Annotated in this window: 120 protein-coding genes, 1 other RNA gene and 2 pseudogenes (1 of these 123 running past the window's edge); 80 read left to right on the forward strand and 43 right to left on the reverse strand. The window is 44.0% G+C overall.

The genetic code is table 11. The features are described from left to right. Positions 1–188, forward strand: a pseudogene (locus ABWP14_RS00005) (Fe(3+) ABC transporter substrate-binding protein); the annotation flags it as partial. Between the two features lie 65 nt (positions 189–253). On the opposite strand, the gene ABWP14_RS00010 reads toward ABWP14_RS00005, so the two are convergent. Genes ABWP14_RS00010 through ABWP14_RS00020 form a run of 3 tightly spaced genes read right to left on the reverse strand, consistent with a single transcriptional unit; the run spans position 254 to position 1,932 of the window. Further along, positions 254–1,153 carry a hypothetical protein gene (locus tag ABWP14_RS00010; RefSeq protein ID WP_353200929.1) on the reverse strand — a complete coding sequence of 300 codons (900 nt, stop codon included), beginning with the start codon at positions 1,151–1,153 and terminating at the stop codon, positions 254–256. A 46-nt stretch (positions 1,154–1,199) separates the two neighbouring features. Continuing rightward, the gene (locus ABWP14_RS00015) at positions 1,200–1,520 is read right to left on the reverse strand and encodes a 7(1) septoil knot domain-containing protein (protein WP_353200930.1); all 321 of its coding nucleotides are present in this window, start codon (positions 1,518–1,520) and stop codon (positions 1,200–1,202) included. 37 nt (positions 1,521–1,557) lie between these two features. After that, positions 1,558–1,932, reverse strand: coding sequence for a hypothetical protein (locus tag ABWP14_RS00020; protein WP_353200931.1), 375 nt, complete (start codon positions 1,930–1,932; stop codon positions 1,558–1,560). An 85-nt stretch (positions 1,933–2,017) separates the two neighbouring features. Here ABWP14_RS00020 and ABWP14_RS00025 point away from each other — a divergent pair, with 85 nt between their 5' ends. From ABWP14_RS00025 to ABWP14_RS00045, 5 genes are read left to right on the forward strand one after another with little or no spacing between them, the layout of a single operon-like run. Beyond that, positions 2,018–2,968, forward strand: a complete 951-nt coding sequence (locus ABWP14_RS00025; protein ID WP_353200932.1) for a Bug family tripartite tricarboxylate transporter substrate binding protein — start codon at positions 2,018–2,020, stop codon at positions 2,966–2,968. Between the two features lie 47 nt (positions 2,969–3,015). After that, complete coding sequence (locus tag ABWP14_RS00030) at positions 3,016–3,363, forward strand: DUF1622 domain-containing protein (RefSeq protein WP_353200933.1); 348 nt, start codon at positions 3,016–3,018, stop codon at positions 3,361–3,363. A gap of 41 nt (positions 3,364–3,404) precedes the next feature. Continuing rightward, positions 3,405–4,385, forward strand: a complete 981-nt coding sequence (locus tag ABWP14_RS00035; protein WP_353200934.1) for a fumarylacetoacetate hydrolase family protein — start codon at positions 3,405–3,407, stop codon at positions 4,383–4,385. Continuing rightward, positions 4,382–5,350, forward strand: coding sequence for a Bug family tripartite tricarboxylate transporter substrate binding protein (locus tag ABWP14_RS00040; protein ID WP_353200935.1), 969 nt, complete (start codon positions 4,382–4,384; stop codon positions 5,348–5,350). The genes ABWP14_RS00035 and ABWP14_RS00040 overlap by 4 nt, the downstream gene beginning before the upstream one ends. 12 nt (positions 5,351–5,362) lie before the next feature. Then, complete coding sequence (locus ABWP14_RS00045; protein ID WP_353200936.1) at positions 5,363–5,908, forward strand: VOC family protein; 546 nt, start codon at positions 5,363–5,365, stop codon at positions 5,906–5,908. 130 nt (positions 5,909–6,038) lie between these two features. Here ABWP14_RS00045 and ABWP14_RS00050 read toward each other — a convergent pair whose 3' ends face one another. Then, positions 6,039–6,512: a hypothetical protein gene (locus ABWP14_RS00050; RefSeq protein WP_353200937.1), complete on the reverse strand. Its 474-nt coding sequence runs from the start codon at positions 6,510–6,512 to the stop codon at positions 6,039–6,041. 136 nt (positions 6,513–6,648) lie between these two features. On the opposite strand from ABWP14_RS00050, the gene ABWP14_RS00055 reads away from it, so the two are divergent. The 9 genes from ABWP14_RS00055 (at position 6,649) to ABWP14_RS00095 (ending at position 17,575) form a co-directional block, all read left to right on the forward strand. After that, the gene (locus ABWP14_RS00055; RefSeq protein ID WP_353200938.1) at positions 6,649–7,530 is read left to right on the forward strand and encodes a hypothetical protein; all 882 of its coding nucleotides are present in this window, start codon (positions 6,649–6,651) and stop codon (positions 7,528–7,530) included. Further along, the gene (locus ABWP14_RS00060) at positions 7,527–8,984 is read left to right on the forward strand and encodes a mechanosensitive ion channel family protein (protein WP_353200939.1); all 1,458 of its coding nucleotides are present in this window, start codon (positions 7,527–7,529) and stop codon (positions 8,982–8,984) included. The genes ABWP14_RS00055 and ABWP14_RS00060 overlap by 4 nt, the downstream gene beginning before the upstream one ends. 225 nt (positions 8,985–9,209) lie before the next feature. After that, positions 9,210–11,018: a HAMP domain-containing methyl-accepting chemotaxis protein gene (locus tag ABWP14_RS00065; protein ID WP_353200940.1), complete on the forward strand. Its 1,809-nt coding sequence runs from the start codon at positions 9,210–9,212 to the stop codon at positions 11,016–11,018. Between the two features lie 42 nt (positions 11,019–11,060). Beyond that, the gene (locus tag ABWP14_RS00070; RefSeq protein ID WP_353200941.1) at positions 11,061–13,382 is read left to right on the forward strand and encodes a chemotaxis protein CheW; all 2,322 of its coding nucleotides are present in this window, start codon (positions 11,061–11,063) and stop codon (positions 13,380–13,382) included. Then, the gene (locus ABWP14_RS00075; protein WP_353200942.1) at positions 13,379–13,822 is read left to right on the forward strand and encodes a chemotaxis protein CheW; all 444 of its coding nucleotides are present in this window, start codon (positions 13,379–13,381) and stop codon (positions 13,820–13,822) included. Before ABWP14_RS00070 ends, ABWP14_RS00075 begins: the two co-directional genes overlap by 4 nt. A 27-nt stretch (positions 13,823–13,849) precedes the next feature. After that, a complete protein-coding gene (locus ABWP14_RS00080) occupies positions 13,850–15,013 on the forward strand; it encodes a protein-glutamate methylesterase/protein-glutamine glutaminase (protein WP_353200943.1) in 1,164 nt (387 codons plus the stop codon). Between the two features lies 1 nt (position 15,014). Continuing rightward, entirely contained in the window at positions 15,015–15,845 is an 831-nt protein-coding gene (locus ABWP14_RS00085; RefSeq protein ID WP_353200944.1) for a CheR family methyltransferase, read from the forward strand. A 1-nt stretch (position 15,846) separates the two neighbouring features. Next, positions 15,847–16,968: an adenylate/guanylate cyclase domain-containing protein gene (locus ABWP14_RS00090; protein ID WP_353200945.1), complete on the forward strand. Its 1,122-nt coding sequence runs from the start codon at positions 15,847–15,849 to the stop codon at positions 16,966–16,968. Positions 16,969–17,023: 55 nt separating this feature from the next. Then, positions 17,024–17,575, forward strand: coding sequence for a YqhA family protein (locus ABWP14_RS00095; protein WP_353200946.1), 552 nt, complete (start codon positions 17,024–17,026; stop codon positions 17,573–17,575). A gap of 32 nt (positions 17,576–17,607) precedes the next feature. Here the strand turns inward: ABWP14_RS00095 and ABWP14_RS00100 are convergent, their stop codons facing one another. Together ABWP14_RS00100 and ABWP14_RS00105 are read right to left on the reverse strand one after the other, a co-directional pair. Next, entirely contained in the window at positions 17,608–19,029 is a 1,422-nt protein-coding gene (locus tag ABWP14_RS00100; RefSeq protein ID WP_353200947.1) for an MltF family protein, read from the reverse strand. A 67-nt stretch (positions 19,030–19,096) separates the two neighbouring features. Beyond that, a complete protein-coding gene (locus ABWP14_RS00105) occupies positions 19,097–19,774 on the reverse strand; it encodes a DUF1345 domain-containing protein (RefSeq protein ID WP_353200948.1) in 678 nt (225 codons plus the stop codon). A 57-nt stretch (positions 19,775–19,831) separates the two neighbouring features. Here ABWP14_RS00105 and ABWP14_RS00110 point away from each other — a divergent pair, with 57 nt between their 5' ends. Further along, positions 19,832–19,969, forward strand: a complete 138-nt coding sequence (locus tag ABWP14_RS00110; protein ID WP_353200949.1) for a hypothetical protein — start codon at positions 19,832–19,834, stop codon at positions 19,967–19,969. 7 nt (positions 19,970–19,976) lie between these two features. Here ABWP14_RS00110 and ABWP14_RS00115 read toward each other — a convergent pair whose 3' ends face one another. The 3 genes from ABWP14_RS00115 to ABWP14_RS00125 are packed head-to-tail and all read right to left on the reverse strand — an operon-like array spanning position 19,977 to position 23,423. Then, positions 19,977–21,674: a thiamine pyrophosphate-binding protein gene (locus ABWP14_RS00115; RefSeq protein ID WP_353200950.1), complete on the reverse strand. Its 1,698-nt coding sequence runs from the start codon at positions 21,672–21,674 to the stop codon at positions 19,977–19,979. Position 21,675: 1 nt separating this feature from the next. Further along, positions 21,676–22,653, reverse strand: coding sequence for a tripartite tricarboxylate transporter substrate binding protein (locus tag ABWP14_RS00120; RefSeq protein WP_353200951.1), 978 nt, complete (start codon positions 22,651–22,653; stop codon positions 21,676–21,678). Further along, positions 22,650–23,423, reverse strand: coding sequence for a VOC family protein (locus ABWP14_RS00125; RefSeq protein WP_353200952.1), 774 nt, complete (start codon positions 23,421–23,423; stop codon positions 22,650–22,652). The genes ABWP14_RS00120 and ABWP14_RS00125 overlap by 4 nt, the downstream gene beginning before the upstream one ends. A gap of 69 nt (positions 23,424–23,492) precedes the next feature. Between ABWP14_RS00125 and ABWP14_RS00130 the strand changes: the two genes are divergently transcribed. Together ABWP14_RS00130 and ABWP14_RS00135 are read left to right on the forward strand one after the other, a co-directional pair. Continuing rightward, entirely contained in the window at positions 23,493–23,651 is a 159-nt protein-coding gene (locus ABWP14_RS00130; protein ID WP_353200953.1) for a hypothetical protein, read from the forward strand. A gap of 2 nt (positions 23,652–23,653) precedes the next feature. Then, positions 23,654–25,303 (forward strand): gamma-glutamyltransferase family protein, encoded by a 1,650-nt coding sequence (locus ABWP14_RS00135; protein ID WP_353200954.1) that lies wholly within the window; start codon positions 23,654–23,656, stop codon positions 25,301–25,303. Positions 25,304–25,381: 78 nt separating this feature from the next. Here ABWP14_RS00135 and ABWP14_RS00140 read toward each other — a convergent pair whose 3' ends face one another. The 6 genes from ABWP14_RS00140 to ABWP14_RS00165 are packed head-to-tail and all read right to left on the reverse strand — an operon-like array spanning position 25,382 to position 30,845. Then, positions 25,382–25,783 carry a cupin domain-containing protein gene (locus ABWP14_RS00140; RefSeq protein ID WP_028818493.1) on the reverse strand — a complete coding sequence of 134 codons (402 nt, stop codon included), beginning with the start codon at positions 25,781–25,783 and terminating at the stop codon, positions 25,382–25,384. Positions 25,784–25,801: 18 nt separating this feature from the next. After that, positions 25,802–26,965, reverse strand: a complete 1,164-nt coding sequence (locus tag ABWP14_RS00145) for an acyl-CoA dehydrogenase family protein (protein WP_353200955.1) — start codon at positions 26,963–26,965, stop codon at positions 25,802–25,804. Continuing rightward, positions 26,962–28,152, reverse strand: coding sequence for a CaiB/BaiF CoA transferase family protein (locus ABWP14_RS00150; protein ID WP_353200956.1), 1,191 nt, complete (start codon positions 28,150–28,152; stop codon positions 26,962–26,964). The genes ABWP14_RS00145 and ABWP14_RS00150 overlap by 4 nt, the downstream gene beginning before the upstream one ends. Positions 28,153–28,171: 19 nt before the next feature. Then, positions 28,172–29,137, reverse strand: a complete 966-nt coding sequence (locus tag ABWP14_RS00155; protein WP_353200957.1) for a Bug family tripartite tricarboxylate transporter substrate binding protein — start codon at positions 29,135–29,137, stop codon at positions 28,172–28,174. Next, on the reverse strand, positions 29,134–30,063 hold the full coding sequence (locus ABWP14_RS00160; RefSeq protein WP_353200958.1) for a hydroxymethylglutaryl-CoA lyase: 930 nt from the start codon (positions 30,061–30,063) through the stop codon (positions 29,134–29,136). Before ABWP14_RS00160 ends, ABWP14_RS00155 begins: the two co-directional genes overlap by 4 nt. Continuing rightward, entirely contained in the window at positions 30,060–30,845 is a 786-nt protein-coding gene (locus ABWP14_RS00165) for an enoyl-CoA hydratase/isomerase family protein (RefSeq protein ID WP_502930118.1), read from the reverse strand. Before ABWP14_RS00165 ends, ABWP14_RS00160 begins: the two co-directional genes overlap by 4 nt. A 220-nt stretch (positions 30,846–31,065) precedes the next feature. On the opposite strand from ABWP14_RS00165, the gene ABWP14_RS00170 reads away from it, so the two are divergent. The 3 genes from ABWP14_RS00170 (at position 31,066) to ABWP14_RS00180 (ending at position 32,520) form a co-directional block, all read left to right on the forward strand. Continuing rightward, positions 31,066–31,383 (forward strand): hypothetical protein, encoded by a 318-nt coding sequence (locus ABWP14_RS00170; protein WP_353200959.1) that lies wholly within the window; start codon positions 31,066–31,068, stop codon positions 31,381–31,383. 6 nt (positions 31,384–31,389) lie between these two features. Beyond that, positions 31,390–31,872, forward strand: a complete 483-nt coding sequence (locus ABWP14_RS00175; protein ID WP_502930119.1) for a hypothetical protein — start codon at positions 31,390–31,392, stop codon at positions 31,870–31,872. Between the two features lie 96 nt (positions 31,873–31,968). Beyond that, a complete protein-coding gene (locus ABWP14_RS00180) occupies positions 31,969–32,520 on the forward strand; it encodes a phasin family protein (RefSeq protein ID WP_353200961.1) in 552 nt (183 codons plus the stop codon). Here ABWP14_RS00180 and ABWP14_RS00185 read toward each other — a convergent pair. Both ABWP14_RS00185 and ABWP14_RS00190 read right to left on the reverse strand, forming a co-directional pair. Beyond that, positions 32,517–33,416 carry a histone deacetylase family protein gene (locus ABWP14_RS00185; RefSeq protein WP_502930120.1) on the reverse strand — a complete coding sequence of 300 codons (900 nt, stop codon included), beginning with the start codon at positions 33,414–33,416 and terminating at the stop codon, positions 32,517–32,519. The genes ABWP14_RS00180 and ABWP14_RS00185 overlap by 4 nt on opposite strands. Before the next feature lie 2 nt (positions 33,417–33,418). Beyond that, positions 33,419–33,787: a DUF2237 family protein gene (locus tag ABWP14_RS00190; protein WP_353200963.1), complete on the reverse strand. Its 369-nt coding sequence runs from the start codon at positions 33,785–33,787 to the stop codon at positions 33,419–33,421. A 169-nt stretch (positions 33,788–33,956) separates the two neighbouring features. On the opposite strand from ABWP14_RS00190, the gene ABWP14_RS00195 reads away from it, so the two are divergent. From ABWP14_RS00195 to ccmI, 12 genes are all read left to right on the forward strand, one after another. Continuing rightward, positions 33,957–34,439: a chalcone isomerase family protein gene (locus ABWP14_RS00195; protein ID WP_353200964.1), complete on the forward strand. Its 483-nt coding sequence runs from the start codon at positions 33,957–33,959 to the stop codon at positions 34,437–34,439. Positions 34,440–34,442: 3 nt separating this feature from the next. After that, positions 34,443–34,991, forward strand: coding sequence for a DUF3833 domain-containing protein (locus tag ABWP14_RS00200; protein ID WP_353200965.1), 549 nt, complete (start codon positions 34,443–34,445; stop codon positions 34,989–34,991). A gap of 93 nt (positions 34,992–35,084) precedes the next feature. After that, positions 35,085–36,065, forward strand: coding sequence for a quinone oxidoreductase family protein (locus tag ABWP14_RS00205; protein WP_353200966.1), 981 nt, complete (start codon positions 35,085–35,087; stop codon positions 36,063–36,065). 417 nt (positions 36,066–36,482) lie between these two features. Further along, positions 36,483–37,130, forward strand: a complete 648-nt coding sequence (gene ccmA, locus ABWP14_RS00210) for a cytochrome c biogenesis heme-transporting ATPase CcmA (RefSeq protein WP_353200967.1) — start codon at positions 36,483–36,485, stop codon at positions 37,128–37,130. Then, complete coding sequence (gene ccmB / locus ABWP14_RS00215) at positions 37,127–37,792, forward strand: heme exporter protein CcmB (RefSeq protein ID WP_353200968.1); 666 nt, start codon at positions 37,127–37,129, stop codon at positions 37,790–37,792. Before ccmA ends, ccmB begins: the two co-directional genes overlap by 4 nt. Then, the gene (locus ABWP14_RS00220) at positions 37,789–38,565 is read left to right on the forward strand and encodes a heme ABC transporter permease (RefSeq protein ID WP_353200969.1); all 777 of its coding nucleotides are present in this window, start codon (positions 37,789–37,791) and stop codon (positions 38,563–38,565) included. Before ccmB ends, ABWP14_RS00220 begins: the two co-directional genes overlap by 4 nt. Then, on the forward strand, positions 38,565–38,750 hold the full coding sequence (gene ccmD, locus ABWP14_RS00225) for a heme exporter protein CcmD (protein ID WP_353200970.1): 186 nt from the start codon (positions 38,565–38,567) through the stop codon (positions 38,748–38,750). Before ABWP14_RS00220 ends, ccmD begins: the two co-directional genes overlap by 1 nt. Then, positions 38,750–39,184: a cytochrome c maturation protein CcmE gene (ccmE, locus tag ABWP14_RS00230; RefSeq protein ID WP_353200971.1), complete on the forward strand. Its 435-nt coding sequence runs from the start codon at positions 38,750–38,752 to the stop codon at positions 39,182–39,184. Before ccmD ends, ccmE begins: the two co-directional genes overlap by 1 nt. Further along, on the forward strand, positions 39,181–41,100 hold the full coding sequence (locus ABWP14_RS00235; RefSeq protein ID WP_353200972.1) for a heme lyase CcmF/NrfE family subunit: 1,920 nt from the start codon (positions 39,181–39,183) through the stop codon (positions 41,098–41,100). The genes ccmE and ABWP14_RS00235 overlap by 4 nt, the downstream gene beginning before the upstream one ends. Continuing rightward, a complete protein-coding gene (locus ABWP14_RS00240; protein ID WP_353200973.1) occupies positions 41,097–41,627 on the forward strand; it encodes a DsbE family thiol:disulfide interchange protein in 531 nt (176 codons plus the stop codon). The genes ABWP14_RS00235 and ABWP14_RS00240 overlap by 4 nt, the downstream gene beginning before the upstream one ends. Further along, positions 41,624–42,100: a cytochrome c-type biogenesis protein gene (locus tag ABWP14_RS00245; protein ID WP_353200974.1), complete on the forward strand. Its 477-nt coding sequence runs from the start codon at positions 41,624–41,626 to the stop codon at positions 42,098–42,100. The genes ABWP14_RS00240 and ABWP14_RS00245 overlap by 4 nt, the downstream gene beginning before the upstream one ends. Further along, positions 42,093–43,283, forward strand: coding sequence for a c-type cytochrome biogenesis protein CcmI (gene ccmI / locus ABWP14_RS00250; protein WP_353200975.1), 1,191 nt, complete (start codon positions 42,093–42,095; stop codon positions 43,281–43,283). Before ABWP14_RS00245 ends, ccmI begins: the two co-directional genes overlap by 8 nt. A gap of 9 nt (positions 43,284–43,292) precedes the next feature. Here the strand turns inward: ccmI and ABWP14_RS00255 are convergent, their stop codons facing one another. Next, positions 43,293–44,054: an SDR family oxidoreductase gene (locus ABWP14_RS00255; protein ID WP_353200976.1), complete on the reverse strand. Its 762-nt coding sequence runs from the start codon at positions 44,052–44,054 to the stop codon at positions 43,293–43,295. Positions 44,055–44,167: 113 nt separating this feature from the next. Between ABWP14_RS00255 and ABWP14_RS00260 the strand changes: the two genes are divergently transcribed. The 3 genes from ABWP14_RS00260 to ABWP14_RS00270 are packed head-to-tail and all read left to right on the forward strand — an operon-like array spanning position 44,168 to position 47,224. Then, on the forward strand, positions 44,168–45,469 hold the full coding sequence (locus ABWP14_RS00260) for a TAXI family TRAP transporter solute-binding subunit (protein ID WP_353200977.1): 1,302 nt from the start codon (positions 44,168–44,170) through the stop codon (positions 45,467–45,469). A 13-nt stretch (positions 45,470–45,482) separates the two neighbouring features. Then, positions 45,483–46,451 (forward strand): Bug family tripartite tricarboxylate transporter substrate binding protein, encoded by a 969-nt coding sequence (locus ABWP14_RS00265; RefSeq protein WP_353200978.1) that lies wholly within the window; start codon positions 45,483–45,485, stop codon positions 46,449–46,451. A 20-nt stretch (positions 46,452–46,471) separates the two neighbouring features. Continuing rightward, complete coding sequence (locus ABWP14_RS00270) at positions 46,472–47,224, forward strand: 2OG-Fe dioxygenase family protein (RefSeq protein WP_353200979.1); 753 nt, start codon at positions 46,472–46,474, stop codon at positions 47,222–47,224. A 6-nt stretch (positions 47,225–47,230) separates the two neighbouring features. On the opposite strand, the gene ABWP14_RS00275 is transcribed toward ABWP14_RS00270, so the two are convergent. Continuing rightward, positions 47,231–48,214, reverse strand: a complete 984-nt coding sequence (locus ABWP14_RS00275) for a Bug family tripartite tricarboxylate transporter substrate binding protein (RefSeq protein ID WP_353200980.1) — start codon at positions 48,212–48,214, stop codon at positions 47,231–47,233. A 117-nt stretch (positions 48,215–48,331) separates the two neighbouring features. Between ABWP14_RS00275 and ABWP14_RS00280 the strand changes: the two genes are divergently transcribed. Continuing rightward, on the forward strand, positions 48,332–49,534 hold the full coding sequence (locus ABWP14_RS00280; RefSeq protein WP_353200981.1) for an MFS transporter: 1,203 nt from the start codon (positions 48,332–48,334) through the stop codon (positions 49,532–49,534). Between the two features lie 87 nt (positions 49,535–49,621). On the opposite strand, the gene ABWP14_RS00285 is transcribed toward ABWP14_RS00280, so the two are convergent. Then, the gene (locus tag ABWP14_RS00285; RefSeq protein WP_353200982.1) at positions 49,622–50,023 is read right to left on the reverse strand and encodes a DUF2177 family protein; all 402 of its coding nucleotides are present in this window, start codon (positions 50,021–50,023) and stop codon (positions 49,622–49,624) included. Between the two features lie 89 nt (positions 50,024–50,112). Between ABWP14_RS00285 and ABWP14_RS00290 the strand changes: the two genes are divergently transcribed. Next, on the forward strand, positions 50,113–50,553 hold the full coding sequence (locus ABWP14_RS00290) for a universal stress protein (protein ID WP_353200983.1): 441 nt from the start codon (positions 50,113–50,115) through the stop codon (positions 50,551–50,553). A gap of 73 nt (positions 50,554–50,626) precedes the next feature. Here ABWP14_RS00290 and ABWP14_RS00295 read toward each other — a convergent pair whose 3' ends face one another. After that, positions 50,627–52,057, reverse strand: a complete 1,431-nt coding sequence (locus ABWP14_RS00295; protein WP_353200984.1) for a M23 family metallopeptidase — start codon at positions 52,055–52,057, stop codon at positions 50,627–50,629. A gap of 175 nt (positions 52,058–52,232) precedes the next feature. On the opposite strand from ABWP14_RS00295, the gene ABWP14_RS00300 reads away from it, so the two are divergent. Continuing rightward, a complete protein-coding gene (locus ABWP14_RS00300; RefSeq protein WP_353200985.1) occupies positions 52,233–53,366 on the forward strand; it encodes a mandelate racemase/muconate lactonizing enzyme family protein in 1,134 nt (377 codons plus the stop codon). A gap of 59 nt (positions 53,367–53,425) precedes the next feature. Here the strand turns inward: ABWP14_RS00300 and ABWP14_RS00305 are convergent, their stop codons facing one another. The 4 genes from ABWP14_RS00305 to ABWP14_RS00320 all read right to left on the reverse strand — a co-directional run bounded on the left by ABWP14_RS00305 (position 53,426) and on the right by ABWP14_RS00320 (position 58,362). Continuing rightward, a complete protein-coding gene (locus ABWP14_RS00305; protein ID WP_353200986.1) occupies positions 53,426–55,441 on the reverse strand; it encodes a TRAP transporter permease in 2,016 nt (671 codons plus the stop codon). 76 nt (positions 55,442–55,517) lie between these two features. Then, complete coding sequence (locus tag ABWP14_RS00310; protein WP_353200987.1) at positions 55,518–56,468, reverse strand: TAXI family TRAP transporter solute-binding subunit; 951 nt, start codon at positions 56,466–56,468, stop codon at positions 55,518–55,520. A 26-nt stretch (positions 56,469–56,494) separates the two neighbouring features. Beyond that, complete coding sequence (locus ABWP14_RS00315) at positions 56,495–57,421, reverse strand: dihydrodipicolinate synthase family protein (RefSeq protein WP_353200988.1); 927 nt, start codon at positions 57,419–57,421, stop codon at positions 56,495–56,497. A gap of 11 nt (positions 57,422–57,432) precedes the next feature. Further along, positions 57,433–58,362: a 2-hydroxyacid dehydrogenase gene (locus tag ABWP14_RS00320; RefSeq protein ID WP_353200989.1), complete on the reverse strand. Its 930-nt coding sequence runs from the start codon at positions 58,360–58,362 to the stop codon at positions 57,433–57,435. 86 nt (positions 58,363–58,448) lie between these two features. Between ABWP14_RS00320 and ABWP14_RS00325 the strand changes: the two genes are divergently transcribed. Next, complete coding sequence (locus ABWP14_RS00325; RefSeq protein WP_353200990.1) at positions 58,449–59,390, forward strand: 3-hydroxyacyl-CoA dehydrogenase family protein; 942 nt, start codon at positions 58,449–58,451, stop codon at positions 59,388–59,390. Positions 59,391–59,403: 13 nt separating this feature from the next. On the opposite strand, the gene ABWP14_RS00330 is transcribed toward ABWP14_RS00325, so the two are convergent. Continuing rightward, a complete protein-coding gene (locus ABWP14_RS00330; protein WP_353200991.1) occupies positions 59,404–60,609 on the reverse strand; it encodes an MFS transporter in 1,206 nt (401 codons plus the stop codon). 44 nt (positions 60,610–60,653) lie between these two features. Here ABWP14_RS00330 and ABWP14_RS00335 point away from each other — a divergent pair, with 44 nt between their 5' ends. After that, positions 60,654–61,337 carry a cytochrome b/b6 domain-containing protein gene (locus tag ABWP14_RS00335; protein ID WP_353200992.1) on the forward strand — a complete coding sequence of 228 codons (684 nt, stop codon included), beginning with the start codon at positions 60,654–60,656 and terminating at the stop codon, positions 61,335–61,337. On the opposite strand, the gene ABWP14_RS00340 is transcribed toward ABWP14_RS00335, so the two are convergent. Together ABWP14_RS00340 and ABWP14_RS00345 are read right to left on the reverse strand one after the other, a co-directional pair. Continuing rightward, positions 61,324–61,776, reverse strand: a complete 453-nt coding sequence (locus tag ABWP14_RS00340) for a c-type cytochrome (protein ID WP_353200993.1) — start codon at positions 61,774–61,776, stop codon at positions 61,324–61,326. The genes ABWP14_RS00335 and ABWP14_RS00340 overlap by 14 nt on opposite strands. A 92-nt stretch (positions 61,777–61,868) precedes the next feature. Beyond that, positions 61,869–62,531, reverse strand: coding sequence for a site-2 protease family protein (locus ABWP14_RS00345; protein ID WP_353200994.1), 663 nt, complete (start codon positions 62,529–62,531; stop codon positions 61,869–61,871). A gap of 27 nt (positions 62,532–62,558) precedes the next feature. Between ABWP14_RS00345 and ABWP14_RS00350 the strand changes: the two genes are divergently transcribed. From ABWP14_RS00350 to ABWP14_RS00380, 7 genes are all read left to right on the forward strand, one after another. Continuing rightward, positions 62,559–62,726 carry a hypothetical protein gene (locus tag ABWP14_RS00350; RefSeq protein ID WP_353200995.1) on the forward strand — a complete coding sequence of 56 codons (168 nt, stop codon included), beginning with the start codon at positions 62,559–62,561 and terminating at the stop codon, positions 62,724–62,726. 44 nt (positions 62,727–62,770) lie between these two features. Next, on the forward strand, positions 62,771–62,908 hold the full coding sequence (locus ABWP14_RS00355) for a hypothetical protein (protein ID WP_353200996.1): 138 nt from the start codon (positions 62,771–62,773) through the stop codon (positions 62,906–62,908). Between the two features lie 9 nt (positions 62,909–62,917). Continuing rightward, the gene (gene ygiD, locus ABWP14_RS00360) at positions 62,918–63,697 is read left to right on the forward strand and encodes a 4,5-DOPA-extradiol-dioxygenase (RefSeq protein ID WP_353200997.1); all 780 of its coding nucleotides are present in this window, start codon (positions 62,918–62,920) and stop codon (positions 63,695–63,697) included. A gap of 10 nt (positions 63,698–63,707) precedes the next feature. Continuing rightward, on the forward strand, positions 63,708–64,085 hold the full coding sequence (gene crcB, locus ABWP14_RS00365) for a fluoride efflux transporter CrcB (RefSeq protein WP_353200998.1): 378 nt from the start codon (positions 63,708–63,710) through the stop codon (positions 64,083–64,085). An 86-nt stretch (positions 64,086–64,171) separates the two neighbouring features. Then, positions 64,172–65,152, forward strand: coding sequence for a Bug family tripartite tricarboxylate transporter substrate binding protein (locus ABWP14_RS00370; protein WP_353200999.1), 981 nt, complete (start codon positions 64,172–64,174; stop codon positions 65,150–65,152). Beyond that, positions 65,149–65,613, forward strand: coding sequence for a tripartite tricarboxylate transporter TctB family protein (locus tag ABWP14_RS00375; protein ID WP_353201000.1), 465 nt, complete (start codon positions 65,149–65,151; stop codon positions 65,611–65,613). Before ABWP14_RS00370 ends, ABWP14_RS00375 begins: the two co-directional genes overlap by 4 nt. A 12-nt stretch (positions 65,614–65,625) precedes the next feature. Beyond that, positions 65,626–67,122, forward strand: a complete 1,497-nt coding sequence (locus ABWP14_RS00380) for a tripartite tricarboxylate transporter permease (RefSeq protein ID WP_353201001.1) — start codon at positions 65,626–65,628, stop codon at positions 67,120–67,122. Here ABWP14_RS00380 and ABWP14_RS00385 read toward each other — a convergent pair. The 6 genes from ABWP14_RS00385 to ABWP14_RS00410 form a co-directional block, all read right to left on the reverse strand. Further along, positions 67,119–67,640, reverse strand: coding sequence for a chromate transporter (locus ABWP14_RS00385; protein ID WP_353201002.1), 522 nt, complete (start codon positions 67,638–67,640; stop codon positions 67,119–67,121). The two genes, ABWP14_RS00380 and ABWP14_RS00385, sit on opposite strands and share 4 nt — an antisense overlap. Continuing rightward, complete coding sequence (locus ABWP14_RS00390; RefSeq protein ID WP_353201003.1) at positions 67,637–68,176, reverse strand: chromate transporter; 540 nt, start codon at positions 68,174–68,176, stop codon at positions 67,637–67,639. The genes ABWP14_RS00385 and ABWP14_RS00390 overlap by 4 nt, the downstream gene beginning before the upstream one ends. A 16-nt stretch (positions 68,177–68,192) precedes the next feature. After that, a complete protein-coding gene (locus tag ABWP14_RS00395) occupies positions 68,193–69,167 on the reverse strand; it encodes a D-2-hydroxyacid dehydrogenase family protein (RefSeq protein WP_353201004.1) in 975 nt (324 codons plus the stop codon). 16 nt (positions 69,168–69,183) lie between these two features. Then, on the reverse strand, positions 69,184–70,557 hold the full coding sequence (locus ABWP14_RS00400; RefSeq protein ID WP_353201005.1) for an MmgE/PrpD family protein: 1,374 nt from the start codon (positions 70,555–70,557) through the stop codon (positions 69,184–69,186). A gap of 24 nt (positions 70,558–70,581) precedes the next feature. Further along, positions 70,582–71,592, reverse strand: a complete 1,011-nt coding sequence (locus ABWP14_RS00405) for a Bug family tripartite tricarboxylate transporter substrate binding protein (RefSeq protein ID WP_353201006.1) — start codon at positions 71,590–71,592, stop codon at positions 70,582–70,584. A 134-nt stretch (positions 71,593–71,726) separates the two neighbouring features. Beyond that, positions 71,727–72,497 carry a sulfurtransferase gene (locus tag ABWP14_RS00410; protein WP_353201007.1) on the reverse strand — a complete coding sequence of 257 codons (771 nt, stop codon included), beginning with the start codon at positions 72,495–72,497 and terminating at the stop codon, positions 71,727–71,729. A gap of 72 nt (positions 72,498–72,569) precedes the next feature. Between ABWP14_RS00410 and ABWP14_RS00415 the strand changes: the two genes are divergently transcribed. Genes ABWP14_RS00415 through ABWP14_RS00430 form a run of 4 tightly spaced genes read left to right on the forward strand, consistent with a single transcriptional unit; the run spans position 72,570 to position 76,156 of the window. Next, the gene (locus ABWP14_RS00415) at positions 72,570–73,571 is read left to right on the forward strand and encodes a tripartite tricarboxylate transporter substrate binding protein (protein ID WP_353201008.1); all 1,002 of its coding nucleotides are present in this window, start codon (positions 72,570–72,572) and stop codon (positions 73,569–73,571) included. Positions 73,572–73,580: 9 nt separating this feature from the next. After that, positions 73,581–74,132, forward strand: coding sequence for a carboxymuconolactone decarboxylase family protein (locus tag ABWP14_RS00420; RefSeq protein WP_353201009.1), 552 nt, complete (start codon positions 73,581–73,583; stop codon positions 74,130–74,132). Beyond that, positions 74,129–74,983 carry a pirin family protein gene (locus tag ABWP14_RS00425; RefSeq protein ID WP_353201010.1) on the forward strand — a complete coding sequence of 285 codons (855 nt, stop codon included), beginning with the start codon at positions 74,129–74,131 and terminating at the stop codon, positions 74,981–74,983. Before ABWP14_RS00420 ends, ABWP14_RS00425 begins: the two co-directional genes overlap by 4 nt. Then, the gene (locus tag ABWP14_RS00430; RefSeq protein ID WP_353201011.1) at positions 74,984–76,156 is read left to right on the forward strand and encodes a methyltransferase; all 1,173 of its coding nucleotides are present in this window, start codon (positions 74,984–74,986) and stop codon (positions 76,154–76,156) included. 88 nt (positions 76,157–76,244) lie between these two features. Here the strand turns inward: ABWP14_RS00430 and ssrA are convergent. The 4 genes from ssrA to ompA all read right to left on the reverse strand — a co-directional run bounded on the left by ssrA (position 76,245) and on the right by ompA (position 78,763). Beyond that, positions 76,245–76,603: a transfer-messenger RNA gene (ssrA, locus tag ABWP14_RS00435) on the reverse strand. A gap of 72 nt (positions 76,604–76,675) precedes the next feature. Beyond that, positions 76,676–77,365 (reverse strand): HAD family hydrolase, encoded by a 690-nt coding sequence (locus ABWP14_RS00440; protein WP_353201012.1) that lies wholly within the window; start codon positions 77,363–77,365, stop codon positions 76,676–76,678. Beyond that, positions 77,362–78,051, reverse strand: coding sequence for a bifunctional 2-polyprenyl-6-hydroxyphenol methylase/3-demethylubiquinol 3-O-methyltransferase UbiG (gene ubiG, locus ABWP14_RS00445; protein ID WP_353201013.1), 690 nt, complete (start codon positions 78,049–78,051; stop codon positions 77,362–77,364). The genes ABWP14_RS00440 and ubiG overlap by 4 nt, the downstream gene beginning before the upstream one ends. A gap of 103 nt (positions 78,052–78,154) precedes the next feature. Next, positions 78,155–78,763, reverse strand: coding sequence for an outer membrane protein OmpA (gene ompA / locus ABWP14_RS00450; protein WP_353201014.1), 609 nt, complete (start codon positions 78,761–78,763; stop codon positions 78,155–78,157). 161 nt (positions 78,764–78,924) lie between these two features. On the opposite strand from ompA, the gene gyrA reads away from it, so the two are divergent. The 15 genes and pseudogenes from gyrA (at position 78,925) to cysM (ending at position 96,294) form a co-directional block, all read left to right on the forward strand. Beyond that, positions 78,925–81,615: a DNA gyrase subunit A gene (gene gyrA, locus ABWP14_RS00455; protein ID WP_353201015.1), complete on the forward strand. Its 2,691-nt coding sequence runs from the start codon at positions 78,925–78,927 to the stop codon at positions 81,613–81,615. 27 nt (positions 81,616–81,642) lie between these two features. Further along, on the forward strand, positions 81,643–82,740 hold the full coding sequence (gene serC, locus ABWP14_RS00460) for a 3-phosphoserine/phosphohydroxythreonine transaminase (RefSeq protein ID WP_353201016.1): 1,098 nt from the start codon (positions 81,643–81,645) through the stop codon (positions 82,738–82,740). Beyond that, positions 82,740–83,819, forward strand: a complete 1,080-nt coding sequence (gene pheA / locus ABWP14_RS00465; RefSeq protein WP_353201017.1) for a prephenate dehydratase — start codon at positions 82,740–82,742, stop codon at positions 83,817–83,819. The genes serC and pheA overlap by 1 nt, the downstream gene beginning before the upstream one ends. A gap of 39 nt (positions 83,820–83,858) precedes the next feature. Then, on the forward strand, positions 83,859–84,983 hold the full coding sequence (gene hisC / locus ABWP14_RS00470; protein ID WP_353201018.1) for a histidinol-phosphate transaminase: 1,125 nt from the start codon (positions 83,859–83,861) through the stop codon (positions 84,981–84,983). A 31-nt stretch (positions 84,984–85,014) separates the two neighbouring features. Then, entirely contained in the window at positions 85,015–85,896 is an 882-nt protein-coding gene (locus ABWP14_RS00475; protein WP_353201019.1) for a prephenate dehydrogenase, read from the forward strand. An 8-nt stretch (positions 85,897–85,904) separates the two neighbouring features. Then, the gene (aroA, locus tag ABWP14_RS00480; protein ID WP_353201429.1) at positions 85,905–87,224 is read left to right on the forward strand and encodes a 3-phosphoshikimate 1-carboxyvinyltransferase; all 1,320 of its coding nucleotides are present in this window, start codon (positions 85,905–85,907) and stop codon (positions 87,222–87,224) included. Between the two features lie 10 nt (positions 87,225–87,234). After that, complete coding sequence (cmk, locus tag ABWP14_RS00485) at positions 87,235–87,897, forward strand: (d)CMP kinase (protein ID WP_353201020.1); 663 nt, start codon at positions 87,235–87,237, stop codon at positions 87,895–87,897. Between the two features lie 143 nt (positions 87,898–88,040). Continuing rightward, positions 88,041–89,714, forward strand: a complete 1,674-nt coding sequence (gene rpsA, locus ABWP14_RS00490; RefSeq protein ID WP_353201021.1) for a 30S ribosomal protein S1 — start codon at positions 88,041–88,043, stop codon at positions 89,712–89,714. A gap of 52 nt (positions 89,715–89,766) precedes the next feature. After that, a pseudogene (locus ABWP14_RS00495) lies at positions 89,767–90,105 on the forward strand (integration host factor subunit beta); the annotation flags it as partial. A 69-nt stretch (positions 90,106–90,174) separates the two neighbouring features. Next, entirely contained in the window at positions 90,175–91,386 is a 1,212-nt protein-coding gene (lapB, locus tag ABWP14_RS00500; protein WP_353201022.1) for a lipopolysaccharide assembly protein LapB, read from the forward strand. A 36-nt stretch (positions 91,387–91,422) separates the two neighbouring features. Then, a complete protein-coding gene (locus ABWP14_RS00505; RefSeq protein WP_353201023.1) occupies positions 91,423–92,787 on the forward strand; it encodes a UDP-glucose dehydrogenase family protein in 1,365 nt (454 codons plus the stop codon). Positions 92,788–92,827: 40 nt separating this feature from the next. Then, a complete protein-coding gene (rfaE1, locus tag ABWP14_RS00510; RefSeq protein WP_353201024.1) occupies positions 92,828–93,757 on the forward strand; it encodes a D-glycero-beta-D-manno-heptose-7-phosphate kinase in 930 nt (309 codons plus the stop codon). Further along, positions 93,754–94,782, forward strand: a complete 1,029-nt coding sequence (gene rfaD / locus ABWP14_RS00515) for an ADP-glyceromanno-heptose 6-epimerase (protein ID WP_353201025.1) — start codon at positions 93,754–93,756, stop codon at positions 94,780–94,782. Before rfaE1 ends, rfaD begins: the two co-directional genes overlap by 4 nt. Positions 94,783–94,912: 130 nt before the next feature. Further along, on the forward strand, positions 94,913–95,341 hold the full coding sequence (locus tag ABWP14_RS00520; protein WP_353201026.1) for a ComEA family DNA-binding protein: 429 nt from the start codon (positions 94,913–94,915) through the stop codon (positions 95,339–95,341). A gap of 41 nt (positions 95,342–95,382) precedes the next feature. Then, positions 95,383–96,294, forward strand: coding sequence for a cysteine synthase CysM (gene cysM / locus ABWP14_RS00525; RefSeq protein ID WP_353201027.1), 912 nt, complete (start codon positions 95,383–95,385; stop codon positions 96,292–96,294). Here the strand turns inward: cysM and ABWP14_RS00530 are convergent. Next, on the reverse strand, positions 96,291–97,562 hold the full coding sequence (locus ABWP14_RS00530) for a lytic murein transglycosylase (protein WP_353201028.1): 1,272 nt from the start codon (positions 97,560–97,562) through the stop codon (positions 96,291–96,293). The two genes, cysM and ABWP14_RS00530, sit on opposite strands and share 4 nt — an antisense overlap. A 50-nt stretch (positions 97,563–97,612) precedes the next feature. Here ABWP14_RS00530 and ABWP14_RS00535 point away from each other — a divergent pair, with 50 nt between their 5' ends. The 5 genes from ABWP14_RS00535 to ABWP14_RS00555 all read left to right on the forward strand — a co-directional run bounded on the left by ABWP14_RS00535 (position 97,613) and on the right by ABWP14_RS00555 (position 103,835). After that, complete coding sequence (locus ABWP14_RS00535) at positions 97,613–98,533, forward strand: histone deacetylase family protein (RefSeq protein WP_353201029.1); 921 nt, start codon at positions 97,613–97,615, stop codon at positions 98,531–98,533. A 21-nt stretch (positions 98,534–98,554) separates the two neighbouring features. Beyond that, on the forward strand, positions 98,555–100,207 hold the full coding sequence (locus ABWP14_RS00540) for an acyl-CoA synthetase (protein WP_353201030.1): 1,653 nt from the start codon (positions 98,555–98,557) through the stop codon (positions 100,205–100,207). 133 nt (positions 100,208–100,340) lie between these two features. Then, positions 100,341–101,090: an electron transfer flavoprotein subunit beta/FixA family protein gene (locus ABWP14_RS00545; RefSeq protein ID WP_353201031.1), complete on the forward strand. Its 750-nt coding sequence runs from the start codon at positions 100,341–100,343 to the stop codon at positions 101,088–101,090. Beyond that, a complete protein-coding gene (locus ABWP14_RS00550; RefSeq protein WP_353201032.1) occupies positions 101,091–102,026 on the forward strand; it encodes an electron transfer flavoprotein subunit alpha/FixB family protein in 936 nt (311 codons plus the stop codon). A gap of 21 nt (positions 102,027–102,047) precedes the next feature. Further along, the gene (locus tag ABWP14_RS00555; RefSeq protein ID WP_353201033.1) at positions 102,048–103,835 is read left to right on the forward strand and encodes an acyl-CoA dehydrogenase; all 1,788 of its coding nucleotides are present in this window, start codon (positions 102,048–102,050) and stop codon (positions 103,833–103,835) included. A gap of 12 nt (positions 103,836–103,847) precedes the next feature. Here the strand turns inward: ABWP14_RS00555 and ABWP14_RS00560 are convergent, their stop codons facing one another. Both ABWP14_RS00560 and ABWP14_RS00565 read right to left on the reverse strand, forming a co-directional pair. Then, positions 103,848–104,294 carry a hypothetical protein gene (locus ABWP14_RS00560; protein WP_353201034.1) on the reverse strand — a complete coding sequence of 149 codons (447 nt, stop codon included), beginning with the start codon at positions 104,292–104,294 and terminating at the stop codon, positions 103,848–103,850. 27 nt (positions 104,295–104,321) lie between these two features. Continuing rightward, positions 104,322–104,858 carry an META domain-containing protein gene (locus tag ABWP14_RS00565; RefSeq protein ID WP_353201035.1) on the reverse strand — a complete coding sequence of 179 codons (537 nt, stop codon included), beginning with the start codon at positions 104,856–104,858 and terminating at the stop codon, positions 104,322–104,324. 224 nt (positions 104,859–105,082) lie between these two features. On the opposite strand from ABWP14_RS00565, the gene rpsP reads away from it, so the two are divergent. The 6 genes from rpsP to ABWP14_RS00595 all read left to right on the forward strand — a co-directional run bounded on the left by rpsP (position 105,083) and on the right by ABWP14_RS00595 (position 109,043). Beyond that, entirely contained in the window at positions 105,083–105,328 is a 246-nt protein-coding gene (rpsP, locus tag ABWP14_RS00570) for a 30S ribosomal protein S16 (RefSeq protein WP_028819142.1), read from the forward strand. A gap of 93 nt (positions 105,329–105,421) precedes the next feature. Further along, complete coding sequence (rimM, locus tag ABWP14_RS00575) at positions 105,422–105,988, forward strand: ribosome maturation factor RimM (RefSeq protein WP_353201036.1); 567 nt, start codon at positions 105,422–105,424, stop codon at positions 105,986–105,988. 20 nt (positions 105,989–106,008) lie between these two features. After that, positions 106,009–106,755: a tRNA (guanosine(37)-N1)-methyltransferase TrmD gene (trmD, locus tag ABWP14_RS00580; RefSeq protein WP_353201037.1), complete on the forward strand. Its 747-nt coding sequence runs from the start codon at positions 106,009–106,011 to the stop codon at positions 106,753–106,755. Positions 106,756–106,890: 135 nt separating this feature from the next. Continuing rightward, positions 106,891–107,286 carry a 50S ribosomal protein L19 gene (rplS, locus tag ABWP14_RS00585; RefSeq protein WP_028819145.1) on the forward strand — a complete coding sequence of 132 codons (396 nt, stop codon included), beginning with the start codon at positions 106,891–106,893 and terminating at the stop codon, positions 107,284–107,286. Between the two features lie 63 nt (positions 107,287–107,349). Continuing rightward, entirely contained in the window at positions 107,350–108,087 is a 738-nt protein-coding gene (locus ABWP14_RS00590) for a CoA pyrophosphatase (RefSeq protein WP_353201038.1), read from the forward strand. Then, positions 108,084–109,043, forward strand: coding sequence for a CobD/CbiB family protein (locus ABWP14_RS00595; protein ID WP_353201039.1), 960 nt, complete (start codon positions 108,084–108,086; stop codon positions 109,041–109,043). The genes ABWP14_RS00590 and ABWP14_RS00595 overlap by 4 nt, the downstream gene beginning before the upstream one ends. Here ABWP14_RS00595 and rsgA read toward each other — a convergent pair. Both rsgA and ABWP14_RS00605 read right to left on the reverse strand, forming a co-directional pair. Further along, positions 108,988–110,001, reverse strand: a complete 1,014-nt coding sequence (gene rsgA / locus ABWP14_RS00600) for a ribosome small subunit-dependent GTPase A (RefSeq protein ID WP_353201040.1) — start codon at positions 109,999–110,001, stop codon at positions 108,988–108,990. The genes ABWP14_RS00595 and rsgA overlap by 56 nt on opposite strands. A 5-nt stretch (positions 110,002–110,006) precedes the next feature. After that, positions 110,007–111,257 (reverse strand): M48 family metallopeptidase, encoded by a 1,251-nt coding sequence (locus tag ABWP14_RS00605; RefSeq protein WP_353201041.1) that lies wholly within the window; start codon positions 111,255–111,257, stop codon positions 110,007–110,009. A gap of 252 nt (positions 111,258–111,509) precedes the next feature. On the opposite strand from ABWP14_RS00605, the gene ABWP14_RS00610 reads away from it, so the two are divergent. Further along, positions 111,510–113,549, forward strand: a complete 2,040-nt coding sequence (locus ABWP14_RS00610; protein WP_353201042.1) for a spermidine synthase — start codon at positions 111,510–111,512, stop codon at positions 113,547–113,549. An 8-nt stretch (positions 113,550–113,557) separates the two neighbouring features. Then, positions 113,558–113,933 carry the 5' portion of an oligoribonuclease gene (orn, locus tag ABWP14_RS00615; protein ID WP_353201430.1) on the forward strand. Its footprint extends 218 nt past the window's final position, so only the first 376 of its 594 coding nucleotides appear in the window; the start codon lies at positions 113,558–113,560; its stop codon lies beyond the right edge, outside the window.

Below are 113,933 nucleotides of genomic sequence, written 5' to 3' on the forward strand. Positions count from 1 at the left end.
CCAGTGATTCAGCGCAAGAATATTTAGCGAATGGCAATAATGAGTGGCCAGTTGTTCCTTCGGTCAAGGTAGAGAATCCGGCTCTGAAAGCTTTAGGTACCTTTCAGGCAGAAAAGGTTTCTGTGGCAGCCATTGGTAAGAACCAAATCACCGCTCAAAAGCTTTTAGATCAAGTGGGATATAAATAAAATCATTGCACCTGGTCATTTTTTCAATGACAGTAAGCTGCCATTGAAATTTTCACTCAGTCTATTTAGACCACGAACTGATGTGACACGAGCTCTGCATATTCCTTGGTGAGGAAAAAGTCAGGAGGATCATCTAATAGAGATACTGATGCCATATAGGTCGAATTAGAGTAGATGAAAAAGCGAATCTGATCATATGCCATTAATAAATTCTCTTGCTTGAGTAGCAGGGCAGTATTTTTTAGCGCGGAGAGCTGGAACAAGAATTCCCCAAACTTACTCCCAAATTTCACTTCATAAAAGTTTTTTTCATAATTAAAGGAGTCAACATTAAATTCATGATGTTGAATAAAAGTTGAAAATAATCTTTCGATCACAAAAGGTTTCATGGTGATGTTCCCATCTCGATGATAGGATCCGGTGCCTGCATAGATTGCCCCAACTTCGGTTCCATTAGCGGCTTCTTGATCCAGCAGAGCGATTACTTTGTCAACAAAGGCAAAGTAGCTATTCCAAAAGCTTGGCTTTGCAACAAAGTAATTACAGAATGCAAAAGTATTTTTATTCATGGGGGCATTGAGAGGTAATGCCAAAGAGGTTTCTAAAAACCCAATAATCTGGTCTAGGCCTGCATGCCCGCACTGAACTCCTTGCTGCCAGACATTGAAGTGCAGAGCCTCAATCCCAATCATGGGATTAATAAAGACACAGTCATAACCCTCGGAGAATTTTTGCTCTGCAAAATGATGAAATTCAGCTATTGCCAATAGCGATTTATGTGTAAATTTTCTGGAGACTAAACCCCAAGGCTCAGTTGCCTCAGGATTCGCTTTGGCAATTTGTTTGAATAACTCATACTCACGCGTGCTGTTATCAGTATTACTGCCAGCATCCCATGGAATGACGCTAGGAGAAAGGCTATTTTTTTCATCCTCACCTAGATAGGGTTGATAGAGCTTTATCATGAGTGTTTTATATAAGTCAGTATTCTAAAAGTCGATTGGTGAAAGGTCAGTACCGGCAGCGAGCATCACTTTTATATTTAGTGAAATATACAATGAGACTTGCATCGGACTTATATTTTGTATAGAAGATAGTTGCTCTGGCATCGCTTTTGTATTTTGTGAAATACCATACGCCGGGGTCATTATCTGATTTATAGGCTGTTTCATAAACAATGCAATTAGCGTCCGATTGATATTGGGTGACATAGACCTTGGCATCTGCATCTGAAGCGTAGTCTGTAATGTAAATTTGGGCAGCCTGGGCTGAGAGGCTGAGTAAAGGTAAAACCAAGAGGCTTGATCTAATCAAGAAGCTCAAGACAGTCATTTTTAGTAGATCTTGCACAATCGCCCATCCTAGTGCGTTAGGTAATGAGTTTTGGATTCAGCACTCTAATTCGTTCATCAATATAGTATCCACCGTATTCGGTATAGCGCAAATATTTGCGCCCACATTCATGACATTCACAGACATCAGAGCGCTTATATGGGTGATATTCAATCGATATCGGAGCATCTTCTGACCAAAGATTAGTGCCATGAGGATGGTATTCATCCCAGCACTCTGTAGCTCCATCTATTCTGAGAGTGCCAATTGCCTTCAGGGAATTGAGATTAAATGTGCCTGGGACGGTTTCCCAGCCATTACAAACTAGGGGTGTGCAGGATAAGCAATTCTTTTTGGAGGGAGTGGAATTCGCTATTTCAAGCAATTCACTGCGGTTTAACTCTTTAAGCATTTCCTGATTAATTAATGAGATACGATATATTCATCAAACTGTACCCGAAATTGTTTTTTTGCCTATTTTAGAAAGAACGTGCTCCATGAAACTCAAGTCTGCCTTTATTGCCCTGCTTACCACCTTCGCTATTAATGGCTTTGCTGCTTATCCAGATAAGTCGATTAAATTTCTGGTGCCTTGGCCTCCTGGCGGAGCAACAGATCAAGTTGCTCGAATTCTGGTGCAGCCACTGACTAAAGAGCTTGGCGTTTCAGTATTTGTTGAAAATAAGGGTGGGGCAGGTGGCAATATCGGTACACAGGCATTTGTCCAAGATAAGCCTGATGGTTATTCTATTTTGATGGCCACCAGCTCAACGAATGCAGCTGGCCCCCATCTATTTTCTAATCAAGGGTTTGATGTTATTAAAGACTTTACGCCCGTAGTATTGGTTTGTACGATTCCGAACGTCATGGTAGTGCCCGCCTCCTCCCCATGGAATAGCATGAAAGATTTGATGGCTGACGCAAAGCAAAATCCTGGAAAGTTTACTTATGGTTCAGCAGGTATTGGCGCATCCCAGCATTTAGCAGGAGCTCAATTTAAAACTGTGACGGGTTTAGATGTTCGACATGTGCCTTACAAAGGAAGTGGCCCAGCTGTAATCGATTTGATGGCAGGTCACATCGATATGATGCTTGATACAGGCTCACTCAACAATATTAAGGCTGGAAAATTAAAGGCTTTGGGTGTTGCTGCTGATAAGCGTATTCCTGAATTACCTAATGTACCAACGATAAGAGAAGCTGGCGTTCCTATGGTTGCTAACGCTTGGTATGGTGTCATGCTTCCAGCGGGTGCATCAAAAGAAGTCAGCGAAAAACTCAATGCCGCTTTTAATAAAGTATTAAATGATCCTGAAGTGCGAAAAAGCCTTCAATCCATTGGTGCTCAGATCGATGGTGGATCTGTCGCAGAATTTACTAAGTTCTCTCAGTCCGAAGTGAAACGCTATGAGGGTATTGTAAAAATGTCAGGCGCTCCTAGAGAATAAATTGCAAGGCGTTTATTTTTTCAAGTCTAAAATTTTTAAGAGATACTATGGATCAAACTGAAATTATCAGAACAGTAAGTGATGTGATGGATGCTTTGGGCGTCGCCGTGGTCGCCATTGGTGTTTTATGGGGCCTTCTCCTTTTCATTAAGAATTTATTCACCAACACATCGGGCGACGCCTACAAAGTATTTCGTATTCAGATTGTGCGCTCTCTAATGTTAGGCTTAGATATATTAGTTGCAGGAGATGTGATTCGTACTGTCGCCATTAGTCCAACTTTGATGAGTGTTGGCGTGCTTGGTGCTATCGTTCTGATTCGCTGTTTCTTAAGCTGGTCCTTGGCATTAGAAATTGATGGCCGCTGGCCTTGGCAGGCACCCAGAAAAGAGTAATAAAAGAATGTATTCAAAATAAAAAAGACATAGGAGATGTAATGAAATTAGCTAGCTTAAGAACTGGCGATCGTGATGGGAAGTTGATAGTGGTTTCTAAAGACCTCGCACGAGGTATCGTGGTTTCTGAAATAGCCCCCACCATGCAAAAAGCGATTGAGAACTGGGACGTGGTTGAGCCCCAGCTTCAGAAGGTCTACTCCCAATTAAATGCAGGTCAGGCAAACGGCGCATTTGATTTGGATCTCATGAAGCTGGAAAGCCCATTTCCACGTAGCTATCAATTCTTGGATGGTTCGGTTTATTTGCACCATATGGAAAAGGCCCGCAAAGCCCGAGGTGCGGAAATGCCCCCTAATTACAAAACAGAGCCTTTGATGTACCAAGGACTTTCTGATCGGTTTTGTGGTCCCACTGAAGTGATGGTATTTCCAGATGCGACTCTAGAGCCAGATTACGAGGCGGAAGTGGCAATTGTAGTGGATGATGTCCCTATGGGCACAACAAAAGCTGAGGCTGCTAGTCATATTAAGTTAGTCATGCTTTTAAATGATTACACCCTGAGATCTCTCACGAAAACTGAACTTCCAAAAGGCTTTGGATTTATGCAAGCGAAGCCTACTAGTTCATTTTCGCCGGTGGCCGTTACATTAGATGAGCTCGGTGAAATCTGGGATGGGGAGAAACTGCATTTAGAGCTAGTATCGGAGATTAACGGTAAGCGCATGGGGCAGCCCAATACTGGGAAAGATATGTTTTTTACGTATCCTGATTTAATTGCCCATGCTTGCCGCACTAGAGCGTTAAGTGCTGGTACCATTATTGGTGCTGGCTCTGTTACGAATCAAGATGAGCAGAGTGGCTTTGGATGTGTAGCAGAAGCTCGCATTCATGAGCAAATGATTCATGGTACTCCGAGTACCCCGTTTTTAAAGAATGGGGATGAAGTTTATATAGACTCATTTGATACTCAAGGGAAAACAATTTTTGGGGCTATTCGCCAGAAAATCAAAACATTATGATCAAGAAAATAATTTTTTCATTACTCATTTCTAATATCTTTATTACGGGATCTTGTCTTGCGCAAGGCGCCTATCCTGATAAGCCGATCACTCTGATACAGGGATTTGGTGCCGGTGGAAATTCCGATACGATCGCCAGAATTATTGCCCCTGGCTTATCTAAAGAATTAGGTCAACAGGTTGTTGTTGAAGCAAAGACGGGCGCGGGTGGCAATATTGCTAGTGCTGCCGTTGCGAAATCTCCAGCTGATGGCTATATCCTAATTCTATTAACAGGAGGTCATGCTGTTTCTGCTGCGGTCTATAGCAAGCTAGCTTTTAATCCAGTTGATGATTTTTCATGGATCTCTTTGGTAACTCAATTTCCATTTGCGGTATCAGTTTCCTCTGAGAGTAAATTCAAAACCCTTACTGATGTGATTGTTGCGGCCAAAGCGGCCCCAGATACGATTTCATATAGCTCTGTTGGGATTGGCTCTACCCAGCATCTTTCTGGCGAGTTATTTGCGTCTATGGCTGGGGTTCGTATGACTCATGTTCCCTATAAGGGTGGTGCTGGACCATTACAAGATGTTCTCGGTGGTAGGGTTGATGTGATGTTCGACTCTATTACAGTTACTAAAGCACAAATGGAGGCAGGAAAATTACGCGCTCTTGGAGTGACTTCATTAAAGCCCTATAAGTTATTACCTGGAGTGCCTCCAGTAGCAGAAACCATTCCAGGGTATGAGGTTACTTCCTGGACGGGGGTAGCAGCACCCAAGGGAACCAGTCCAGAAATTCAGAAGCGGCTTCAAACTGCACTCTTGAAGGTACTCGCGGATCCTGAAGTGATTGCAAAATTAGAAAATACTGGCGGCATAGTCAATACATCGATTTCTGGTAATCAAATGAAACAATTTGTGAGCGGACAGATTGCGAAGTGGAGAAAAGTTTTAGCCACCGCTGGTATAGCTCAACAATAAACTGGAGGGCGTATGCTCTGTAAACGACTTCATCACGCCGCATATAGGTGTTTAGATGCTAAAGAAACCACTCGGTTTTATACCGAAGTGCTTGGCTTGAAGTTTTCTCATGCCATGGGTGAAGATCATGTGCCATCTACCGGTGCCTATAGCCCACACATCCATATCTTCTTTCAGATGGAGGATGGTGCTTGCATTGCATTTTTTGAATGCCCCAAAGATCCAGGGAATATTAAAGATATGGAGTCTCCTGCTTGGATTCAGCATTTTGCATTTAAGGTAGAAAACATGGAGGTCTTGCTTAAAGCGAAGCAAGAATTAATTGCAAAAGGGATTGAAGTTTTAGGGCCAACGAATCATGATGATTTCATTAGCTCAATCTATTTCTTTGATCCTTCGGGGCACCGCTTAGAACTCACTGCTGATACTTGCGATGCTTCAATGCATCCTATCTTTGCAGCCGAGGCGCCTAAGGTACTAGATTTGTGGAATGAGACTCATGATTGGTCTCAAAGAGAAAAGTTATTTGGCTCGCAAGCTGGCTACAAAAGGGATTAATTAAATTTATTATGCAAACCAGTGAAACCTGCTATTGCTGCTTCATATCAATCTAGGGAGCTGATTGAATATCTGACTAAATAAAAACCCCAGCTTATGTGCTGGGGTTTTTATTGAAAGACTTGTACTTTTATTTAATGTACAGAGTATGTCGCCAAGATCCATCAGTAAGATGCTCTGTCTCAATCCAACCACCAATACCTCCAAACTTTCCAGTGCCACCAGTGATAGCACGTCTAGTACTAGTAGCCTCATCTAAGGTCGCCTTTGAGCTCGAATATTTTGCAACGCCTTGAATAACGATTTGATCTTTAGTGCCGTCATCAAAAGAAAAAACAGCAGAAGTAATCCGGTATTCCACACCTTTGTCACTAACAATTCCTGTAGTGGTCATAATCCAGTCAGTGGTGAGATTGGTTCCATCATTCGCTTTTGCGGGAAAGTGCCATAGTCTTACATCCCCAATCGATTGACCTGGTTTTCCATGATCTAAAAAGGTAGGTGCTGGTACTTCAGGATGCGTAACAATGATTTTTGTTTGCGCCAAGGACAATCCACTGAAAAAAATCGCGGTAATGACTAGAAGAACTTTAAGAATACGCATTTTGGACCTCGGTAAATAGTGATTAAACCCGACAATAGCTAAATTTAGCCTAAATTTGTATTTAGCATGATAACTATTAGTATGCCATTCATTTTGTATAAACTGCCTGTATGTTACAGATAATCCAATCTAAAAAATGAGAGATCAACCATTTGACCTACTATCTTATCTAAATCATTTTTTAGGTAGTCATGCGCTCGTCTTGGAATCGCAGCAATTAGAGAAACTTCTTGCTGGAGTTGAAAAAGAAGTGCATAGCATGCGTATTTTTTTGGAAGCTCTAGTGAATACTGATTTATGGAAAAACTGGGATCTCAATCCTAATCCATATAAGCCTATGATTCTGATGGTCGGATCAGAAATTGATCGTATTGCAATCGCTCGCAATGAGCCTGCATTCCACTCAAAAAAGCATATGATGGATGTATGTTTAATGCTTACTTATTTACTTAAACAGGAAGTAAACGCCAAAGATAATGGATCTCCGAGTCAATCTTGGGAATCGTCTTCGCTAGAAAAGTGGCAACTCTTGCTTGCTGCAGCTGCTCATGACTTGGGTCATCCTGGCCTCATTAATTCGGTTCCATTTGAATTAGAGCGGCAAAGCTTAAATTTCTCAGAGACTCTTTTATTAGAGGCTGGCAATGAGCCTTTAACAACTAAAGACATTCTAAATACGATTACACCTTGGGTTCTGGCTACAGATCATGGGCAATATAAAGCTTTGTTAGAGCGCCTTTCTCTTCCAACCACTCAGCACGAGGATTGCTTAGCGATGCTATTGGTTGAGGCGGATTTAGCTTCCAGTGTTCTGTCCATCAGGGGTAAGCTGCTGACGGATCGTCTATGTGAGGAATGGGCAGAGCCTTATCCTGAAAAATCGATTGCTCTTCGAAATCAGGTGGGGTATCTTAACTTCTTGACCAGTCTTCGATTTTTAAGTCCTCATTCTGCTGATGCTGGCATTTCTACAATCCTGCATAATTCCCTAACTCAACTTCGTTCTCAAATGCCATGAAGCTTCAATATCATATTTATTCTTTACCTAAAATAGTTTATTGGCTATTAGTAATTTCTAATATCTTTTATGCAACTTGGCTTCATATTAGTTTTGGCTCATACTTAGCGTGGGATATTTCTGACTTAGCCGATAAAAATACTGCGCTCCTCGAGGATATAGCAGCGATCTTCCAATTTGTTTTATTTGCCGTTACGGTGGATATGTCCATTCGCCACTTTGTGGTGCGCTTTAATCATGCAACTAAAGATAATCAAGTCCCGGCAATTTTGGTTCAAGCAGTAACGATTATTTGTTACGCAGTTATTGGACTGTTTGGTTTCATTGTGATGTATGACCATTCAGCCGGTCAGCTCTTAGCGGCTTCAGGTGCGATTGGTTTCGGTCTTGTTTATGTTTTACGCGAGACGATTGCTGATATTGTTGCTTGCATTCAAATTCAGTCTGATAGCTTGATCAGCATTGGGGATCAGATCCAAGTAAGGGGTGAAGGCAGCGGGTATTACGAGATTGTGCAAATGGATCGTCGTATGGTAACTATTAAGACAGATTTGGAATATGCCGTTCGGGTCCCAAATCGCCGCTTTATCAATCTTGACTTTATTAACCTCTCTAAGCAGTTAACTAAAATGGGGGCGCGCCGTGTTTTAGAATTGGATCTAGATTCTGGAAATGATGCAGACAAGGCGATTGAGCTTTTAAATCAAGCGGCAGAATACACCATTAAGAACAACCCCAATTTTTATCCTTGGTACCGTACTTTTTTAGTCAAGATCAATAACGGTGCCTACAATTTCTCTCTAGAGTACGAATGCAATCCCACAATTGATCCTTTGCATTCAAACGGAATTGTGAACTTGGCTATTGCCCGCTTCTTTAAGTTGGGCGGTATTAATATGAATTCAACCGTCGAGGTCTTTAAATCTTCAGAGATTGTTGACACCATTCAGGGCCGTCTGAAGGACGTATATCGCCTTGGTGTTCTCAAGGCTTTGACTTTAGAACAGGTCACCCGTTTAACGGATGTAGCTCAGATTGTGAACTGTCGTACTAATCAGTTATTGATTGAAAAAGGACATACTGCAGATAGTATGTATATCTTGATCGAGGGCGGTCTTGAGGTCACCATTCCAAATGATCAAGGTGAACAAGTAGTAGTTGCCACAATTTGGCCTGGTGAATGCGTAGGAGAGATGTCTTTGTTAACAGGTGAGCCGCGCTCAGCCAATGTACGCGCAAAAATCAATTCCACCTTAATCGAAATTACCAAAGCGGATATTGCCCCAATCTTTGAAAGCCATCCAGAGTTGATTGAAGAAATTTCTGGCGTTCTAGAGCAGCGTAAAGCCGCCAACCAGTTGCTCTTGAACAAGCCACTGAGGCCCGATGATATTAAAAAGAACATCAAAGTTCTGGCTAAGAAAATCCTGGGCTTCTTCTTTAACAAGGGTTAACCCGAGTCTCGGTCTTTCTTGCCTAAGCCACACCTTAATGCCGGGTCTAGACCTGGCATTTCTTTTACCCCAGTGGGAAATCCTTAAAGGGATGGCAAATGCCCATTTTTTGGGCTTAGAGCGGGGATATTGCCTTAAAAATTTGTTAGTATCTAAGCATGCTGGTATTGGCTTTTTGCCCCTTTAAAGCCAGCCTAAAAAACAAATCCAATTGGACGACACAATATGAGCTTAATGAATTCTTTTGCCAAATTAAATCTACGCACTAAATTAGTGATTGGCTTTACATCGGTAGTGACATTTGCAGTAGTGATTTCAGCGACAGCCTTTTACGGCCTTAATATGCTGCAAGAAAATACGCAAAAGATGTACGACAAGGATTTAATCGGTATTTCATTAATTCGACAATTGAATCGGGATATCAATGTGATTGGTAGAACGGTAAATCGTATGGCTCTTGCCAGTAATTTTGGCGATGATGCTGCCACTCAAAAGGGCAAAGAAGCGATTACAAAAGTGAAGACGGATTTATTAGCCAATTACGAAAAAAGTAAAGGCACGATCATTGGTCCAGAATTAAAAGCAAAGATTGATGCAGTCGGGACAATGATTACCGATTATTTTGCTCAAGTTGACACAATAACGGCTGCTCTAGAAAGTAAAGGTGGAGCTGCGGCTGCATACAAAATTATTAGCTCTAAAGAGTATCAAGATAGTCTTGCTAAGGTCATGGCTGATATCAGGGATATCTCTACAGTCAAGACTGAAGGCGCCGCTAGAAGTATGGCAGCTGCCGCCGCTGCTGCCGATAATATGAAGTGGTTGATTGGTATCATGCTAGTGGCAGCGCTCATCTTGTCTTTGATCATCGTCACTTTGGTCAATAAGTCAATTAATGACCCCATTACGAATTTGAAGAATGCTTTAGCGGATTTAGCTTCTGCAAAACTCGATACAGAAGTTAAGAACACCGACTACAGCAATGAAATTGGTCAAATGGCAAAAGCCGTTGCTGAATTACAAGTCAGTTTGCAGCACGCAGCGAAGCTAGCAGAAGCGGAGCGTGAAAATAATCGTGTCGCTGCAGAAACAACGAAAGAAATCGGTGGGATTATTTCTGCTGCAGCGGGTGGCGACTTCACCGCTGCTGTAAAGGTAGAAGGTAAAGAAGGTTTCTTCTTGGACATTTCTAAGCAAGTGAACCAACTGATTGAAACCTCTCGCAATGCTTTTAGGGCGATCTCTAAAAATGCTACAAGCTTGTCTGCTGCATCTGAAGAGTTATCGGCAGTAAGTACCCAGATGAGCTCTAACGCAGAGGAAACCAATGCCCAGGCTGGTTCCGCATCGTCTGCTGCTACTCAGGTCAGCAGCAATATGCAAACCGTTGCTACTGGTGTTGAAGAGTTAAGCGTGAGTATTCGGGAGATTTCATCCAATGCGATTGAGGCCTCAGCTGTTGCAACTCAGGCAGTGAATGAAGCAAGGCTGACTGGCGATACGATGACAAAACTTGGCGCAAGTAGCCAGGAAATCGGTAGCGTATTGAAAGTGATTTCTTCGATTGCCGAACAAACTAACTTGTTGGCATTGAACGCCACGATTGAAGCGGCCCGTGCTGGTGAATTAGGCAAAGGCTTTGCGGTGGTTGCTAACGAGGTTAAGGAGTTGGCTGGTCAAACCTCTCGCGCCACTGAAGAGATTGGCGGCAATATTGCTAATATTCAACGCGATGTACAAGGCGCGATTGATTCGATTACCTCTATCTCTGGCATTATTAATAAGATCAACGATATCTCTGGAATCATCGCTAGTGCGGTTGAAGAGCAGGCTGCTACAGCTAATGAGATTGGTCGTAGTGTTGCTGAGGCAGCTTCAGGTAGTACTGAAATTGCGCGCAATATTGATTCTGTCTCGACAGTTTCTAGAAATACGACAGAAGGCGCCAATAATTGCCAACAGGCCGCTCAAGATCTTTCTAGGATGGCCGCTGAACTGCAGAGTATGGTGAATAAATTCAAGGTAGAAGCCTGAGATCGGAAGAGATATTGAATAGTCAGTCTCTCCAATAGAGATATGGACAATAACGATCAAATCCTAGATGAGTTTTTGCTCGAGGCTGGTGAAATATTTGACCAGCTCGACCTGGACTTTGTTCAGCTAGAACAAACGCCTGAAGATAAAAAGCTGATTGGCAATATCTTTCGGGCAATGCACACCTTAAAGGGAAGCAGTGGTTTTTTTGCGTTTCATCGCCTTGAAAAGGTAGCTCACGCCGGCGAATCTTTACTCAGTAAGTTGCGCGATGGTATTTTCACATTAAATGAAGAGATGACAGATGTACTTTTAGAGACATCAGATCGCTTACGCGCCATTGTTGATGGTGTGCAAAAGCAACGTCGTGAGCCAGAGGGCGATGACACTACCCTCATTCAAAACTTAAAGTTTTTAACGGAGGGCGGTGTTGGGATTGTTAAGGCCATCACGACTCCATCTGCAGCCCCTGCTGCACCTTTAAGTCCGCTAGTGGAAGAAGTTATTGAAATCACTCAACCGGCTTTGGAAGAAACGATTCTAGAGGTCGCTGCGCAAGATCTTGAGCAAGAACTTTTAGAAGTTGTTAAAGAGGCTTCTATCGATGCTGCTGTGAATGAAGCAGAGAGCTCAAAAGAATTAGCAGCGCCCGTCAAAGTCAGTGTAGAGCTGCTCGACAAGTTAATGAATCTAGTGAGCGAGATGGTATTGGCGCGTAATCGCTTACTCTCCTTTGCCAGAACTAGTGGTGATTTGGCTTTCAACAACACCGTACGTCGTATTGATACTGTTACCTTAGAGTTGCAAGAGCGCATGATGAAAACACGCATGCAACCCATTAGCCAGGTTTGGTCAAAATTTCCCCGTTTAGTTCGCGATATCGCTCAAGACTGTGGAAAAAAAGTTGAGCTAGTACAAATTGGTGCTGAGACTGAATTGGATCGTACCTTATTAGAGGGTATTCGTGATCCATTAGTTCATATCATTCGCAACAGTGTCGATCATGGAATTGAGCAGCCTGCCGAGCGTTTAGCGAAAGGTAAGCCAGAGCTTGGTTCCGTAAAATTACGTGCCTTCCATGAAAATGGCATGGTGGTGATTGAGATTGCTGATGATGGCGCAGGAATCAATATTCCCTTGGTAAAGCAAAAAGCGATTCAGTTAGGTTTAGTAACTCCTGAGCGGGCAGAAAAATTAACAGAACGCGAGTTGATTGACTTTATTTATTTACCCGGATTTTCTACTAAGGCTGAGGTCACGAATTTATCTGGCCGTGGTGTTGGTATGGATGTGGTACGAACCAATATTCAAGAAATTGGTGGCACGGTTGATATTGCGACCTCTGCACAAGGCACTCGACTGCGCCTGAGCATTCCACTAACGCTCGCTATCATGCCTGCGGTATTTGTGCGCTCTAAACAGCAAAGCTATGCCATTCCACAGGTCAATGTGATAGAAATGCTGCGCTATGAACCGCGTGAGGGTGTTCCGGGGGTGGAAAATTTTTATGGCGTTCCTGTGTTCCGTCTGCGTGATAAATTGATTCCCCTGGTCTTTCTCAACTATGAATTAAAAGTAGATGATGTAATGCCTCCTACTGATGAGTCGCTGAATATTGTGATTGTTCAGGCTGCTGGCATTCGTTTTGGCTTAGTAGTGGATGAAGTGTTGTATATGCAGGAGGTGGTAGTAAAGTCTGTAGGCCCTCTACTAAAGGGCACGCCTGTCTATAGCGGAAGCACGATCTTGGGTAATGGGCGCGTTGCTTTGATCTTTGATATCAATGCCATTGCAGTTCGCTCTGGAATTATTGCCAAACTTGCCGATAATCAGTTCGAGCAAGATATCTCAGCTGTTTTGGGTGCAAACAATGAGTCACAGCAGATGCTGATGTTTGATCTGCTAGGTTTAGAGCGTATGGTTATTCCGCTTGAAACAGTAGATCGATTAGAAATGATTGCGGCATCACGAATTGATCGCCGTGGAAATGAGGCAGTTGTCCTCTACGGCAATAAAATCATGCGCTTAATCTCTTTGGCTCACTATGTAGAAGGGGCAACGCAAAAGAGCTTATATGGCGATGAAACAGTTCCTGTCATCGTTCATTACCACCATGACCAGCCAGTGGGATTCATAGTTAAAAAGGTACACAATATTGTGAATGTACCTACACAGGTAGTGATGGTATCACCACCTCAACGCGGCATTATGGGTAGCGTGATTGTGAATGATTCAGTTATGAGTATTCTGAATGTTCAAGAGGTTTTGAATATGTCTGGCCTTGGCCCTCACCACGAAGCCGGTATTTCTGGGGCAGATTTTGTTGACAATGATGTGATTACAATGGACCGGGAGATCAAATGAGTCGCTCCGGTTCCTACGCCACATTCTTTGTAGGCGATTTTTTCTTTGGTATTCCGATTGCTATTGGTGTTGAGGTAACCAAGGGTCAAGAGGTGACTCCTGTACCTTTGGGCCCTAAAGAAGTCGCTGGTTTTTTTAATCTTCGTGGTCAAATTGTGACGGCTATTAATATGCGGGTTCGTCTAGGGTTGCCAGCGGTAGATCATGGTAGTGATGCATTAAGTATCTTTTTTCAGGACCAAGACCATCTTTTTGCCCTCTTGGTTGATAGAGTGGGTGACTTTACTGAGGTTACCGAGAATACATTTGAAGAAACCCCCTCCAATCTGGATCCCAATGCAAGAGAGTTGATTGTGGGCGTCCATAAATTAGCCGATAAATTATTGTTGGTGTTAGATACACACAAAATAGTTTCCGGTATCAATCTGGTTCAAAGCTAGATTCTCACCCCCTTATTTTAGGAAGCAGTGGATAAAGTACGCGTTCTGATCGTCGATGATTCCGCAGTGATGCGTAAAATCATTGCTAGCGCCTTGCAAAAAGAACCTTCTATTGAGGTTGCGGGTTTTGCTGCCAATGGACTTCAAGCCATCGAGGCAGTAAAGACCTGTAATCCCGATGTGGTGACTTTAGATATTGAGATGCCAGAAATGGATGGCTTAACAGCCCTTCGTGAGATCCGCAAAGACAATAAATATTTACCCATCATTATGTTTAGTTCCCTCACTCATAAGGGGGCTCAAGCAGCGGTAATGGCCCTTACTGCGGGTGCAAGTGATTACGTTGGCAAACCGGTAAATGCCACCGGTGGGATAGACGATGCTTTTAAAGTTCTAGAAACTGAGTTAATTCCTAAAATTATTGGCTTAGCAAAGCGCGTGAAAACGCGTAAAGCAAGAGAAGGCCAAACAGCTGAGGCGCCTAAGCCTACTTCAATAACTGCTTTAAAAACGCCAACTCCACAAAAGTCCATTACACCTACTAAGACATCTCCTGCAGTAGCTTCAAAAATTGGCAAAGTGACTTTAGGAGTTTTAGCTAAGCCCGCAGAGGCTGTCTGTATTGGCGTTTCTACGGGTGGTCCTGAGGCGCTCATGCAAGTATTTGGCGCTTTCAATGCGCCCATTAGTGTGCCAATCTTTATCGTGCAGCACATGCCTGCAGATTTCACAGCATTACTTGCAGCAAGATTGAGTTCTACAGGCGTGATGACAGTAAAAGAGGCTGAAGAAGGAGAGATTGCTGAGCCTGGAATGGTATACATTGCGCCAGGCGGTTTTCATATGACCATTTCGCGGCCTGGTACTAAAACCATTATTCATTTGAATACCGAGCCTCCAGAGAATTCATGTAGGCCAGCAGTCGATGTTTTGTTTAGAGCTGCGGCAGATGTCTATGGGAGTAGCTTATTAGCAGTCATGCTCACTGGTATGGGCTATGACGGTTTAAAAGGCACTCAAGCGATCAAAGAAAAGGGTGGCCAAGTAGTTGCTCAGGATGAGGCTACCAGTGTGATTTGGGGAATGCCTGGTGCAGTGGTGCAGGCAGGGTTAGCAGATAGTATCTTGCCAATTGATAAGATCACCGACGAAATTATTTTTAGAACCCGCAAAGTTCCTGCAAGTCGCTAGCATGTCAAAAGATTACTTACCTCAGTTTTATCTCATGTTAGAACAGCAGGTAGGAATTGCTTTAGATGACACTAAACAGTATTTACTGGAATCCCGTTTGATGTCGCTCGCAGCGCAAAATGGCTACCCTGATGTTTATGCCCTAATCAAATACCTGACGCAAAACCCTATTGGAGCCATGCATTGGAAAGCATTTGAGGCTTTAACTACGAATGAAACTTCTTTCTTTAGAGATAAGCATGTATTTGAGGCGCTAAAAAATAAAATCCTGCCAGAACTGATTGAGACACGTAAAAAAGAGAAGGCCCTACGTATCTGGAGTTCTGCATGCTCTGCAGGGCAAGAGGCTTATAGCTTAGCAATGTTGTTGCGAGAAGAATTTGGACATCTGAGCGACTGGACTATTGATATTAAGGCAACGGATATCTCTGAGCTAATACTAGAAAAAGCTAAGTCAGGAATCTATAGTTCGATGGAGGCCCATCGAGGTCTTGATGCACATTACTTACAAAAATATTTCACACATACTGAAAAAGGTAGTTTTCAAGTGAAGCCCATCATTCGGCAAATGGTGAACTTTTCGCATCATAATTTAGTAGGTGATTGGCCCTATTACCCTAAATTTGATTTGATTATGCTCAGAAATGTGCTGATCTATTTCAGGCAAGATATAAAAGACAAAGTGTTACTGAAAATGCACCAACAATTGAACGGTAGTGATAGTGTTTTGATTTTAGGTGCTGCTGAATCAATTTATCTTAATAATTTATATAGCTTAGTACCCCTAGATAAGATTTCATTTTACAAACCTAATATTCCTATGAAGGTCTGATATGGAAAATCAAAACAATCCAACAGCTGTTGCAATTGATCCCGTATTTGCCGCATTTACTGTTCTTGTAGTGGATGACAGTAGAACCTTACGTAAGATATTGATTCGTGAACTGAATTCATTGGGTTTTCATAATATCTTGGAAGCAGCTGATGGTTTGGAGGCTATTGAGGTAGTGAAGTCAAAGCCTGTTGATCTAATGTTGTTGGATATGGAGATGCCTGAGCTTGATGGCTTAGGTGTTCTAGAGCATATTAAAGCAGATGAAACCTATAAAGCCTTACCGATTATTGTCATTTCTGGTGCTGATCAGTTTGAAAAAACGATTAAGTGTATTGAGATTGGGGCAGAAGATTATTTACCTAAGCCATTTGATCCTATTTTATTGCGTGCACGTATCTTTTCATCACTTGAGAAAAAGCGTTTACGTGACTTAGATAAAAAGCACTTAGAAATGCTGAATCACGAAAAACAGTTATTAGAAATTGAGCAAATGAAAACAGAAAAGTTGATGCTCAACATTTTGCCAAGGCCCATTGCAGATCGTTTGAAGCGTGGTGAGAAGAATATTTCTGGTAGTTATCCAGACGTCACAATTCTTTTTAGTGATTTAGTTGGTTTTACTAAGATGTCTTCCAAGACAACGGCGACAGAATTGGTCAAATTATTAAATGACTTATTTACCCGCTTCGATATCAGGGCAGAGGCCCTGGGGCTAGAAAAGATTAAGACAACTGGCGACGCCTATATGGCTGTGGGCGGCCTGCCGATTCCCCGGCCTGATCATGCTGCTTTATGTGCGGAAATGGCCTTAGGCATGTTTGATGATCTAAAGAGCTTTAACCAAGAAAACAGTGCTGATTTGAATATGCGCATTGGAATGAACTCTGGGCCAGTAGTGGCAGGAGTCATTGGATTTACCAAGTTTTCCTATGATTTATGGGGTAATACCGTGAATACGGCTAGCCGTATGGAGTCCACCTCTCAGCATGGTCGCGTACAGGTCTCACCAAGCACCCATGAGGCTTTAAAAGATGCTTACGACTTTGAGGATGCTGGTTTAATGGAGTGTAAGGGGCTTGGTGAAATTCGCACCTATCTGCTTGTCGGTAAAAAAGCTTAGTGAAGTCAAAAAAGCTGCTTTATTATTGTTTGGTTGTTAATTGAGAGGCGCAAATATGTCTGAACAGATGAATACCCAAGATGTTAAGTCTGACGATTCTGGTCACTTTGAAGTCTTGATTGAAAAAATCATCTTTAGAAGTCGTTGGATTTTGGCAGGTTTTTACCTGCTCCTAGTTGCAACATTATTTTTAGTTGCAATTAAGTTTGTTAAAGAGTTCGCCCATTTCGCAATGATATTTTGGTATGCATCTGAAGCGGAGTTTGTTACAGGCGTATTAGAGATTGTTGATAAAACACTATTAGGTAATTTACTTATTTTAATAATCTTCTCTGGTTATGAAAATTTTGTCTCCGTCATTGGTGCAGCAAAAAATAGCACAGATCGTCCTAAGTGGATGGGCGGAGTTGATTTTGCTGGCTTGAAGTTAAAATTGATTGGCTCAATTGTTGCCCTATCAGGTATTAATCTCTTAGCGGCATTCTTGGAGATTTCAACTACCAATAAAGAAAATTTAGGCTGGATGGTCGGCATTCATTTGACCTTTGTAGTAACTGGCCTAATCTTTGCTCTTTCCGAAAGGTATATGCATCAAGAGAGACATTGATATTGTTTATATTGAGCCAAGAATGGAGTGAACTATTGTTTCTGGGGTAGCTCCATCACTAACTTATAGGCTACAGAATATTTATAGATATTACTTACATATTGCACCGTTTCACTACCAATGCGTTCTGCAGCGATGCGCTCAACATTATCGAACCATATATTAGGATTGAGCCCACGTTTCTCTGCTTCGACACGTAATTGCTGAATTCTGCTTGGGCCAGCGTTATAGGCAGCAAAAGCAAATAGAACTTTATTTAAATCTGTCATAGGCTCTTTACTGTAATACTGTTCTATCAGGTAACGGATATATTTAATACCTGCATTGATATTGTTATCAACATTGTTAATATCACCAACTTTAAGTTCTTTACCTGTAGCAGGCATGATTTGCATAACACCGATTGCACCCACTTTACTTTTCTTATCTTGGTCCAATCGTGACTCCTGATAGCCCTGAGCAGTCATGAGTAACCAGTCAATACGGTATTGATCACTATATTTTTGAAATACCTTTGTTAAGGTGTGAAATTTCTTGAGGTCAGTAGGATTAGTTGCATTTTTAACCCACTTAACTGATTTCAGGTAGGTTTGTAGTTTCTGATTTCCAAAGCTACTACCAATCTTATTTTTTTCTGTAAAGGAATCAAGCGCTTTTTTGAGCTCCGGAGAATTTTTACGAAAACCAAAAGCAATCTCCCCATCCTTATGAAGCACCAAATTCTCTTGTATTTGGATGTTCGGAAATATAGCCTTCCAAAACTTGGCTAAATATAAATCGCTTGCAGTAATCTGAACAAGATTTGCATTTGCCATTTCTAATACATCTTCCGTTTCAAATGTACCAGGTGCGTCTTTAAGAATGATGGGTGCTTTCTTTTGTTTCACTAGATCAGCACTTAAAATCTTCAGACTTTCTGCATAACTTGTACTGGGATTAACAAATACAACTTTGCCTGAAAGGTCCTCAAGACTATTGAGCTTAGGCCCATTAGCAGATGTGACAATGACTTCTTTTACACCGCTCGCCAGAGGTATCGAGAAATCAATCAGCTTTTGGCGATCTGTGGTTACAGTCAAGTCTGCTGCAATGATGTCACCCTTACCGGCTAGCAGTTCGGGTATCAAGCGATCACGGGGCGTAGGTAGAAAGATAAACTGGATTTTTAAATGCTTTGTGGCATTTTGCTTATTAAGATCTTGTTCAAACGCGATCATCATGTCGTACATAAGACCGCGCTGTTGCCCATCCTTATCCAAAAAGTAGAGGGTTTTGTTATAGGGTAGCAAAACACGCACAATGCGTCTTTTAACCATGCTATCTAAATCACCTTTCCAAACAATTCTTTCAGATTGGATAGTGATGTGCTCGCTCGCTGGTGATGTTGCATTTAGTGGTGTTAAATACAGCAGCCCCAAAAAGAGTCCGCAGCTGATATTTCTAATAATACTCAAATTGATTCTCATGTAATTAAGCCAAATACTATAAGTTTAACTAACTTTTATCAATTAATGGCCTTCTTTATCGACTAGGTAAATCGTAAATCAGATTGATAGTCAGTACAAGTAGGGTTGTGTTGAAAACAAATGCGGTTAAGCCTTGAATCATCGCTAGGGCACGTATTCTGGAATTAGCAATATTCACGTCAGCAGTTTGGCATGTCATCCCAATAAGCATCGAAAAATATAAGAAATCAATATAGTTTGGATGGATGGTATCGGGAAAGATTAATGGTGGCTGCTTGGTTTTTTCGTAGTCTTGGTAGTAGATATGAGCATAATGCAATGTAAATGCAGTGTGAATTAAAAACCAAGAGCTAATATAGGTGAGCAATACTAGGCTGATCACTTTTGCAGTATCGGAGACCATGAGAGATTTCATATCGGTCATGATTATCACAATGATTACTAAACTAGTGATGGACCCTAGAAGAATAATCAACAGTATGAAGATTGCACCGTCGTCTTCTTTTTCTGCGAGATGAGCAATATTTTCTTTGGTGGAAAAATACATCATCAGAAAAGTCGATAGAACATATAAACCGCTTGCAATAATCCAAGATATGGCTAGACGAACCATTATTGAAGGAGTCGACGAGAGTATAAAAAAAGAGGCTACCCCAATTAGGGTAATCAGCAAGAGGCGATGGCTAGCGCTAATGTAATGCCAGTGTTGAGACCAATGGGTCGATTTCATCATAGCCTTAGTATGCTCTTAATGAGGATAATGATACGAACATGATTTAGGGAGAATATTTTGAGTAATAAAAAGTTAGACTGGAAAATGGTTTTAGGCTTATTGATCATCATTAGCGCCTGTGTAGTCACCTATCACATTACCAAAGAGCCCGAACAAAATGTCAGATTGCCTATCGCCGGGATTTATCAAGCCTAAGCTAGGATTAACCCATCCACTGACTGACAGGGGCAGCAGCATCTTGTAGTGGCTGAGAAATAATATCCACTAATGCAGGCTCACCACATTCAATGGCAGCTTTGATGGCAGCCTCTAGTTTTAGTGGATCATCAATAGTCCAGGAGCGCACTCCATAGGCTTCAGCTACTTTGGCATGGTTAGTACGATTAAAGTCTACTGAGTAATAGCGCTCGTCATACCCCGATTTTTGACTTGCCTTAATCCAGCCATAAACTGAATTTGAGATAACAATCATGAGCACTGGTAACTTGTAGCGAGTGATCGTTTCTAATTCACCTACGGTAAATCCAAAGCTACCATCACCCATCACGGCAACACATTTCGATTGTGGTCTACCGATTGTTGCTCCAATAGCGGCTGACATTGCAAACCCTAAGGCACCATGGGCTCTATTCGTAATGAAATGCCTGCCTTGAATATCGCTCATAAAGTAGGCAGAAAAATAAGGGCACGGTGTTCCAGGGTCGGCACACACAATGGCATCTTTTGGCAGCAGTTTATTGAGGATGTGAACAATTTTTTCAGGAACAATAGGCGTCTCATTGCTATTTGCTAGCTGCAGAAAGGACTCAAACTTAAGAGCTTTTGCTTTAGCCACCACTGCTTTGCCATCAATACAGTTTTGATTACGCGATTGAATATTGGCCTTCAAATCACTATAGAGCTGCTCAAGAGTGAGCTTCGCATCCCCTACCAATCCAACAGCAGTAGGGTAGTTTGCCCCAATGGTTTCAGGATCAACATCCAAATGAATAATTGGTAAAGATTTATTTGGGAAGCGCCAATTTTCAGTGGTGGTAGAGCCTGCACGACAGGTAATAAAAAAGACGAGGTCGGCACTATTGACTACATCTCGTATGGCCGTCACTCCGCCATTCGCGCCAACGACACCTGCATTCAAGGGATGATTTCCAGCAAGGCTGCCTTGGCCGCTGACGGTTGTGCAAACCGGAATATTGAGTAACTCCGCGATATTGGCTAGTATTTGCTCGGCTCCAGAATTGATGACGCCACCACCACAAATCAAAACAGGAGATTTTGCTTCCAATATGAGTTTTACCGCTTTTTCAATATCATGGCCATTGGCAACATAGCGTTGAGCTGGGTATTGACAGTGTTCTTTTTGGGCCCAGATATCACTAGTCGCAACAGGATGTTTTTGAACATCATGAGGCAAACAAATGTGAGTACTACCTGGTTTGCCGGTCGTCATTGCACGAAAAGCACTTCTCACAGCAGATGGAATCTGTTCAGCTAAGTCAATGGTGGTGTTCCATTTGGTGAGTGGCTGATATAAAGCTTGTTGATTTAATTCTGTGAGCGGAAATTTGCCACGAGAAGTGACCGGTACATCTGAGGTAATGCCTAAAACGGGGATAGAAGATTCATTTGCTTCTACTAGACCTGGAAGCAAATAGGTCGCACCACCCCCGCTTGGCCCTTCACAAACTCCAACCTTATGGGTAACTCTCGCATAGGCATCAGCCATATAACCCGCACTTCGCTCATCTCTAGTCAGAATATGTTGCATACCATGATCAAGTCTTGCTAGGGCATCATAAAAAGGCAGGCTCGTATCACCGCATAAGCCAAAGATATGCTTAACCTCATATTGCTCTAGCATTCTGACCAGAGCTTCTGCACCAGTTATTTTTTTAACCATATTAATCGTCAAGATTGAGTTTGGTAGCCTTCACAAATTGTTGCCAACGATCAAATTCACTCTTGGCATATTTATCTAGAGTAGGACCATCACTTGCTTGTACATCAAATCCACCTTGAGTGAGTTTAGTTTTGATTTCGGGATCGCTGAGGACCGCCTGAAAATCTGCTGTCAGTTTTTTAACTGTAGCTGCTGGAGTATCTGCTGGAGCAAACACGCCAATCCAAGAGTAAGCCTCAAAACCTGGGTAGCCAGATTCTGCAACCGTTGGGGTCTTTGGTAACTCCGGGAGACGTTGGGCCCCAGTTACTGCAAGAGGCTTCAGTTTATCGGCTTGGATTTGTCCTTTGAGGGCGGCATAACTTAATAGAGTCATGCTAGCGGTATTGCCTACTACTGCAGCAATTGCTGGACCTCCCCCTCCATAGGGAACATGAAGCACGAAAATACCTGCTTTACGCTTCAGATCTTCCATAGCCAATTGATTGAGAGATCCAATGCCTGTTGAGGCATAACTGTAATATCCAGGACGTTTTTTTGCGGCAACAATAAACTCACTTAAGTTATTACCTTGAACAGAAGGGTTTGCAGCAATCACCAAAGGAAAGCGGACCAATAAACTGACTCCCACAAAATCTTTGAAGGTGTCATAGGGTAGCTTGGGTTTAACAATGGGATTAATAGAGTGGTTGTCAAAGCTAATCAGTAAGGTATTGCCATCAGGCGCGGCCTTTGCTACGTGCTGTGTGGCAATTTGACTTGCGGCACCAGGGCGATTTTCTACCACCACGGGTCTACCAATTCTTTCAGCCAATTTTGATTGAATCGTTCTAGCAGTAATGTCAGTACTTCCACCGGGGGGAAATGGCACCACTAAAGTAAGAGGCTTATCGCTTTGTGCTAGAGCGGGGCTGGAGATCATTAGTGCTGCTAAAACTAAGAAGAAGGATTTAACAAATAAATGATTTGTGATTTTCATAGATGAGTCCCTAATGATGGATGAGTATGGGTAAGAAAATGATGGTCAATAATGAAGTCTACAGGATCTAAGGCGGATTGATTTAGATACACTCTCTCAATAGATACTCCTTTAGGAGAACCCTGGGCTTGAATCCAGAGATTGATATTGGGCAGAGAAATCTGGACACAATCCTGTAGAAACTTCAACTGACTATCAGCCAGCCCTAAAAGACCTTGAAATCTTGTAGCAGTCTCCTTGATATTTGGGCTAACAATCGTGATTTTTTGTAAATCCTGTGTTTTATTGGGATGCGTTAGCCATTGTTTTTGCCAAACATAGTCTGGAGTTAAGTGCTCACAAAAATAGATCCGAAGACCTGGAATAGGCTGCTCTGAAAAGCGGACTGTTTTAAATTCCACAAGCACTTTATTTCCCATGAAGTCTCCTTCACGTGATAAATCTTGTACGGGGTTTACCGCAAAGCCAGCTTCTTTAAGTTGCCGGTAGCATGCATTAGCATCGTCGGTACGAAATACTAGGGCATCTAAGCCAATGGGCTGATGAGCAATTTCTGCTCTTTGGGTCTGTTTTTCTTTTTCCCAGCCCAATAGTTCGATATAGCTAGATTTGAGCATGATGAGCCGATTGCTTGAACCTAAATTGTGGTGAGCTAGAGCCGTTAATTGAAATCCTTGGCTGGTGAATATGTTGCTGAGCTCATCAAGGCTATCTCTAGCCATAATCACCAAGTGATCAAAGAGGTATTCTGTGGATTGGTTTGAGCTCACGGGCAAGGAAATGACTTATTAAAAAATTATCATATACGATATTGGAAATACTCAGGAAGTCCAGTGAAAATGCATACAATTCGTCGAACTTTATTTTTATTTGCTCAGTTAGGTCCTGAATCTATGCCAGGTACCCCCAATCAATTTGCAAGCATGGTCGCAAGAGAGCGTGCGCGCTGGAGTACTTTAATTAAACAAGCTGAGATTAATCCTAATGAAGATCAGTAACAATGAAATTTAATTGGAATAACCCATACCCTACGATTCGTGTACCAGTGATGGGGCGTAATGTAGTTTCTACCTCCCATCCTTTTGCAGCTCAAGCAGGATTAAAAATCATTCAGCAAGGCGGGAATGCCATTGACGCAGCCATAGCAGCCGCAGCTGCTTTGATGATTGTTGAGCCAGTATCAAATGGTTTAGGTAGCGATTGCTTTGCTATTGTCTGGGATGGTAAAGAGTTACACGGCTTAAATGCTTCTGGCACTGCACCCCAAACCTGGAGTCCCGATTATTTTTCCAAAAAATATGGGACTGATGCTAGCGGCTTAGCTGATAGACCTAAGCGTGGCTGGGATTCGGTAACAGTTCCTGGTGCCCTAGCTGGTTGGGAGCAGCTACACAAACGTTTTGGCTCCTTAGCTTTGGGAGATTTGTTACAGCCCGCTATTGAGATCGCCGAAAGAGGGTATGCGATGGCGCCAATAGTTGCACATAAATGGGCTGCTGCTATCCCAGAGTTGCGCGATCAACCAGGATTTGCTCAAGCATTTATGCCCCATGGGCGCGCTCCAGAAATAGGAGAAATTTTTCGCTTTAAGGCGGCTGCGAAAACCCTTAAATCAATTGCTAAGTCCGGTATTCGTGAATTTTATGAGGGAGAGATTGCCCAAGCAATCGCTCAGCACTCTAGTAGTAATGGTGGATCGATGACTCTAGAGGATCTTGCACAGTATCGACCTGATTGGGTGGGTACGATTCAGCAAGAAATACAAGGTGTTGATGGAAAGACCTATGCCATGCATGAGATTCCTCCTAATGGACAAGGAATTGGTGCATTAATTGCCTTAGGGATTTTACAAAACTTTGATCTAGCCAGTTTGCCAGTCGATAGCGTACAGAGTCAGCATCTACAAATAGAAGCGATGAAGTTAGCTTTTGCTGATGTGTATCAATATGTGGCAGATCCGTGTGCCATGGCAGTAACGCCAGCACAGATGTTGGACCCAGCGTATTTAGCCCACCGTGCAAAACTGATTAATCCTCATAAGGCAACCCATTTTCCATTTGGCTTACCGCAATCTGGTGGCACGATCTACTTATCAGCAACTGATGAGCAAGGCCGTATGATTTCTTTCATTCAAAGTAATTATATGGGCTTTGGTTCCGGTGTAGTAGTTCCAGATTGGGGTGTGAGTTTACAAAATAGAGGATTTGGTTTCTCAATGGACCCGAAATCGGCAAACGTTGTTGCCGGAGGTAAACGGCCTTTTCAAACCATCATTCCTGCATTTTTAACTCGTAAAGAAGGTGACACATGGTTACCGCAAATGAGTTTCGGTGTGATGGGGGGCGATATGCAACCTCAGGGCCATTTACAAACCGTGTTACGGATGCTGTCTTACCGTCAACAACCGCAAGCAGCATGCGATGCACCTCGTTGGAAAGTGAATCGTGACTTCAGTCTAGATGTAGAGGCCAATATGAATGCTACTACCGTTCAGGATCTGTCAGACTTAGGCCATACGTTGAAGAAAATTGATGATCCTTATATGGATTTTGGAGCTGGTCAATTTATCTGGAGATTATCGGATGATATTGAGGACGGCTATATTGCAGCTAGCGACCCTAGACGTGATGGTCAGGCTGCGGTGTATTGATAAACTCCATCATTATTTTATTAGCTTTAAAAAACCTTTTGCCTTAGGGTAAATATAAGTTTCCATTACAGGTAGTGATTAAGAATTTCCTGTAGGCCGTATTACTCTTGCGGGGTTTTCTTCATAGGGTGGTGAGTAAATCACCAAAAGCTTTACTGGCTCATCACTAATGACCGTGAAAACATGCATTGCATCTGCCGGAAAAAAACAGGCATCACCAGGACCCATTTCACAAACCTCGCCATTGACTTCAGCACGAGCACGACCTTCTAGCATGTAGCAGACTTGTTCTATGCCAGGATGCGCATGAGGAAGCGCGCCTTTACCCTTTTCAATCGTGCCATGTAACACTTCTAACTGCTTTGCACCGACTGTTTCAGTGCCAATAATTCTGCGGTTTACTGTGCCTAAATGATTGGCTGGATGGTAGCCCTCTACCTCCCCAGCCTTGACGAAGTAACGTGATTTAGTAGCACTCATTATTTTCTCTTCTTGGGTTCAATACGATTTAGGAAGCCCCAAAACTTTCTCAGCAATAAAACAGAGAATGAGCTGCGGGCTGACAGGCGCTAAGCGAGGAATCCAGGATTCACGAAGATAGCGCTCTACGTGATACTCCTTAGCATAGCCCATGCCGCCGTGGGTCATGATGGCGTTTTCACAAGCATGAAAGCAAGCTTCTCCGGCAAGGTATTTAGATGCATTCGCTTCAGCGGCACAGGAATCATTGTTGTCATACAGGTTAGCTGCCTTAAAGACCATTAGGTTCGCTGCCTCCAGTTCCATCCAAGATTTTGCAAGTGGATGTTGAATCCCTTGATTTTGACCAATGGGACGATCAAATACGATGCGCTCTTTAGCATAAAGAGCAGCTCTTGCAAGTGCTACTTGTCCTAGACCAATTGCTTCGGCAGCAATTAAAATTCTTTCGGGATTGAGGCCATGCAGAATATAGGAAAAGCCCTTACCCTCTTCGCCGATGAGATCTTGTACTGGGACCTTGAGTTGATCAATAAAAACCTCGTTGGAATCAACGCATTTACGACCCATTTTTTCAATTTCTCTGACATCAATACAAGAGCGATCTAAGTCCGTATAGAACAATGACAAACCTTCAGTTCCTTTGGAGTCCTCGATAGGGGTAGTACGTGCTAGAAGTAGAATCTTATTGGCTACTTGGGTGGTTGAAATCCAAATCTTTTGACCACTGACTAAATAGTGATCACCCTGTTTTTCAGCTTTCGTAGTGAGCTTGAGGGTATTTAAGCCTGCATTAGGTTCTGTGACGCCAAAGCATGCACGATCTTTGCCTGCAATTAAAGGAGGTAGCCAGCGCTTCTTTTGCTCATCTGATCCGAAGACAACCACTGGGTGCAAACCAAAAATATTCATATGAACTGCAGATGCACCAGACATGCCTGCGCCACTCCCAGAAATCGTGCGCATCATGAGGGCAGCTTCAGTGATCCCAAGACCTGCTCCACCATATTCAGTAGGCATGGCAATGCCAAGCCATCCTGCATCGGCTAGTACTTTATGGAAATCAAGAGGGAAGTCACCAGTCTGATCTTTTTTGAGCCAGTACTCTGCATCAAATGGTTTGCAGAGTTTTTCAATTGCATCTTGGATCTGTAGCTGCTCTGGTGTGAATTGGAAATTCATTTTTTATTTCCTGAGCGTATCAGCGCCTCGATAGCATCTTCTGCATAGCCTAGGCCTCTGAGTATTTCAGCGGTATGTTGTCCTAGACCTGGAGCAGGACTGAGATCCTCTTTTGCCGGAGTCTCAGACCAAGATACAGGACTTTTCATCACCCGAATTTGTCCTTCAGTGGGATGATTTTCGGTATAAATGAAGGATTTACTATTGAGGTGTTCATCCTTAATGAGGTCATTTATCGAATTCATGGCCTGGTTAGGTAAATCAAATTGATCTAGGAGCTGACGCCATTGGGCAGTCGTTTTAGTCCCCATAATTGCTTCAACTTCTTTATAAACTTGATCGATATTATTTGCGCGATTGACATGAGTGCAAAAAATTTCTTCTTGTAGGCGCTCTGGTTGACCAATTGCCTCAAAGAAGCTTTTCCAATGCTTGTCGTTATAAATCAGAATAGAGATGTATCCATCCTTTGTAGCATAAGGCTTGCGATAGGGAGATAAGAGGCGAGCGTATCCAGATTTACCAATTGGCGGAATAAAGGACTCGCCACCCAAGTGATCTCCCAGAATAAATTGGGCGATGGATTCAAACATGGGAACCACAATGTGCTGACCCTTACCTGTCTTCTCCCTAGCATAGAGGGCTGAAGTGACTGCGTAAACAGAGTGGAGCCCAGTGACTCTATCGCCTAAAGTAGTCGGTGCATAACGCGGTTCATGAATTCCGTACTGCTGCATTAGCCAAGGCACGCCAGCAGCGCCTTGTATTAAATCATCATAGGCAGGTTTATCGGCATAAGGACCATCAAGACCAAAGCCAGAGCAGGATGCGTAAATAATCTTATCGTTTACTTTCTTTAAATCTTCATAACCAAGACCAAGTCGATCAAGCGCCTGTGGACGGATATTGGAAATAAATACATCTACTGTTTTTGCAATATCAATCGCTGCCTGTTTAGCAGCGGGATCTTTTAGGTCGAGCACCACACTTTTTTTGCCACGATTGGCCTGCAAAAAGATGTGCCCCATTTTTGGATTTCTCATAGGGCCGACATCCCGCATATTGTCGCCATCCGGCGTTTCAATCTTGATGATTTCAGCACCCATCGATGCCAAAATTTGGGTTGCAAAGGGCCCTAGAATCACCGCAGTTAAATCTAATATACGAACGCCAGCTAATGGGCCCATCACATTCCTTAATTTCTGATTAATTGAGTTCTGACTTAATGCCAGATTGAATAATGAGTTTGCCCCAGTAGGCCATTTGTTCGCTAACGTATTGTGCAAACTCTTGAGGATTTTTGGATGGTAAAACTAAAAATCCGAGCTGTGCTAACCTAGACTGAACCTCAGGATCCTTTACCGCCTCCTGAATAGCCGCATTGACTTTATCAACGATTGGTTTTGGGAGATTGGCTGGACCAAAAATGCCATTCCATGACACGAGGTCAAAGCCCTGAACTGTTTTGGCAATAGGGGGTACGTTGGGTAATTGTGCAAAAGGTCTGTTGCCGGTTAACCCAATAGGGCGCACCTTACCTGCCTTAATCATCGCCATACCTGAACCAGTATCTACAACATAGACCTGAATTTGGTTGCCAATTAAATCGGTCAGTGCTTGGGGGCTCGACTTATAGGGTATCTGCGTCATACTCATTTTAGTCAGATACATAATCGTTTCAGTGGTAACCAGTGAGGTGCTATTAGGGGTGCCGTAGGATAATTTTCCGGGGTTTGCTTTGGCGTAATCAATCAGTTCTTGAACGCTCTTCACTGGCAAGTCATTATTCACGGTCAGCACGAAAGGCAATTCACCAACTCGTGCAATTGGTGTGAAATCTTTAATCGGATCGTACTTCAGATTTTGGAATAACCAAGGGTTTGCTGAATGTGAGGTATTGGTAGTCATCAGCAAGGTGTAACCATCAGGTTTAGCAGATGCAACGAATTGGGCTCCGATTTGCGCGCTGGCGCCAGGTTTGTTATCTACAATGACTTGCTGCCCCAAGATACTCCCCATCTTGGTAGCCATGATCCTCGCTACTGCATCAGTACCGCTTCCTGGTGCAAACGGCACTACCAGAGTGATGTTTGCGGCAGGGTAGCTTTGTGCGGCAACCTGGAGCGAAATGGCGCTTAACCCAATTATCAGTAGTTTAAGAAATTGATTCATGACGATCTCCCGTTCATTTTTGCGGCTATTGCTCTACCAACGCGGGATGCATTCGTTTTGCCAGTAGCCCTTGTAATATATTCACCAATTTTGACAGTAGCATCAAAGTCTATTCCAGTTTCGATTCCTAAGCCCTTAAGCATACACAAAACATCTTCTGTAGCAACATTACCAGTTGCTCCTTTTGCATAAGGGCAACCCCCTAGACCTGCGATAGAGGAATGAAAAATACTGACGCCCACTTGCATTGCAGCATAGATATTAGCCAGGGCTTGCCCATAAGTATCATGAAAGTGCCCTGAAAATTGCTCTTTGGGTGCAAAGGTGAAGAGGCCCTCAAATACAGCTGCTATTTGCCCTGGGGTTCCTACTCCAATCGTGTCCGCAATATCAATTTCATCGCAACCCAATGCCATCATTCTTTTGACGACTTCTGAAACTTGAGCAGGTTCTACGGATCCCTCGTAGGGGCAGCCAAATGAGCAGGAAATGCTACCCCGAATACGAATACCATCTTGCTTGGCAGCTTTTGCAACTGGCGCAAATCGCTCAATGGATTCAGTAATGCCGCAATTGATATTTTTTTGAGCAAAAGCTTCAGATGCCGCAGAGAAAATGACGATCTCATCTACCTTGGCTGCAAAGGCAGATTCATAGCCTTTCATATTCGGGGTGAGGGCTGAGTAAATCGTGCCTGGCTTTCTGGTAATGGCAGCCATCACTTCATCGCTACCAGCCATTTGCGGAATCCATTTAGGGGAAACGAAAGATACCGCCTCAATATTCGGAAATCCAGCACTTGAAAGTTGATTAATCAGATCAACTTTGACATCAATGGGAACAAATTCTTTTTCGTTTTGCAGGCCATCACGCGGACCCACTTCAACGATCTTGACCTGCTTAGGAAGGTTGGACGATGGACTCATTTACTTTTTTCGAGAAAGGCTTTCATGCGCAGTTGGGCTTCATCACTAGTGCGGATAGTCGCAATGCGTTCTACAGTTTCCTCTAGTAATACCGGAGTGATTGCTTGCTGCGAAATATCACGTACCATTTTTTTACAGGCCATGACTGCCAGTGGACCATTACTGATGATGGCTTGGCAAACTTCATTCACCTTATTATCAAGGGCGTCAGGGTCGACTAATTCATGTACGAAGCCTATTTCCTTTGCATGGGCAGCAGTAAATACTTCAGCAGTTACAAAATATCGACGTGAGGCTTGTTCACCAAGCGCTCTAATAACGTAGGGCGCAATAGTTGCTGGTAGTAAACCCAATTTGGCTTCAGAGATGCAGAAGCGAGCTTGCGTAGAGGCAATCAAGATATCGCACACTGAAGCTAGTCCAACTCCACCTGCATAAGCATCGCCCTGAACTTTGGCAATCACAGGCTTTGGACAGGCATAAATTGTGTTGAGCATCAATGCCATTTTGCGTGAGTCGGCAAGATTCTCTTCTTTGGTGAAGTTAGCCATACTCTTCATCCAATTGAGATCAGCTCCCGAACAAAAAGTCTTACCATTAGCTTGAAGCACAATGACACGGCAGCGGTCATCTGAGCCAAATTTAGTGAAGATCTCTTGTAGTTCGCTAATTAAACCTTCATTAAAGGCATTGCGTACTTCAGGTCGATTAAGGGTGACGTGGGTAATACCTTCACCTTGAACGGTAAGGTATTGATACGAGGATGCGTTATGGGTAGTCAATGACAGTCTCCAGTTGCTTCAATTTTCCTTAATTTACTGGAATCTGGAGCATCAGGTGAGATTAAGGCATTTCACTAGCAAACTAAGTCCATTACGCTAAGGGCACTTTAACCTAGGTTCTGATTCAAGAGTGCATTTCTTCTGCTGTTATCAGTCAGAATTGGTTACTATGGGACACATTGATTAGTAGAGTATTACCCAGTCCCCTTAACGAGCGCTCATGTTACTAAACGAAAACCTTCGTCTTCTGCTTTTTTCTTCAAATTTATTGATCTGCTTTTTATTCTTTGCCATGCTTTTTATGCTGGAGATCGGCTGGCGTATAGGCGCTCATCTCTCTTCCAAATATAGCGCTAAAAAAGTGGATGCAAGTGAAACATTTTTGGCTGCTATTTTTGGCTTGCTAGCACTTCTGATTGCGTTTACATTTTCTGGTGCATTTGAACGCTTTGATAATAGACGCGAACTGATTGCACTTGAAGTGAGTGCCATCGGAACGGCTTATCAGTATGTGGATTTATTGGCTACCAAAGATTAACAGAAAGTGAGAGAGCTTTTCAGTGACTATCTTGATAGTCGTATTAATCTATACCAAGGCAATCACACTTTGTCTGAAATGCATCTAGAGAAAAAAGTTGCCGCACATAATGCGATTGGGAGCCAACTTTGGAAGGCTGTGGTGCTTGCAGTGGAAAATACTGCTTACCCACAAAAAGCAGTCACTGCCCAAATCCTTCCAAAGGTATCGGACATTTTCACTGCCTCAGAAAACCAACGACTGGCTAGTAAATTTCATCCGCCAGAGATTATTTGGCAGGCACTTCTCATTCTGTCGTTGATTGGGTCTCTCGTTGCTGGGTACAACATGGGAATTGAAAAAAAGCGTGACTGGCTAGTGGTGATTGTTTTTTCGATTCTGATGGCCGGGACTATTTTTATCATTTTCAGTCTTGAATATCCCAGGATTGGCAAAGTCAGCTTAGGCGACTTTGAGGCAGAATTAATGATCCTCAGAAAATCCTTTTAGATTGATATAAATCTGATGAATCTACTGGTATTCCTCTATGGAAAGCTCTCAAAACGAGAGTAGATTGGTAGAGATATTCACTAATGGGGAGGCTTTATGGCAAAGAGTCCATTTGATGTAAATGCCCTTGAAGAGCAGCAAAAGATGATGAAGGCGACAAAAGAACTTGGCTCAGTTGCTATGGAAAGTGCGCAATCAATCAATCAAATTAATCAACAAGCCGCCCAGGAATTAGCTGCCCTGGTTCAGAAGCGGGTCGCTGAATTAATCAAGATCCAAGACCCCAAGAGCGCCTTTGATTATGTTCATGCAGAAGTATTGCAGGATGCTGCTAAAGAAGTGACCCAATATCATCAGAAGCTTTTAAAAGTTCTCAATCAAGGCAATAAAGAACTTGCTGAGATTGCTGAATCCATGATTGAGGAGTCCAAGGCTGATCTCATTCACTTTGTGAACGATGCCACCAATAACGCCCCCAAGGATAGCCAAGCTTATGTTTCAGTATTTAAGACTTCATTTAATACTGCGCTACAAAATTTTGATTTAATTCGTGCGGGAATGGCTGATTCATTTTCTCATTTTGAAAAGAGCGTAGAAAATGTCAGTAAGGCGACTGATAGCCCAGCAGCAGGCAAAAAGACATCCTAATATTTTTGCTGGAATTGCACGGCGGTTTTGATAGTTTGAAAATGGATATTAACGGTTGATGTTATGTCTTTACCATAACCCCCTGCCATCGATATGGCTATGGGTAACTTTCTATCAAAAGCATATCGCAGTACGGTCTCATCTCGCAATTGCATTCCTTCGCTACTAATATTTAATCGTCCAAGACGATCATCCTCATGGGGATCAGCCCCTGCTAAAAAAATAAGGCTATCCGGCTTGAAACGAGAATCTAGTTCATCTAGACAATGATTTAAAGCTGTTAAGTAGGTTTGATCATTGCATTGATCTGGTAAGCCAAAATCTAAATTACTGACTTCCTTTTTAAAAGGGAAATTATTTTCACCATGCATCGATAGAGTGAAGATGGAGGAATCATTTTGCAGAATAGCTGCTGTACCGTTACCTTGGTGAACATCTAAATCGATGATTGCAATTTTTAGTTTAGGGTTGATTTCTTTCTGTAAGGCTCGTGCGGCAATGGCAGAATCATTGAAGACGCAGAAGCCAGACCCCCTATCCCGATAGGCATGATGTGTGCCACCTGCCAAATTGACCGCAACACCCTCAGTTAAGGATGCTTTGCATGCTGCTACTGTTGCACCAGCTGATCTTCGTGAACGCTCCACCATCTTCAGACTCCACGGGAAACCAATCTCTCTTTGTTCGTGTGCGCTTAAATTACCCTCAATAATATTAATGAGATATTGCGGATCATGGGCGTAAAGAATTTGAGTATCACTTGCAGCAGGTGCTTCAACCAGTTTGACGCCTTCCAAATGACTCACTAAGTTTCTGAGTTTAGAGTACTTCTCCATGGGGAAGCGATGACCACTTGGTAGTGGCAGAATAAAATGGTCGGTATAAAACGCCTTCAACCTTAACTCGAGTATTGCTTCAGAAAATCTAATGAAACTAGCTCAAGCGCTTTGATGTTAGTGCTTTCAAGTTTGATCATTGGCGCACATTCGGCTTGAACAGCCTCAATCCAGCGATTGAGGCAAAGACACCATTGATCGCCTGCTACCAGACCAGGGAATTGATATTCTGGCCTAGGTGTAATCAGATTGTTGCCTTTGCTTAGGCTAAATTGTAAAAAGTCCTTAGTGACTATCGCACACACCAAATGACTCCCGAGATCTTCCGTGTCAGTCTTGCAACATCCATCCCGAAAAAAACCGGTAAGTGGTTCAAAGGAACAGGGAACCAGGGGTTGACCAAGCACATTTAGCGCCATATTTTTTTGCATAAAAGCCCTCTTGTAAGTAATTGATATTAGTTTATTGAAATAAGTTTAAACTCGCTCAGTAGTAAAGCCTTATACATCTATATTAGATCTGCTCCTCATACTCCATATGAAAAAATTCCTGTTATCTATTTGTGCATTGTTTTGCTTGCATAGCTCGGTAAGCTTTGCGATGGATACGGCGCACATTAATTCGGCATTTGGCGCTACTAGACTTCAGGGCGCTGGAAAGCTGACTTGGTGGGGTTTAGATATTTATGATGCCACTCTCTATCGTGCTGGTAGTCTCAGTTCTCCAGAATTTGCCTTGAATCTACGCTATCAAAGATCGTTTACAGGAATATCTATTGCCAATAAAACTGCAGAAGAGATGAAAAAAATGGGCATTCCTGATACTCAAGCTGTTCTTTGGGGTAAAGAAATGGCCGCATTCTTCCCTAATGTAGAGCCTGGGCAAAGTTTGACAGCCATTTATACCCCCAAGCAAGGGACCTTATTTTTTTATGATGGCAAACAGATTGCTCAAGTCAAAGGCACTGAATTTTCAAAGGCATTTTTTGGAATTTGGTTTGATTCTAAAACTAGCGCACCTAAACTGCGTACTGAACTTCTTGGGCAGCATTGTCCACCCCCACTCATTAGCGAAGGTTGTTAAGTTATGAAAACAAATGTATATAAATTAGCAACACTGATTTTTATAAGCTTCTTGGTAAGTGCCTGCTCAGGGCCAAAAATTTCTAATTACGCTAAAGAGAAGCCCACCCTAGAATTAAGTGAGTATTTTTCAGGAACGATTGATGCCTATGGAATATTTACAGATCGTAGTGGCGAGGTTGTCAAAAGATTTACCGTCTTGATTGAGGCTAAATGGTCAATAGTTGACGGCAAAAAAGTGGGTGTACTCGATGAAAGCTTTGAGTATTCTGATGGCAGCAAACAAAAAAGAATTTGGAAGTTAACTGAAGTTTCTCCTGGTAGATATATTGGTAAAGCCGATGATGTGATAGGGGATGCCCAGGGTGAGTCAGCTGGAAATGCCTTAAATTGGGCCTATACCTTGGCATTGCCGGTTGACGGCACTACTTATCATGTACAGTTTGATGACTGGATGTATCTTGTAACTCCTAAGGTCATGATTAATAAGGCCAAGATGAGTAAGTTTGGAATATATCTAGGCGAAGTGACGCTGAGTTTTTATAAGCGCTAAACAAGGGTCTGAAATGTATCTCAGACTTTGTATTACAGGAGTAGCTTTTAAAAAGCTGCAATCAGTGTTTAATAAAAAATCATAAGGTGACATGTGACAACAGCTCGAGTCGTTAGTCTTTCTGAACTAGGTAGTGCCGATGTAATTAAATTGATCGATAAAGAATTGCCTTCACCTGCAAAGGGTGAAGTACAAATTCGCCAAACTGCTATTGGGTTTAATTTTATTGATGTCTATCAGCGCTCCGGTGTCTATCCATTAGACCTGCCAACTGGCCTTGGTCATGAGGCTGTTGGTGTTGTAAAAGCCTTAGGTGAGGGCGTTAGTAATTTTAAAATTGGCGATCGTGTCATGTATATCAATGCTGGTATTGGTGCGTATGCAAGCGCTCGTAATGTACCCGCTGACAAATTGGTCCCAGTTCCAGATCAGATCTCGGATGAAGTAGCAGCAGCAGTTTTCTTCAAAGCCATGACAGCGCAATACCTTGTGCAAAAAACGTATCAGGTTAAGGCGGGTGATATCGTCCTGGTACATGCTGCTGCAGGTGGTGTTGGTCAAATTTTGGCTGGCTGGGCAAAAGCCTTAGGTGCGTTTGTTGTGGGTACTGTTGGATCTCCCACCAAATTTGCCGCGGCTAAAGAGGCTGGATGTGATGCTGTGATCGATTACTCAAAGCCGAACTGGGTTGAAGAATTTATCAAAGCAACTGGTGGCAAAAAGGCTAATGTGGTTTATGACTCTGTTGCTAAAGATACCTTTTTGGGATCTTTAGATTGCACTGCTCCGTTTGGAACCGTTGCCTTATTTGGTGGTGCATCAGGACCTGCGCCTGAGATTCAGCCAGAAATCCTCAATAAGAAAGGCTGCTTATTCTTGACAAGACCATCAGTATTTCCTCATAACGCAACCCCAGCTCTTTTACAGGAGAATGCCCGTGCGGTATTTGATGCAATAGCAAAGGGATATGTCAAGGTTCAAATTGGCGCCAAGTTTTCTTTAGAGCAGGCAGCAGATGTGCATCGTGCTGCTGAAGGTAGAAAGGTATCTGGCGCAATCATTATGATTCCCTAAATCATTATGATTCCCTATATCATTATGCTTTGATCTTAGCCCCGTCTACGGGGCTTTTTTATTAGTAATTTCATTGCAGATCTTAGGCCGCGTCTAGAGTCGGTCGGTTTTGAAGTGCCAACCCCAAGTTCGGCAGCTTATGTCAGCTTTTTAAAGTCGGAGATTGACCAGTGGCTCTCTTTGATTAAAACATCAGGGATTAAGCCTGAATAGTTGGTGTTTGATGCAGTTCTACGAGCTAGATCGAGGAAAAATGACTTCCGGTAGTTTTTCCCTGCTGACCTTTCAAGGTTTATAATTCTCTAAGCGATTGAATTAAAAGAGAATATTCTCAAAAAACCATTCTGCTTGGTTTGACAGCCCCTGTAGGGTCTTGGACAATACCAGGAGTGGTTTGATTCAAGCCTACGACCTTTCATGACAGCCACTATTTCTGCAACCTCCAGTAAGTCTGATCTTGTACTTCAAGCGCGAGCGCTGACCTGTGTGCGTGGCGAACGACAGTTGTTTGCTGACCTGGATTTGCAATTGAATTCGGGTGAGTGTTTGCATGTGCGCGGTGCAAATGGTGTTGGTAAAACCAGCTTATTGCGACTCCTAACGGGCTTATCTAAGCCTGAGTCAGGGGAGATTTTGTGGAAGCATCATTCCATTCAAGAAGATCCTAAGCAATATCACCGTGAACTGTTATTTTTAGGTCATCGCGATGCATTGAAAGAAGATCTGACTGCTTTAGAAAATTTAGAAATGTACGCGTCCCTAGACGATATTTCTATTACACACCAGCAGGCCCTCTCTTCTTTATGGCGCTTTGGCTTACGTGGGCGTGAAGATCTGCCAGTTCAATATTTATCTGCTGGTCAAAAGCGTCGGGTGCTGATGGCGCGCATGGCAATACATCATGCCAAATTATGGATTTTGGATGAGCCCTTTAACGCCCTTGATGTTGATGCTTTAAAAGCATTGCAAGATTTAATTGCAGAGCATCTTGAAATTGGCGGCTTAGTTGTTTTGACTAGTCATCAAGATATTCAGGTTCCTTATGTGAGGGTGTTAGAGCTGTGAACGCTTTTTTCGCCATCATTCATCGAGATTTACTCTTAGTCATGCGTCGCAAGAGTGAGGTCCTCACTGCGCTCTTTTTCTTCGTGGTAGTCACTAGCCTTTTCCCTTTAGGAATTGGGGCTGATGGGGCTTTGCTGCGCAAGATTGCACCTGGCGTTCTTTGGGTGGCAGCTTTACTTTCGACTTTATTAGGTTTGCAGCGAATGTTTGCAGCAGACTATTTAGATGGCGCTTTGGAACAGCTCATTTTGACCCCACAGTCTTTAGTGCTTTTAGTATCGGGAAAGATTGCGGCGCACTGGTTAGTCAGTGGTTTGCCCCTAGTGTTATTAGCCCCTATTATTGGTATTCAGTTTGATTTGGACGCTAGTTCCTTGTATGTATTAATGGCTAGCTTACTACTGGGGACCCCAGTGTTATCCTTGCTGGGCTCGATTGGCGCTGCCTTGACATTGGGAGTCCGGGGTGGAAGCGTGCTGATGAGCTTATTAATCCTGCCACTTTATGTACCCGTCCTTATTTTCGGGGCTGGTGCTGTTTATGCCAATAGTGTAGGCCTGGACATCACGGGTCATTTTTCACTGCTGGGCGCCTTATTGATTTTGGCTTTAGCATTTGTACCTTGGGTAAGCGCTGCTGCCCTAAAGATTGCGATTGAATGAGTAAGGTGAATAGTTTCTCTACCGCTGATAGTCGCTGGATAAATTGGTTTAAGTTGTCCAGCCCAAGCGCCTTTTATCCGGTGGCGGGCAAACTCATTCCTATTTTTTGGGCACTTACAGCTATCTCTGGAATTGCTGGTTTATGGGTGAGTTTTTTTGTAGCACCAGTTGATGCAGTTCAAGGTCAAGGCTATCGCATTATCTTTGTGCATGTACCTGCATCATGGATGTCTATGTTGATTTATTTAATGATGGCAGCATGGGCTGGTCTTGGTTTGATATTCAATACCCGTCTCTCTGCCATGATGGCGCAAGCACTGGCACCGGTCGGCGCATGGATGGCTTTTCTATCTTTGTGGACAGGTGCATTTTGGGGTAAGCCAATGTGGGGCACTTGGTGGGTGTGGGATGCTCGTCTAACTTCAGAATTAATTTTGTTATTCCTCTATTTGGGATTTATTGCACTGCAAGCCTCGATTGATAACCCACGCAGAGCAGATAAAGCGGGAGCAATATTAGCTCTGGTTGGCGTAGTCAATGTCCCTATTATTTATTTCTCGGTAAAGTGGTGGAATACCTTACATCAGGGTGCATCTGTTTCATTAACTAAGGCACCTGCTATGGCGCAAACCATGCTTTGGGGTATGTTATTGATGACCTTATGTTTCTGGATGTATTCCATTGCGGTGAGCCTAATGCGAGTACGAACTCTGATTCTTGAGCGTGAGGCCCATACTGACTGGGTGAGACAATTAAACGAGGTCAACCATTAATGTGGAATAGTCCTTCAGAATTTTTTGCCATGGGTGGTTATGCACTTTACGTATGGTGCAGTTTTGGCGCTTGTGCTCTAGTCTTATTCCTAGAGCTTATAGTGATACGCAGGCGTAATAAGACAGTGATTGGTAGATTGAAGCAGCAATTTATAGCAGAGCGTTTTGATAAAGAGAGTAGTTAGTGAAGCCTAGACATAAGCGTGCATTACTAATAGTTGCTGCTGTAGCGGTGATCGGTGTTGCTGCGCTCTTGATTCTGAATGCGCTCAATAGCAATATTGCTTTGTATGTCACGCCAAGCGATGTGGCTGCAGGAAAATCACCACAAGGACAGGCATTCCGAATTGGTGGCATGGTCAAGGACGATTCAGTAAAACGTGACGGCTTGACGGTTCATTTTGTCATTACTGATTTAGTAAAAGATATTCCAGTTTTTTATACTGGAATTCTTCCGGATTTATTTAAAGAAGGTAAGGGCGCAGTCATTCAAGGCCGACTGGATTCTAAGGGCCAATTCATTGCGAGCGAAGTTCTTGCTAAGCATGATGAAAATTACATGCCTCCAGAAGCCCAGCATGCATTAGAGCAAGCACGAAAAAATGGAGGTACTAAGTGATTCCTGAGTTTGGACATTACGCGCTCATTCTGGCGCTCTGTATTGCGGTCATACAAGGGATACTGCCACTTGTGGGGGCCCATCAAGGCCGTCGTGAGTGGTTGATACTGGCACGACCTGCAGCGCAAACAGTTTTCCTATTGTTATTGATTGCCTTCCTGTGCTTAACATGGAGTTTTTACATCAATGATTTTTCAGTACTTTATGTAGCTGAGCATTCTAATTCTCTGCAACCGATGATGTATCGCTTAGGGGCAGTTTGGGGAGGCCATGAGGGCTCATTATTACTCTGGGTATTTTTATTAAGTACCTGGACTATTTTGGTTGCACAGCTTTCTAAGGCGCTCGATGAGTTTATGGTTTCTAGGGTCATTGGAGTTTTAGGTTTGGTCATTAGTGGTTTGCTTTTATTCGTGATTGCTACTTCCAATCCATTTACTAGATTATTGCCCGCTGCTCAGGATGGACGATCTTTAAATCCACTACTACAAGATCCAGGTTTAGTATTCCATCCGCCGATGCTATACATGGGGTATGTTGGTTTTTCTGTAGCATTTGCATTTGCTATTGCTTCGTTATTGTCTGGTCGTTTGGATGCAGCATGGGCACGCTGGTCAAGGCCATGGACAACTGCTGCATGGATCTTTCTAACTCTCGGTATTGCCTTAGGATCTTGGTGGGCTTATTACGAATTAGGTTGGGGAGGTTGGTGGTTTTGGGACCCTGTAGAAAATGCTTCATTTATTCCTTGGTTAGTTGGCACAGCGCTATTACATTCCTTGGCTGTTACTGAGAAGCGCGGTGGCTTTAAAAGCTGGACTTTATTGCTCGCGATCACCGCTTTTTCTTTATCCCTCTTGGGGACTTTTTTAGTTCGCTCAGGAGTACTGACTTCAGTACATGCTTTTGCCACTGATCCAAAGCGCGGTATTTTTATTTTGATCTTTTTATCTTTGGTTGTTGGCTCGTCATTGGCCCTTTATGCATGGCGTGCACCGAAGAGCACCATGGGCGGCAAATTTAGCTTAAGTTCACGTGAGACACTCATTTTGCTAGGCAATGTGTTTTTAGTAGTTTCAGCGGGCTCGGTATTGCTGGGAACTTTATATCCATTATTAATAGACGCACTTCATTTAGGTAAGATTTCTGTTGGGCCTCCATACTTCAATAGTGTCTTTGTGCCCCTCACGGCTCCATTATTAGTATTGATGGGGATAGGACCATGGGCTAACTGGAAAAATACCGATCTTTTGACTGTTCTAAAGCGCCTATGGCTCGCAGGATTAATTGCTATTGTTGCTGGTATCGCCATTCCCTTGACGATGGGTGAGTTCACTTGGTTAGCCAGCCTTGGTTTCTTGTTAGCATTTTGGGTGATTGCCTCTGGGTGTTTACAGATTATTCGCCAAGCTAAGACGGGTAAGCCAACTCGCTCTTTTATTGGCATGCAATTTGCTCATTTAGGAATTGCCGTCTTTGTGATTGGCGTAACCATGGTAGGCGCCTATCAAGAAGAAAAGGATGTACGGATGTCGGCTGGTGAGACTGTCAGCGTTGGTGGCTATCAGATCCAGTTGCAAACGGTAAAACCAGTTCCCGGTCCAAACTACAATGCGATGCGCGGTACTTTCTTGCTCAGTCAAAATGGAGTGACTGAGGCAACCCTTTATCCTGAAAAGCGGAGTTACTTCACATCTACGATGCCGATGACCGAGGCTGCGATCGATATTGGTCTGACCCGCGATATTTATGTTTCATTAGGCGAAGATCTTGGCGATCAGTCTTGGGCGGTGCGCGTCTACTACAAGCCATTTGTGGATTGGATTTGGGGCGGTTGCTTGCTCATGGCTTTAGGTGGCGTCTTATCAATTTCAGATAAGCGCTATCGCATCAAGTTAAGAAAGCAAACCTCTTGAAGTCTAAGTTTCTGATTCCTTTATTGATCTTTGGGGTCTTGGTAGCCTTTCTCGCGCTTGGTTTGAATCGCAATCCACAAGAAGTGCCATCCCCTTTAATTAATAAAGCGGCGCCGGCATTTGAGATTGCGCAACTAGAGCAAACCAATAAGATGTTTTCACCAGAGAGTATGAAGGGGCAAGTATGGATTCTGAATGTTTGGGCTTCATGGTGTGTTGCCTGTCGTGAAGAGCATCCGGTGCTCGTAGAGTTGGCTAAGTCCCAAATTGCCCCTGTGATTGGTCTTGATTACAAAGATAAGCGTGATGATGCTTTGGCAATGCTCGCAAATCAAGGTAACCCTTACCTGCTGTCAGCCTTTGATGCAAATGGGCGAGTAGGAATCGATTATGGCGTGTATGGGGTGCCAGAAACTTATGTGATCGATCGAGCAGGGATTATTCGTTTTAAACACATTGGTCCTATTAGCACTGATGTATTAAATAAAAAGATTTATCCCTTGGTTAGTGAGTTAAAGAAATCATGAAGTCCTTATTCTTTCTCTTTGCAACCACTCTTTGCTTTAGTTTATCTGTTGCCAAAGACGCCGCTCCACTTGCAGAAGATCCTGTACTAGAGCAGCGTTTAATCAGCATTTCTGAGGAGATGCGTTGTTTGGTTTGCCAAAATGAATCCTTAGCAGGCTCGCGTTCAGATTTAGCGAATGATCTTCGTAGAGAAATTCGCACCCTCATTCAAGAGGGGAAAAGCGACGATCAAATCAGAACCTTTATGGTTGAGCGCTATGGTGATTTTGTGCTCTATCGTCCACCAGTTAAGCCTATTACTTGGTTGCTGTGGATTGGACCCTTTGTCATTCTTGTTATAGGAATCGTCGTTTTATTGAGCTACCTACGTCGCAGGAATCTGAGCATACCTAGCACGGCACTCTCTAAAAAAGACAATGAAAAGATTGATGCCTTACTTAATCAAGATAGAAAATATAGGCGTAATGACTAATTTTTTCATATCTGCTTTTTTGTTATTGGTGCTTGTACTCTTATTGCTATTGCGCCCCTTTTTATTTCCTGCAAAGGTACAGGCTACCTCTCGTCGTCAGATGAATGCAGCGATTTATCGTGAGGAGCTCGATAAACTAGAGGTCGAGCGCAATACTAGCTTGATCACTGAGGTTGATTATGAAATTGCCCATGCTGAGATGCGTCAGCGACTCTTTCAGGATACGACTGAAGAGGATGATCTCGCTACTTTAGGATCAACCAAAAAAACAGCCATCGGAATCTGCGTCTTTATTGTGGTGATCTCATCTGGTTTATATTTTTCTTTTGGTGATGTATATCGTGTTGCCCAGAAAGATTCCGAAACACCTATCAGTCAAGAGGGTGTTGAGAAAATGGTGACTGAGTTTGCCACCAAGATGGAAAAAGACCCTAGTAATCTGCAAGGGTGGGTAATGCTCGCACGCTCATACCGAATCTTAGGACGTAATCAAGATGCGGTTAAAGCATATGAACGTGCAGGTAGCTTTGTCGATTCTGATCCTCAGTTATTAGCCGACTATGCCGATACCCTTGCTGCAAATGCCAATGGTAATTTTGCAGGCAAACCGTTAAGTCTCATTAATCAGGCTCTGAAATTAGATCCTAATAATTTAATGGCGCTTTGGTTATCTGGCACCGCTGCATTTAATGCTAATAACTATCGTTCCGCAGCGCAAACCTGGGAAAAGCTTGCTTTGCAATTACCTCCTAATTCGGAGGAGCTAAAGATGATAGAGGGATCGATAGCGGAAGCGCGATCTAAGGGCGGCTTAGAACCAAAAGCCACTATTATTTCTTCTGCAAAAGAAATTAGCGGTCAGATTGAGTTAGCTGGCGATATGAAGTCCAAGGTAAAGCAAGGCGATACCGTGATGGTTATCGCTCGTCAAGTGGGTGAGCGCATGCCTGTTGCAGTATTTAAAACACCCGCAGCTCAATTTCCGATGAGTTTTCTACTCAACGATGCCTTAGCTATGAATCCAGGTGCACCATTATCAAAGCTGACTGAGGTGTCGATTGAAGTCAGAATATCGAAGACAGGAATGGCCAAGCCAGAAACTGGCGATTTGATTTCTGCAGTGAAGACTATCAAAGTTGGAGCAGAGAATGTCCGACTCTTAGTAGATCAAGAGCGCCAGTAGTTCTTATTTTTAGCCACGACCAACAAATGGCATCTTTGAAGCCATAATGGTCATTGATAAGATGTTGCTCTCTAAGGGGAGCTGTGCCATGTGAAGTACTGCTTCACCGACATGGGCAACATCCATTCGTGGCTCAACCTTAATTGATTGATCGGCCTGCATAATGCCATTCGCCATGCGTTCTGTCATCTCAGTTGCAGCATTACCAATATCGATTTGACCGCAAGTAATATTAAATGGACGACCATCTAATGTAATTGCTTTTGTTAAGCCGCTAATCGCATGCTTAGTAGAGGTGTAGGGTGCAGACATTGGTCTTGGTGCATGTGCTGAAATCGAGCCATTATTGATAATTCTGCCACCTTGGGGTGATTGCGCCTTCATCATCCGAATCGCTTCTTGTGAACATAAGAAAGCACCACAAAGATTGGCGTTCACTACATTCATCCATTGCTCATAAGTAATGTCTTCCATGGGAATAGCAGGGGCGCCCATGCCAGCATTGTTAAACAGGACATCAATTCGAGAAAATTTAGCTTTTAGAGCAGCAAATAAGGCTTTGACTTCTTCAGGTTTACCTACATCGCAAGCAACTGCCAGACAGTTATTTTCATTGCCACCAATATCGGCTATCGCCTTTTGGAGTCGCTCTAGATTGCGACCGGTGAGGACAACATTAAATCCCCCTTGAAGGAGTGATTTAGCGGCAGCTTTTCCGATGCCGGTGCCGGCGCCAGTAACAAGTGCTATTTTTGCTTGGCTTGTATTCATGATGTTCTCTAGCAGTTCTTAAAGGCCTTATCTTAGCTTGATTTATTTACTGGAATTGAATTTTTATCAAATTCTGAGCTCGGGGCATAATGCAAAAATGAATCGAGATAGTCATGCAATCCCTTAAAAAACACCTATATAACCCTTGGGCTATTGCCCTCAGTTTTCTATCCCTCCTAGCCATTCTCTTTGCAGTGTTGTGGATCTTGATCCCACCCCTCCCTAAGACAATTGAGATGGCTACAGGCTTTCCTACGGGGCTCTATTACCAATTTGGAGAGCGTTTAAAGGCAGACCTCAGCAAGGAGCGTGTTGAGCTTCAGGTGAAGGTCACGGGCGGTACATTAGATAACTTGGCATTATTAAGCGACTCTAAGTCAGGGGTGAGCTTTGCCATGGTCCAAGGTGGTGTGGCTGATATCAGCAAATACCCCAATTTAGTTTCAGTTGCTGGGATGTTTTATGAGCCTATCTGGGTCTGGTATCGCGAGCCTGCCTTTAAAGGTGATGGCGGTCCGTTACGAGTATTAAGTCAGCTAAAAGGCAAGCGTGTATCTATTGGTAATGAAGGGAGCGGCACCTTAGTATTGAGTCAGACTTTATTAAAGTTGAGCGGGATATCAGAAAGCGAAATTTATGCTGAAAAGCTAAAGCCTGATGAGGCTGTGAAAAAACTAACTAGTGGACAGCTTGACGCAGTATTTTTGGTGGCCGCAGCTGAAGCACCCATCTTGCAGCAGTTCTTCGCTATACCTGGTATTCGCTTAATGAGTCTTGACCAAGCGGATGCTTATGCTCGCAACTTACCTTACCTATCTAAGGTATCGGTCCCCAGGGGATTATTGAGTATTGAATATGATTTACCGCGTCTAGATATTCAGGTACTTGCCGCCACGGCCACTCTGGTCGCTCATGACTCTATTAGCCCTGCTATGGTATCTCTCATCCTCGGAGCTTCCTACGATGTTTTGAAATCCTATTCTCGTCTGCAAAAAGCAGGTGAATTCCCATCAAGTACAGGCTTAGATTTTCCTTTGCAGATCGATGCCGAGATTTATCTTAAGGATGGCCCATCATTGCTCCATCAGCATCTTCCCTTCTGGACCGCAGTTTGGGTGGGGCGCTTAATGAAGATCCTGATACCTTTATTGGTTATATTGATCCCTATTTTTTCCTATCTTCCAGCGGCAAATAACTTACTGTTACGGTTAAAGTTAGCGCGAGTTTATGAAGAGCTCAAGGTAATTGACAAGAATGCGCATAATCTAGATCTGCGAGAGAAGAATTTTAGAGATCTTGAGGCGATTGAGAAACGTGTAGAAAATATCAAGGTATCGAGGTTAGACGCTAAAGAATTGTATGACTTGAAGGGTCATGTTGGAGACGTACGTAACCGCTTAAATCAGCTGAAATAAAGGGTATTAAAAAATGAAAAATAAACTCTATCAATATTTAATGGGAACTATATTGGGATTATTAGCAATGCAGCTTGCTGCTCAACCCTATCCTAATAAACCAATTTCTCTAGTGGTACCTCAGGCTGCTGGTGGAACGAATGACATTGTTGCTCGCATGGTAGCTCCTGCATTTGGTGAGGCGATTGGTGCCTCTGTTGTAGTTGAGAATCGGCCTGGTGCTGGCGGAAATATCGGCACACAAGGCGTAGCACGCGCTGCGAAAGATGGCTATACCTTGTTGCTGACGATCAATAGTGCTCAAGCGATTAACCCGGCACTTTATAAAAATCCGGGATTTGATCCTATTAATGATTTTGTACCCCTGTATTACATCGGTGCTACACCTTATGTTTTAGTTACGCCACCAGGAGCACCTTATAAAACATTGGCAGATGTAGTGGCTGCCGCTAAGAAAAAACCAGGTGAGCTGTCATATGCATCTGCTGGTAATGGCACTATCAGTCATTTGCTAGGTGCCATGCTCAACACTAGTGCTGGCATTGAAATGCAGCATATTCCATATAAGGGCGTTGCCCCTGCTATCAATGATGTTTTAGGTGGTCAAGTGCCTCTAGCTTTTGCTAGTCTTCCATCAGCTTTGAATTACATCAAAGCGGGTAAATTACAAGCGATTGCGATTAGCTCTGCCAAGCGCTCTAGTATTGCTCCAGAAATCCCCACTATCGCAGAAACATACCCTGATTGTGTTGGTGAAGTATGGGTAGCCATTTTTGCTCCCATGGGAGTTAGCGCTGAGGTGATCATGAAAGATCAGGCTGCAATGGAGAAAGTGATGGCACGGTCTGATGTCAGGGAGAGGCTGATTGCTCAAGGATTAGATTTAAGTCCTGTGCCCACTAATCGATTAGCTGCTTTGCTCAAAGACGAGCTAGCCAAGTGGGTGAAAATTGTGAAAGCCTCGGGCGCCCAGCTTGATTAAGCTTTACCATTAGTAACTCTATGACTATTTCGCCGCTCAATCCTCCTTTAACTTCTGCAAAAGAACTGGTTCATGGCTTACGTGAGAATGGCTACGTAGTAGCTTCGGCAGAAACTGTCGCTGAGCTGGCTCATGTCCCTTTGACAAACTTGCAAGACTTAACTCAATATTGGGAAGGTCTCCCCCGTGATCCATATCTAAAAGATGGTGGTCGTTATCGTTTTCGACGCCATGCCAGTTATGAGATACAAAAAGGTGGGCTTACCTTAGTGCCTCATCGTGCGCATTGGCAATCGGTTAATTACAACGCCTTACATGGCGGAATTGAGCGTTGGTTCGAGCCGATTCAAAATCAATTAATAGATAGTACTGCTTGGCAATCACTCTTACTTGGTTTAGGACAGATGTTAAGTGCTCTAAAGCCAGTCAATACTTGGTTTATAGAGGCGCACCAATTTCGGATTGATACTACGGATGGTATTGGTCGACCAACCCCTGAGGGAGCTCATCGAGATGGTGTTGATTTCGTAGCAGTTTTTTTACTAGATCGACTTGGCATCAAAGGCGGAGAAACGAGAATATTTGATGCCCAAGGATCAGCTGGCTTACGATTTACTCTCACTCAGCCTTGGTCCTTATTGCTGATGAATGATGAGAAGATGATTCACGAGTCCACACCCATTCAGCCGAGCGAGAATTATGGTTATCGCGATACATTGGTCTTAACGTATCGCTCAAATGGCTTTCAGGATTCCCCTAAGCGAAGTCAGTAATAAGGCTTATTCTGGCTCCATGCCAGCTTCTTTAATAGCCTTGGCCCATTTTGCTGTTTCTAGTTTAATTTTCTGACCTAATGCCTCTGGTGTGCCGGGTTGTGATTCAAAACCCATCGCAGAAAAACGCTCAACTAAGTCTTTAGATTTAGCGGCATCATTTATGGCCTTATTCAGTCTTATTACAGCATCATTAGGCATGCCTGCTGGTCCAAAGGCGGCAAAAAATGCGATTAACTCATAACCCTTGATACCAAGAGCTTCGTTAACAGTTGGTAATTCAGGGATAGCAGGCGAACGCTTCAATGAAGTCACTGCAAGCCCACGGATTTTGCCAGCTTGCACCTGTGGCAATGTCACGGCAAAGTCGGCGGTAAACATATTGATTTGGCCGCCAATGAGATCGGTCATGGCATTTGGACCGCTCTTATAAGAAACACCTGTCATTTTGATGCCAGCAACACTGGAGAGCATTTCTGAAGAAACGCGTTGTGAAGTACTGGCATAGCCAAAGGTAATTTTTCCTGGATCTGCTTTTGCAAGAGAAACAAATCCGTTGAGCGATTTTGCTGGTACATCATTATTGATGGCAACGATTAAAGGGACTGAGCCAAAATAGCCAATAGGAGTAAATGCAGTGTCTTGGTTATAAGGAAGATTTTTCACTAAGCTCTTTAATGCAGCGTTAGTACTATTAGTTCCAAAGAGCAGGGTATATCCATCGGCTGGTGCCTTTGCAACCAAGTCTGCACCAATCATGCCATTAGCTCCAGGGCGATTTTCAATCACCACTGGTTGCCCTAAAGATTCAGTCATTTTTGCCGCAAAGGCTCGTCCAATTTGATCTGTTGCGCTACCAGCAGCAAAGGGAACAATCGCTTTGATTGGCTTTGAGGGGTAGTTGTCTGCAAAGACGAGTGTGCTGCTAATGGCTAGCATTAGACCTGCACAGGACAAACTAAAGCGTTTTAAGAGGGTGTTGGTTTTCATAGTGTCTCCTGCTGTTTTTCATAGTGTAGCGGGTTTGGCCCTCTTGGGGCGAGTAGAATGACTTCACGTTTTCACTGAGTCTTTATGCGCTTTCGATCAGCTAGCTATACCCCTCTTATGCTTCTTGCACAAACCTGTGCTTTATTGGGTTTTGCTTGCTACGCAGTAGTTTTAACCACCTTGCAAGAAGAGTGGCGCTTATCAAACCTCGAGTCAGGTTTGATAGCTAGTGCTTTTTTCCTTGGATATATGCTCGCAGTACCTCTAGCAACTGCGCTGACTGATCGAGTAGATGCTCGTAAGGTGTATTTAGTGGGAGGTCTTTCCGCTACTCTTGGTCTTCTAGGCATGGCCTTTTTTGCTTTTAATTTTTGGACTGCCCTGATTTTTATGGCCATTAATGGCGCTGGTCTTGCTGGCACTTATATGCCGGGACTCAAAATCTTGTCTGATCGTATTCAGACTGGTGAGTTAACTAGGCACATTGCTTTTTATACAGCTTTCTTTGGTATTGGAACTGGTTTTTCTTATCTCTGTTCTGGTTGGATCTTAAGTGCACTTGGTTGGCAGTATGTGTTTGGCATTATTGCGCTTGGTCCTTTTAGTGCTTTTTTAATTGTGCTCTTATTGATTCCGCCTTTGCAACATGAGAAGTGGAAAGGTCCTATCAATATTCGCCTGCATGATATTTTTCCAGTCAATAAATGGAAATTAGTTTTACAAGATAAAAATGCATCTGGATTTATTTTTGGTTACACCGTGCACTCTTTGGAGTTATTTGCCTCAAGAAGTTGGCTGGTTGCTTTTTTTGCTTTTTGTACTGCAGTGACAGGTGAAACTTTCTTATTAGCTGCAACGACTCTAGCTGGCATTATTACTTTCTTTGGTGTTCCTTCATCTATTCTCGGTAATGAAATCGCACTTCGTATTGGTCGGCAAAAATGGATTTGTATAGTGATGGTGACGAGTGCAGTTTTGGGGATTGCCTTAGCCTGTTCTACAGGCCAATCTTGGTGGTTGATCTTTGCTTTAGCCGTTGGGCATGCCATTTTTATCATGGCTGATTCTTCTACTTTGACTGCAGGCCTAGTGCTCAGTGCCAAAGAAAATATCAAAGGTGCTGCGATGGGGCTACACTCTCTTATGGGCTTTGGTGGGGGTTTATTAGGCCCAGCGATTTTTGGTTTGATGTTGGATATTTCTGGATCGCGCGAATCCCAATCCTCTTGGATCTGGGCATATGCTTCGGTGGTGATTTGGGGCATCCTGTTTGTTATTTATGAACGTCGAAATGGTTGGGGTAGTAAAACAAGTAGATGAAATATAGCCTCGTTTGTTATCACTGCTCTGGCGCCATACTGCCTAGTTAGCTGATTGAGGCGGCTCTGGTGGTGTCATGCAGTCTATCTAGGAGAAGCGACTTCCAATCCAATAAGTAAATCCAGCAGTAACTGAAGTTACTGCGCTACCCCAAGCAATATCAATAAAAGCGAGTCTAGTAGGAAAGTCGCGAACCACGGCTAAATTGGTGAGGTCGTAGGTCATGTAACAAAAAAACCCAAACAATGCACCATATTGCACTGCATATACCCACGATTGTTTTGAGAGCGCGGGGGCAATCACAAAAATAGTCACTCCGATGGCATATAGAAGATAAAAGGCAAGACCAGCGATCAATTTGGGTTCAGTCGCCATCAGACTCCCCATTTCTTGCTGGTAAAGGTTCTTGGCTACAACTAGGAGCCAGATTAAATCAATGGCTACTAGCGTAATCAGAAACGAAAAATAGATAGTTAAATACTTGGTCATTTTATTTATCCTTTGGAGCTTTAATGCATTAAAAATAAGTATTATGATGTAATCAGTAGACAAGCAGTTCAATTTAAAGGGAGTCGGATATGTTTAAGCATTTATTGGTACCGGTAGATGGTTCAGATGTAAGCAAGAAAGCCCTCAAGGAAGTCGCAAAGCTTGCCAATGCAGATAAAGCGGCAGTGACATTAGCATATGTCTCTGATCCGCTTCCGCCTATGGTGTACTCCGATAGCACCATGGGTTATGGAGTGTCTCAAAAAGACCACCAGAAGGTTTGTGCTGCCTATGCAGAGGATGTGTTTAAAAATGCAGCTAAAGCGCTAGGGCCAGGTATTAAGGCCAAATCCTTGCATGTTTCTAATACCAATCTATCCGCTGGCATTTTGGACGCTGCAAAAAAAGCGAAAGCGGATGTCATTGTGATGGCATCGCATAAGCGCACTGGTATCAAAGGAATATTACTTGGTAGCGAGACGCATGAAGTGATTGTGCATGCTACTTTGCCAGTTTTAGTGCTGGGTTAAGTTCTTATTGCAATAGTGAAAAGGGTCCACTAGGACCCTTTTTTTGTCGCCAAAGTTTTGAAGATGAAGATGATTATTTGACTGGGCTGCCAAATAATAAGATCTCTCGAGTGAGTTGGCCGCTCTCATTGTCACGCATTGACCATAAATCTAGCTGTGTTTTAGCAGCATAAGGATCTATATAGATACCATTCTTTCTTAATTCAAAATGAAGATGTGGACCTGTTGATCTGCCAGTAGATCCAACATAGCCAATTTCAAAGCCACGACGTACTTCATTGCCTAGTTGAAGCTCTACGTTGTAGTTACTCAAGTGTGCATAGTAGGTATGGTAATTTCCGGGATGCTCAATTACAATCAGGTTCCCGAATGCGCCGTTAAAGCCAAGGTGAACAATCTTACCGTTTGCCACGCTGAAAACAGGAGTGCCAGTAGGCGCTGCATAGTCAATACCCATATGAGCGCGGTAGCTTTGCTTTGGTGGTGCAGCCTGTACTGCTGGGGTATTTTTATTTGGACGTTTACTAGAGGCTTTCACACTACCAACTCCACGGGAGATGCGACGATAACTTAATGGGTTGGTCCAAAAGGAACGTTCAAGCGATTCACCACTACCAGTAAAGAATCCACCAGGTATATCGCTGCGCTCAACCCAGAATGCGCTTGCGAATACTTCTTTCTCGGAAGGATCAATAATTTCTACAGCCCAAATTTGCGCCCAACGCTCACGATCGCCAAAGTCTACAATTAAACGTACTAGGCTATTGGTATTTTCAAGCGAATTATTTTCTTCAGGATAGATTTGTTTAATGATGGAATTGAGTTCCCAAACTAACTCTACTGGAAGCCTATCGTTTATTTTAGAAGGGTCATATAAAACTTCTCGCAAGGGAATGCGGATTTCGCTGAGATTTTTAGATTCGTTGATAAGATAATCTTGTTGCACTAAAAATCCACCAAACGCAGACGGTGTAAATGTCCATACTTCCGTTTTGGCATCCTGAATAGGGCCATTCATAATGCTCAGTGAATTAAAGCGATTACGAGTACCAAATGCAACTACATAGGGAATACAGTCACCACGCATGCGATCGAAGAATGTTTTTGTTTGGTTCTTGAAAAATTCAAAAAAAGCCCGATTATCAATTCCGATGTTGGCTGGAAGATTATTTTCATTAAGGTTTCTTCTAAGGCAGCCTTGACTGATGCGGTAGTCAAGATTACCTGCGCTATCAAGAATGAGTTCATTTGGATCTTTGCGCTGAAAAAGTGCTGGATCGAGGGCGTTCGATTTTGTTTTACTGCTTCCCGCAGTATCTTTTAAGCCCCGTTGCTCAGAACTTTGAATAATGACTTTTTGACGGGTTTGAGAATCTTTTTGATTTTGCTTGGTCTGAGCTTGAGCTTGTGGCGCTAACCCTAATGTCAGGACTATAAGGATGTAGCTTAATAAGGGGAGTACCCACACAAAAGCTCGGGTGGATTGAGATACTTTTCTATTCACAGCAACATTATCTAATAATGTGAGCCCCAACCCTGATATTGATGTTGTGGTGCAACAAATAGCTGAAGTTCATTGAATATTCTCCAAATGTGAGACCTTGTATCTAAAGGTAGTAAGCGCATTCCTCTTCAAGTGATAATAATCGATACGATATTTTTTTCATTAAGGAGTTCGGATGCCCATTATTGAGTCTATACAGGTTGCTGCAGTGGCTGTGCCTTTGGATAAAGTCACTTCATTTTCTACTCGCACTGTATCGGAGCGCCACTATTGCTTAGTGAAGGTACGTAGTAAAGACGGACATGAAGGAATCGGTTTTTGCTATGTCGGTAGCGCAGGAGGTGATATTGCTAAAGTTGCTGTGGAGCAATTATTAGCACCCAAATTGATTGGTCAAAATAGCCATCGCAGCGAGGGGCTTTGGATGGATATGTATAACGAATCCATCCTGCAGGGGCGTGCAGGATCTGTAATGCGTGGCATTTCTATTTTAGATACAGCGCTCTGGGATTTAAACGCTCGTTCAGTGGGATTGCCTTTGCATCAGTATTTAGGGTCAGTGGTAGATGATCGTGTACCAGCATATGCCAGTGGCGGTTACTACCTTGATGGAAAAACGCCTGCTAAGTTAGGCAAGGAGATGGAGTCCTACGTTAAGCTGGGTTTTAAAGCTGTCAAAATGAAAGTGGGGCGCTTATCTCCATCCGAGGAAGAGGCACGAGTGAAGGCTGCCCGCAAAGCAATTGGTGAAGATATTTTATTAACTTTAGATGCCAATAATGCATGGCGTGATTTACCTACCGCTTTAGAGTATGTACGGCGCTTTGAGGCCTATAACCCATACTGGATAGAAGAGCCCTTTTCACCAGATGCGATTGATTTACATGCAGCTCTAGCACGACAAACCAAGATTAACGTTGCTACCGGTGAGATGGAGGCAGGCCGCTGGCGCTTTAGAGAGTTGATTGATGCAGGTGGTGCTGCAATTTTGCAATCAGATGCTGCAGTATGCGGTGGTATTACAGAATGGCGCCGGATCTCTGCTTATGCAGACTTAAAGGGTGTAATCGTTTGCCCACATTGGATGCACGATTTACATGCGCCACTAGTAGCTGCTACCCCGAATGCTCGTTTTGTAGAGTTCTTTTTAGATGATCAGGTATTGAATTTCCGTAGGTTAATTAATAAACAATTGACCTTTAAGAATGGCGACCTGATCTTACATAAAACACCAGGGCTCGGATTTGAATTTGATGATACTGCGGTGAAAAAGTATGCGGGTAAATCTGCCTGGACTAAAATTGCTTGATAGAACTTGAAGATTAATCCTTGTGAATAAAGCCCGCTACTGCGGGCTTTATTCATAGTTTAGGAAGAAGATCGGGGGTGGAGTTTAAAGTGAGTAAAGATTTGGGTGACGAGTACCAAAGCAAATCCAATGAAGCCAATCAGATCAGCCTCTGTTGAGGGATAAGCTAAAGCTACCCCAGAGATCACCATAATGACGCGCTCAAACACTTTGGTTTTTTCAATAAACCATCCCTGTAAGCCGCCAGCCAAACAAATGATGCCAATTACAGCAGTAAACGATATCCATGCAATCTGCGACCAATCTGCTTGCTCTAAAGCGCTGGTCGAGCCCATCAAGAGCAAGCTCACGCCTGACTTATCAAGGACAAACATAAATGGCACCAAAATTGCTGGAGCAACGTATTTCCAAGTTTGTAGAGTAGTTTTATAGGGATTGCCTTTACAAATTGCGGCTGCAGCAAATGGTGATAAGGCCGTTGGTGGCGATACCTCTGACAGTACGGCGTAATAGAAGATAAACATATGCGCGGCAAATGCAGGCACACCTAAGTTAATCAGTGCCGGTGCGGCGATTACAGCGCAAATAATATAAGAAGCAGTTACCGGCACTGCGAGGCCGACGATCCAGACAATCAATGCTGTAAAAATAGCAGTCAGTAGCAATGAGCCACCCGCATATTGAATCACGATCGAGCTAAATTTCAGACCAAGGCCGGTAAGGGTTACGGTGCCAACAATCAGACCTGCACCTGCACACGTTGCTGCAATCGCTAACACTCCCGTAGAGCCAGACGAGAGTGCCTTCACTAAATTGGATTGATAAAGACCAGAAAGAATAGGTTCTTTTCCTTTAAACCATGCCCAGGGAATGATTGCAGTATCTTTGCGCAACATACTAGAAAGTGCAGAAACAACGGTTGCCCAAAAGACTGACATCACTGGTGAGAAGCCCATCATCATGAACACCACGATGGAGATTAAAGAGAAAAAATGAAACCAATATTTTTTAGTTAACTGCCAGGCACTTTCTACTGATGGAAAATGAATATTTTTCATGCCGTACTTACGCACGTCGATTTCAACCATGACAAATAAGCCAAGGTAGAACAAAATCGTGGGAATGGTTGCCATGAGCAACACATCTAAATAGGAGATTTTGAGGAAGTCAGCAATTAGGAAGGCAGCAGCACCCAATACCGGTGGCGAGATAATGGCACCAAGTCCACCTGCAGCCAAAAGACCACCTGCAGCATTTTTTTCGTAACCTACCTTTTTAAGCATCGGTGCGGCAACAGAGCCGACCGTAACAGTAGTTGCAACACCCGATCCTGATGGGCCACCCATCAAGAATGAAGACAAGACAATCGTTCTGCCTACCCCAGATGATTTGCCGCCCATCGCAGCAAAAGAGAAGTCAATGAAGAATTTTCCTGCGCCAGTAAATTGCAAAAAGGCACCAAAGATGGTGAAAAGAATAATCAGAGTTGCAGAGACGTCGACTGCAGTGCCGTAGATGCCTTCAAGACTCATATACATATAACCCACTAGCCGATCTAAGTCGTAGCCTTTGTGAGTCCATGGGGCGGGAAGATAATTACCAAAGAAGGCATATAGCAAGAAAAGTACCGTAACCGTAACGAGTACCATGCCATTGGTTCTCCTCACACCCTCTAGGATGATCAGGATAAGAGCAATACCCACCATTACGTCAGTAGAATTTGGGGCAGTATTTCTGTCCATCAGGTCATCGCCACCGGCCAGAATGTAATAGGCGATCGCAACTGAGCCTATGGCAAATAAAACATCCCAAAACATTAATTTGTTTTTAAAACGAGCAGCAACCGGAAAACTGAGGAACACTAAAAATAAGACTAGCGCAACGTGAATAACTCTGAGCTGATGGGTTGGAACGATCGAGTAGGCTGCATACAAATGAAACAATGACATGCCCACTGCCACCAGCGTGATGAATATAGCCAGTAGACCCTTGTAGTTATTTGAGTCGCCCTCTTCCTGCTTAATGAAGGCGTCTAATTTTTCTTGGGTTTCGTTGTCAATCACATTTTGATTCATGTCTGAACCTATCTTTATTTATATTTATGTACCGCATTAAAGCAGAAGGGGTGAGATTAACTCACCCCGATATGGCTTAATTTACCTTAATACCTTTTTCTTTAAAGTACTTTAAAGCGCCTGGATGATAGGCAATCGGTGAGGCATTCGATTTTTGGTTCTCTAACTTGATATTTCTGTATTCAGCATGTGAGCGTACAAGTTCAAGCTGATTATCAAAAATAGCTTTAACTATTTTATAAGCCTCTGCATCAGACATAGAGGCATTCACAACCAAAAGATTGGCAACTGCTGCAACTTTGTTATCTTTTTCCATGCCGCTATAAGTTTGCTTGGTAATCTCGGATGGGAAGTAAAGATTGCCATATTTTTTATTCATGGCAGGAACTTCAGCAGCAGTATCCACCATCACGATTTTCATGCTGGGACTGTTTGCTAAATCAGTAACGGCTGCAGTTGGCAAGCCACCTACCCAAAAGAAGGCATCAATCTTACGATCCTTTACTGCGTTGACAGATTCTGCAACGCTCAAGCGCTCACGCTTGACATCTTTATCCTTATCTAGGCCTGCAGCCTCTAGCAAGCGAAAGGCCATGACTTCGGTGGCACTTCCTGGTGAGCCTGTACTTACGCGCTTACCTTTTAAATCTTTCATGGTCTTAATGCCACTAGATTCGACGGTAGCAACGTGCATGAGGTTTGGATACAGTATGAGTAAGTTTCGTAAATCTACTGGCTTGTCCTTGAACTTATCCTCACCATCTTTAGCATCTTTAGCAGCATCAGCCATTGAGAAACCAACGTAAGGTTTACCAGTGCCAACGAGCTTTAAGTTATCAACTGAACCACCTGTCACTTCAGCAGTCGCTGACATTCCTGGAACATGCTTGGATAAGACTGAGGCTAGGCCACCACCCATTGGGTAGTAGACACCCCCTGTACCACCGGTTGCGATCGAGATATTTTGTGCTTGCGCATTTGCCCATAAAAAACTGAGCGATAGTACGACGATTTTTAATAACTTCATTATTGTCTCCTCTATATATTTTTAAATTAAAGACCAGGCATTGAAAAATGAGCTTTTTGTAATTCACTTAATAATTTTGTTTGTTGATCAGCAGTTAATTGCATCAGTGGCGGTAGCACTCTGAGCCAATCAGGATCTTTACTGAAGTGGGCAACGGCAGTTTTCATGCCAGCAATCATTTGGTATTGCGCAAAGATCGAGCGGAGGCTATCTAAGTCCGCTTGACGTTGATCAGCATCGGATTCTCTCCAGTGCGCTGCTAAATCAGCGATTGCTTTTGGATTGACGTTTGCAGTAGCAGAAATGCATCCAACCCCACCAGCTCGCAGGGTACGCATTAGGAAAACTTCGCTACCAGCATAAACACGGAAACCAGAAGGAGCTAGTAACTTAATAACGGATTCTGTATAAGCCCAGTCACCGGAACTATCCTTCATGCCAACCACAGTTTTTGGATACTCTTTAGCTAGGCGCTCAAGCAATGACAAACTTTTATTAATCTTGGTAACGGGCGGAATGTTGTAGATATAAATCTTCAGGGCTGAGCTAGCTACCTTTTGAATTACCTCTGAAAAATATGCAAAGAGTCCATCATCAGTAACGTCTTTGTAATAGAAGGGTGGAAGCATGAGAACGCCAGCACATTTGTGTGCAACCGCATGTTTAGTCATGGTAACGGTTGCATCAATCGAGGTAGCCCCGGTGCCCGGCATCATATGCTCGGGATTGAGTCCACCTTCGATGAGCGCTGTAAGCGTGTTCATTTTCTGTGGATCAGACATAGAGTTTGCTTCTGAGTTTGTGCCAAAGATTGCTTGACCAACACCATTAGCCTCTAACCACTTGCACTGCTTCAATAGCTTTTGTGCATCAGGACCGCCATCTGCCTTGAATGGCGTTAATACTGGCGATAGCACTGCAGGCAATGTTGAAGGGTGTAAGGAAATAGTCATTCTTGCTCCGATTAATTTTTTACTTCTGTCAGAAGTGGCTGCTGGTTAAAAAAGGCTTCTAAATTATCTACCGCTAAACGAGTCATTGCTATCCGTGTTTCTGCGGTAGCGCTGCCTATATGAGGCGTTAACAGTACATTATCAAGATTTAAGAAAGCAATATTGGGATTAGGTTCATTTTCGAAGACATCCAAAGCCGCGCCAGCAATCTTTTTATGCTGCAGTGCATATAAAAGGGCGGGTTCATCAATCACGCTGCCACGAGCGACATTAATTAAGTAACCCTTGGGACCAAGCGCTTTAAGCACTTGAGCATTGACCATTTTATCGGTATCGGGGGTAGCTGGACAGGTCAAAAAAAGCACATCGCATGCTTCTGCCAAAGATTGGATATCTTTAATATAGGTGTATGGCAAGTCCTTAGAAGAGGGTCCGCTGTAACAAACCCTCACCTTAAAGGGCAAGAGGCGTGCAGCTAGCTCTTGCCCAATCCGACCCATACCAGCAATGCCTACTCGTTTACCCGATAAGTTAGTGGTAATCCTAAAGGGGCCCTTAGACCAGGCAGTACTTTTGACAAGTTCTTGGGCTTCAGGCAGGCGCCGCAAGAGTCCGAGCATTATCCCCATCGCTAACTCGCAAACAGCATCATTGAGAACCCCTGGGGTGTTGCTGATTTTGATTCCCCGCTCTTTAAGGTAAGCCAGCGGAAGATTGTCATAACCAACACCACAGGTTGATACCATTCGGATGCTGGGGATTTGCCTAACTAAGGTTTCAGGCAGGGTAATGTTAGAACGAACTAAGATGGCCTCAAAATGACCTTCAGGTGCTGGGGCTCTTGGATCAGGATGGAGTATTGGAGTAAAGCGTCGATTAATTTCTGCCTGCATCATTTCAGGGAAATGGCCGACCTCTAACACCGAATTGACGGGGATCATGTCTCACAAACTTTTTTATTGGAATAATGCATCCATTGTAAAAGGATTTTTACCTAAAATTGCGCCCCCTATGAGGAGAATATGTCATGTTGTTTACCCCAGCCGAAACTAAAGTAGTGATTGTTGGAGGGGGCACTATGGGCGCAGACGTAGCTGCTGTCTGCGCGCGCGGTGGTTGTGCTGTGCAGGTGGTTGAGCCTACTACTGAACGCAGAGCCCTTTTGCCAGATTATTTTGCAAATACCCTGACTGAGTTGGGTTACGAAAATTGCGTTCATTTACTCAGCACTGCTGGGTCTTTAGAAGAAGTCGATTGGTCGGATGTGGATTTGGTGATTGAGTGCGTGCCTGAGCGCTTAGATATCAAACAAGAATTATTTGCCAAGCTTGAGAAGTACGCAAAGCCAGAAGCCGTATTAGCTAGTAATAGCACTAGCTTCCCCATTAGCCAAATTGCGAGCAGTTTGAAAACAGCCGCACGAATGATTGGCCTACATTTTTTTATGCCGGCCCATTTAATTCCCTGTGTAGAAGTGGTTTATGGCGAAAAAACTTCCCCCTTCGTTGGTGATAGCCTTTTTAGGTTGATGACTGCTTGTGGCATGGTTCCAGTGACTGTTAAAAAAGATTTACCCGGATTCTTGGCTAATCGTTTACAGCATGCGCTATCACGTGAAGCATTCTCGATGGTAGATCAAGGTATATGTACTCCTGAAGATATCGACAAGGCTGTCCGCTTTGGATTTGGTTTTCGCTATATCGCAGCCGGTCCAGCCATGCAGCGTGATCATGCAGGGCTTGAAATCCATGCTGCTGGAGGAGCGACGATTTATCCTTCCTTAAATAACTCCTCTACGATTGCAAAGTGCTTAAGTGAGCGCGTGGAGAGCGGAAAGTTTGGCATGAAAACTGGGGAAGGATTTTTCTCTTGGACTGCAGAAACGATTCAAGCAGAGCGTAAGCGTTATCAGAAAGCCTTGCGTGAGGGCTTAAAAATTATTCAGAAAGACCTACCGGAAATTAAATAATGATGAGGGCTGGCTAGGCAATATCTTTGATATTGAGTTTGCGCAAGTTGGGCGCAAATAGATAAGTCAGTAAAACAACCAAAATCGTCGCGCCTCCGCCAAATATGATCGAGGGCACTAAGCCCATGAGACTAGCGGCAATACCCGACTCTAGCGCGCCTAGTTCATTAGATGAGCCAATGAAGATGCCATTAATGGCACTAATCCTACCGCGCATGTGATCCGGTGTTGTGAGTTGCATAATGCTGCCACGAATCACTACTGAAACAGAATCACAACATCCAGAGATGAATAAGAAAAATGCGCAGATCCAGAGATTGCTTGAGATGGCAAAAGCAATAATGGCAATACCAAAGCCTGCAACTGAGAGAAGAAGGTATTTTCCTGACTCAGTCAGTATTGGCCGTCTTGCGAGGTAAATTCCGGTAATGACAGCGCCAGCCGCGGGTGCTGCTCGTAATATGCCAAGAGTCTCAGGCCCGGCATTGAGAACCTCTTTTACAAAAGCCGGCAGAATCGAGACTGCACCTCCAAAAAGTACAGCAAACATATCGAGCGCCATCACACTCAATATCAGTTCATGTTTTCTGACGTAATGAAATCCTTGTAAAAAGCTTTTCAAAAAATGATTAGAGAGTTCACCCCTCTTTTCTTGAATGACTTTAATGAAGGTAATGCCATACAAACCAAAGACAGCACAGAAGGCTGCCAATAAATAAGTCCACTCTAAGCCAGCGAAACCAATCATCAGGCCACCAAGTCCTGGACCCGCCACTACGCAAATCTGAAATGCAGAAGAAGCATAGGCGGTATAGCGGGTGAGTTGGTCTCTTGGAATGATTTGTCCAAAGAGGGCTTGGTAGGATGGGCGCAATAGGGCGCGGCCAACGCCGATGAAGGCGACTGCGCAATAAATAAGGGGGACAGGTGGCGTTAACCATCCCAGGGCAATCGCTGCCAAAAATAAAGCTACTGCCATATGTATTGCACAGGCTAACGCTGCAATCAGCTTTCTGGAGTAGTGGTCTACCGCATGACCTGAATACAAGGCGAGGGCAAAATAAGGAATTAATTCAGCTAGGCCGATCAGTCCTAGTGAAACTACGCTATTGGTAATTTCGTAAATGTGCCAACCTACCGCCACCATCGTGATCTGATAACTTAAGGTCGCACCAATGCGATAGAGCAGTAGGGTTCTAAAGGCTTTACTAGGATTCATGAATTTTGCTTAGTTTAAGTCAGATCCTGCTTTATTCTTTAGTAATGAAGAAAATCATTCGTGTTTGGGACTTACCAATTCGACTATTTCATTGGCTATTGGTATTGTGCATTACTGGTAGCGTGGTCAGCGTCAATATAGGTGGCAATGCTATGGAGTGGCATGCCTATTTTGGCTACAGCATTTTGGTCTTATTACTGTTTAGGATTGTCTGGGGTTTCATAGGCTCAACCCATGCTCGATTTGCTTCCTTCTTTCCGTCGAAGGAAAACGTATTGAACTATCTCAGTGGCAAGTCACCCCGAGTTTTAGGTCATAACCCTCTAGGGGCTATTTCTGTTTTTGCGCTGCTCTTTGTATTGAGTGTGCAAGTATTTACGGGCTTATTTGTAGATGATGAAATTGCTTTTCAGGGCCCACTGTCTAAATATGTTTCCAACGCAATGGTTTCTATTTTCTCGCAGCTTCACGAGGGCAATCAATTTCTGATCTACACCTTCATTGCCATTCATATTGCAGCTATTCTCTACTATCGCAAATTTAAGGGTGAAGATTTGATTGGGCCAATGTTCAGTGGCGATAAAGAAATTGACCCAAGCGAGGAGGCAAATTATTCACCAGCTGACTTGGGTCGACCATCCAAGGATGGTTTTATACAGCGTACGCTCGCCTTAACTCTATTGAGCGTGATCGCTTTAGTGATAGCTTATTTAATTACTTCTTCCTAAAATCATCATGACATCCTTTGCAGGTTTGTCCTGTGGCGCCAAACGCTTTCTTAATGCTTTCTAAGTCGCCAGACTGAGCGGCTTTATTCAGATCAACTACTGCCAACTGCATTTTTTCAGAAGCTGCTTTGAACTTAGCGTTATCGGACCAAATAGCGGGTTGTGCTTTACCACCTTCTGTGCCTGGTCCAAATGCCTGCCATGGCAAAGTAGACATCATCGCAATAATGGCTGCATTCTTAGCAACATCATCTTTGTTGTATGGGACTTCACCTTTAACAACAGCGCTAATTTTTCCAAAAGAATTTCCCAAGACGGTATAGACGCTTTGACGATATTTAATTGCATCTTCAGGCTTTTGGAATTGAGCAACAGCAAAGCCTGAACTCATTGTGAGGATAGTAGCGCTAGCAGCGAGAATAATTTTTTGTAGTTTCATGAGAAGCCTCTATTAATTAGGGGGTGAAAGGGGGTAAATTAAACAGTGAAATGAGCATACCCCAGAATGGCGGTTTTTGCCGCAGTAGCGCTCTACAGAATCATTTGCAGGGGTAGCGTAATGAGATAAAGAAGCCACTTAAAAAATGCGATGAGTGGCTCCATCCATAGACTGCCGATAATCCCCGTAAATAGCAGGGCAAGAACAATAAAAAAGCCCCAAGGTTCAAGTTTTCCAAGGGCAATTGACTGTCGGGCTGGCAGCAGGCTAGATAGTATTCGTCCCCCATCTAACGGCGGCAAGGGAAATAAATTAAATACGAGCAGAACCAGATTCCATCTCATACCAGCCTGTGCCATCTCAATGAAGAACTTTTCATTGATCCCAAATCCGAGAAGAAAGATCAGCAATATTGCCCAAATAATGGCTTGGAAGAAATTGGAGCCTGGTCCTGCTAATGCAACCCAGATTGAATCAATTCTGGGGTTTCTGAGGCGCCCAAAGTTGACCGGCACTGGTTTGGCATACCCCACTAAGAATGGAGATCCGGTCAGTATGAGCCCTAAAGGGATCAGAATGGTGCCTACTGGATCAATATGCTTGACAGGGTTTAAGGTCACTCGACCAAGCAGATAGGCGGTGTTATCGCCAAATCTACGTGCCGCATAGCCATGGGCTGCCTCATGGATAGTAATGGCGAAAATTAAGGGAATCGCATTAATTGCGATGGCTTGGATAGAATAGTCAGTAATCATGGCAATATGATATCTATGGAGTAAAAAGTGACTGACGATAAAAAACCCGATCCCAAGAACCCGGTTAAGCCTGTAATTGCTAAGCCAGCACCACGTCCACCTGCTCCCAAGGGGCCATCCGGCCCAGCAGGAAGGCCTCAGGCAGGCTTTGGTGGTGGAAAAGGCATGATGCGTAAGGCTGGGCGAGGTCGATAGTGGATAATTGCACTATTGATTAATGTGCATACAGAGGATTAAGCATGAACGAATGGCACAACGAGCCTAAAGAAGAAGTTAACAAAAAGATTATTACTTTGATCGTCATGTTAGCCGTAGCAACAAGCCTGGCAATTTTGTTTGCATTGGTCGCAGCTCATATTGGTTACGTATTCGGTTAATTCTTTTGAATGACTAGCCATCGCCAACCCGCTGTATTTGCTGGCCATGGTAGTCCAATGTATGCTTTAAAGCCGAATCGATATACACAGGCTTGGGCTTCACTAGGCAAATCACTAAAACGCCCAGATGCTGTTTTAGTCATATCAGCGCATTGGGTAACCCGAGGAGTTTGGGTTACCGCGATGCCAAAGCCTAAAACAATTCATGATTTTGGTGGGTTCCCACAAGAGCTGTTTGATATTGAGTATCCAGCCCCTGGATCTCCTGCACTCGCTGACCGAGTAAAAGAGCTCTTAAATGTTCCAGTAGTACTTGAGGAAAATGAGTGGGGCATTGATCATGGCGCTTGGTCTGTTCTGAGATATATATATCCCAAAGCTGATGTACCGATAGTTCAACTGAGTTTAGATGGGTCGATGTCTGCGCGAGGGCATTATGAATTAGCCAAGAAACTTCGCCCCTTGCGGGATGAAAATATTTTAATATTATCGAGTGGCAATGTCGTGCATAACTTGCGGACCATTGACTGGCATGACAATGCGGAGCCATTGATTTGGGCAAAAGATTTCAATCAATTTTTTATCTCTAAAATATGTGCCGAACATCATGAATCATTAATTGACTGGGAGCATTATGGTGATGCTGCGCATTTATCGATTCCAACTGCAGAGCATTATTGGCCAGCACTTTATACCTTGGCACTGCAGGAAGATGGGGAGTATGCTCAGATTTTTGCTGATGGTATAGAGATGAGTTCCATTAGTATGCTGAGTTTTTCAATTCAATAAAGCGCGTAATATGGGACTATCTTTTCTAGCAATATTTTTTGGAGCAGGGATCGGCGCTTTATTACGTGCCGGCTTTAACGTATTAACTGTGAGCGCTGGATCGGTCATACCATTGGGTACCCTTTTGGCAAATCTGCTTGGTGCTTATTTGGTTGGAATCGCAGTGGCTTTTTTTGGTAGTAATCCAAATGTATCCTCAGAGTGGAAGTTATTTGTGATTACCGGATTTTTAGGTGGACTTACCACTTTTTCTAGCTTTTCTGCCGAGGTAGTGAGTTTGATGCAGCGCGGAGATTACATATGGGCAATAGGAACTGCATTACTTCATTTGGTAGGTTCTTTGCTGCTCACTTTTCTGGGTATTTTGACATTTCAATCCTTTCGGTAAACGGATATTTGAGGTCTTTCAGGGAATTCGGTATAGTTTGTTCAGTTCGTTCTTGTATTTAGAAATTGATTCATTAAAGGAAAAAAATGAAAACGTCACGTAGAGACTTTATAGCTTATGGTTCTGCTTTTACATTGGTAAATAGCGTCCCATCATTTGTGTTTGCGCAAAACAAACCTTTATTTGAATCAATTAATATGTTTATTCCTGCTGCTCCTGGTGGCGGCTGGGATAGTACTGGTAGAGCGATTGAGATGGCGGCAAAGGATGCTAGCTTAGTGGGCTCCTTTCAGTTTGAGAATGTTGGTGGTGCTGGTGGGATGGTTGGCTTACCCCGATTTGTAAACCAACGTAAAGGTCAAGCTAATGCCTTAATGGTCGGCGGATCAGTGATGGTGGGCGCGGCCATTACCAATAAAAGTCCAGTGACGATGTCTGATGTCACTCCTATCGCATCCCTGACTGAAGAAGCTGGAATCATCGTGGTTCCAACCGATGGAAAAATTAAAACTTGGAAAGAGTTTGAGGAGGCTATTAAAGCCAATCCAAAAGCAGTCTCCGTAGCTGGTGGTAGTGCCGGTGGAACCGATCATCAACTCTTGGGACTCATTATTAAAGCCTTAGGTAAAAATCCTCGCGAGGCTGCCTATGTGGCCTTTGCAGGCGGAGGCCCAGCAAATGCTGCGATTCTAGGTGGTCAAGTTACTGCAGGGATTTCTGGTTATTCTGAATTTGCCGAGCAAATTAAGGCAGGTAAGATGAGAGCGCTTGCTGTATCGGGTAATAAGCGTATTCCAGGCGTCGATATACCCACCTTAAAAGAACTTGGTTTAAATGTGACTGCTGCTAATTGGCGAGGAGTGTTTGGTGCCCCAGGTATTAATGCTGCACAAAAAGCCGCATTAGTAGAATTAGTTACGAAGATGCACGACACCAAGGGTTGGGCAGAAACTTTAGAGAAAAGAAAGTGGTCTGACGCCTTTCTTGCGGGTGCGGCATTTGATGCTCAGTTGAAAAAGTATATTGCTGAAACAGAGACAGTGCTAAAAGAATTAGGCCTTGCATGAGCACTCGCCTGATTGCTAGCTTTTTGCTGGTATTTTGTGCGCTAGCTGTTTGGCAAGTATTCAGTATTCCGGAATCAACCATCCATTCTGAGGTAGGGCCCATCTTGGCCCCCTCTATTTTGGTTGCCTTACTGTCTTTATTGGGTGTTTTTTATTTATTCACTACCATTAGTAATAAGGCCCCAGATTGCACTCATCAAGAGGAAGATCGTCCGCTAAAAGGGGGATCAAGGCGTGTTTTGTATATACTTGGCGGCGGCCTTTCCTTTATCGTGCTTGCCAAAGTAATTGGTTTTTTAATTCCTGCTGGATTGTGTGGCCTGGGAGTATCGATGGCATTTGATGCCAAGTTCAATCTCAAAACACTGCTGATGGTATTTGGCATCGCGGGTGCATTTTGGGTATTATTTTCAGCGATTTTAGGGGTAGATTTAGGCCCAATCGTTCAGCTTCCTTTTTAAGTAAAGATCACCATGAGTTCTTTTGATTCCTTAATGCAAGGGTTTGCTGTTGCCTTGGAACCGATGACATTGCTTTATGGGTTCATAGGATGCTTAGTGGGTACCTTAGTTGGAGTGCTTCCTGGAATAGGGCCGGCGCTCACGATCGCTCTTTTATTGCCATTAACTTTTAAGGTGCCAGCCACCGCCATTTTTGTTTTATTCGCAGGTATCTATTACGGCGCTATGTATGGAGGTTCTACGACCTCCATTTTGCTCAATACCCCAGGTGAGTCTGCAACGATTGTCACTTCACTTGAAGGCAATAAGATGGCACGCCGCGGAAGAGCAGGTCCTGCTCTAGCGACCGCTGCAATAGGAAGCTTCGTTGCGGGAACGATTGGAACAATTGCTTTAACTTTCTTTGCGCCTTGGGTGGTTGATGCTGCATTGGCATTTGGTCCTGCTGAGTACTTTAGTTTGATGTTGATGGCCTTAGTAACGGTATCTGCTGTGCTGGGTAGCTCAGCACTTCGCGGCCTTATTTCTTTAGTAGCAGGTCTCTTATTTGGCTTGGTGGGTATCGATCTGCAGACAGGTCAGCCCCGTTTTACATTTGGCCAACCAGAATTTTTAGATGGAATTGAAGTGACGATTGTGGCGATAGGTTTATTCGCTATTGGTGAAGCCCTCTTTTTGGCATGGCAAGGTAAGGAAAATAAAAAGACCGATGTCCTAGCGGTATCGGGTAGTTTGTGGCTTTCAAAAGAAGATTTTGCGAGATCCTGGAAGGCTTGGATTAGAGGTAGTCTGTTTGGATTTCCTATTGGAGCAATGCCTGCTGGCGGTGCTGAGTTACCCACATTACTTTCTTACTATACGGAAAAGAAGCTCTCAAAGAAGCCCGAGGAGTTTGGTCATGGGGCAATTGAGGGTGTAGCGGGACCAGAGGCAGCCAATAATGCTGCTGCAGCTGGTGTATTGATGCCTTTATTAACTCTTGGTATTCCCACATCAGCTACTGCTGCAATTATTTTATCGGCCTTCGAGTCTTATGGCATTCAGGTAGGCCCCACTCTTTTTACGCAGCAAAGTAGTTTGGTTTGGACGCTGATTGCCAGCTTATATATTGGCAATGTTATTTTGTTGGTTCTGAATTTACCTTTAGTTGGATTATGGGTAAAGCTTCTAAAGATTCCTCCGCAATGGCTCTATGCAGGCATTGTGGTCATATCCGTTGCAGGAGTATATGGATCATCGAATTCAGTATTTGATGTGGGCCTACTGTTTTTCTTTGGGATACTTGGATTTGGCATGCGCCGCTTTGATTTTCCAGCCGCTCCTTTAATTATCGGCTTAATTTTGGGTCCGATGGCAGAACAATCGATGAGACAAGCACTGACGATTAGCCAAGGTGAATGGAGTACATTTTTTACTAGACCGATATCGGGCACTTTAATGGCGATCTCAATTGCCCTTTTGCTGGTTCCAAATATAGTCCGCTTGATTCGTAGCCGAAAGCCAGTTTAGATCAATCCCATTGATCCAATAATGGCGCCAAGCACGATTAAGTACAGTGGGTGCCAGCGGGTGAAAATGGTGAATAAGATTGTGAAGACTGTTAAAGCATAGGCTGCCACACCATGATTAATATGTAGAGCAATTTCCCACGCGGAGGATAGAACGAGTCCAATCGCTAGCGCTGCCGCTGCATATTGAATTGCTTGCATCTTTCGAGGGTCTTTGATTCCTAAGAGTAGGCGTTGCAGATAAAAGATCAAGATTGAAGAAGGCCATGCAATCGCGAATGTAGCAAGGAATGCGCCAAAGACCCCATATAAGTGCCAACCCAATAACGTGACCGTCATGAAGTTCGGACCCGGAGCCGCTTGCGCTATTGCAAAGTAATCTGAAAAGGTTTGGAGATCAATCCACCGTTCTTGATAGACTGCGAGATCAAGCAAATCAGGAAGAAGTGCGCTTACCCCGCCAAAGGCAACTAGAGAAAAGGCAGAAAGCTTTAGAAATAAGCTGAGTAAGATACTCATAATTTATGAGCTTTCTTCCAAGCCAGAAAGAGGGCAAATGGGGACGCAATTAAGACAACCCAACCCAAACCCAAATGAAAATAGCTTGCTGCTACGATGGTGATGACTACTACCAATAGCATTGCTGGATATTGAAATTCATCACGCATCATTTTCAATCCAGTTGAGGCAATTAAACCTACGCCTACAGCAGAGATGCCCCGCAAAACTCCTTTGACTGAATCTAAATAACTATAGTGGTCATAAATAACCGCAAGTAGTAACACTAGCAAAATAGGGCCTATGCTCAGGCCCAGAACTGCCGCAATCGCACCTCTAGCTCCAGCAAAGCGTGAGCCAACACAGACTGCTAGATTCATAATATTGGGGCCAGGAACAATTTGGCAGATACCCAGAATTGCACTAAATTCTTCCGAAGTGAGAATCTTGTCTTTTTCAACTAAAGTGCGCCTTGCCCACGGCAATACCCCACCAAAACCAGACATTGCAATTTTGTTAAAGCTTATAAAGAGCTGTAAAGGGGTCAATTGAGACAAGATTGAATTGCTTTGCTTACTGCGGCTTAAATGGGTGTGGCACTGGTCTACCTTCTAACCAAGCTTCTAAAGTTTGAGTGATTCCTTTAGAGAAGATTTCAAAAATCGGTTCAGCTATAAATCCTAAATGAGGAGTAACTAAAAGATTGGGGGTATTGCGAAGTGGGTCTGTTTCGGGGAGGGGTTCGACATCAAAAACATCTACTGCAGCTTGTCCAGGTCTTCCTGTTGCCAATGCCTTTTGAAGATCGGCCATATTGATCAATGCTGCACGAGAGGTATTGACTAAAATAGCGTCGGGGCGCATGAGAGCAAGTTGATCGGCCGATAGCAAGCCTTTTGTTCCAGGACCTGCTACTAAGTGCATGGTGACAACCTTGGATGTTTTTAATAGCTCTTCAAGACTTACTGCTTTAGCATTTTCAACAGCCGCTCTTTCGGGAGTCATATGAGGGCTCCAAGTCACCACTTCCATGCCAAAAGCTGCGCCAACTCGAGCAACCCGACTACCAATGGATCCCAGACCCATGACTCCAAGGCGCTCGCCTGCAAGCATCGGCAATACCGATAATTGGTCTCGCCAGCCGCCAGATGAGATGAGTTTATTTTCTTCAACCAAGCGTTTAGAGGCGCCTAATATTAAAGCCCAGGTAAGTTCTGCAGTGGTTTCTTTGGACGGCCCAGCGGGAGTTACTGCCACTGGAATATTTCGCGAGAGTAAGGCATTGGCATCAAGTGTGCCGTTGCGCTCGCCAGTAAACATCAAAAACTTCAGCTTAGGCAGACGTGCAATCATTGCCTGATTCAATGGAGAACGATCCCGAACGATTGCAATCGCATCAGCATCTTTGACTGCCTCATATAAAGCTTCATCTCGAAGTGGTTGATCATGAAAAGTGAGCTGAGCAAGCTTATCTAGTTTTTCCCAATTAGAAAAGCGTCGCAGAGCGCGTTCATAATCTCCGAGCATGACGATTTGAGGCTGAGTCATAGATACACTTTGAAAATTAGCCTGGAGTACATAGGGCAATGATTTGTTTGAGGTCAGATGCTTGACCTAATTTCCATAGGGCTGAAATTAATTGACGCATTTTTTCTTTGCCAATTACAGGCTCAGTAAGGTTCGTAAACTTTTGCTCTAAGTTGGCATCACTCATGGGATTCTCAACAGAGCCAATTGCATTCTTCACAAAGACATGCACTTCCTTGCCGTCCTTAAGAAAAGCTTTGACGTCTACCGATGCTTCGCTAATAGATGTATCGGTAGTGGCATTGACTTTGGCACGAAGGGCCACGACGTCAGCGCGATTGACGATGTCATCAGCGTATTCACCTTCACCAGCTTGCCCAAAAATGAGGCCAACTGCACATCCATGGTAAACACTGAACTTACCTTCAAGACCGTCTTTAGGTGTTTTCTTGCCGGTAAGCTCTAGCACCAAAGGATGCGCTCTCAATTCAATCCGCTCAACATCTTCTGCTTTAACGCCTTGCGCACGTAACTGAGCGCAAGCATCAATGGCGGGGTGAATCACAATGCCGCAAGCAAAAGGTTTATAGGTGTTTAAAGAAATTTCAAATGATTTTCCAAGGGCGCGATCAATTTCTGACCAATCGCATTTAGTGGAAACGGTTTGCATATAGCCACGACCTGCTTCAAGCGCTTTAGGGCTTGCAGTAAAGCCATGTTTAGCTAAGAGAGCGGAGAGCTGTCCTGCACGGGCTGCGCCTCCTGGATGAAATGGTTTAGTCATCGTGCCGAACTGTTCACGTATACCTACTGGTTGAGATGCAGCAATACCTAAAGCCATAGTTGTTTGATGTTCATTAAGTTCCATGAGGCGTGAACACGCTGCTGCCGAACCTAGCATTCCGGTAGAGCCAGTAATATGCCATCCACGATGATAGTGATCGGGATACATTGCATTACCAACGCGACAAGCAACATCAATGCCCAAAATCAGGGAGTCAATGATCTGTCGACCATTAACATTCATATGCTCACCTAGGGCCAGAATGGCAGAAGCCACTGGGCCTGCTGGGTGAATAACAGTCTTCAGGTGAGTATCGTCAAAGTCAAAGGTATGAGAGCTAATACCGTTGATTAATGCTGCACCACCCATATCTACTTTATCTTTACGACCTAATATGCTTGCTTGAGGGGCCGGCTGAAATTCACGAATAGCGGCTAAGGAAGAGTCCACACTTTCATGATTTGCAGCACCGATTGCACAACCAAGCCAATTTAAAAAAGTACGATGTGCTTCATGGTCTACTTCTGGGGTCCAACCTTGGCTTGGGTGCGAGGTAACAAACTTTGCCAATATTTGTGTGACTGGTGGCGCATTTAAATCCGCTGCTGCAGCAATAGCGTGAGACATAATTTTCCTATTTCTTAAAAGTCATTATTCAATTTCAATATTACGATCTTTTGCAACCTTAACCCAGCGGGCGATATCTTCTTTAATGTAGCTTTCAAATTGTTGTGGAGACATTGGCATCAGTGTCATTGCTTCACTTGCCATTTGCTCAGCAAATTCTGGTGTGGCCAATACTTTATTTAATTCGAGGTTGAGTTTTTTAACGACATGGTCAGGCAGGTTTGCTGGTCCTGAGACTCCATACCACTGTTGACCATCAAAGCCGTTGTAACCTAGCTCCTTAAAGGTTGGGATACTGGGATCCGCTATGCTTCTTTTTTGACCAGTTACCGCCAAAGCCCTGACGCGATTAGATTTTAAATACGGCATAGCGGCATACAGAGTTGGAAGCATCACTTGTGTTTGTCCGGCCAGTAAGTCAGTAAAGGCAGGGCCTATTCCTCGGTAAGGAATATGTACCATGAAGATGTTGGATGCAAGCTTGAACTGCTCTACCCCAAGATGGGTAAGTGTTCCAGGTCCCGCTGAGCCATAACTGAGTTTCGCGGGATTCTTTTTGGTGTACTCAACAAACTCTTTTAAATTCTTTACTGGTAAGTCGGGGTTGATAATGAGGGTATTGGGGGTTGCGCCAATCATGCCGATTGGTGTGAAATCTTTGATAGCGTCATATGGTAATTTACGAACAGCAGGGTTTGTGCCATGGGTTGCAACATAGGAGATCATGAGGGTGTAACCATCAGGACTTGCTTTTGCAATGGTTTGTGCAGCAATTGTTCCGCCACCACCGCCGATGTTCTCCACCACAATAGTTTGCCCAAGATTTTTAGATAAGCGTTCGGCTACCTTGCGCGCTAGGTTATCAAGGCCACCCCCTGCTGCGACAGGCGCAATGAGTTTGATTGGTTTAACGGGATAAGGGGTACTGGCTGCCGGAGTTTGCGCTTGCGTACTAGAACAAGCGATAAAGGTAAGGCAAGCAAGTGTTAGAGAGGATAAAAAAATCGGCCATTGCCGATTGAGTGAATTAAACATGTCTCAGATCCTATTTATTTTTTATTAATTAAGCTGTCTAGGTAAACATTTTACTATTGATGACAAATATTATCTCGATAGATAATGATGATTTTTTGGGGTAAATCTGCTCAAAAATTGACTCTGAGCCCAGCCTAGCTTACTTTAATATTTTTGCGCTTGGATTCTTCAAAAGGAATGGAGTCTAGATTGGGCTCTAAAGCCTCTCTTTGATCAAAAACAAAACAAGATCCTTGATAGTGGGCAGTGCCAACTTCCTCAAAATACTTCAGAATACCGCCCTCGAGTTGGTATGTGTGTTTCATACCAATTTCGCGCATGTACAAGCCCGATTTTTCACAGCGTATACCACCAGTACAAAAACTCACAATCGTTTTATCTGCGAGCTTTTCTTTGTGAGTTCTAATGACTTCTGGAAACTCAGTAAACTTTTGGATGTTAAAGTGCAGAGCATTTTCAAAAGTCCCATATTCCACCTCAAATGCATTACGGGTGTCGAGCATGACTACTGGGCGTCCTAAGTCATCTGTGCCGCGATCTAACCACTCTTGTAATTTTCTGGATGTAATAAAGTTAGCGCGACCCTCTTCTGGGCGAATGCTAGGGTGATTCATGCGAATGATCTCGGCTTTTAGCTTAATCAGCATCTTTTTAAAAGGCTGCTGTTCAGACCAGCTTTCTTTGGCAGTAAGAGACTGAAAGCGGGGATCAGAACGTAAGTAATCTAAAAACCCACGCATCTCTTTTTCTCTGCCTGCAAGAAATAGATTGATTCCCTCGCCCGTTAATAGGATGGTGCCTTTCAGTTCGCGGGTATTGCATTCCTCAAGCATTTTGCTGCGCAGAGTCGGCAAGTGATCAAGGCTCACGAATAAGTAGGCGGCAATGTTCAAAATCGGCTTCATATTATGTCTATTATCAAGCAAGCCGGCTGAGGGGGTGGTAATCTTGGGGCTTCCGTTTGGAGGAGATTATCTATGTCGTATTTGCAAAAAATAGTCCAAAAAGCAGTTCTGCTGGGCTTATTCATATTGAGTATTAGCGGGGTTGTAAGTGCGCAATCCTCTGGGGTAGGTACATGGCCGACCCAAAAACCGATTCGCTTGATTGCCGTGTTTCCACCAGGTGGTTCTGTGGACCAAGTTGCCCGCATTTTGGCGCCGGCATTACAGGCTGAGCTAAGGCAAAACGTGATTGTTGAAAATATTGGGGGTGCATCTGGTGTGATTGGCACCGCTGCGATGACCAGAGCAGATCCTGACGGTTATACCTTTGCTGTAGTCTTTGACACACATGGCGTAAATCCTATTCTGAAGGATAAGCTTCCCTATGACACCTTGAAAGATATTGCTCCAGTGACTTTAATTGGTACTTCGCCAATGGTCTTAGTTGCCAGCAAAGCATCCGGTATCACGAGTTTTAAGCAGCTAGTTGAGATGTCAAAAACAGGTAAGCAATTTAGCTACGGCTCTATTGGTATTGGAAGTTTGGGACATTTAGCAACAGCACGTTTAGCTAAGCAAGCTGGTTTTGACTGGAACCATATTCCTTATCGTGGTGGCGGCCCATTGATGCAAGATGCCTTAGGCGGTCAAGTACAGCTCGCAATCGGTTCAGAGTTTTTAGTCAAGCCACACGTTGACAGTGGTGGCGTTATTCCATTAGTGATTACTACTGACAAACGATCTTCTGCTTTACCGAGTGTGCCAACGATTGCTGAAAGTAGCTACCCAGGATTTAATGCGCCTGCATGGTGGGCAGTTCTCGCACCTGGTAAGACACCGCCAGCGATTGTGAATGCAATGAACCAAGCAGTAACAAAGGCATTAAAAACACCCGCTGTTGCTGATAAATTGAAAGCGCAAGGGATTGTGATTGTGGCTGGCAACCCCGAAGTATTAAATAACTTTATCGGTAAGCAAATTGCAGTCTGGGGTAGGTTTGTGATTGAAAATAATATTAAAGAAGCTGCTCAATAGAAGGTATTTATGTCAGAACGTTTAATTCCTTATCAGCCAATGGATTTGGCGGAGCCAGCTGAGCTTGTTGCAGCGATTCGTAAAAGGCGTGGTGGTGAATTTATTAATCTCGATCGCATGTTGTTGCATAGCGTGCCAATTGCGGAAGGCTGGAATCATTTTATTGGCGAGATACGCAATAACTTGTCCCTAGATCCCAAGCTACGTGAGTTAGCTATGTGTGGTGTAGCAGTTCTCAATGGGGCGGAATATGAATTCTTCCACCATGCGCCCCCTTTTAAGAAGGCAGGTGGGACTGAGGATCAGGTTCAAGCCATTCGTTTGATCGGTCAAGCCAATTTTCCAAAGCAGTTATTTAATCTGGTCGAGAATGATGCGCTTGATTTAACTTATCAGATGACCCGCAATATTAAAGTCGATAGTGAGTTAATGAAGCGCCTTCAACAAGATTTGGGAAGTACTGATACGGTCGAGCTGGTAACTGTAGTTGCAGCCTACAACATGGTATCCCGTTTCTTAATTGCGCTTGACGTTAATCCTGAGGATCATCTGCCGGCATGATTCGTAATATCCAAACCGTGATTCCTGGTGTTGCTACCTCTGACGGTGCTGGTGTAAAACTACGCCGTAGTCTTGGGGGTCAGCAGCGAGCGAGGCTAGATCCCTTCCTAATGCTGGATGAGTTTTCTTCAAATGATCCCAATGACTATGTTGCTGGATTTCCGGCACATCCACATCGGGGTTTTGAGACAGTGACCTATATGCTCGAGGGCCACATGTTGCATGAAGACCATCTGGGTAACCAAGGACATTTAAAAAGTGGGGGTGTGCAATGGATGACGGCTGGTCGGGGCATTATTCATTCTGAAATGCCACAGCAAGTCAGCGGCGCAATGCGTGGCTTTCAGTTATGGATTAATTTGCCTGCCAAAGAAAAAATGAAGCCTGCTGGATATCAGGATATTCAGGTGGAAGATATTCCGAAAGTCTCTTTGAGTAATGACGGGTCAGTAAAAGTGATTGCCGGAACTTTTGAAGAGGACGGCAAAACTGTTCAGGGTCCGATACAAGACATTACCACTGCACCTTTATTCTTGGATGTGCACTTACCTGCTGATGCTCAATTCGAGCACTCTATCCTTAAAGAGCAAAATGCATTTTTGTACGTATATGAAGGCGATATAGAAGTTGGCGACCCTATGAGACCAGCGCCAAAACAGGCTGCCATTATTTTGGGTGATGGTGATCGTTTGAAAGTAAAGGCTGGAGCCATGGGAGTACAATTGATTATTTTGGCAGCCTTGCCATTTCATGAGCCTATTGTGCAACACGGACCCTTTGTCATGAACACCCGTGCTGAGATTGAGCAGGCTATTGATGATTATCAAAATAACCGTTTTGTGGTTTCCTAGGTGATCCCATTAGAAACTCTTCAGTGGGAAGATAGCGGACAAACCCATAGTGCTAAGTGGCATTCTGAAAATGGTATTGCTCCGCATAAAAAGATTCAGATCGTTGACGACACGCTGACTGCTGATATCGCTTATCGCTTAGCTTGCGAGGGTACAGCAATACTCTATCGGGGAGACTTTCAGAATGCGCGACAGCTTTTACAGGCGCTAGTCAGAAGAGTAGATAAGGCTCCCAAAAAATCAAAGCGTATGGATCGGGTTGAGAAAGTAAAAAAACAAAGCCCACTAGATACCTTTAATCTCCATCGTCTTGCTCAGTCTCAACGAGCACGCATACTGGGAATGTTGTTGATCGAGATCAATACTGACCATAGCATTTCATTAAGACGAGCACCAGATGTGGCTCAAGCCTGCATGGAGACTTATGGGGAACAGTCTAAGACTTATGTCATATCCTTAAGAGAGTTACTTAGCGTCATCAGCGCACATGAGTGGCGCAAGAAGGGTGTGCCTATTTTGGCCAGGGACGATGAAGAGATTCGCATTCATCCACACTACGGCGTTTTCTCCCCCATCCGTGGAGAATATATTGAACTCGTGCTCAAAGCAGCATTACCAACCGCTATTCAGAAAAACTCTATCGCCTTTGATATTGGCGTGGGAACTGGTGTGCTATCAGTAGTTTTGGCATTGCGAGAAATCAAAAGGATTATTGCAACGGATCAAGATGATCGCGCTATAGCATGCGCTAAAGAAAATATCGTGCGCTTAGGCTTATCCTCGCAAATTGAAATTCTCAATACAAATCTATTTCCAGCAGAGAAAGCAGCGCTGATTGTTTGTAACCCCCCATGGTTGCCGGCAAGACCAAGCTCCACTTTAGAGCATGCTATTTATGATCCAGAGAGTCAAATGCTAAAAGGCTTTTTGAGTGGGCTCAAAGACCATTTGCTCAATTCTGGTGAGGCTTGGTTGATTCTTTCGGATTTAGCCGAGCATCTTGGTTTGCGAACACGAGAAGAGCTACTGACATGGATTGAGCAAGCTGGCTTAAAACTACTAGAGCGTCTTGATACGAAACCACATCACTCTAAAGTATTTGATAAAACAGATGCGCTACATGCAGCAAGATCAAAAGAAATCACCTCGCTGTGGCGCCTTGCTGCCAAATAAAAAGTAACAGAAATAAAGTAAAAAAATGAAATAAAGCTAAGAAGAAAAAACAAAACCCCTCTAAAAAATCAGAGGGGTTTGTCTTTAATGGTGGAGTCGGCGGGAATCGAACCCGCGTCCGCAAATCCTCCACAACAAGTTCTACATACTTAGTCATATCATTTAATTTAATCAGCTAGACACAGATTGACACGTTTCCAACTAACGATTCACTTAGTTTTCGAACCATTCCTCGTGACACGAAATAGTCTTATCTCTTGTATATGACCCTGATGTAGCTTGCGCTACCTGACCCAAGAGAGAATCAGTTCAGGGGCAACCGCAATTAAGCGGCTAGTGCGAAACGTTCGTCGTTAGCAGTTATTACATTCCCATTGATTTACGAGATAACGGGTCCTCGGTATGCCCTTGATGCTTTGTAATCCACGTCGAAACCATGTCGACCCCGATATTGATGCATAGGAGGATCTATTTTAAAGCCGCCAGCTCTAAATTGCCCAATATCTTTTGGAAGTGTTGTTATCCCCTATTGGGGAAGATGATTTTTAATAAATCGAGGGGGTGATGAATCAGGTAATCTGCGCCCCAGAGCTCGGGAGGCTCTTTGCAACCACAGTAGCCATAAGCTGCAGCAACCGTCAACATACCTGCTGCTTTACCTGCAAGCACATCGCGAATGTCATCACCTACATAAATAGATTTTGTAGGATCGATATTAGCGATTCTGGCAGCATGCAAAATGGGTTCAGGGTGTGGTTTTGCATGCGGTGTTGTATCACCGGAAACGGTTGATACAGCTCTTTCACTCAAACCCATCAGTTCTGTGAGTGGATTGGTAAAGCGCTCACTTTTATTAGTAACGATTCCCCAGGGAAGATTCGCTTCTTCCATTATTTTCAGTAGATCATCCATACCATCAAATAATTTACTGTGGACGAGTAAGGCTTTTTCATAGTTTAGAAAAAATTCATCACGCAAGTGAACGAAATCAGGATGTTCTGGAGTGATGCCAAAGGCACCATTTAGAAGGCCACGTGCACCAGCGGATGCATGAGGACGCAATAATTCATAAGGTTTGGGAGCAAGATTACGCGCTACTAGCAACAGATTAGTAGCTGCAACTAAATCCGGTGCCGTATCTGCCAAAGTGCCATCTAGATCAAAGAAAACCCCATGAAAGGGGCTGGCGACACTTTTTGATTCTGTCATTTACGTACTGCAATCATGTAGTTCACATCGACATTATCATTTAAGCTGTAAACCTGAGTAATAGGGTTGTAACCCAAACCCTTTATTCCCAACATTTCTAATCCGGCAGCACGCGTAAGGTGAACTAACTCAGAAGGTTTGATGAACTTAGCAAACTCATGCGTGCCTTTGGGGAGTAATCGAAGGATGTATTCCGCGCCAATGATGGCAAATAAGTAGGATTTAGGATTGCGGTTTAAGGTGCTAAAAAATAGGGTGCCACCAGGCTTGCATAATGTGGCACATGCACGAACCACAGAGGCTGGATCAGGGACATGTTCTAGCATCTCCATGCACGTCACCACATCGTATTGCCCTGCCTGTTCTTTGGCTAAATCTTCTGCAGAAATGGCGCGATAGGTCAGATTTACCCCTACCTCTAGGGCGTGTAACTCTGCAACCTTAAGGGCTTTTTCTGAGAGATCGATACCGGTGGTATCAGCGCCTGATTGGGCAAGGGACTCGGCCAAAATACCGCCTCCACAACCAATATCAACTACTTTCTTACCCTCGAAATTTACAAAAGATTTCATCCAGGAAAGGCGTAGGGGGTTGATAGCATGCAAAGGCTTAAATTCGCTATTGGGGTCCCACCAGCGATGGGCTAGGGCGCTAAATTTAGCGATTTCGGATTGGTCAACGTTCATATCGGATAAAAAGGAGAGTGTGAGTAAGACTAGGGAAGCATTCTATCAATATAACGGAAATTAAAAAGCCCGCGTTAGCGGGCTTTTTTAAAGGTAAAGCGAATTACTTAGCAGCGGTTGTACCAACAACTTCGATGTCAGTACGGCGGTTCTTAGCGCGGCCTTCAGCAGTTGCATTGCTAGCAACTGGATTGCTCTTGCCTTTTGATTCTGTGTAGATACGGCTACCGTCAACACCTTTACTTGTGAGGTAAGCTCTGACAGATTGCGCACGACGCTGACCGAGGGCCATGTTGTATGCATCTGAGCCAACGCTGTCTGTATTACCTACAGCGATGATGACTTCTAACTTGATCTTGCTCAAATCTCTAGCAATCTTGTCCAAAGTAGCTTTGCCTTCTGGCTTCAATGTAGATTTATCGAAGTCATAAAGGGTGTCAGCTTGCAAGGTGATCTTGCTTTGAGTAACGGCAGGAGCAGGTTCAGCAGCAGGTTTAGCAGGAGCAGGAGCAGGTTTAGCTACTAAAGCACCATCGCAACCCTTAGATGCAGTTGCAGGTGTCCAGTTAGCATCACGCCAGCACAATGTGCCGTCGCCGTTTCTCCAGTTGGTACCGGTACTGTTTGTCCAGTTATCAACGTTTTGAGCAGAAGTAGCAGTAGCAGCAACAGAAATTACGCCAGCAAGTACCAGTTTTAGGGTTTTATTCATTTTTAGTCCTCAAAATCTCTTTTTTAAAATTAAAGTCAAACTTAAATGTAATTCGCCCTACTTTGTAGCAAAAGACCGCAAAGCGAAACATCTCAATTTCGTACAAACTCTCGGAATCTTAGCATAGGGGGCCTCTGTCATCAAAATGATATTATTTCAAGATGGAACAAGCCGCTAAAGAAACATTACCAATATCCCTCGAAGACGAAATGCGACGGTCCTATTTGGACTACGCAATGAGCGTCATCGTCGGCAGAGCCCTGCCAGACGTGCGCGATGGCCTCAAACCGGTTCACCGCCGAGTCTTATTCGCTATGTATGAATTAAACAACGATTGGAACCGAGCTTACAAAAAATCTGCCCGTATAGTTGGCGATGTGATCGGTAAATACCATCCGCACGGCGATTCTGCGGTGTATGACACGATCGTCCGTATGGCCCAGGATTTCTCTCTGCGCTATATGCTGATTGACGGACAGGGCAACTTTGGCTCCGTGGATGGCGATAATGCCGCTGCGATGCGCTATACCGAGATCCGTCTGCGTAAGATCGCCCATGAGCTTTTGGCCGATTTGAACAAGGAAACCGTTGATTTTGGGCCAAATTACGATGGTAGCGAGAAAGAACCCCTGATTCTTCCTGCTAAAGTGCCTAATTTACTGATTAATGGCAGCTCTGGCATTGCGGTGGGTATGGCAACCAACATCCCCCCTCACAACATGGATGAGGTCGTTACGGCCTGTTTACATGTCCTGCACAACCCAGAGTGCATGATTGACGAACTCATTGAGATCATTCCTGCTCCAGATTTCCCAACCGCCGGCATCATCTATGGCGTTCAGGGCGTCCGCGAGGGCTACCGCACTGGCCGTGGCCGTGTGGTGATGCGCGCTAAGACTCACTTTGAAGATATTGATAAAGGTGCTCGTCAAGCGATCATCGTGGACGAGTTGCCATATCAAGTAAATAAAAAGAACTTACTCGAGCGTATTGCTGAGTTAGTAAATGAGAAAAAAGTAGAAGGTATTTCTGATTTGCGTGATGAATCAGATAAGTCAGGGATGCGCGTTGTGATTGAGCTTAAACGCGGCGAAGTACCTGAAGTAGTTCTAAATAACTTATATAAGAGCACTCAGCTGCAAGATAACTTCGGCATGAACATGGTGGCCTTGGTGGATAACCAACCACGCTTGTTGAACTTGAAGCAAATGCTAGAGTACTTCTTACAACATCGTCGCGAAGTGGTAACACGTCGTACGATTTTTGAATTACGTAAAGCGCGCGAACGAGGCCATGTCTTAGAAGGTTTAGCAGTTGCCTTAGCGAACATTGATGAGTTCATTGCCATTATTAAAGCTGCCGCAAACCCTGTCGTTGCTAAGCAAGAGTTGATGACTAAAGCTTGGGATTCATCCATGGTGCGTGAGATGTTGGCCCGAGCTGAAACGGATACTCCGGGTGGCCGCAATGCATATCGTCCAGATGGATTGCTGCCGGAGTACGGGATGCAAACTACGGGCTTGTACAGACTTTCTGATAGTCAAGCGCAAGAAATTTTGCAAATGCGTTTACAACGCTTGACTGGTCTTGAGCAAGATAAGATTGTTAATGAGTACAAAGAAGTGATGGCTGAGATTTCTGATTTGTTAGATTTATTGGCTAAGCCAGAGCGCGTTACTTCTGTGATTGAGTCTGAATTGAAAGAGGTTCAAGCAGAATTTGGTATTGCAGGCGGTGATTCAGGGCGCCGTTCATTTATCGAAATGAACGCTACCGAACTCTTCACAGAAGATTTGATCACGCCACAAGATATGGTGGTCACACTTTCACATACTGGTTACATGAAGAGTCAACCGCTCAGTGAATACCGCGCGCAAAAACGTGGTGGTCGTGGCAAACAAGCTGCTGCTACCAAGAATGAGGATTGGATTGATACTTTATTCGTAGCCAATACACATGACGCTATCCTTTGCTTCTCTGATCGTGGCCGCATGTATTGGTTGAAGGTATGGGAAGTGCCGCAAGGTAGTCGCACGTCCCGTGGTAAGCCGATCGTCAATATGTTCCCGTTGATCGAGGGTGAAAAGATCACTGTGATTCTTCCAATTAAGGGTTATCAGGATGATCAGTATGTCTTCATGGCAACCAGTCTAGGTACCGTGAAGAAGACTCGTTTGTCTGACTTCTCTAATCCACGCAAGGCCGGAATTATTGCAGTTGACTTGAATGAAGGAGACTTCTTAGTCGGCGCAGCAATTACCGATGGCCAACACGATGTGATGCTGTTCTCCGACGCAGGTAAGGCCGTGCGTTTTGATGAGAATGATGTGCGTCCAATGGGCCGTACAGCGCGTGGTGTACGCGGTATGAATTTAGGTGAAGGTCACCAAGTGATTGCGATGCTAGTTGCTCCAGCTGAAGCTGCTGAGGGCGCACAAGCAGCCGTTGCTGCTGCCAATGACCTAGCGATTCCAAATAGCGTGTTGACGGCTACTGAGAATGGTTACGGCAAGCGTACTCCAATCGCTGAATACACTCGTCATGGCCGTGGTACGAAAGGCATGATTGCGATTCAGACTTCTGAGCGCAATGGCAAAGTGGTTGCCGCAGCCCTAGTGTCGCCTGAGGATCAAATTATGTTGATCACTACTGGTGGTGTCTTAGTGCGTACCCGTGTTTCAGAAATTCGTGAGATGGGTCGTGCCACTCAGGGTGTTACTTTGATCAATGTCGATGAAGGTACTCGTCTGTCTGGTTTACAGAGAATTGCTGAAAGCGATTCCGATGACGAGGGTAATGTTGATGAAGCGGAAGATGGTGATATCTCCCCTGATGCGGCAGGCGATGCTTAAGTCATCACCAAAAGACTAGAAAACATTATGACTTTTGACCGCCGCATTTTCAATTTCGCTGCGGGGCCTGCTACCTTGCCGGAAGCGGTATTGAAGCAGGCTGCTGATGAGATGCTCAATTGGCGGGGACTCGGTACTAGCGTGATGGAAATTAGTCACCGTAGTAAAGAGTTTATGTCCGTGTATGAAGAGACCATACAAGACCTGCGCAGTCTGATGAATATTCCTAACAACTATGAAATTTTATTGTTGCAAGGTGGTGGTCTTGGTCAAAATGCTGCAATTCCAATGAACTTAATGTCTTTGGCAAAGGGCGGACCCAAAGCAGATTATATCGTGACTGGTATTTGGTCAGAAAAATCATATAAGGAAGCGCAGAAATATGGGATCGCGAATCTAGCAGCCTCATCTGCTGCAGAAAAATTTAATACCATTCCCCCGAGATCAAGTTGGCAGCTTTCAAGTGATGCTGCGTACGTTCTCTACTGCGCGAATGAAACGATTGGTGGAGTTGAGTTTCCTGATATCCCCAACGTGGGAATTGTTCCGCTGGTCGCAGATATTGCCAGCAATATTCTCTCTAAAGAGATGGACATCACGAAGTGCGCCGTTTGGTTTGCTGGGGCGCAGAAAAATATTGGGCCATCAGGGGTGACGATTGTGATTGTCCGTAAGGATTTAATCGGCCACAGCATGGGCATTACCCCAACGATTTGGGATTGGTCTATACAGGCTGGTACGCAATCTATGATTAACACGCCTCCAACCTTTGCTATTTACATGGCTGGTCTAGGATTTAAGTGGCTACTGAGGCAGGGTGGTGTTAAGGTTATAGAAAAGCGAAATCAAGAAAAAGCAGATTTGCTTTATAACTTTTTAGATCAAAGTAGCTTGTATGAGAATCGCGTTACGAAAGAATATCGCTCTCGAATGAATGTTACTTTCTTCTTAAAAGATGAGTCCTTGAATGTAAGGTTCTTAGAAGAATCGAGTGCTTTAGGTTTGGTTGCCTTACGTGGCCATAAAGCTGTTGGTGGTATGCGTGCCAGCATCTACAACGCAATGCCCTTAGAAGGCGTTAAAGCCTTGATTGAATTTATGCGCGATTTTGAAAGGCGGGCTTAATGAGTACTGAAGAACAGCGCTTGACTCCCTTGCGTGAAAAAATCGACTCCTTGGATGCGCAGATTTTAGATTTACTTACTCAGCGCGCTCAAGCAGCTCAAGAGGTTGGTCATATTAAAGGTGGATTTTCTTCCCCAGTATTTCGTCCTGAGCGCGAGCGACAGGTAGTTACAAAACTTCAGGAGATTAATCAAGGTCCTTTATTGCCTGATGGTATTGCGTCAATCTGGCGAGAAGTGATGTCAGCTTGTCGTGCCTTAGAGGCTCGCCAAACCATTGCTTACCTTGGGCCAGTAGGTACTTTTTCTGAGCAAGCCGCCCAAAACTATTTCGGTCACTCAATTACAGGTTTACCTTGCAATAGCCTGGATGAAGTATTTAATGCTGTGGAAAAGGGCTCCGCCCAATTTGGTATCGTGCCGGTAGAAAATTCCAGCGAGGGTGCCATCTCACGTACTTTAGATTTATTACTTGATTCGCCGATGCAGATTAGCGGCGAAGTAGTATTACCTATTCGGCATCATCTTTTATCTAAGAATGGCCATTTGAATGGAGTCACTACTGTTTGCGCACATGCCCAAGCACTGGCGCAATGCCAACAATGGTTAAGTCAGAATGTACCCCAATTAAAACGGCAAGCAGTCAGTAGCAATGCTGAAGCTGCGCGCTTGGCTGCGAATGACCCAACTTTAGCTGCAATCGCAGGTGATCCAGCCCAATTGGCTTACGGTTTGCAAGTAGTCACTGCTCAGGTTCAAGATGATGCTCATAATCGCACACGCTTTGTGGTGATTGGCTCTTATGAATGCCAGCCTACAGGGCATGATCAAACTTCATTAGTGCTATCTGTAGATAATCAACCTGGCGCAGTCTATCGCTTACTTGCACCTTTAGCTAAATATGGTGTGTCGATGAATCGCTTCGAATCACGCCCTGCTCGCAAAGGTACATGGGAATATCTTTTTTACATTGATATTGCTGGCCACGCTACTGAAGCAAAGGTGATTAAAGCTTTGGAAGAGTTAAAAGATATTGCTGCATTTTATAAAAACCTTGGCTCCTATCCACACTCAGCTTAAGGCTGCAGAAGATAAGCCTATAAATTAAACGCTGCCAGAATGACTTCAAAAATTGGTTTAAAACACATTCATGCGATTGCACCTTATGTCGGTGGTCGTCCTATTAGCGAAGTTGCGCGCGACTATGGTTTAGATGAAAGTAAGATTGTCAAATTAGCATCTAATGAAAATCCATTAGGAATGCCTCAGTCAGCACAAGATGCAATGCTGAAAGCTGCATCAGATTTAGGCCGCTATCCAGATTCAAATGGATTTGAGTTAAAGAAAGTATTGTCGGAGCGTTTAGGTGTTCCAACAGACTGGATTACCTTAGGCAATGGTAGTAACGATATCTTGGAATTAGCCGCGCGGGCAGTTGCTCAAGCAGGTGATGAGGTTATTTTCTCTCGACACGCTTTTGCTGTTTATCCCTTAGCTACACAAGCAGTGGGTGCTAAATCCATTGAGGTTGCGCCTACCTATAGTTATGGACATGACTTGCCCTCCATGTTAGCTGCCATTAACGCTTCTGGTCCTAAGGCCAAACTAGTCTTTGTTGCCAATCCCAATAATCCAACCGGGAGCTATTTACCGGCTAAAGAGATTGAAGGGTTCTTGATCGCAGTACCCAGTAGTGTGGTGGTCGTTTTGGATGAGGCATATAACGAATACCTAGCGCCTGAACAGCGCTACGATGCAATTGCTTGGGTAAAGCGTTTCCCAAATATGATTTTGTCACGGAGTTTCTCGAAGGCTTATGGCCTAGCTGGTTTACGGATTGGTTATGGGGTGGCTCAACCACATTTGACCGATTTACTGAATCGCATTCGCCAACCCTTTAATGTGAATAGTCTTGCACAAGCTGCAGCGATTGCCGCCTTTCAAGATACCGCTTTCTTACAAAAAGGCTTTGAGCTCAATCGTGCTGGATATGCTCAGCTGACCAATGCCTTTGATCAGTTTGGACTTACTTATTTACCATCTGCCGGTAATTTTGTTTTGGTTAAAGTGGGTGATGATGATGAGTCAGGCAGCCGTATCAACTTAGCCTTGCTCAAGCGCGGCATTATTGTTAGGCCAGTTGGAAATTATGGATTGCCACAATGGCTTCGTATCTCAATTGGTTTGCCCGAAGAAAATGCCGCCTTTCTAGATGCCTTAAAAGATATCTTGGCGCAACAGTAATTCATTCAGATTACAAAAGATCAATACGCCCATGACCATTACTCATTCTGCAGACAATTATGGAACTGTCACTATTGTCGGTGTTGGTCTGATTGGAGCATCCCTTGGATTGGCTCTGAAGCAAGCAGGTGTAGTGAAAACAGTTTTAGGCGTAGGTCGGAGTAAAGAAAATGTAGATCAAGCCCTCAAGATGGGTGCGATTGATGCTGTAGTGGATTTAGGTGAAGCTGCAAAAAAATCCGATGTGATTGTTTTGTGTGTGCCTGTTGCACAAATGCGAGGTGCGTTTGAGCTGATTGAACCGCATCTTGAATCTAAAACCATGATTACTGATGCTGGAAGCACTAAAGGCGATGTGATTGTGGCTGCCAAAGAAGTCTTAGGTAAAAAGGTATGTCAATTTGTACCGGCCCATCCAATTGCGGGCGGTGCTCAACATGGTGCTAGTGCTGCTAAAGCGGATTTATTTAAAGGTAGGCAAACGATTATTTGTCCTATGCAAGACAATTCTCCAGAAGATATCGCTCTGATCGAGGGCTTTTGGGAATCGGTTGGCTCCGAAGTGAAAAAGATTAGTAGCGTGCAACACGATGCAATTTATGCAGCCGTCTCTCATTTGCCGCATATTTTGTCTTATGCCTTGATGGCGAGCGTTGTCAATTCAGAGGATGCAGAGCAAAAGCTAGGTCATGTGGGCGCCGGCTTCAAGGACTTTACCCGCATCGCTGCATCCAGCCCAGAGATGTGGCGCGATATCTGCTTAGGTAATCGCACAGCAATCTTGAAAGAGCTTGATCAGTATTTATTGATCGTCAATCACATGCATCAATTAATTACTGAAAATGATGGCCCTGGTTTAGAAAAGCTTTTTAATAAAGCGAGCAAAGCGCGAAAAAACTTGGATGTAGTCTGATGGGTGGTTTGCCCAATATTGAGATTGGACCATTTAAACGAGCTCAAGGCTCGATTATTTTGCCGGGCTCTAAGAGTATTTCCAATCGCGCATTACTGCTGGCAGCACTTTCTTCTGGTACCACAACTCTCAAGAACTTATTAGATGCTGACGATACACAAGTGATGCGTAATGCGCTCCGCCAGTTGGGTCTTTCAGTCATCGATCAACCCAATCATGTTTGTGTAGTAGAGGGCTGTAATGGCAAATTTCCAGTACGTGATGCTGATCTCTTTATGGGCAATGCAGGGACTGCAATTCGTCCTTTGACTGCAGCGCTAGCGATGCAAGGTGCTAACTATCGTTTATCAGGCGTAGCTCGAATGCATGAGCGACCAATTCGTGATCTTGTTGATGGATTGCGCCAAGTGGGCGCCAAGATCGAATATGAATTACAAGATGGCTATCCACCGATTCAGATTTCTGCAGCAGATATTCAGATTAAAGATGTTGTTAAAGTGCGCGGCGATGTGTCGAGTCAATTCTTGACAGCTTTGCTGATGGCTTTGCCTTTAGTTGCCTATGAGCCTGTGCGCATTGAAGTGGTCGGCGAACTCATTTCACGTCCTTATATCGATATCACCCTCAAATTAATGGCCAGATTTGGTGTCAAGGTCTCATGCCCTGATTCACAATCATTTGCCATTCCTGCCAAAACTTCGCATATTGTTTTTCAAAGTCCAGGAGAGCTCTTGGTTGAAGGTGATGCCTCCTCAGCCTCTTATTTCTTAGCCCTGGGTGCTATCGGCAATGGCCCTGTGCGCGTTCTTGGAGTCGGCAAAGATAGTATTCAAGGTGATGTTGCATTTGCAGATGCGCTTGCCCTCATGGGCGCCAACATCACGGCAGGTGAAGATTGGATTGAAGTTGCTGGCGTCAAGAATGCCAATCGAAAACTCAATGGCATCACTATAGATTGTACTGAAATACCAGATGCTGCCATGACACTCGCAGTTACCGCATTGTTTGCAGAAGGCCCAACACGCTTAAATGGTATCGCTAGTTGGCGCGTGAAAGAAACTGATCGTATTGCTGCTATGGCAACAGAATTAAAGAAAGTTGGGGCAATCGTTGAAGAGGGCTCTGATTACATCGTGATTCAGGCGCCAGCATCTCAAGATCATTGGAAATCGCCAAGCGATGGTATTGATACATATGATGACCATCGAATGGCAATGTGTTTTTCACTTGCGGCATTTGGACCCCACACACTCAAAATCAATGATCCAAATTGTGTTGCTAAAACATTCCCAACTTACTTCGCAGAGTTTGCGCAGGTAGTGAGTTAAATACTGCCAAATGAGCTCTTTTCCAGTCATTGCCATTGATGGACCTACTGCTTCTGGCAAAGGGACGGTTGCATCTTTAGTGGCAGATAAGCTGGGTTTCCATTATTTGGATAGTGGTGCCTTATATCGCTTAGTTGCACTAGCAAGTGAAATCCAAGGAATTGATGTCAAAAATGGCCCAGAATTAGGTCTTTTAGTTCCTAAGTTATTGATTTTATTTAAAAATAATCAAATTATCCTTAATGGCGAGGATGTCACGGAAGCGATTCGCACTGAAAGTATTGGACTTAGAGCCTCAGCTTTGGCAGTACATCCCGCAGTAAGGGCGGCTTTAGTAGGTCTACAGCGCAGTTTTCTGCAATCTCCAGGCTTAGTAGCTGATGGCAGGGATATGGCGAGTGTGATATTCCCAGATGCCGTTTTGAAGGTTTTCTTGACTGCAACGGCTCCTGCTAGAGCAGAGCGTCGTTATAAGCAATTGATAGCTAAGGGAATTTCTGCTAAAATTTCCAACTTACTGCAGGATTTGCAGGAGCGTGATGCCAGAGACAGTAGTCGAGGCGCTGCCCCCTTAGTGATTGCAGATGGTGCAAAAGTGCTTGAAACATCAGATTTGTCGATAGATCAAGCAGTTAAGGCAGTTTTGGATTGGTATCGATCTATAGATGCTTAGTTTTGCAGGTAGTAGATGTTAGCTGTAATGAGTAGTTTTGGCGTCTTAAGAAACTCTACAACGCGATCATTTCATTAGCGTGTTTCTTTGAGACTTTTTTAACCTAACCCGTCGGGCCCTCTGGCGGCACAAAGTGAATACACATGTCTGAATCATTTGCAGAATTATTTGAAGAATCATTAACCCGATCGAATATGAAGACCGGCCAAGTTATTTCGGCTGAGGTCCTTCGCATCGACCATAACTTCGTCGTTGTTAACGCTGGCTTAAAGTCTGAAGCGTTTATTCCTGTTGAAGAATTCCATAACGACGCTGGCGAGATTGAAGTTGCTCCTGGCGATTTCGTTTCTGTTGCCATCGATGCCTTGGAAAATGGCTATGGTGACACCATCCTCTCTCGTGATAAAGCGAAGCGCTTAGCATCATGGATGAATTTGGAAAAAGCGCTCGAGCAAGCTGAAATCGTTACTGGTACTGTTACCGGTAAGGTTAAAGGTGGCTTGACTGTGATGGTGAACGGTATCCGCGCATTCTTGCCCGGATCACTCGTTGACACACGTCCAATTAAAGACACTAGCCCTTACGAGGGCAAGACCATGGATTTCAAGGTTATTAAGCTTGACCGTAAACGTAACAACGTAGTGTTGTCACGTCGTGCAGTGGTTGAAGCTAGCCAAGGTGAAGAGCGTGCTAAGTTGATGTCTAACCTTAAAGAAGGTGCAGTTGTCACTGGCCTCGTTAAGAACATCACTGATTACGGCGCATTCGTTGACCTCGGCGGTATCGATGGCCTCTTGCACATTACCGACTTGGCATGGCGTCGCGTGCGTCACCCAAGCGAGATGTTGACTGTTGGTCAAGAAGTAACAGCTAAGATTTTGAAGTTTGATCAAGAAAAGAACCGTGTTTCACTTGGTGTGAAGCAGCTTGATGATGATCCATGGGTAGGTATCGCACGTCGTTACCCACCTAATACCCGTCTATTCGGCAAAGTAACTAACTTGACTGATTACGGCGCGTTCGTTGAAATCGAATCTGGTATCGAAGGTTTGGTACACGTTTCTGAAATGGACTGGACCAACAAGAACGTTGCTCCAAGTAAAGCTACCGCATTAGGAACCGAAGTTGAAGTGATGGTTCTGGATATTGATGAAGACAAGCGTCGTATTAGCTTGGGTATCAAGCAGTGCAAAGCAAATCCATGGGAAGAGTTCTCACGTGCTCAGCAAAAAGGCGACAAATTGACTGGTGCAATCAAGTCTATTACTGACTTTGGTGTGTTCATTGGTTTGCCTGGCGGCATCGACGGCTTAGTTCATCTTTCTGATATCTCTTGGAATGAACCAGGCGAAGAAGCTGTTAAGAAATACAAAAAAGGTGATGAAGTTGAAGCCACTGTATTGGCAATTGATGTTGAGAAAGAGCGTATATCTCTCGGTATCAAGCAATTGTCTGGGGACCCATTCAATAACTACACATCAGTTAGTGACAAGGGTAGCCTCGTGACTGGTACTGTGAAAGCGGTTGATGCTAAGGGTGCAACGATTCACTTGGCGGATGAAGTAGAGGCTTATTTGCGTGCTTCTGAGATCTCAACTGATCGTGTTGAAGATGCTCGCAATGTATTGAAAGAGGGCGATAGCGTTACTGCAATGATCATCAATATTGATCGTAAGTCACGCGTGATTAATCTTTCAATCAAGGCAAAAGACAGTTCTGATCAACAAGATGCAATGAGTAAGCTCCAAGGTGATGCGCAGTCTGGCACAACCAATCTAGGTGCTTTGTTAAAAGCAAAAATGGATAATCAGGGCTAATTCAATATCGCTACTTTCCGTAAGGAAGGTGGCGATTTTTTATTGATAGATCATGACAGATCAAGAGCAACTAGCTATTACTCGCTCCGAACTCGTGGAGAGCCTTGCGGAGCAATTTCCGCAGCTTCTGCCTCGGGATGTGGAGTTGGCGGTAAAAACCTTGCTCGACACAATGACTCAAGCTTTGGCTGAAGGCAAGCGTATCGAGTTACGTGGCGTTGGAAGTTTTGTGCTTCATCATCGTCCTGCGCGAACTGGCCGTAATCCAAAATCAGGTGAGAAGGTATTGATTCCAGAAAAACGTGTTCCGCACTTTAAGCCTGGAAAAGAATTACGTGAACGTGTAGATTACAAGCCTTTAAAGCAGGCGGGCCCTAAAGAGGGTTCTGGTGCCTAGTATTCAGGCTCAGCCTCAGTGGCCCTTCAGGACGACCATTTTTTTATTTGAAGTCTGTTCAGCATGATTCAGATTGAGACAGCTTGGCTATTACTTTTACCAATCATGTTTGGTATTGGCTGGTTAGCATCCCGTTGGGATTTGCGTCTTGAAAACCGAATGGATGAGCGTGAGCGTATGCGTCAGCAACGTTCTACCTTTAAGGGATTAAGTCTTCTCCTTAATGAGCAGCCTGATCAAGCGATTGAGACTCTAGTCAAGATTGCGCAGCTTGATCCTGAAACGATTGAGTTACATTTTTCCTTGGGTAACTTATTTCGACGTCGCGGCGAAACTGAGCGTGCTATTCGAGTACATCAACATTTGGTAAACCGAGATGATTTAAAGCCCCGTGACCGTGATCATGCTGCATATGAATTAGGGCGTGACTTCTTGCGGGCGGGTTTGCTAGATCGTGCTGAAGCATCTCTCAATCGCGTAGGGTCTGGAAAATTTGCAGCACCTGCAAAAGAGAGTCTATTAGAGATGTATCAGATAGAGCGTGATTGGAAAAAAGCCATCACTGCAGCTAGTCAGCTTGAAAAGCTTCAAGGTAAATCGCACCAAACTGAAATCGCACAGTTTCATTGTGAGCTCGGACAAGAAGCGCTGCAGGCAAATGATTTATCTGGCGCTGAGAAATCGATTCAAGAAGCGTTGGGAGTAGTGGCAAATCATACTCGGGCCCTGATTTTGCAGGGTGACTACTTGATGGCATTAGGTCAGCCTACACAAGCAATTGAAGCATGGAGTATTGTTGCCAGCTCTCATCCAGCCTATATGCATTTAATAGCTGATAGGTGGATGAAGGCACATACCGACTTAGATCAAAGCGCAGCAGGATTAGAGCGTTTATGTGAATTATTGAATACACAAGCATCTGGAGAGCTTCTAGATGTTGTGCATAAGCAAGTAATGAATATTCGCGGTCTTCAGGCTGCAAATACAATTATCTCTGAAGTGATGCAGCACTCACCTAGCTTAAGCGCACTCTCAAAATTGGCTGAAACCAGATTAGCTTTAGAGGAGGGTAACGCCAATTCAGAAAGGCTAATGGAGTTGAAATCTATCTTGCATTTACTGCGCCAGCGCACTACCAGCTTGGCACGCTATACCTGCGGCAATTGCGGCTTTCGTGCAAGACGTTTTTATTGGCAATGTCCTGGATGTAATAGTTGGGAGGCATACTCCCCACGACGTAGTGAGGGTGTTGCGCCTAGCGGCCCATCCATGTAATACCATGAACTGATTATATTTTTATAGGAATTAATTTTGAAAGTCACCATTATCGGAAGTGGTTATGTAGGTTTAGTTACTGGCGCCTGTCTGGCCGAGCAGGGTAACAACGTCTTCTGTCTTGATCTTGATCCCAAGAAAATTGAGATTCTTAATTCTGGTGGCGTTCCTATATATGAACCAGGTTTGAACGAAATGATTGAGCGTAATTGCGCAGCTGGTCGTTTGCAGTTTTCAACCGATATTGCTGCCTCTGTAGCGCATGGTGATATTCAATTTATTGCCGTAGGTACTCCACCTGATGAAGATGGATCAGCTGACTTGCAGTATGTAGTTGCAGCTGCTCGCAACATCGGCCGTCATGCTTCGACCCCCAAAGTGATCGTCGATAAGTCTACCGTTCCCGTAGGGACTGCTGACAAAGTCACAGCAGCGATTGCTGATGAATTAAAGAAGAGGGGATTATCTGCGGATTTATGTTCAGTCGTTTCTAATCCAGAATTCTTAAAAGAGGGTGCTGCAGTCGAGGACTTTATGCGCCCAGATCGTATTGTGATTGGCACTGAAAATAGCCCAGCTGGAATGCGTGCTAAAGAGCAAATGCGTAAGCTATATGCGCCTTTTAATCGTCACCATGAGCGTACCTATTACATGGATGTCAAAAGTGCCGAGCTCACAAAGTACGCTGCTAATGCGATGTTGGCGACCCGCATCTCTTTTATGAATGAATTGGCTAATTTGGCAGATTTAGTGGGGGCTGACATTGAGGCAGTGCGCCAAGGCATTGGGTCAGACTCTCGAATTGGTTTTGGTTTTCTATATCCGGGCACTGGTTACGGTGGCTCTTGCTTTCCTAAAGATGTTTCAGCGCTCTCTAAGACTGCGAATGAGCATGGTAGAGATCTCAAGATCTTACAGGCTGTAGAAGCTGTTAATGAGGCGCAAAAATATACTCTCGTCGAAAAGATTGATAAGCGTTTTGGCAAAGATTTGAAGGGTATGAAATTTGCCTTGTGGGGTTTGGCATTTAAGCCAAATACTGACGATATGCGTGAGGCTCCTAGTCGTATCATTATTAGCGAATTAGTCAAGCGTGGCGCACAAGTCCTTGCATTTGATCCGGTTGCCATGAAAGAGGCGCAACACTGTCTTGATTTGGACTTCAAGGGCAATTCAGAAGGTTTAAAAAAGGTCTCCATGGTGGGCGATCCTATGGCCGCCTTAGATGGTTGTGATGCTTTGGTCATCGTGACAGAGTGGAAAGCTTTCCGTAGCCCTGATTTTGATTTAGTAAAACAAAAGTTGAAGAACCCAATCATCTTTGATGGTCGAAATCTGTATGAGCCTGCCGCTATGCAAGAGTTAGGTATTGAGTATCTAGGCATTGGACGACATAATTAAAGCTGCAAAATATCAATAGAAAATATTAGAAAAGTCTGAAGTGGAAAAAGCTAATCGAGAACAGTTCTCTAAAACACGTTTACTAGTGGTAGGCGATGTCATGTTAGATCGCTATTGGTTTGGTGATACCAAGCGGATTTCGCCAGAGGCGCCTGTTCCTATCGTGCAGGTTGGAAAAATCGATGAACGTTTAGGCGGCGCAGCTAATGTGGCGCGCAACGTTGCAGCACTAGGTGCACAGACGACTATTTTAGGAATTGCAGGTAATGATGAGCCTGGCAAGCGGGTTATTGAGCTTTTAAAGGCTAGCGGTGTCGATAGTCAGTTAGAAATTGATGCCAAAGTTCCCACCATTGTGAAACTGCGTGTGATTGCACGTCAGCAGCAATTGATTCGTTTGGACTTTGAAGAAACTCCTAGTGAACAAGCTTTAGCACATAAATTGGAGCGCTTTGAGAAGTTGGTTGGCAGTGCCGATGTTGTCATTTTGTCTGACTACGGAAAAGGTGCCTTAGGTCAAGTGGCCCATATGATTGAACAGGCGCGTGCACAGAAAAAGGTCATATTAGTTGATCCTAAAGGTGAAGACTATGAAAAATATCGAGGAGCAACGGTCTTAACACCCAATCGCAGCGAGTTACGCCAAGTAGTTGGTCAATGGACCAGTGAAGACGATCTGATTCGTAGAGCGCAGGATTTACGTCGCTCATTAAATCTTCAGGCTTTACTCTTAACTCGCTCCGAAGAGGGGATGAGTCTGTTCACTGAGCAGGGCGTTAGCCATGTTAAAGCTCAAGCTAGAGAGGTATTTGACGTCTCTGGTGCAGGCGATACAGTGATAGCTACTCTTGCAGTGGCCCTAGCAGCAGGGTGGCCTCTCGAAAAAGCGATGGCATTAGCCAATCGCGCTGGTGGTATTGTGGTTGGTAAGTTGGGAACTGCTACCGTGACTTCAGAGGAATTACAGTGACTATTATCGTAACTGGAGCGGCAGGATTTATTGGGGCTAATATTGTTCAGGCGCTGAATGCCCGCGGTGAAAAAAATATCATTGCGGTTGACGATTTACGTCCTGCAGATAAATACCGCAATCTGGCTGATTTGGACATCATTGATTACCTCAATAGAGAAGAATTTTTAGAAGCTTTCAAAGGCGGTCGCTTTGGTAAGGTGAAAGCAGTCTTTCATGAAGGCGCCTGTTCCGACACCATGGAAACAGATGGTATTTTTATGATGGCCAATAACTATCGCTACACCATGGACTTGCTAGATATCTGTACCGAACAAAAAGTACAACTCTTATATGCATCCTCTGCAGCTACTTATGGCGGTTCAGATGTATTTGTAGAAAGTCGTGAGCATGAGAAGCCGCTGAATATTTATGGCTACTCAAAGTTTTTATTTGATCAAGTCATGCGCAAGCGTTTTGCTGAAAAATCGAATAATGCACAAGTTATCGGTTTTAGGTATTTCAATGTTTATGGTCCACGTGAATCACATAAAGGACGTATGGCTTCTGTGGCTTTTCATCAGTATCACCAGTACAAAGCAAATGGCCATGTGAAATTATTCGGTGAGTATGGTGGCTATGGCCCTGGCGAACAAAGTCGTGACTTTGTTTCAGTTGAAGATGTCGTCAAAGTAAATCTCTATTTCTTAGATCACCCTGAAATCAGTGGGATCTTTAATTTAGGTACTGGTCGTGCGCAACCGTTTAATGACGTGGCATTTGCTGTGGCTAATGCAATGCGTAAATTAGATAAGGCACAGCCAGCAAGCCTCGCCGAATTGGTGAAAGAAAAAGCAATTGAATATATTCCTTTTCCAGACGCACTTAAAGGGAAGTACCAATGCTTTACTCAAGCTGATTTGACGAAGTTGCGTGCAGCAGGATATACAGAGCCCTTCTTGACTGTAGAGCAAGGTGTGGGCCATTATATTGAATGGCTTGAAGCTAATGCTGGATTCTTGGCCAGCCCTTTAGATACAAAATAAACTGCAGGCCTACTGATTTACTGATTCTTTTGTAGTCAATATAAAGCAGTCAACATTTATTTTTTCTGTCCGTTGTAAGTAGTCCACGCATCTAAGCTGCGTGGATTTTTTATTTACTTTAGGAGAAAAAATGACTCAATATATTACGTATAAGGCGGGACAAGGTTTTGTTAAGGCCCTCATATTTTCGACAGCAATTCTTCTAGGCGGCTTGAGTATTGCAGCTGCTGAGCCTGTCAACGTTAATACGGCTACTCAATCAGAATTAGAAAGTATTAAAGGTATTGGCCCTGCAAAGGCAAAAACGATTATTGCCGAACGCTTAGATGGGGGTCATTTTCAAGATGCCAATGATTTGCAAAAGCGTGTCCGTGGTATTGGTATGAGATCTGTCGAAAAAATGGTGGATAACGGCTTAACAATAGAGTCACCGAGCTCCTTTCGGGAGCCCAATGGTAGGACTCAGAAAGAGGGCGGGGCCTCTGGCAGACGTAATTCTCGTACTCAAACTGGTAATCGCAATCAGCCGGAGCGTGTGGGACCTAGCCGCAGAAATTAAGCCCTTTAGAGTTTAGGTCTGCTTATGGCTAAAATGAGCTTATGAGCAAACCAACATATTTAACAATTTCACAAACTGTGGGTAATACGCCTCTGGTGCGTTTACAGCGTATTTCTGGCCAAGAGAATGAAGCTCGCAATAATGTGATCTTGGGTAAATTAGAAGGTAATAACCCAGCCGGGTCGGTCAAAGATCGACCTGCGCTGTCGATGATCATGCGCGCCCAAGAGCGTGGCGAAATTAAACCTGGCGATACCCTAATTGAAGCCACCAGTGGAAACACTGGCATTGCTTTAGCTATGACAGCTGCGATGTTGGGCTACAAGATGATTTTGGTAATGCCGGAAAATCAAAGTATTGAGCGTCGACAAAGTATGGCAGCGTATGGTGCGGAACTGATGTTGACTGCTGCTTCTGGCGGCATGGAATTTGCTAGAGACTATGCTTTGCAATTACAACGAGAAGGGCGCGGCAGATTGCTAGATCAATTTGCTAATCCTGATAATCCTCGTGCCCATATTGAAACAACTGGCCCTGAAATTTGGCGAGATACGGATGGTCAGGTTACCCATTTTGTTTCGGCAATGGGTACTACGGGAACGATTACTGGCGTATCTACTTATCTCAAATCCATGAATCCCAATATTCAGATTATTGGTGCGCAGCCTGAGGAGGGCTCACAGATTCCGGGTATTCGTAAATGGGCGCCCGAATATTTGCCTAAAATTTATGAAAGTGACAAAGTCGATCGCATTGAATATGTTACTCAGGCTGATGCTGAGGAGATGGCACGGCGTTTAGCCGCTCAAGAGGGTATCTTCTGCGGGATCTCAGCTGGCGGCGGTTTAGTGGTCGCCCTGCGTATTGCACGACAAGTAGAAAACGCGACTATCGTGTTTATCGTTTGCGATCGTGGAGACCGCTACTTATCTACAGGAGTGTTTCCAGCTTAATTCTGTTTAGTCTTTTTCACGACCTTGGTTTTCTTAGGCTTTGATTTGGCACTACTAGGTTCGGAAGTTTTTGCTGGATTAGTGATAGAAACAGCGCTTTGGTTTTTATAGCCCAGCTCTTGCGCAAACTCAGCTACGCTTTGAGCGTAAAAGTAACTGCGGTTGTATTGAACAATCGTCAGAAAATTATTTAAACCTACAACGTAATAAACTTGGTCAGAGCCATCCTTATCAGGATATGGTAAGTCGACAATCAATGCCCTGCTTTGGGGTGCGACACCACCAGTTTGTAGATCTCCTTGCCGAGGCGTCAGAATTCCTTTTTCAATGAGTTCTTGAATAGAGTATTTCAGTTGGGGCTCACCATCAGCTAATGCTCGTGCTGCTGTGATAGCTTGGTCTTGTATCGGAAAGTAAATCGGCATACCTGTTTGCCAGCCATGCATCTTCATAAAATTAGCAACACTTGCAATAGCATCTTTTGAACTTTGTCTAAGATCTATACGGCCATCACCATCTCCGTCCACTGCAAAGTTACGAATACTGCCGGGCATAAATTGGGGTAAGCCAATCGCACCAGCATATGAGCTATTTTGATTAAGGCAGGCATTAAAGCGAGCTTGATTTACACCTGGTGAGCTGTTATTGGATGGCAACTTTCCACCAGCTTCGTTCCAGCACATCAACATCAGCTCTTTGAGTTGGTCTTTAAAAAGCTGTTCTCGAGTAGGTTTATTAGGGGTATCTGGATAACTGAATGCAAGAGTTAAAAGAACATCTTTGACTCTAAATGTGCCAGTTTGGCGTCCATAGATGGTTTCGATACCAATAATGGCAACGATCAGTTCAGCTGGTACTCCTGTCAACTGTTCTGTTTGACTCAAAAAAGCCTGATTTTGCTCCCAAAAGGCTCGACCAGCCTTAAGGCGGACTGGTTCAATAAAGCGCTGGCGGTATACCAGCCAATTCTTTTTAAACGTGGCCGATGGGGGTAACACTAATTTGCGGATTGATGAAATCGTTTTAGCATCCAAGAAGCCTGCTTCTATGCTCGAAAGTGGGATTTGGTGAGTCTGAGACACCTGAGCCATGAGCTCATTGAGATTTTGGCTAAAACGGGCTTCAGGGACCGCTTCGTCAGCTTGGTTTACGATGGGCTGTTGAACCTGAATGGATTGATTATTTACTTGATTGTTGGGTTGTACGGGGGCGTTTGAGCATGCTCCTAATAGTAGGGCCAAAAGTAGGTAGGAAATGCACAATTTCATGTCGAGATTAGATTATAAAATTACAGTTTTGCTATTAAGGAATTTGAGTAATGACAACAGGATACATAACTCATCCAGACTTTCTGAAACATGAGATGGGAAGCCATCATCCGGAGTGTCCCGAGAGAATTCAGGCAATTAATGATCATCTGATTCGTAGCGGTATTGATCGCTTTTTACACCATTTAGATGCTCCCTTGGCAACCGAAGACCAGCTTGAGTTGGTTCATAGCCCAGATCACGTCAGTTTTGTTAGAGATAGCGCCCCTGAGAGTGGCTATTTCATGTTAGATGGCGATACGATTATGAATCCTCACACCTATAGAGCTTCATTACGTGCTGCTGGAGCAGCTATTGCAGGCGTGGATGCGGTGATGAAGGGTGAAGTAGAAAATGTGTTTTGTGCAGTAAGACCACCGGGTCATCATGCCGAGCCTACACGTTCAATGGGATTTTGCCTGTTTGATAACGTTGCTATTGCTGCACGTTACGCCATGGCAACTTATGGGATCGAACGCGTCGCTATCATTGACTTTGATGTTCACCATGGTAATGGCACAGAGGCTGCATTTTTGAATGAACCCAATGTGTTGATGTGTAGTTTTTATCAACACCCTTTTTATCCTTATAGCGGCTTAGATAATGGGGATAATATGGTGAATATTCCTTTACCAGCATCTACTCGTGGCGATATAGTGCGCTCTATTGTAGAGGAACGCTGGCTTCCAGCATTACGTAATTTCGAGCCACAACTCATTATTATTTCTGCTGGTTTTGATGCTCACCGTGAAGATGATTTGGGGCAAATGGGTTTAGTTGAGGATGATTATGTATGGATTACTCAGCGGCTAAAAGAGATTGCTAAGGAATATGCACAAGGGCGCATTGTAAGTTGCCTAGAGGGCGGCTATAACCTATCCGCCTTAAGTCGCAGCGTAGTCGCACATGTTAAAGCGCTCGCAGATATTTAATTTAGATACTGAAGGTAAATGATGGCTAATATTTATGAACAAGGATTGGATCGTAATTCAGCGAATTACACACCCATTACGCCTCTCTTGTTTTTAGAGAGATCAGCAGAAGTTTATTCAAATCGTATTGCAGTTATTCATGGAAAATTTCGTCAAACTTGGATGCAAACTTATGAGCGTTGCCGCCGTCTTGCAAGTGCTTTACAAAAGCATGGCATCGGTTTGGGTGATACCGTCGCAGTAATGTTGCCTAACACTCCGCCAATGGTAGAAGCTCACTTCGGTATTCCCATGGCTGGTGCAGTGCTCAATGCTTTAAACACCCGCTTAGATCCAGAATCAATTGCTTTTATGCTCAATCACGGTGAAGCTAAAGTGGTCATCGTGGATCCTGAGTTTTCTGGTGTGATGAAAAAAGCATTAGAGCTTGTTAGGAAAGAAAGTCAGCGCGACATTTTACTCATTGATGTTGAGGAAAAAGAGTTTGTTGTACCAGGTGAAAAGTTAGGCCAACTCACCTATGAGAATTTTCTTGCAGAAGGAGACCCAAACTTTGCTTGGCAGGTGCCAGCAGATGAGTGGCAAGCAATATGTCTTAATTACACTTCAGGTACTACTGGAAATCCCAAAGGGGTGGTTTACCATCATCGCGGGGCAGCTATCAATGCCGTATCGAATATTTTGGACTGGGATGTTAACAAGCACCCAATTTATTTGTGGACTCTGCCAATGTTCCATTGTAATGGATGGTGCTTTCCATGGACGATTGCCGCGCGAGCTGGCGTTAATGTGTGTTTGCGTCGAGTAGATGCAGAGCACATTTTTGCAGCAATCAAAGAGCATGGTGTTACACACTATTGTGCCGCTCCAATTGTGCATAACTTATTAGTGAATGCTCCAGATGAAATGAAGGTGGACCTACCTAAAGGCGTTAAGGGCTTAATTGCTGGCGCAGCACCTCCCGCCTCGATCATTGAAGGGATGGAAAAGTTAGGCTTTGATTTAACCCATGTGTATGGTTTGACAGAGGTGTATGGTCCTGCAGCTGTATGTGTTAAGCAAGACGAATGGAATAACCTAGATATTGGCGAGCGTGCCCGCTTAAACGCAAGACAAGGTGTGCGCTATCACATGCAGCAAGCTATTACGGTTTTAAATACAGAAACCATGGAACCCGTGCCTGCTGATGGAGAAACCATGGGTGAGATTATGTTTAAGGGCAACATTGCAATGAAGGGTTATCTCAAGAATCAGAAGGCTACTAAAGAGGCCTTTGAGGGTGGCTGGTTCCATTCAGGCGACTTAGCTGTTATGAATCCTGACGGATATATCAAGATTAAAGATCGCAGTAAGGACATTATTATTTCTGGTGGCGAAAATATTTCCTCAATTGAGGTTGAGGATGTGCTGTACCGTCACCCAGCAGTGATGGCTGCAGCAGTAGTGGCAAAGCCAGACCCTAAATGGGGTGAAACCCCCTGTGCCTTTTTAGAAATTAAGCCTGGGTTTGAGGTCACCCCCGCCGATATCATCACCCATTGTAAGCAGTATTTAGCCGGATTTAAGGTTCCTAAAGCGATTGTATTCGGCGAGCTACCAAAGACATCTACTGGAAAAATCCAGAAATTTGAGCTTCGTAAGCAGGCTGGCTCAGCCGCAGCTATTGATGTTTAATTCCATCAAATGGAATGAGTCATGCCTAAGTCTTCAGAGACGGATAAAATAGCGATTGATCCGTGTGTTTATCAGTAAGCAGATAAATCAATATTACTTTTTGTAAACATTTTGCCAACATTGAGAATTCCAGATGAAAATCTTAGTAGCTGTTAAACGCGTTGTTGATTACAACGTGAAAGTGCGCGTCAAGTCTGACAACTCTGGCGTAGATATTGCTAACGTCAAGATGAGCATGAACCCTTTTGATGAAATTGCTGTTGAAGAAGCAGTTCGTCTTAAAGAGGCTGGCATTGCGACTGAAGTAGTAGTTGTGAGCGCTGGCGTAAGCCAGTGTCAGGAAACCTTGCGTACGGCTTTAGCAATTGGTGCCGATCGCGGCATTTTGGTCGAAACTGATGCCGAGTTACAGCCTCTGGCGGTAGCAAAAATTCTGAAGGCTTTAGTAGAAAAAGAAGCTGCTCAAATCATCATTCTCGGCAAGCAAGCAATTGACGATGACAGCAATCAAACTGGCCAGATGTTGGCAAGCTTACTCGATATTCCGCAGGCTACTTTCGCATCCAAATTAGTGATAGCAGATGGTAAGGCAACTGTCACACGTGAAGTCGATGGTGGTTTGGAGACTATTGCGCTCACTTTACCCGCAGTCATCACAACGGATTTGCGTTTAAATGAGCCGCGTTATGTAACTCTACCGAACATCATGAAGGCTAAGAAAAAGACTTTAGATATTGTGAAGCCTGAAGATCTTGGTGTGGATATTGTTCCTCGCCTCAAGACAATTAAAGTGGAAGAGCCGCCTAAGCGCTCAGCTGGCGTGATGGTAGCTGATGTTGCGGCTTTGGTAGAAAAACTCAAAAATGAAGCGAAGGTGATTTAAATGGCTGCTCTTGTAATTGCTGAACACGACAATCTTTCTTTAAAGCCGGCAACCTTAAATACTGTAGCGGCTGCTTTGCAATGCTCCCCGGAAGTCGACATTCTGGTCGCTGGAAGCGGTGTAGATGCTGTCGCAGCAGCAGCAGCACAAATAGCTGGTGTACGTAAGGTGATCCAAATAGATGCTGCTACATTGGCTGACCAGTTAGCTGAACCTTTGGCTGCGCAGATTCTGAATCTGGCTGGTGCTTATAGCCATATTTTAGCGCCCGCTACCGCTAACGGCAAGAATGTGATGCCCCGTGTCGCTGCTAAATTAGATGTGGCGCAGTTATCGGATATTACTAAGGTAGTCAGTGTAGATACATTTGAGCGTCCAATTTATGCAGGCAATGCGATCGCTACCGTGCAATCAGCTGATGCAGTGAAGGTTATTACTGTGCGCACCACTGGTTTTGATCCAGCGCCAGCAACAGGTGGTTCGGCTGCTATAGATAAACAAGCTGCTACTGATAGTGCCGGCAATTCCTCTTTTGTTGGGCGTGAACTGACCAAATCTGATCGTCCAGAATTAACTGCTGCAAAAATTATTGTTTCTGGTGGTCGCGGCCTTGGATCTGGAGAAAAGTACCAAGAGATCATTGCCCCGCTAGCTGATCAGTTGGGCGCTGCTTTAGGAGCATCACGTGCTGCAGTCGATGCTGGCTACGTACCAAATGATTACCAGGTCGGTCAAACTGGAAAGATTGTTGCTCCACAACTCTACATTGCAGTCGGCATTTCTGGCGCTATTCAGCATTTAGCTGGAATGAAAGATTCTAAAGTGATCGTTGCGATCAACAAAGATCCAGAAGCGCCGATTTTTGCTGTGGCTGATTATGGTTTGGTTGCTGATTTAAACACTGCTGTACCAGAGCTGACAAAAGCGCTTAGTTAGGCTCAATCTAAAGGAGTAGTAATGCCTTATGTAGCGCCCGTTAAAGAGATGTTATTCGTTATGAATGAATTAGCGGGGCTCGCTGAGGTAGTGGCATTTCCTTCATACGCACAAGCGGGTGCTGATATAGATTTGGCGCCAGCTATTTTGGAAGAATCAGCAAAATTTACTCAAGACATAGTCGCTCCACTAAATTGGCCTAGCGATCAAAATCCTAGCTCATTAAAGGATGGCGTAGTAACAACTTCTCCAGGCTTTAAGAATGCCTTTGAGCAATTTGCAGCTGCTGGATGGCAGGGTGTTATTCATCCTGCAGAGTTTGGTGGGCAAGGTTTACCAAAATTGATTGCCACTCCCTGTTTCGAGATGGTGCATTCAGCAAGCCTTTCTTTTGCCTTATGTCCCATGCTCACTGATGGTGCGATTGAGGCATTACTCACTGCTGCAAGCCCTGAACTTCAAGAAAAATTTGTACCTCAAATGATTGCTGGTGAGTGGACTGGCTCAATGTGTTTAACGGAGCCTCAAGCTGGATCAGATTTATCCATGGTTCGTGCACGCGCTGTACCAGAAGGCAATGGCATTTATCGAATTTTTGGCACCAAAATCTATATTACCTATGGTGAGCATGATATGGCTAAAAATATTGTGCACTTGGTGTTAGCAAGAACGCCTGATGCACCAGAGGGAGTAAAAGGTATTTCTTTATTTGTTGTGCCTAAATTATTGGTGAATAAAGATGGTTCTTTAGGTGAACGCAATGACGTTCATTGTGTATCTATTGAGCATAAATTAGGTATCAAGGCCAGTCCCACTGCAGTGTTGCAGTTTGGCGATCATGGTGGCGCTATTGCTTATTTGGTAGGCGAAGAAAATCGCGGTCTTGAATATATGTTTGTGATGATGAATGCTGCGCGCTTTGCGGTAGGTATGCAAGGTATTGCAGTAGCAGAACGCGCGTACCAAAAGGCGGTACAGTACGCAAAAGATCGCGTTCAAAGCCGTGATCTAGCTGGATCTCCTGGCCCGGTTGCTATTATTCATCAGCCTGATGTTAAGCGGATGTTAATGACAATGCGGGCCTATACAGAGGCATGTCGAGCCCTAGCTTATTATGCTGCCGCTGCTTATGATGCGCAACATGCTGCGCCTAATACACAGGATCAAAAAGTAAATCAAGCAATTTATGAGTTCCTAGTACCTATCGTAAAAGGTTTCTCTACTGAAATGTCGATCGAAGTTGCTAGTCTAGGCATACAAGTGCATGGCGGCATGGGATTTATTGAAGAGACGGGTGCTGCTCAACATTATCGAGACGCCCGTATTTTGACAATTTATGAAGGCACTACAGCTATTCAGGCAAATGATTTAATTGGCAGGAAAACAGTTCGTGATGGCGGCGCTAGCGCTAAAGCACTTACAGAGAAAATAGTACAAACCGAAAAAGATCTTGCCGCCAACGGATCATCAGATGCGATGGCTGTACTGAAGCAATTAAGCGCTGGACGTGCAGCATTTGAAGCATCAGTCGATTACATCTTGACTAATGCCCAGAGCGAAGTCAAAGCGGTTTATGCAGGGAGCTTTGCTTATTTACGCTTATGTGGGCTGGTATTAGGTGCCTGGCAAATGGCTCGTGCCCTCTTGGCTGCACAACGATTACGTGATTCTGATCCTGGTTTTTATGATGCCAAGATCGCTACAGCACGTTTCTTTGCAGAACATTTATTACCTCAGGCGCAGGCCTTAGCAATCTCTATTTTGGAAAGTGGCCACTCAACCAATGCATTAGAGGTAGAGCAGTTCTAAAGTTATTGGTATTTACTGAGATAACTTTTTAGCTTCATATACTTGAGAAATAAAAAACTGCTCAAAAGAAATGGCTAAAAAAGTCATCATTACCACCGCACCAAATACTAAAGAAAAAATAACTGTCAATACCACAGGCCAGCCTGAGTGGGTTCGCTTGATTTCTTCAATGCCGGGATTGAATTGGGCATCCCATTTTTCATCAGGACGTAGGCCAAAAGTAATCGTTGTTAACCAGCTTGCTTCAATTGCAATAAAGCCAAAGGTGAGGAGCATCCAACCTGGCGCTGAATCAAAGTGATTCGCTTTTAGAAGTCCATAGCCTGCGAGACCACCTAGCAGTGCAATCAATTGAATCCAGGCCCAAAAGGATTTTAGGCCTTGTAAGTAGAAGCAATTGAAACCGCTGCCTGGAAAAAATAAGCCGAGAGCGCAAAAAAAGAGTTTGGATTTTTTCATGTATCTTGTGTTGTGAAAGTAATGAGCTTATTTACTGATGACTATATTGCTGCGTTGGGTAAAGCTCAACACTTCTCGGTCGGCTCCAATCATGAGTAATTGATCACCATTGCGTACGATACTGCGATAGTCATTGAGCTCGTATAGAAAATCGTTTTCTAACTCCATGCGAGCAGGCGGGCAACTCATTTTTGTACTGGTAATTTGCTTGAAGGTAAAACCTTTCGCATCTTCATCTAAAGTAGCAGTAAAGTGATTGCAACCAGTTGAGCCACTGACCCTTTCACCTTTTGCATCAAAAATCATTTGAATGGGATTACTACTCTCCCCTTGGGGAATCTGGCGGGTCCGAACTTCGCCATTCGCATTTGGGGGTAAGTTCCAGCGGGTTAATTCCCATTTGGTATTGCGAAGTTCGCTGCTGGGAGGGCTGGTCTTTACGCCGCAAGGGGGAATGACGTTTGCGCAAGCCGTTAAAAGGGATAGGCTAAGGCAGCAAACTGTCATGAATAGGCTATTTAAGTTACTTTTGGAGGGGCTAGAAAGTGCTATTTTGACAGTCATTTTTTTATAAAGCATTGATTTATATGATTTTTTTACTTATATTGGTTTCCTATTCTACTGGCTTGAAGACTTAAATAGGTGGAAGAAGTAGGGGTTTTCGTCTAGAATATGAGATTTTCCGCTCTACCTTGTATTTGCTTGGAGAGCTGGAGCCCAAAGTTTTTTGTAGAAATTTCATTGGGTTGTAATCAACCTGTTTTCATTTTAGATTTTAAGGAATAAGTATGGTCGTCATTCGACTGGCACGCGGCGGCTCTAAGAAGCGCCCTTTTTACAGCATTGTTGCTACTGATAAGCGCAACCGTCGCGACTCGAATTTTATCGAGCGTATTGGTTATTTCAATCCAAAGGCAGCTGAAACTGAGCAAGCAATGCGCATTGCTCAAGATCGTTTGACTTACTGGACTGGTGTTGGTGCGCAAGTATCTCCAACCGTTGTTCGTTTGATCAAAAATAATCCTGCTGCTTAAATATTATCTAACTAAACACTTCATCATTGCGATGAAGTTTTTGGTAGCATGATTTTTGGCGGTTTTATTTCGGGAAAATAAGGTGTCTTTCAAATGAGCGCACCTTCCTTAAATCATTTGATTGAGCTTGGCGCCATTTCTGAGGCGCAAGGTTTGCAGGGACAAGTGAAGGTTAGACCTCACTCATCGGATCCTGTGGCACTTCTATCTTCTAAAGCAGTTTGGTTGTCCTTGATTCCGCGAAGGGATGCTGGCGTTTCTGCATCTGTAGAACAAGCTTCCTTGACACAATACAAAGTGAAGAGCGCCAAAATGCACAGCGGCAATGTGGTGATGGCGCTAGAAGGAATAGCAGATCGCGATCAGGCACTTGCCCTAAAGGGCGCTCGCATCTTAGTGGCTCGTGACGCCTTTCCAAAAGCAGAAAGTGATTCTTATTACTGGGTTGATTTGATTGGTTGCCAAGTTACCAATCTACAAGATGAAGTATTGGGTGAGGTGATTGATATTACTGATAATGGTGCGCATGGCATTATCGCAATCGGTGATCCTGCGACTAAAAAAATCTTGCAACTAGTACCATTTGTAAAAGAGGTGGTTCACAATGTTGACTTGAGCAAGAGAATGATGACGCTCGATTGGCAGTCTGACTGGCAATAGCCCTCTTTGGAAATTGAGATATGCGCTTTGATGTAGTCACCCTTTTCCCGGAAATGTTCTCAGCGTTAACGCAATGGGGAGTGACTGGTCGAGCTTGCGAGCAATCACTTGCTAGTGTCCATCTTTGGAATCCACGAGATTTTTGTTCTGATGTTCGTAAGACGGTAGATGATCGTGCCTATGGCGGCGGCCCAGGCATGGTGATGATGGCTAAACCCTTGGAAGATACCATCGCACAAGTTAAGGCAGCCCATCATGCTGCTGGACTCAAGAGTGGCCCCATTTGTCTTTTGGCTCCGCAGGGCGAGCGTTTTTCTCAAAAAATCGCTGGAAATATTCTCAATGAAAGTAATATCAGCTTCATATGTGGTCGTTATGAGGCTATAGACCAACGTTTTATCGATCGAAATGTAGATTTACAGCTTTCGATTGGTGATTTTGTGGTGTCTGGCGGTGAAATACCCGCTATGGCCATCATGGATGCAGTGATTAGGTTGATACCAGGAGCCCTTGGGGACGGTGAATCTGCTGTCCAAGATAGCTTTATGAATGGTCTTTTGGACTATCCGCACTATACGAGACCCGAAATATATGAAAATTTATCTGTTCCGGACGTGCTTTTGGGCGGACATCACGCTAAAATAACGGATTGGCGTCGGCAGAAGTCTTTAGAGCTGACGTTCAGGTTTAGGCCAGATTTAATTGAATCTGCTAGAACCAATGGGTTGCTAACCCGAGAAGATGAACAATTTCTTCGCTCGCTGTGAATACTTTTAGTAGTGTGCAGTTGTGAATGAGTGGTTTAATTTTTGGTTTAGTGAAATTGTTTAACTGCATCCTCTGTTAGGTCCGTTGATGAATATCTCGGGATTAAACGCTAATAAGATGTTTAAGGATTAAAAATGAATTTGATCGAAAAAATTGAGCAAGAAGAAATTGCTCGCTTAAGTGCTAACAAAACTTTGCCAAGTTTTGCACCTGGTGACACAGTAGTAGTGAGCGTGAACGTTGTTGAAGGTACTCGTAAGCGTGCCCAGGCCTTTGAAGGCGTTGTAATCGCTAAGCGTAATCGTGGACTGAACTCCAGTTTTATCGTACGTAAGATTTCTTCTGGAGAAGGCGTTGAACGTACTTTCCAAACTTACTCACCATTAATCGCAAGCCTTGAAGTAAAACGTCGCGGCGATGTTCGTCGTGCGAAGTTATATTACTTGCGCGACCGCTCTGGTAAGTCAGCACGTATTAAAGAGAAGTTGCAAGCACGCACTAAAGCAGTGGCTGCTCCAGCTGCTGAGTAATTCGCATTGCTGCACGAAAAAAGGCGGCCTTGGTCGCCTTTTTTGTTACCTTAGAATATGCATATGCCCAAGACCTCAAAGCCCGAAGAAGATCCCATCAGTGTGGCTGCGCCTCCAGGTTTTGATGCTCGTGCCGTCCCAGTTCATGAGGTTTGCTCTGATCAGGTAAAAGTGTCACCACTAGCTTTAGATCCAAACTCTCTTAGGCAGCGCTTTCTGGTTCAGCCAATATGGCAACCGGAAATTACTGACGAAAGTCGTCATGTGATGGCGGCGGACATTATTGCTAGGCGTCAAGCCGCAGGGAAGCTTACTCAGGCAGCCGTTCTTATCCCCTTGGTATTGCAAGAGGAAGGTTTATCTGTTTTATTAACCCAAAGAACGGATCATCTTAGGGATCATGCTGGGCAAATTAGTTTTCCAGGTGGCAGGATGGATCCTGGTGATGTTGATCCCAATCACACCGCATTACGAGAGAGTGCGGAGGAAATTGGCCTAGATCAGTCCCGCGTGGAGATTATTGGACATTTGCCCCAGTACCTTACGGTTTCAGGTTATAGCGTCACTCCAGTGGTTGGTTTGGTTCAAGCTCAGGCAGAATACCCTCTGGATGAGTTTGAGGTGGCTGATGTTTTTGAGGTACCACTCCGTTTTTTGATGGATCCAGCCAATCATCAAATCAGAGTGTGGCAAAGTGAGCAGGGCGGTCGTCGTTTTTATGCGATGCCCTATGAAAATCGTTTTATTTGGGGCGCTACAGCTGGAATGTTACGCAACCTTTATCATCTATTAAAAGTATGACCTTCTTTTCTATCCTCTTCGCCCTCATTGCTGAGCAATATCGCCCAGTAACCGCTAGCCATTGGATTGCTCGAATGAGCGCCCGTTGGTTGGATTGGGTCGCCGGTGAATTCGGTGGCAAGTCTGAAGAGGGTGCAAGTCCTATTGGTGCACGCTTGGCTTGTATGGTGGCATTTATTCTTCCCACCTTTTTGGTATTTGTAATTTATGTTGTTTGTATGGTGACTTATCCAATTTTGGGCTTCGTTTGGAACATCATCATTGCCTATCTCTTTTTTGGCTTTCGTCAGTTCAGTCATTCTTTTACCCTGGTGCATGAATCTATCGAGAGTCATGATCTTCCTGCGGCACGTGCTGCATTAGGTGAATGGTATGGACCCGAGCTAGACATTTCGAGCCTGACAGAAACTGAAGTCATTTCTTTAGCATTAGAGCGTGCCATCATTGGTTCACATCGTCATGTCTTTGGAGTCCTTTTCTGGTTCTTAATGCCAATGGGTCCTGCAGGTGTTGTCTTATATCGCCTTGCAGATACTGCCGCTCAGCGTTGGTCTCAGCGTGGCGACTTTAATCTCAGTGAAGCGGCACGTCACTTCTTTTATGTACTTGATTGGATTCCTGCGCGTATCACTGCGATGGGCTTTGCCATTGTGGGCAACTTTGAAGGTGCTGCATATGGCTGGCGTTACCTCACTCGGAAGTGGCCAGACTCTTTATCAAGTGTGATCTTAGCCTCCGGTAGTGGTGCACTGGGTGTTCGTTTAGGCGAGCCCTTAAGTGAGCCTGATAGCGATGAAGCTCTGCGCATGGCCGAAGCAGGTGAGCCTTTAGTTTATGAAGTAGGTATGGAGCCTACTGAGCGCACGATGCGCTCTGCAGTTGGCCTAGTATGGCGTTTGGTTATCGCTTGGATGGCTTTGCTGTTAATGTTGACCAGCGCTGTTTGGCTTGGCTAATACCTTGTAATTGCGTATCGGCTGTTTTTGAATCTGAACGCAACTGCCTAAACAGCGCTAGTCTCTCTGGGGCTATTTCATTTTTCTCTAGAGCCTCTCGAACCGCACAATCAGGCTCTGCTTGATGAGCGCAGTTATGAAAACGGCATTTCCCTAATAGATCTTTAAATTCTCTAAAGGCATGTTGTAGTTCACTGACAGACATGTGGGCTAAACCAAATTCTTGAAATCCAGGCGAGTCAATTAGAGCGCCCAATTTTCCATGAACGTCTTTACCCCAGATTTCTGGTAATTCAAAATAACGACAGGCAGTCGTGGTATGTTTTCCAGTATCTAGGCGTACTGAATATTCTTGAGTGAGTGCTGCTGCATTCGGCACCCAGGCATTGAGTAAGCTCGATTTCCCCATACCTGATTGGCCCACAAACACCGATATTTTGCCTTGAAGAGCTGGGCGAAGTGCTTCAATGGATGCAGGATCAAATTTAGCTGAGACCTCGCTGACAGGATATCCCATGCGCGCATAGGGCGCGATGATTTTGCGGGCATGAGTCAAATTATCCTTGAGGTCGCACTTATTGAGTAGGATATGAAGACCAATTTGATTTGCTTCTGCAGCGACTACCGCTCTACCCAAAAGGTCAGGAGAGAATGCGGGTTGTGTCGCCAATACCACGAGAATTTGATCTACGTTAGACGCAATCAATTTACTTTTAAATGCATCAGAACGGTACAGTAAATTTTCTCTGGGCTCAATTTCAATAATGCGGGCCTGATTAGCAGAGGTACTCTCTAGTAACAGCTCATCACCAACAGCGCCAATATGTTGTTTAGCTGGTGTACTGACCTGAACCAATTCTTGTCCGAGCATTGGATTGCCAAGAGGGTCCTTAGAAATCCGTTGCGCTAAATAATGCCTTCCATAAGATGCAGTCAGCAGCGCACGAAATTGCTCCATATTTCCTAGCTAAAGCGTTGCAAGTTGGCAATGCGTAATGGAGCAGGTGGGTGAGAGCTATAGAAAGCGGTATACAGAGGATCGGGCGTTAAGGTTGAGGCATTATCTTGATATAACTTCACTAATGCAGAGATCAAATCTTTTGCTGAAGATTTGTCTGCAGCAAACCCATCTGCCTCGTATTCATGTTTACGGGAAGCTAAGCTAGCTAAGGGGGTTAGGAAAAAGCTGAATACCGGAGAAACGAGCATGAAGAGGGCCAGTGCCAAGCCACCGTTATAGCCATTGAGGTTTGGCATCACTCCCAAATCCGTATAAAACCAGACTTTAGTACTAATCCACCCTAATAATGCAAACATACCAAAGCTGAGAACAAAAGACACCAGCAAGCGCTTGCGGATATGGTTGCATTTGAAGTGTCCCAACTCATGCGCAAGGACAGCCTCTACTTCACCAGGATTCAGTTTCTCAATTAAGGTATCAAAAAAGACAATGCGTTTAGCTCTTCCCATGCCAGCAAAAAATGCATTGCCATGGGCACTGCGCTTACTGCCGTCCATCACAAACAAACCTTGACTTGCAAAGTCGCAACGCTTTAACAATGCTTCAATCTGTGTTTTGAGAGGCCCATCTTCCAAGGCAACAAATTTGTTAAATAGGGGTGCAATAAAAGTGGGAAAAATCCATTGCATCAGTAAACTAAACGATGTGAGTACTCCCCAAGCCCAGAGCCACCAAAAATCTCCTGCTTTAGCCATTAAAGTTAGGATGACCCATAACAAGGGGATGCCTATAGCACCACCAACCCCAATACCCTTTAGCATGTCACTAAAGAATAACTTTTTATTCATCCGATTAAAGCCAAAGCGCTCTTCAAGGTCAAACTGTTTATACCAAGAAAAAGGAATATCAATGATTCCTGAAATCAGGACGATCGATACTAGTAGTGCCATTTGTTGGGCGATGCCAGCACCTAGTAATTGGAGTAAGCCAATATTCAGAATCTCTAATCCACCCAATAAGGTGAAAGAAATTAAAATGATGGCGCTGACACCATTTTCTAGAATGCCTAAACGCAACTTAGCAATGGTGTAATCTGCCGCCTTCTGGTGCTCTGCTAATGTTACTTTTTCGGCGAACTCGGCTGGTACCGTGCCGCGATGTTGAGCAACAAAACGAATTTGGCGTTGGGAAAGCCAGTGGCGTAGGCCAAAACTAGCAATAAAAGCAATGAGAAAAATAATTGTAAATGTCATGAGATCATTATATTTGGAAAAGTATCAATTTTAGCTAAAAAGCTGACTTCAGTCGCTATCCTGGTGCATACGGGTGGAAGGTTAAAAAATACAAACTCAGTCCGTCATTTACTCAATACCGCTATGTCAAAAGAGATGGTAATGAAAAAATGCCATTGAGTACTTACAAATATAATAAACAAAACTCATATTAGAACCTAACTCTATAAAAACCATTACCCCTTTAAAAAAACACCATAACGCTAGAACAATATGAAATACAACCTACAACTGACTTTTCAATACGGCCTGACTATTTTTTTAAGTGCCTTTTTATTGTTCCAGGTACAGCCGCTGATTGGAAAAATAATCCTGCCATGGTTTGGTGGCTCAGCATCAGTCTGGACAACCTGCATGCTGTTTTTCCAAGCTACTTTGCTGTTTGGTTATATCTATTCGCATTGGATTGTTAAGGCACTAAACCCCTACCGGCAAAGCATCTTGCACATTGCATTGCTGTTGATTAGCTTATCTTTGTTACCGCTAACTGCGAGTGAACTATGGAAGCCTACCGGTAGTGAAAACCCCACCCTGCAAATCTTGGGCCTTTTATTTGCTTCGATTGGTTTGCCTTATTTTGTGCTTTCCACAACTGGGCCATTGATTCAGGCTTGGTTTGCACGTGAGCGTACAGGCGGCATTCCGTACCGCTTGTTTGCCTTGTCTAATTTTGGATCCATGTTGGCTTTGCTGGCTTACCCAATTGCATTTGAGCCAATGCTGCCTACCCAGTGGCAATCCTATTGTTGGTCGGCTTTGTATGTTGTATTTGTATTAACCTGCGCAATCTTGGCATGGCGCAATCGCAATAGCGTTGCCCTAGTAGAGGCAGAAAAAGAGCTTGTTCCTGCGCCGCCCGCTTCTCGTTTATTCATTTGGATATTGTTAGCGGCATGTCCGTCAATATTAATGGTGGCAGATACCAGCTTTTTAACTGAGAATATCGCGCCTGTCCCGATGATTTGGGTAGCTCCTTTAGCTCTTTACTTACTGTCTTTCATTATTTGTTTTGAGGGCAGTGGTTGGTATCAAAGGAAGCTGTTCCTACCCTTATTGGTAGCAGCGCTCTTTATTCTGGCTTATTTGCCAACCTTAGGCTTAAATGAATTGCCGGTGATCATTTCGACGGGTATTAATTTATTTTCATTCTTTGTTATTTGCATGGTCTGTCACGGCGAGTTAGCATCTCAGCAGCCTAATTCACGCTATTTAACAACTTACTATTTAATGTTGGCAGTAGGTGGTGTAATGGGCGGCTTTTTTGTAGGCGTCATTGCTCCATATTGGTTTACTGAAAACTACGAGCTATCGATCGGTATTGTTCTAACCGGTATCGTCGTTGCCTTAGTCTTTTTATCCAATTCGCGCTTTAAAACCACCCAATTGAAGGTACTTACCACTGCTGGAATCGCCTCTTTTCTAGTGCTGATTAGCGTGATTCGCATTGATGATCATTCGCATGATGTTGCTGGCATTGAGTTGAGTCACCGAAATTTTTATGGGACCTTAAAAGTTTATGTTGATAAGGCCCGTGGCTACAAAACGATGCAGCATGGACAAATCAGCCATGGCAGTCAATTTATTGATCCTGCAAAAGCGCAAGAGCCGACTACATATTACGTGCGCGAAAGCGGTGTCGGGCAGGCCATCTTAGTCAAAAACCAATCTAACCAGCCTATTAAAGTTGGGGTAGTAGGTTTAGGTGTTGGTACCTTAGCTGGGTATGCACGCAAGGGTGATGATTACCGTTTTTATGAAATCAATCCTCAAGTGATTGACGCCGCTCAAAAGCACTTTACTTTTTTATCTAATAGTCCTGCAAGCATCGAGTATGTTTTAGGTGATGCGCGTTTGCAATTAGAGCAAGAGCCAAATCAACAGTTTGATGTTCTTGTAATTGATGCCTTCTCGGGTGATTCGGTTCCGATCCATTTACTTACTAAAGAAGCATTTACACATTACTTTAGGCATTTAAAGAGTGATGGAATTTTGGCCTTGCACATTACCAATCGCTTTCTAAACTTAATACCAGTTGTTAAAACTGCAGCAAATGCATTTAATCAAGATATCAAAGTCATCAGCTTTGCTGCCTCAGAAAATAAGGTAGGCTACCGGTCCGAATGGGCGCTGATCAGTAAAGATAAAAAAGCCTTTCGGGATATTCAATTTATTAACGCTCAAGAGATCGAAGATTCTAAGGGTTTTACCCTGTGGCGCGATGATTACAGTAGTCTCTTATCCATCATCAAATGAACAAAGATATGAGCGAACAAATTAACACTAGCAATTCTTCTACTACACAGTCTGCCCCAGCAAATGAACACCTGATTTGGGTGGATATGGAAATGTCGGGGTTAAACCCTGAAACTGACCGTATTTTGGAAATTGCAATCATTGTGACCGATGCACACCTCAACACGATTGCTACGGCGCCAGTTTGGGTTGTGCATCAGGAAGATGCGGTTCTAGATGCTATGGATTCATGGAATAAAGGAACCCATGGGCGTTCTGGATTAATCGATAAGGTGAAGGTAGCCACTCAGGATGAGGCTACAGTCGAGGCAGAATGCATCGCATTTTTAAAGCAATATATCAAGGCAGGTATTGCTCCGATGTGTGGTAATACGATTGGACAAG

Origin of the sequence: Polynucleobacter sp., from assembly GCF_040400325.1 — a bacterium.
Classification (GTDB): Bacteria; Pseudomonadota; Gammaproteobacteria; order Burkholderiales; family Burkholderiaceae; genus Polynucleobacter.

Bases quoted from the DNA above. Each gene is read 5' to 3' on its own strand.
- rplS (WP_028819145.1), top strand. From the start codon at position 106,891: ATGAATTTGATCGAAAAAATTGAGCAAGAAGAAATTGCTCGCTTAAGT.
- ABWP14_RS00135 (WP_353200954.1), top strand. From the start codon at position 23,654: ATGAAATTTAATTGGAATAACCCATACCCTACGATTCGTGTACCAGTG.
- ABWP14_RS00415 (WP_353201008.1), top strand. From the start codon at position 72,570: ATGTCGTATTTGCAAAAAATAGTCCAAAAAGCAGTTCTGCTGGGCTTA.
- ABWP14_RS00300 (WP_353200985.1), top strand. From the start codon at position 52,233: ATGCCCATTATTGAGTCTATACAGGTTGCTGCAGTGGCTGTGCCTTTG.
- ABWP14_RS00075 (WP_353200942.1), top strand. From the start codon at position 13,379: ATGAGTCGCTCCGGTTCCTACGCCACATTCTTTGTAGGCGATTTTTTC.
- ABWP14_RS00070 (WP_353200941.1), top strand. From the start codon at position 11,061: ATGGACAATAACGATCAAATCCTAGATGAGTTTTTGCTCGAGGCTGGT.
- ABWP14_RS00115 (WP_353200950.1), bottom strand. From the start codon at position 21,674: ATGGTTAAAAAAATAACTGGTGCAGAAGCTCTGGTCAGAATGCTAGAG.
- ABWP14_RS00045 (WP_353200936.1), top strand. From the start codon at position 5,363: ATGCTCTGTAAACGACTTCATCACGCCGCATATAGGTGTTTAGATGCT.
- ABWP14_RS00285 (WP_353200982.1), bottom strand. From the start codon at position 50,023: ATGACCAAGTATTTAACTATCTATTTTTCGTTTCTGATTACGCTAGTA.
- ABWP14_RS00090 (WP_353200945.1), top strand. From the start codon at position 15,847: ATGGAAAATCAAAACAATCCAACAGCTGTTGCAATTGATCCCGTATTT.
- ABWP14_RS00065 (WP_353200940.1), top strand. From the start codon at position 9,210: ATGAGCTTAATGAATTCTTTTGCCAAATTAAATCTACGCACTAAATTA.
- ABWP14_RS00290 (WP_353200983.1), top strand. From the start codon at position 50,113: ATGTTTAAGCATTTATTGGTACCGGTAGATGGTTCAGATGTAAGCAAG.
- ABWP14_RS00410 (WP_353201007.1), bottom strand. From the start codon at position 72,497: ATGAAGCCGATTTTGAACATTGCCGCCTACTTATTCGTGAGCCTTGAT.
- ABWP14_RS00440 (WP_353201012.1), bottom strand. From the start codon at position 77,365: ATGACAGAATCAAAAAGTGTCGCCAGCCCCTTTCATGGGGTTTTCTTT.
- rpsA (WP_353201021.1), top strand. From the start codon at position 88,041: ATGTCTGAATCATTTGCAGAATTATTTGAAGAATCATTAACCCGATCG.
- ABWP14_RS00265 (WP_353200978.1), top strand. From the start codon at position 45,483: ATGAAAAATAAACTCTATCAATATTTAATGGGAACTATATTGGGATTA.
- ABWP14_RS00255 (WP_353200976.1), bottom strand. From the start codon at position 44,054: ATGAATACAAGCCAAGCAAAAATAGCACTTGTTACTGGCGCCGGCACC.
- ABWP14_RS00555 (WP_353201033.1), top strand. From the start codon at position 102,048: ATGCCTTATGTAGCGCCCGTTAAAGAGATGTTATTCGTTATGAATGAA.
- ompA (WP_353201014.1), bottom strand. From the start codon at position 78,763: ATGAATAAAACCCTAAAACTGGTACTTGCTGGCGTAATTTCTGTTGCT.
- ABWP14_RS00245 (WP_353200974.1), top strand. From the start codon at position 41,624: ATGAAGTCCTTATTCTTTCTCTTTGCAACCACTCTTTGCTTTAGTTTA.
- cysM (WP_353201027.1), top strand. From the start codon at position 95,383: ATGAGCAAACCAACATATTTAACAATTTCACAAACTGTGGGTAATACG.
- ubiG (WP_353201013.1), bottom strand. From the start codon at position 78,051: ATGAACGTTGACCAATCCGAAATCGCTAAATTTAGCGCCCTAGCCCAT.
- ABWP14_RS00380 (WP_353201001.1), top strand. From the start codon at position 65,626: ATGAGTTCTTTTGATTCCTTAATGCAAGGGTTTGCTGTTGCCTTGGAA.
- ABWP14_RS00610 (WP_353201042.1), top strand. From the start codon at position 111,510: ATGAAATACAACCTACAACTGACTTTTCAATACGGCCTGACTATTTTT.
- rimM (WP_353201036.1), top strand. From the start codon at position 105,422: ATGAGCGCACCTTCCTTAAATCATTTGATTGAGCTTGGCGCCATTTCT.
- ABWP14_RS00310 (WP_353200987.1), bottom strand. From the start codon at position 56,468: ATGAAGTTATTAAAAATCGTCGTACTATCGCTCAGTTTTTTATGGGCA.
- hisC (WP_353201018.1), top strand. From the start codon at position 83,859: ATGACTTCAAAAATTGGTTTAAAACACATTCATGCGATTGCACCTTAT.
- ABWP14_RS00605 (WP_353201041.1), bottom strand. From the start codon at position 111,257: ATGACATTTACAATTATTTTTCTCATTGCTTTTATTGCTAGTTTTGGC.
- ABWP14_RS00120 (WP_353200951.1), bottom strand. From the start codon at position 22,653: ATGAAAATCACAAATCATTTATTTGTTAAATCCTTCTTCTTAGTTTTA.
- ABWP14_RS00010 (WP_353200929.1), bottom strand. From the start codon at position 1,153: ATGATAAAGCTCTATCAACCCTATCTAGGTGAGGATGAAAAAAATAGC.
- ABWP14_RS00545 (WP_353201031.1), top strand. From the start codon at position 100,341: ATGAAAATCTTAGTAGCTGTTAAACGCGTTGTTGATTACAACGTGAAA.
- ABWP14_RS00155 (WP_353200957.1), bottom strand. From the start codon at position 29,137: ATGAATCAATTTCTTAAACTACTGATAATTGGGTTAAGCGCCATTTCG.
- ABWP14_RS00035 (WP_353200934.1), top strand. From the start codon at position 3,405: ATGAAATTAGCTAGCTTAAGAACTGGCGATCGTGATGGGAAGTTGATA.
- ABWP14_RS00560 (WP_353201034.1), bottom strand. From the start codon at position 104,294: ATGAAAAAATCCAAACTCTTTTTTTGCGCTCTCGGCTTATTTTTTCCA.
- ABWP14_RS00220 (WP_353200969.1), top strand. From the start codon at position 37,789: ATGAGTAAGGTGAATAGTTTCTCTACCGCTGATAGTCGCTGGATAAAT.
- ABWP14_RS00320 (WP_353200989.1), bottom strand. From the start codon at position 58,362: ATGATCCCCGTCAATTCGGTGTTAGAGGTCGGCCATTTCCCTGAAATG.
- ABWP14_RS00170 (WP_353200959.1), top strand. From the start codon at position 31,066: ATGTTACTAAACGAAAACCTTCGTCTTCTGCTTTTTTCTTCAAATTTA.
- ABWP14_RS00305 (WP_353200986.1), bottom strand. From the start codon at position 55,441: ATGAATCAAAATGTGATTGACAACGAAACCCAAGAAAAATTAGACGCC.
- ABWP14_RS00190 (WP_353200963.1), bottom strand. From the start codon at position 33,787: ATGCAAAAAAATATGGCGCTAAATGTGCTTGGTCAACCCCTGGTTCCC.
- ABWP14_RS00550 (WP_353201032.1), top strand. From the start codon at position 101,091: ATGGCTGCTCTTGTAATTGCTGAACACGACAATCTTTCTTTAAAGCCG.
- ABWP14_RS00015 (WP_353200930.1), bottom strand. From the start codon at position 1,520: ATGACTGTCTTGAGCTTCTTGATTAGATCAAGCCTCTTGGTTTTACCT.
- ABWP14_RS00345 (WP_353200994.1), bottom strand. From the start codon at position 62,531: ATGATTACTGACTATTCTATCCAAGCCATCGCAATTAATGCGATTCCC.
- serC (WP_353201016.1), top strand. From the start codon at position 81,643: ATGACTTTTGACCGCCGCATTTTCAATTTCGCTGCGGGGCCTGCTACC.
- ABWP14_RS00595 (WP_353201039.1), top strand. From the start codon at position 108,084: ATGACCTTCTTTTCTATCCTCTTCGCCCTCATTGCTGAGCAATATCGC.
- ABWP14_RS00420 (WP_353201009.1), top strand. From the start codon at position 73,581: ATGTCAGAACGTTTAATTCCTTATCAGCCAATGGATTTGGCGGAGCCA.
- ygiD (WP_353200997.1), top strand. From the start codon at position 62,918: ATGACTAGCCATCGCCAACCCGCTGTATTTGCTGGCCATGGTAGTCCA.
- cmk (WP_353201020.1), top strand. From the start codon at position 87,235: ATGAGCTCTTTTCCAGTCATTGCCATTGATGGACCTACTGCTTCTGGC.
- ABWP14_RS00040 (WP_353200935.1), top strand. From the start codon at position 4,382: ATGATCAAGAAAATAATTTTTTCATTACTCATTTCTAATATCTTTATT.
- ABWP14_RS00330 (WP_353200991.1), bottom strand. From the start codon at position 60,609: ATGAATCCTAGTAAAGCCTTTAGAACCCTACTGCTCTATCGCATTGGT.
- ABWP14_RS00535 (WP_353201029.1), top strand. From the start codon at position 97,613: ATGACAACAGGATACATAACTCATCCAGACTTTCTGAAACATGAGATG.
- rsgA (WP_353201040.1), bottom strand. From the start codon at position 110,001: ATGGAGCAATTTCGTGCGCTGCTGACTGCATCTTATGGAAGGCATTAT.
- ABWP14_RS00355 (WP_353200996.1), top strand. From the start codon at position 62,771: ATGAACGAATGGCACAACGAGCCTAAAGAAGAAGTTAACAAAAAGATT.
- rpsP (WP_028819142.1), top strand. From the start codon at position 105,083: ATGGTCGTCATTCGACTGGCACGCGGCGGCTCTAAGAAGCGCCCTTTT.
- ABWP14_RS00315 (WP_353200988.1), bottom strand. From the start codon at position 57,421: ATGACTATTTCCTTACACCCTTCAACATTGCCTGCAGTGCTATCGCCA.
- ABWP14_RS00395 (WP_353201004.1), bottom strand. From the start codon at position 69,167: ATGACTCAGCCTCAAATCGTCATGCTCGGAGATTATGAACGCGCTCTG.
- ABWP14_RS00280 (WP_353200981.1), top strand. From the start codon at position 48,332: ATGCTTCTTGCACAAACCTGTGCTTTATTGGGTTTTGCTTGCTACGCA.
- ABWP14_RS00160 (WP_353200958.1), bottom strand. From the start codon at position 30,063: ATGAGTCCATCGTCCAACCTTCCTAAGCAGGTCAAGATCGTTGAAGTG.
- ABWP14_RS00530 (WP_353201028.1), bottom strand. From the start codon at position 97,562: ATGAAATTGTGCATTTCCTACCTACTTTTGGCCCTACTATTAGGAGCA.
- ABWP14_RS00180 (WP_353200961.1), top strand. From the start codon at position 31,969: ATGGCAAAGAGTCCATTTGATGTAAATGCCCTTGAAGAGCAGCAAAAG.
- ABWP14_RS00475 (WP_353201019.1), top strand. From the start codon at position 85,015: ATGACCATTACTCATTCTGCAGACAATTATGGAACTGTCACTATTGTC.
- crcB (WP_353200998.1), top strand. From the start codon at position 63,708: ATGGGACTATCTTTTCTAGCAATATTTTTTGGAGCAGGGATCGGCGCT.
- ABWP14_RS00400 (WP_353201005.1), bottom strand. From the start codon at position 70,557: ATGTCTCACGCTATTGCTGCAGCAGCGGATTTAAATGCGCCACCAGTC.
- ABWP14_RS00020 (WP_353200931.1), bottom strand. From the start codon at position 1,932: ATGCTTAAAGAGTTAAACCGCAGTGAATTGCTTGAAATAGCGAATTCC.
- ABWP14_RS00270 (WP_353200979.1), top strand. From the start codon at position 46,472: ATGACTATTTCGCCGCTCAATCCTCCTTTAACTTCTGCAAAAGAACTG.
- ABWP14_RS00150 (WP_353200956.1), bottom strand. From the start codon at position 28,152: ATGGGCCCATTAGCTGGCGTTCGTATATTAGATTTAACTGCGGTGATT.
- ABWP14_RS00055 (WP_353200938.1), top strand. From the start codon at position 6,649: ATGAGAGATCAACCATTTGACCTACTATCTTATCTAAATCATTTTTTA.
- ABWP14_RS00095 (WP_353200946.1), top strand. From the start codon at position 17,024: ATGTCTGAACAGATGAATACCCAAGATGTTAAGTCTGACGATTCTGGT.
- ABWP14_RS00540 (WP_353201030.1), top strand. From the start codon at position 98,555: ATGGCTAATATTTATGAACAAGGATTGGATCGTAATTCAGCGAATTAC.
- ABWP14_RS00145 (WP_353200955.1), bottom strand. From the start codon at position 26,965: ATGAATTTCCAATTCACACCAGAGCAGCTACAGATCCAAGATGCAATT.
- ABWP14_RS00140 (WP_028818493.1), bottom strand. From the start codon at position 25,783: ATGAGTGCTACTAAATCACGTTACTTCGTCAAGGCTGGGGAGGTAGAG.
- ABWP14_RS00370 (WP_353200999.1), top strand. From the start codon at position 64,172: ATGAAAACGTCACGTAGAGACTTTATAGCTTATGGTTCTGCTTTTACA.
- ABWP14_RS00405 (WP_353201006.1), bottom strand. From the start codon at position 71,592: ATGTTTAATTCACTCAATCGGCAATGGCCGATTTTTTTATCCTCTCTA.
- ABWP14_RS00375 (WP_353201000.1), top strand. From the start codon at position 65,149: ATGAGCACTCGCCTGATTGCTAGCTTTTTGCTGGTATTTTGTGCGCTA.
- ABWP14_RS00060 (WP_353200939.1), top strand. From the start codon at position 7,527: ATGAAGCTTCAATATCATATTTATTCTTTACCTAAAATAGTTTATTGG.
- gyrA (WP_353201015.1), top strand. From the start codon at position 78,925: ATGGAACAAGCCGCTAAAGAAACATTACCAATATCCCTCGAAGACGAA.
- trmD (WP_353201037.1), top strand. From the start codon at position 106,009: ATGCGCTTTGATGTAGTCACCCTTTTCCCGGAAATGTTCTCAGCGTTA.
- ABWP14_RS00590 (WP_353201038.1), top strand. From the start codon at position 107,350: ATGCCCAAGACCTCAAAGCCCGAAGAAGATCCCATCAGTGTGGCTGCG.
- ABWP14_RS00325 (WP_353200990.1), top strand. From the start codon at position 58,449: ATGTTGTTTACCCCAGCCGAAACTAAAGTAGTGATTGTTGGAGGGGGC.
- ABWP14_RS00520 (WP_353201026.1), top strand. From the start codon at position 94,913: ATGACTCAATATATTACGTATAAGGCGGGACAAGGTTTTGTTAAGGCC.
- ABWP14_RS00130 (WP_353200953.1), top strand. From the start codon at position 23,493: ATGCATACAATTCGTCGAACTTTATTTTTATTTGCTCAGTTAGGTCCT.
- ABWP14_RS00565 (WP_353201035.1), bottom strand. From the start codon at position 104,858: ATGACTGTCAAAATAGCACTTTCTAGCCCCTCCAAAAGTAACTTAAAT.
- ABWP14_RS00030 (WP_353200933.1), top strand. From the start codon at position 3,016: ATGGATCAAACTGAAATTATCAGAACAGTAAGTGATGTGATGGATGCT.
- ABWP14_RS00275 (WP_353200980.1), bottom strand. From the start codon at position 48,214: ATGAAAACCAACACCCTCTTAAAACGCTTTAGTTTGTCCTGTGCAGGT.
- ABWP14_RS00260 (WP_353200977.1), top strand. From the start codon at position 44,168: ATGCAATCCCTTAAAAAACACCTATATAACCCTTGGGCTATTGCCCTC.
- ABWP14_RS00340 (WP_353200993.1), bottom strand. From the start codon at position 61,776: ATGAAACTACAAAAAATTATTCTCGCTGCTAGCGCTACTATCCTCACA.
- ccmD (WP_353200970.1), top strand. From the start codon at position 38,565: ATGTGGAATAGTCCTTCAGAATTTTTTGCCATGGGTGGTTATGCACTT.
- ABWP14_RS00085 (WP_353200944.1), top strand. From the start codon at position 15,015: ATGTCAAAAGATTACTTACCTCAGTTTTATCTCATGTTAGAACAGCAG.
- ABWP14_RS00050 (WP_353200937.1), bottom strand. From the start codon at position 6,512: ATGCGTATTCTTAAAGTTCTTCTAGTCATTACCGCGATTTTTTTCAGT.
- ccmI (WP_353200975.1), top strand. From the start codon at position 42,093: ATGACTAATTTTTTCATATCTGCTTTTTTGTTATTGGTGCTTGTACTC.
- lapB (WP_353201022.1), top strand. From the start codon at position 90,175: ATGATTCAGATTGAGACAGCTTGGCTATTACTTTTACCAATCATGTTT.
- ccmA (WP_353200967.1), top strand. From the start codon at position 36,483: ATGACAGCCACTATTTCTGCAACCTCCAGTAAGTCTGATCTTGTACTT.
- ABWP14_RS00195 (WP_353200964.1), top strand. From the start codon at position 33,957: ATGGATACGGCGCACATTAATTCGGCATTTGGCGCTACTAGACTTCAG.
- ABWP14_RS00025 (WP_353200932.1), top strand. From the start codon at position 2,018: ATGAAACTCAAGTCTGCCTTTATTGCCCTGCTTACCACCTTCGCTATT.
- pheA (WP_353201017.1), top strand. From the start codon at position 82,740: ATGAGTACTGAAGAACAGCGCTTGACTCCCTTGCGTGAAAAAATCGAC.
- ABWP14_RS00200 (WP_353200965.1), top strand. From the start codon at position 34,443: ATGAAAACAAATGTATATAAATTAGCAACACTGATTTTTATAAGCTTC.
- ABWP14_RS00105 (WP_353200948.1), bottom strand. From the start codon at position 19,774: ATGATGAAATCGACCCATTGGTCTCAACACTGGCATTACATTAGCGCT.
- ABWP14_RS00425 (WP_353201010.1), top strand. From the start codon at position 74,129: ATGATTCGTAATATCCAAACCGTGATTCCTGGTGTTGCTACCTCTGAC.
- ABWP14_RS00385 (WP_353201002.1), bottom strand. From the start codon at position 67,640: ATGAGTATCTTACTCAGCTTATTTCTAAAGCTTTCTGCCTTTTCTCTA.
- ABWP14_RS00335 (WP_353200992.1), top strand. From the start codon at position 60,654: ATGAAGAAAATCATTCGTGTTTGGGACTTACCAATTCGACTATTTCAT.